Origin of the sequence: Microbulbifer aggregans (assembly GCF_020524005.1) — a bacterium.
Lineage (GTDB): Bacteria > Pseudomonadota > Gammaproteobacteria > Pseudomonadales > Cellvibrionaceae > Microbulbifer > Microbulbifer aggregans_A.
In genome coordinates this window covers 57,672-173,014 of record NZ_JAIVKK010000004.1, presented here as the reverse complement: position 1 = coordinate 173,014, position 115,343 = coordinate 57,672, and the positions used below count along the sequence as shown (strand labels likewise).

At 58.0% G+C, this 115,343-nt stretch carries 93 protein-coding genes (2 of these 93 cut by a window edge); 37 read left to right on the top strand and 56 right to left on the bottom strand.

Features of this window, described 5'->3' with window-relative positions:
- The 4 genes from LC093_RS08340 to uvrD form a co-directional block, all read right to left on the bottom strand.
- Positions 1 to 2,365, bottom strand: partial view of a S8 family serine peptidase gene (locus LC093_RS08340; RefSeq protein WP_226664084.1) — the 5' portion only. 3,116 nt of this gene lie to the left of the window's left edge; the window shows 2,365 of its 5,481 coding nt (coding positions 1–2,365); its start codon is at positions 2,363 to 2,365; its stop codon lies beyond the left edge, outside the window.
- Positions 2,366 to 2,924: 559 nt separating this feature from the next.
- Positions 2,925 to 3,479 (bottom strand): hypothetical protein, encoded by a 555-nt coding sequence (locus LC093_RS08335; protein ID WP_226664082.1) that lies wholly within the window; start codon positions 3,477 to 3,479, stop codon positions 2,925 to 2,927.
- A 205-nt stretch (positions 3,480 to 3,684) separates the two neighbouring features.
- Entirely contained in the window at positions 3,685 to 4,830 is a 1,146-nt protein-coding gene (locus LC093_RS08330) for a TRAP transporter substrate-binding protein (protein ID WP_226664080.1), read from the bottom strand.
- Positions 4,831 to 4,990: 160 nt separating this feature from the next.
- Positions 4,991 to 7,222: a DNA helicase II gene (uvrD, locus tag LC093_RS08325; protein ID WP_226664079.1), complete on the bottom strand. Its 2,232-nt coding sequence runs from the start codon at positions 7,220 to 7,222 to the stop codon at positions 4,991 to 4,993.
- Between the two features lie 234 nt (positions 7,223 to 7,456).
- Between uvrD and hexR the strand changes: the two genes are divergently transcribed.
- The 3 genes from hexR (at position 7,457) to LC093_RS08310 (ending at position 11,545) form a co-directional block, all read left to right on the top strand.
- Positions 7,457 to 8,311 (top strand): transcriptional regulator HexR, encoded by an 855-nt coding sequence (hexR, locus tag LC093_RS08320; protein WP_226664077.1) that lies wholly within the window; start codon positions 7,457 to 7,459, stop codon positions 8,309 to 8,311.
- A gap of 34 nt (positions 8,312 to 8,345) precedes the next feature.
- Positions 8,346 to 10,145 carry a DUF4153 domain-containing protein gene (locus LC093_RS08315; protein WP_226664075.1) on the top strand — a complete coding sequence of 600 codons (1,800 nt, stop codon included), beginning with the start codon at positions 8,346 to 8,348 and terminating at the stop codon, positions 10,143 to 10,145.
- A gap of 155 nt (positions 10,146 to 10,300) precedes the next feature.
- Entirely contained in the window at positions 10,301 to 11,545 is a 1,245-nt protein-coding gene (locus tag LC093_RS08310; protein WP_226664072.1) for a multidrug effflux MFS transporter, read from the top strand.
- A gap of 1 nt (position 11,546) precedes the next feature.
- On the opposite strand, the gene gstA is transcribed toward LC093_RS08310, so the two are convergent.
- Positions 11,547 to 12,146, bottom strand: a complete 600-nt coding sequence (gene gstA, locus LC093_RS08305; protein WP_226664071.1) for a glutathione transferase GstA — start codon at positions 12,144 to 12,146, stop codon at positions 11,547 to 11,549.
- An 84-nt stretch (positions 12,147 to 12,230) separates the two neighbouring features.
- On the opposite strand from gstA, the gene LC093_RS08300 reads away from it, so the two are divergent.
- Entirely contained in the window at positions 12,231 to 13,013 is a 783-nt protein-coding gene (locus LC093_RS08300) for a sulfotransferase family protein (protein WP_226664070.1), read from the top strand.
- A gap of 18 nt (positions 13,014 to 13,031) precedes the next feature.
- On the opposite strand, the gene LC093_RS08295 is transcribed toward LC093_RS08300, so the two are convergent.
- From LC093_RS08295 to LC093_RS08285, 3 genes are all read right to left on the bottom strand, one after another.
- Positions 13,032 to 14,006, bottom strand: a complete 975-nt coding sequence (locus tag LC093_RS08295; RefSeq protein ID WP_226664069.1) for a glutathione S-transferase family protein — start codon at positions 14,004 to 14,006, stop codon at positions 13,032 to 13,034.
- Between the two features lie 20 nt (positions 14,007 to 14,026).
- A complete protein-coding gene (locus LC093_RS08290; protein ID WP_226664067.1) occupies positions 14,027 to 14,434 on the bottom strand; it encodes a DoxX family protein in 408 nt (135 codons plus the stop codon).
- Positions 14,435 to 14,802: 368 nt separating this feature from the next.
- Positions 14,803 to 15,690, bottom strand: coding sequence for a LysR family transcriptional regulator (locus LC093_RS08285; RefSeq protein ID WP_226664066.1), 888 nt, complete (start codon positions 15,688 to 15,690; stop codon positions 14,803 to 14,805).
- Positions 15,691 to 15,830: 140 nt separating this feature from the next.
- Here LC093_RS08285 and LC093_RS08280 point away from each other — a divergent pair, with 140 nt between their 5' ends.
- The 3 genes from LC093_RS08280 to LC093_RS08270 all read left to right on the top strand — a co-directional run bounded on the left by LC093_RS08280 (position 15,831) and on the right by LC093_RS08270 (position 20,023).
- A complete protein-coding gene (locus LC093_RS08280; protein WP_226664065.1) occupies positions 15,831 to 16,703 on the top strand; it encodes a pirin family protein in 873 nt (290 codons plus the stop codon).
- 96 nt (positions 16,704 to 16,799) lie between these two features.
- Positions 16,800 to 18,098, top strand: coding sequence for a cation:proton antiporter (locus tag LC093_RS08275; protein WP_226664063.1), 1,299 nt, complete (start codon positions 16,800 to 16,802; stop codon positions 18,096 to 18,098).
- 47 nt (positions 18,099 to 18,145) lie between these two features.
- The gene (locus tag LC093_RS08270; RefSeq protein WP_226664061.1) at positions 18,146 to 20,023 is read left to right on the top strand and encodes a monovalent cation:proton antiporter-2 (CPA2) family protein; all 1,878 of its coding nucleotides are present in this window, start codon (positions 18,146 to 18,148) and stop codon (positions 20,021 to 20,023) included.
- Positions 20,024 to 20,044: 21 nt separating this feature from the next.
- Here LC093_RS08270 and LC093_RS08265 read toward each other — a convergent pair whose 3' ends face one another.
- The 5 genes from LC093_RS08265 to LC093_RS08245 all read right to left on the bottom strand — a co-directional run bounded on the left by LC093_RS08265 (position 20,045) and on the right by LC093_RS08245 (position 24,430).
- Entirely contained in the window at positions 20,045 to 21,394 is a 1,350-nt protein-coding gene (locus LC093_RS08265) for a cytochrome c (RefSeq protein WP_226664058.1), read from the bottom strand.
- Between the two features lies 1 nt (position 21,395).
- Positions 21,396 to 23,003, bottom strand: coding sequence for a GMC family oxidoreductase (locus tag LC093_RS08260; protein ID WP_226664056.1), 1,608 nt, complete (start codon positions 23,001 to 23,003; stop codon positions 21,396 to 21,398).
- A 3-nt stretch (positions 23,004 to 23,006) separates the two neighbouring features.
- A complete protein-coding gene (locus tag LC093_RS08255; protein ID WP_226664054.1) occupies positions 23,007 to 23,519 on the bottom strand; it encodes a sorbitol dehydrogenase family protein in 513 nt (170 codons plus the stop codon).
- 85 nt (positions 23,520 to 23,604) lie between these two features.
- Positions 23,605 to 24,132, bottom strand: coding sequence for a lipocalin family protein (locus tag LC093_RS08250; RefSeq protein ID WP_413231494.1), 528 nt, complete (start codon positions 24,130 to 24,132; stop codon positions 23,605 to 23,607).
- A gap of 55 nt (positions 24,133 to 24,187) precedes the next feature.
- Entirely contained in the window at positions 24,188 to 24,430 is a 243-nt protein-coding gene (locus LC093_RS08245) for a VF530 family DNA-binding protein (RefSeq protein WP_226664053.1), read from the bottom strand.
- Positions 24,431 to 24,723: 293 nt separating this feature from the next.
- Here LC093_RS08245 and LC093_RS08240 point away from each other — a divergent pair, with 293 nt between their 5' ends.
- The 4 genes from LC093_RS08240 (at position 24,724) to LC093_RS08225 (ending at position 28,908) form a co-directional block, all read left to right on the top strand.
- Complete coding sequence (locus tag LC093_RS08240) at positions 24,724 to 27,060, top strand: TonB-dependent receptor (protein WP_226664051.1); 2,337 nt, start codon at positions 24,724 to 24,726, stop codon at positions 27,058 to 27,060.
- A 5-nt stretch (positions 27,061 to 27,065) separates the two neighbouring features.
- Positions 27,066 to 27,941, top strand: a complete 876-nt coding sequence (locus tag LC093_RS08235) for an oxygenase MpaB family protein (RefSeq protein ID WP_226664049.1) — start codon at positions 27,066 to 27,068, stop codon at positions 27,939 to 27,941.
- An 80-nt stretch (positions 27,942 to 28,021) separates the two neighbouring features.
- Positions 28,022 to 28,723 carry an oxygenase MpaB family protein gene (locus LC093_RS08230; RefSeq protein WP_226664048.1) on the top strand — a complete coding sequence of 234 codons (702 nt, stop codon included), beginning with the start codon at positions 28,022 to 28,024 and terminating at the stop codon, positions 28,721 to 28,723.
- A gap of 8 nt (positions 28,724 to 28,731) precedes the next feature.
- Positions 28,732 to 28,908, top strand: coding sequence for a hypothetical protein (locus LC093_RS08225; RefSeq protein ID WP_226664046.1), 177 nt, complete (start codon positions 28,732 to 28,734; stop codon positions 28,906 to 28,908).
- Between the two features lie 4 nt (positions 28,909 to 28,912).
- Here LC093_RS08225 and LC093_RS08220 read toward each other — a convergent pair whose 3' ends face one another.
- The gene (locus LC093_RS08220; RefSeq protein WP_226664044.1) at positions 28,913 to 29,485 is read right to left on the bottom strand and encodes a cysteine hydrolase family protein; all 573 of its coding nucleotides are present in this window, start codon (positions 29,483 to 29,485) and stop codon (positions 28,913 to 28,915) included.
- A gap of 175 nt (positions 29,486 to 29,660) precedes the next feature.
- Here LC093_RS08220 and LC093_RS08215 point away from each other — a divergent pair, with 175 nt between their 5' ends.
- The 3 genes from LC093_RS08215 to LC093_RS08205 all read left to right on the top strand — a co-directional run bounded on the left by LC093_RS08215 (position 29,661) and on the right by LC093_RS08205 (position 31,642).
- Positions 29,661 to 30,245, top strand: a complete 585-nt coding sequence (locus tag LC093_RS08215) for a TetR/AcrR family transcriptional regulator (RefSeq protein WP_226664042.1) — start codon at positions 29,661 to 29,663, stop codon at positions 30,243 to 30,245.
- A gap of 129 nt (positions 30,246 to 30,374) precedes the next feature.
- The gene (locus LC093_RS08210; protein ID WP_226664041.1) at positions 30,375 to 31,247 is read left to right on the top strand and encodes an alpha/beta fold hydrolase; all 873 of its coding nucleotides are present in this window, start codon (positions 30,375 to 30,377) and stop codon (positions 31,245 to 31,247) included.
- Entirely contained in the window at positions 31,244 to 31,642 is a 399-nt protein-coding gene (locus LC093_RS08205) for a hypothetical protein (RefSeq protein WP_226664039.1), read from the top strand. The genes LC093_RS08210 and LC093_RS08205 overlap by 4 nt, the downstream gene beginning before the upstream one ends.
- 161 nt (positions 31,643 to 31,803) lie before the next feature.
- On the opposite strand, the gene LC093_RS08200 is transcribed toward LC093_RS08205, so the two are convergent.
- From LC093_RS08200 to glmU, 7 genes are all read right to left on the bottom strand, one after another.
- Positions 31,804 to 34,128, bottom strand: coding sequence for a YncE family protein (locus LC093_RS08200; RefSeq protein WP_226664037.1), 2,325 nt, complete (start codon positions 34,126 to 34,128; stop codon positions 31,804 to 31,806).
- A gap of 415 nt (positions 34,129 to 34,543) precedes the next feature.
- The gene (gene glmS, locus LC093_RS08195) at positions 34,544 to 36,373 is read right to left on the bottom strand and encodes a glutamine--fructose-6-phosphate transaminase (isomerizing) (RefSeq protein ID WP_226664035.1); all 1,830 of its coding nucleotides are present in this window, start codon (positions 36,371 to 36,373) and stop codon (positions 34,544 to 34,546) included.
- A gap of 101 nt (positions 36,374 to 36,474) precedes the next feature.
- Positions 36,475 to 37,248 carry a DeoR/GlpR family DNA-binding transcription regulator gene (locus LC093_RS08190; RefSeq protein WP_226664033.1) on the bottom strand — a complete coding sequence of 258 codons (774 nt, stop codon included), beginning with the start codon at positions 37,246 to 37,248 and terminating at the stop codon, positions 36,475 to 36,477.
- A 146-nt stretch (positions 37,249 to 37,394) separates the two neighbouring features.
- Positions 37,395 to 38,552, bottom strand: a complete 1,158-nt coding sequence (locus tag LC093_RS20440) for a dihydrolipoamide acetyltransferase family protein (RefSeq protein ID WP_226664032.1) — start codon at positions 38,550 to 38,552, stop codon at positions 37,395 to 37,397.
- Positions 38,549 to 39,571 (bottom strand): alpha-ketoacid dehydrogenase subunit beta, encoded by a 1,023-nt coding sequence (locus LC093_RS08180; RefSeq protein ID WP_226664030.1) that lies wholly within the window; start codon positions 39,569 to 39,571, stop codon positions 38,549 to 38,551. Before LC093_RS08180 ends, LC093_RS20440 begins: the two co-directional genes overlap by 4 nt.
- Before the next feature lie 3 nt (positions 39,572 to 39,574).
- Positions 39,575 to 40,696, bottom strand: a complete 1,122-nt coding sequence (pdhA, locus tag LC093_RS08175) for a pyruvate dehydrogenase (acetyl-transferring) E1 component subunit alpha (RefSeq protein ID WP_226664028.1) — start codon at positions 40,694 to 40,696, stop codon at positions 39,575 to 39,577.
- 272 nt (positions 40,697 to 40,968) lie between these two features.
- A complete protein-coding gene (glmU, locus tag LC093_RS08170) occupies positions 40,969 to 42,330 on the bottom strand; it encodes a bifunctional UDP-N-acetylglucosamine diphosphorylase/glucosamine-1-phosphate N-acetyltransferase GlmU (RefSeq protein ID WP_226664027.1) in 1,362 nt (453 codons plus the stop codon).
- 447 nt (positions 42,331 to 42,777) lie between these two features.
- Here glmU and LC093_RS08165 point away from each other — a divergent pair, with 447 nt between their 5' ends.
- Both LC093_RS08165 and LC093_RS08160 read left to right on the top strand, forming a co-directional pair.
- Positions 42,778 to 46,107, top strand: coding sequence for an amidohydrolase family protein (locus tag LC093_RS08165; protein ID WP_226664026.1), 3,330 nt, complete (start codon positions 42,778 to 42,780; stop codon positions 46,105 to 46,107).
- Positions 46,108 to 46,431: 324 nt separating this feature from the next.
- Complete coding sequence (locus LC093_RS08160) at positions 46,432 to 47,529, top strand: class I SAM-dependent methyltransferase (RefSeq protein ID WP_226664024.1); 1,098 nt, start codon at positions 46,432 to 46,434, stop codon at positions 47,527 to 47,529.
- 65 nt (positions 47,530 to 47,594) lie between these two features.
- On the opposite strand, the gene LC093_RS08155 is transcribed toward LC093_RS08160, so the two are convergent.
- The 21 genes from LC093_RS08155 to rpmH form a co-directional block, all read right to left on the bottom strand.
- On the bottom strand, positions 47,595 to 48,950 hold the full coding sequence (locus LC093_RS08155; RefSeq protein WP_226664022.1) for a tetratricopeptide repeat protein: 1,356 nt from the start codon (positions 48,948 to 48,950) through the stop codon (positions 47,595 to 47,597).
- Between the two features lie 242 nt (positions 48,951 to 49,192).
- The gene (locus tag LC093_RS08150; RefSeq protein WP_226664020.1) at positions 49,193 to 50,236 is read right to left on the bottom strand and encodes a patatin-like phospholipase family protein; all 1,044 of its coding nucleotides are present in this window, start codon (positions 50,234 to 50,236) and stop codon (positions 49,193 to 49,195) included.
- 20 nt (positions 50,237 to 50,256) lie between these two features.
- Positions 50,257 to 51,792: a hypothetical protein gene (locus LC093_RS08145; protein WP_226664019.1), complete on the bottom strand. Its 1,536-nt coding sequence runs from the start codon at positions 51,790 to 51,792 to the stop codon at positions 50,257 to 50,259.
- 138 nt (positions 51,793 to 51,930) lie between these two features.
- The gene (locus LC093_RS08140; protein ID WP_226664018.1) at positions 51,931 to 52,350 is read right to left on the bottom strand and encodes a F0F1 ATP synthase subunit epsilon; all 420 of its coding nucleotides are present in this window, start codon (positions 52,348 to 52,350) and stop codon (positions 51,931 to 51,933) included.
- Between the two features lie 67 nt (positions 52,351 to 52,417).
- Positions 52,418 to 53,815, bottom strand: coding sequence for a F0F1 ATP synthase subunit beta (gene atpD / locus LC093_RS08135; protein ID WP_226664017.1), 1,398 nt, complete (start codon positions 53,813 to 53,815; stop codon positions 52,418 to 52,420).
- Positions 53,816 to 53,853: 38 nt separating this feature from the next.
- On the bottom strand, positions 53,854 to 54,714 hold the full coding sequence (atpG, locus tag LC093_RS08130; RefSeq protein WP_226664016.1) for a F0F1 ATP synthase subunit gamma: 861 nt from the start codon (positions 54,712 to 54,714) through the stop codon (positions 53,854 to 53,856).
- Positions 54,715 to 54,803: 89 nt separating this feature from the next.
- The gene (gene atpA, locus LC093_RS08125) at positions 54,804 to 56,348 is read right to left on the bottom strand and encodes a F0F1 ATP synthase subunit alpha (protein ID WP_181254802.1); all 1,545 of its coding nucleotides are present in this window, start codon (positions 56,346 to 56,348) and stop codon (positions 54,804 to 54,806) included.
- 51 nt (positions 56,349 to 56,399) lie between these two features.
- Positions 56,400 to 56,936: a F0F1 ATP synthase subunit delta gene (locus LC093_RS08120; protein WP_226664015.1), complete on the bottom strand. Its 537-nt coding sequence runs from the start codon at positions 56,934 to 56,936 to the stop codon at positions 56,400 to 56,402.
- An 11-nt stretch (positions 56,937 to 56,947) separates the two neighbouring features.
- Positions 56,948 to 57,418 (bottom strand): F0F1 ATP synthase subunit B, encoded by a 471-nt coding sequence (locus tag LC093_RS08115; protein ID WP_226664014.1) that lies wholly within the window; start codon positions 57,416 to 57,418, stop codon positions 56,948 to 56,950.
- Positions 57,419 to 57,472: 54 nt separating this feature from the next.
- The gene (gene atpE, locus LC093_RS08110) at positions 57,473 to 57,721 is read right to left on the bottom strand and encodes a F0F1 ATP synthase subunit C (protein ID WP_010131056.1); all 249 of its coding nucleotides are present in this window, start codon (positions 57,719 to 57,721) and stop codon (positions 57,473 to 57,475) included.
- Between the two features lie 102 nt (positions 57,722 to 57,823).
- Positions 57,824 to 58,765, bottom strand: a complete 942-nt coding sequence (gene atpB / locus LC093_RS08105) for a F0F1 ATP synthase subunit A (protein WP_226664013.1) — start codon at positions 58,763 to 58,765, stop codon at positions 57,824 to 57,826.
- A 52-nt stretch (positions 58,766 to 58,817) separates the two neighbouring features.
- A complete protein-coding gene (locus tag LC093_RS08100) occupies positions 58,818 to 59,315 on the bottom strand; it encodes an ATP synthase subunit I (RefSeq protein WP_226664011.1) in 498 nt (165 codons plus the stop codon).
- A 142-nt stretch (positions 59,316 to 59,457) separates the two neighbouring features.
- Positions 59,458 to 60,366: a ParB/RepB/Spo0J family partition protein gene (locus LC093_RS08095; RefSeq protein ID WP_226664009.1), complete on the bottom strand. Its 909-nt coding sequence runs from the start codon at positions 60,364 to 60,366 to the stop codon at positions 59,458 to 59,460.
- 20 nt (positions 60,367 to 60,386) lie between these two features.
- Positions 60,387 to 61,193 (bottom strand): ParA family protein, encoded by an 807-nt coding sequence (locus LC093_RS08090; protein WP_226664007.1) that lies wholly within the window; start codon positions 61,191 to 61,193, stop codon positions 60,387 to 60,389.
- Between the two features lie 195 nt (positions 61,194 to 61,388).
- Positions 61,389 to 62,033, bottom strand: a complete 645-nt coding sequence (gene rsmG / locus LC093_RS08085) for a 16S rRNA (guanine(527)-N(7))-methyltransferase RsmG (protein ID WP_226664006.1) — start codon at positions 62,031 to 62,033, stop codon at positions 61,389 to 61,391.
- Positions 62,034 to 62,271: 238 nt separating this feature from the next.
- On the bottom strand, positions 62,272 to 64,161 hold the full coding sequence (gene mnmG, locus LC093_RS08080; protein WP_226664005.1) for a tRNA uridine-5-carboxymethylaminomethyl(34) synthesis enzyme MnmG: 1,890 nt from the start codon (positions 64,159 to 64,161) through the stop codon (positions 62,272 to 62,274).
- 762 nt (positions 64,162 to 64,923) lie between these two features.
- Positions 64,924 to 66,297: a tRNA uridine-5-carboxymethylaminomethyl(34) synthesis GTPase MnmE gene (mnmE, locus tag LC093_RS08075; protein WP_226664004.1), complete on the bottom strand. Its 1,374-nt coding sequence runs from the start codon at positions 66,295 to 66,297 to the stop codon at positions 64,924 to 64,926.
- A gap of 106 nt (positions 66,298 to 66,403) precedes the next feature.
- On the bottom strand, positions 66,404 to 68,170 hold the full coding sequence (gene yidC, locus LC093_RS08070) for a membrane protein insertase YidC (protein ID WP_319004913.1): 1,767 nt from the start codon (positions 68,168 to 68,170) through the stop codon (positions 66,404 to 66,406).
- On the bottom strand, positions 68,124 to 68,369 hold the full coding sequence (yidD, locus tag LC093_RS08065) for a membrane protein insertion efficiency factor YidD (protein ID WP_226664002.1): 246 nt from the start codon (positions 68,367 to 68,369) through the stop codon (positions 68,124 to 68,126). The genes yidC and yidD overlap by 47 nt, the downstream gene beginning before the upstream one ends.
- Entirely contained in the window at positions 68,366 to 68,869 is a 504-nt protein-coding gene (gene rnpA, locus LC093_RS08060) for a ribonuclease P protein component (protein ID WP_319004912.1), read from the bottom strand. Before rnpA ends, yidD begins: the two co-directional genes overlap by 4 nt.
- A 41-nt stretch (positions 68,870 to 68,910) precedes the next feature.
- A complete protein-coding gene (gene rpmH, locus LC093_RS08055) occupies positions 68,911 to 69,045 on the bottom strand; it encodes a 50S ribosomal protein L34 (protein WP_105102590.1) in 135 nt (44 codons plus the stop codon).
- 597 nt (positions 69,046 to 69,642) lie between these two features.
- Here rpmH and dnaA point away from each other — a divergent pair.
- From dnaA to gyrB, 4 genes are all read left to right on the top strand, one after another.
- Positions 69,643 to 71,277, top strand: coding sequence for a chromosomal replication initiator protein DnaA (gene dnaA / locus LC093_RS08050; protein WP_226664001.1), 1,635 nt, complete (start codon positions 69,643 to 69,645; stop codon positions 71,275 to 71,277).
- Positions 71,278 to 71,386: 109 nt separating this feature from the next.
- Positions 71,387 to 72,496 (top strand): DNA polymerase III subunit beta, encoded by a 1,110-nt coding sequence (gene dnaN / locus LC093_RS08045; RefSeq protein ID WP_226663999.1) that lies wholly within the window; start codon positions 71,387 to 71,389, stop codon positions 72,494 to 72,496.
- A gap of 116 nt (positions 72,497 to 72,612) precedes the next feature.
- Complete coding sequence (gene recF, locus LC093_RS08040) at positions 72,613 to 73,713, top strand: DNA replication/repair protein RecF (RefSeq protein WP_226663997.1); 1,101 nt, start codon at positions 72,613 to 72,615, stop codon at positions 73,711 to 73,713.
- A 47-nt stretch (positions 73,714 to 73,760) separates the two neighbouring features.
- On the top strand, positions 73,761 to 76,181 hold the full coding sequence (gene gyrB / locus LC093_RS08035; protein WP_226663995.1) for a DNA topoisomerase (ATP-hydrolyzing) subunit B: 2,421 nt from the start codon (positions 73,761 to 73,763) through the stop codon (positions 76,179 to 76,181).
- A 155-nt stretch (positions 76,182 to 76,336) separates the two neighbouring features.
- Here the strand turns inward: gyrB and LC093_RS08030 are convergent, their stop codons facing one another.
- Positions 76,337 to 76,813 carry a GNAT family N-acetyltransferase gene (locus LC093_RS08030; RefSeq protein WP_226663993.1) on the bottom strand — a complete coding sequence of 159 codons (477 nt, stop codon included), beginning with the start codon at positions 76,811 to 76,813 and terminating at the stop codon, positions 76,337 to 76,339.
- Between the two features lie 184 nt (positions 76,814 to 76,997).
- Between LC093_RS08030 and LC093_RS08025 the strand changes: the two genes are divergently transcribed.
- Positions 76,998 to 79,160, top strand: a complete 2,163-nt coding sequence (locus LC093_RS08025; protein WP_226663991.1) for a TonB-dependent receptor family protein — start codon at positions 76,998 to 77,000, stop codon at positions 79,158 to 79,160.
- Positions 79,161 to 79,250: 90 nt separating this feature from the next.
- Here the strand turns inward: LC093_RS08025 and LC093_RS08020 are convergent, their stop codons facing one another.
- From LC093_RS08020 to glyQ, 5 genes are all read right to left on the bottom strand, one after another.
- Positions 79,251 to 80,441 carry a class I SAM-dependent rRNA methyltransferase gene (locus LC093_RS08020; protein WP_226663983.1) on the bottom strand — a complete coding sequence of 397 codons (1,191 nt, stop codon included), beginning with the start codon at positions 80,439 to 80,441 and terminating at the stop codon, positions 79,251 to 79,253.
- A gap of 303 nt (positions 80,442 to 80,744) precedes the next feature.
- A complete protein-coding gene (locus LC093_RS08015) occupies positions 80,745 to 83,756 on the bottom strand; it encodes a S8 family serine peptidase (RefSeq protein WP_226663982.1) in 3,012 nt (1,003 codons plus the stop codon).
- Positions 83,757 to 84,221: 465 nt separating this feature from the next.
- A complete protein-coding gene (gmhB, locus tag LC093_RS08010; RefSeq protein ID WP_226663980.1) occupies positions 84,222 to 84,776 on the bottom strand; it encodes a D-glycero-beta-D-manno-heptose 1,7-bisphosphate 7-phosphatase in 555 nt (184 codons plus the stop codon).
- A gap of 115 nt (positions 84,777 to 84,891) precedes the next feature.
- A complete protein-coding gene (gene glyS / locus LC093_RS08005) occupies positions 84,892 to 86,973 on the bottom strand; it encodes a glycine--tRNA ligase subunit beta (protein WP_226663978.1) in 2,082 nt (693 codons plus the stop codon).
- A complete protein-coding gene (gene glyQ / locus LC093_RS08000) occupies positions 86,973 to 87,944 on the bottom strand; it encodes a glycine--tRNA ligase subunit alpha (RefSeq protein ID WP_226663976.1) in 972 nt (323 codons plus the stop codon). The genes glyS and glyQ overlap by 1 nt, the downstream gene beginning before the upstream one ends.
- A 108-nt stretch (positions 87,945 to 88,052) precedes the next feature.
- On the opposite strand from glyQ, the gene LC093_RS07995 reads away from it, so the two are divergent.
- Positions 88,053 to 88,988: a lysophospholipid acyltransferase family protein gene (locus LC093_RS07995; protein WP_226663974.1), complete on the top strand. Its 936-nt coding sequence runs from the start codon at positions 88,053 to 88,055 to the stop codon at positions 88,986 to 88,988.
- Between the two features lie 47 nt (positions 88,989 to 89,035).
- On the opposite strand, the gene LC093_RS07990 is transcribed toward LC093_RS07995, so the two are convergent.
- The 5 genes from LC093_RS07990 to def all read right to left on the bottom strand — a co-directional run bounded on the left by LC093_RS07990 (position 89,036) and on the right by def (position 94,976).
- On the bottom strand, positions 89,036 to 90,487 hold the full coding sequence (locus LC093_RS07990; protein ID WP_226663972.1) for a TrkH family potassium uptake protein: 1,452 nt from the start codon (positions 90,485 to 90,487) through the stop codon (positions 89,036 to 89,038).
- A gap of 16 nt (positions 90,488 to 90,503) precedes the next feature.
- Positions 90,504 to 91,889: a Trk system potassium transporter TrkA gene (trkA, locus tag LC093_RS07985; protein WP_226663970.1), complete on the bottom strand. Its 1,386-nt coding sequence runs from the start codon at positions 91,887 to 91,889 to the stop codon at positions 90,504 to 90,506.
- Positions 91,890 to 92,119: 230 nt separating this feature from the next.
- Positions 92,120 to 93,433, bottom strand: coding sequence for a 16S rRNA (cytosine(967)-C(5))-methyltransferase RsmB (gene rsmB, locus LC093_RS07980; RefSeq protein ID WP_226663969.1), 1,314 nt, complete (start codon positions 93,431 to 93,433; stop codon positions 92,120 to 92,122).
- Positions 93,426 to 94,400, bottom strand: a complete 975-nt coding sequence (gene fmt, locus LC093_RS07975; protein ID WP_226663968.1) for a methionyl-tRNA formyltransferase — start codon at positions 94,398 to 94,400, stop codon at positions 93,426 to 93,428. The genes rsmB and fmt overlap by 8 nt, the downstream gene beginning before the upstream one ends.
- A 69-nt stretch (positions 94,401 to 94,469) precedes the next feature.
- Positions 94,470 to 94,976: a peptide deformylase gene (gene def, locus LC093_RS07970; protein WP_226663967.1), complete on the bottom strand. Its 507-nt coding sequence runs from the start codon at positions 94,974 to 94,976 to the stop codon at positions 94,470 to 94,472.
- A 204-nt stretch (positions 94,977 to 95,180) separates the two neighbouring features.
- Here def and LC093_RS07965 point away from each other — a divergent pair, with 204 nt between their 5' ends.
- The 3 genes from LC093_RS07965 (at position 95,181) to LC093_RS07955 (ending at position 98,689) form a co-directional block, all read left to right on the top strand.
- Complete coding sequence (locus tag LC093_RS07965; protein ID WP_226663966.1) at positions 95,181 to 96,248, top strand: LysM peptidoglycan-binding domain-containing protein; 1,068 nt, start codon at positions 95,181 to 95,183, stop codon at positions 96,246 to 96,248.
- A 94-nt stretch (positions 96,249 to 96,342) separates the two neighbouring features.
- Positions 96,343 to 97,503 carry a DNA-processing protein DprA gene (dprA, locus tag LC093_RS07960; protein ID WP_226663965.1) on the top strand — a complete coding sequence of 387 codons (1,161 nt, stop codon included), beginning with the start codon at positions 96,343 to 96,345 and terminating at the stop codon, positions 97,501 to 97,503.
- A gap of 55 nt (positions 97,504 to 97,558) precedes the next feature.
- Positions 97,559 to 98,689, top strand: a complete 1,131-nt coding sequence (locus tag LC093_RS07955; protein WP_226663964.1) for a PQQ-dependent sugar dehydrogenase — start codon at positions 97,559 to 97,561, stop codon at positions 98,687 to 98,689.
- On the opposite strand, the gene rrtA is transcribed toward LC093_RS07955, so the two are convergent.
- Positions 98,686 to 99,303 (bottom strand): rhombosortase, encoded by a 618-nt coding sequence (rrtA, locus tag LC093_RS07950; protein WP_226663963.1) that lies wholly within the window; start codon positions 99,301 to 99,303, stop codon positions 98,686 to 98,688. The two genes, LC093_RS07955 and rrtA, sit on opposite strands and share 4 nt — an antisense overlap.
- A 421-nt stretch (positions 99,304 to 99,724) precedes the next feature.
- Between rrtA and LC093_RS07945 the strand changes: the two genes are divergently transcribed.
- From LC093_RS07945 to LC093_RS07915, 7 genes are all read left to right on the top strand, one after another.
- Positions 99,725 to 100,312, top strand: coding sequence for an L-threonylcarbamoyladenylate synthase (locus LC093_RS07945; RefSeq protein ID WP_226663962.1), 588 nt, complete (start codon positions 99,725 to 99,727; stop codon positions 100,310 to 100,312).
- A gap of 64 nt (positions 100,313 to 100,376) precedes the next feature.
- Positions 100,377 to 101,282 carry an oxygen-dependent coproporphyrinogen oxidase gene (hemF, locus tag LC093_RS07940; protein ID WP_226663960.1) on the top strand — a complete coding sequence of 302 codons (906 nt, stop codon included), beginning with the start codon at positions 100,377 to 100,379 and terminating at the stop codon, positions 101,280 to 101,282.
- Between the two features lie 56 nt (positions 101,283 to 101,338).
- Positions 101,339 to 101,776 carry a hypothetical protein gene (locus LC093_RS07935; RefSeq protein ID WP_226663958.1) on the top strand — a complete coding sequence of 146 codons (438 nt, stop codon included), beginning with the start codon at positions 101,339 to 101,341 and terminating at the stop codon, positions 101,774 to 101,776.
- Between the two features lie 76 nt (positions 101,777 to 101,852).
- The gene (gene aroE, locus LC093_RS07930; RefSeq protein ID WP_226663956.1) at positions 101,853 to 102,701 is read left to right on the top strand and encodes a shikimate dehydrogenase; all 849 of its coding nucleotides are present in this window, start codon (positions 101,853 to 101,855) and stop codon (positions 102,699 to 102,701) included.
- Positions 102,702 to 103,043: 342 nt separating this feature from the next.
- Entirely contained in the window at positions 103,044 to 103,535 is a 492-nt protein-coding gene (gene purE / locus LC093_RS07925) for a 5-(carboxyamino)imidazole ribonucleotide mutase (protein WP_226663955.1), read from the top strand.
- 42 nt (positions 103,536 to 103,577) lie between these two features.
- Positions 103,578 to 104,693, top strand: coding sequence for a 5-(carboxyamino)imidazole ribonucleotide synthase (locus LC093_RS07920; protein WP_226663953.1), 1,116 nt, complete (start codon positions 103,578 to 103,580; stop codon positions 104,691 to 104,693).
- A gap of 207 nt (positions 104,694 to 104,900) precedes the next feature.
- A complete protein-coding gene (locus tag LC093_RS07915) occupies positions 104,901 to 105,302 on the top strand; it encodes a hypothetical protein (RefSeq protein ID WP_226663951.1) in 402 nt (133 codons plus the stop codon).
- A gap of 60 nt (positions 105,303 to 105,362) precedes the next feature.
- Here the strand turns inward: LC093_RS07915 and LC093_RS07910 are convergent, their stop codons facing one another.
- Together LC093_RS07910 and LC093_RS07905 are read right to left on the bottom strand one after the other, a co-directional pair.
- Positions 105,363 to 106,274, bottom strand: coding sequence for a dimethylarginine dimethylaminohydrolase family protein (locus LC093_RS07910; RefSeq protein ID WP_226663949.1), 912 nt, complete (start codon positions 106,272 to 106,274; stop codon positions 105,363 to 105,365).
- 235 nt (positions 106,275 to 106,509) lie between these two features.
- Entirely contained in the window at positions 106,510 to 107,754 is a 1,245-nt protein-coding gene (locus tag LC093_RS07905; protein WP_226663947.1) for a Zn-dependent hydrolase, read from the bottom strand.
- A 134-nt stretch (positions 107,755 to 107,888) separates the two neighbouring features.
- Here LC093_RS07905 and LC093_RS07900 point away from each other — a divergent pair, with 134 nt between their 5' ends.
- The 5 genes from LC093_RS07900 to LC093_RS07880 all read left to right on the top strand — a co-directional run.
- Entirely contained in the window at positions 107,889 to 108,857 is a 969-nt protein-coding gene (locus tag LC093_RS07900) for a LysR family transcriptional regulator (RefSeq protein ID WP_226663945.1), read from the top strand.
- Positions 108,858 to 109,078: 221 nt separating this feature from the next.
- Positions 109,079 to 110,506 carry an aldehyde dehydrogenase family protein gene (locus tag LC093_RS07895; RefSeq protein WP_226663943.1) on the top strand — a complete coding sequence of 476 codons (1,428 nt, stop codon included), beginning with the start codon at positions 109,079 to 109,081 and terminating at the stop codon, positions 110,504 to 110,506.
- A gap of 70 nt (positions 110,507 to 110,576) precedes the next feature.
- On the top strand, positions 110,577 to 111,986 hold the full coding sequence (locus tag LC093_RS07890; protein ID WP_226663941.1) for an APC family permease: 1,410 nt from the start codon (positions 110,577 to 110,579) through the stop codon (positions 111,984 to 111,986).
- Between the two features lie 368 nt (positions 111,987 to 112,354).
- Positions 112,355 to 114,682 (top strand): TonB-dependent receptor, encoded by a 2,328-nt coding sequence (locus LC093_RS07885; protein ID WP_226663939.1) that lies wholly within the window; start codon positions 112,355 to 112,357, stop codon positions 114,680 to 114,682.
- A gap of 38 nt (positions 114,683 to 114,720) precedes the next feature.
- Positions 114,721 to 115,343 carry the 5' portion of an NAD(P)/FAD-dependent oxidoreductase gene (locus LC093_RS07880; protein ID WP_226663937.1) on the top strand. It continues 793 nt past the right edge of the window, so only the first 623 of its 1,416 coding nucleotides appear in the window; the start codon lies at positions 114,721 to 114,723; its stop codon lies off the right edge, out of view.

The window sequence follows — 115,343 nt, the reverse complement described above, 5'->3', positions numbered from 1 at the left end:
TGGCCGGGTTGGCTTCCAGGTACTGTTCCACCGGAACATCCATGATCAGCTCGGCGTCAATCGCCGCGGCCACATCCATACGCCCGGAGCCGGTGGCCCAGGTCATGGCTTTCTCGTTGCGCGCAGGATCCCACACTTCCGGAACCGCAGTCAGCTGCAACGCGGACTGGATTTCCGCCGGGGTCCAGTCCGGGTGGGCCTGGGTCATCAGCGCCAGGGCGCCAGTGACGTGCGGCGCGGACATGGAGGTGCCCTGCAGGGTCGCATAGTCGCCGGAAGCAGCTGCACTGAACGGGTGTTCGTCAGCGTAAGCGGCGTAGATGGAGACACCCGGCGCGGAGATGCTCGGGGACATCACTTCGCGGTTTTCCGGGATCACGGACGGTCCGCGAGAGGAGAAGTCCGCCATCTGATCGGCCGATTCCGGGTCGATGGAGCGCGCTACTGTCGCTGGGCTCAGGGTGATCATATGACCGAGTTCAGTAGAGCTGTCGACCCACCTTCTCAGGCCGTAATTCGGCCAGGTACCGGCCCACTGACTGCTGGTAAAATGTACGGAGGGCAGCTCATAGGCTTCTGCTACAGTACCCTGACTACTGTCATTGTTGTACATGATGAAACCGTCGGCGCCGCCGGCTTTCACGTTCGCCACTTTGGCTGTACGCGCATTGGCGTTGGCGTTATTCGAGTGGTGACGCTGACAGATTACAAAGACGTTAACACCACCATCAGCCGCGGTGGCACCGGTGGCCGGATCGGTGATCGGCGTGCCGTCTTTGTAGAAGTCAAAGGTGCCAGTCTCATACGGCGTTACGCAGTAGCCATTGCCGTCCTTGACGCCTTCAGAATCTTCGTAATCTTTTGCCCAGACCACGACACCGGTGATTTCCTCACCGTTCAGAGAACCGCCCACCAGTCCGGTCTCAGACCAGCCCGGCACTTCACTCCCCAGTGTCGAGTCGATAAAACCGGCATAACTGACCGCAGTTTCCACAGCCATTTCACGACCGTGAGTGGTTGCTGCCACACTAGTCAGCCATGGAGAGGCGTGGTTTACGGTCTGCAGGGTCGGGCCCGCGTTACCAGCGGAAGCGGCAACACTGATACCCGCTTCGCGGGCCGCGAGGAAGGCCAGCTCGGTGGAGGAGTTCCAGGGGTCGACGCCACCACTGATAGAGTAGTTGATGACGTCTACGCCATCCTGGATCGCCTGTTCGATACCCGCGACCAGCGCATCGCTAGGACAGCCACTTTCCGGGTAGCAGACCTGGTAGGAAATGATGTTGGCGTGCGGTGCAACGCCGGAAATCATTTCGAAATCGTAGCCGGTGTCGACGCCATCGCTGACTTCGGCAAGCTCCGGAATGCTGTAGGGCGCGTTGTACAGCACGTTGCCGGCAACGGTACTGGCGGTATGGGAGCCGTGGCCGTTGTAGTCTTCACCGGCAGCGGGACGAATCTGCGGCCCCGGTACGCAGCCGCGCCAGGTGCAAGTCTCAGGCCCCTGAAAGGTGTCGGTAATGGTCGAGTGAGACCAGACACCGATCAGCTTGCTGTTACACAGCTCTTCCTGTCCATCTACAGCACAGTCGTGCAGGTAAACGCCTTCACCCAGCGGATTCTGGACAGTGTATTCGTCGTCACCAGTGGCAGCGAAGGAGGGGTGATCAGTGTTTACGCCGGTATCCAGGATACCGGCAACAATGCCTTCACCCATGTATTGGCCGCCGATACGGCTGGCACCAGTCCACGCGACATCAGCACCCACGTGTCCCGGGCCCACGTCGGTGTGCAGTTCATGAATGCGTACACGCTCGACACCGGCAACGTTTGCCAGCTGGGACAAAGCTTCCGCTTCATCCTGGGTCAGTTCTGCAGTAACCGCGTTCAGCGCGACCTGGAAGCTTTCCAGTACCTGCAGGCGCACGCCCAAGCCGGCGGCCTGGTTTACCAGAGCATCCTGTTTGGTTTTCAGGTGGCTGGTATAGGCGTTTAGGGTCTGATTACCCCGGGCTTTGATACCACTCTTCAGCAGATCTTTAGTACTTTCGAGACCGTCAATATCGCCGTCATATACCGCGGCCGGCAGATCTTTCAGGCGGACGAAATATTTGTGCGTGCCGGTGAGACCTTCTTCGCGGAAAAACTTCTGATTATTGCTGGCGTTCTGGAGCTGGATATTCGCTCCGTTGTTTTCCAGAACCTGTGTCTTCTGATATTGCGCTTTATATTCCTGGTAAACCGGCAGGCTCAGATCGAGCGATTTGAGCACCGCCTTCTCTTCTCCCGCAGCCGAAACGGCTTGCGCCGCCCCAAGACTGTATAACGCGGCAGCAACGGCGCTGCTCAGCGTCTTGATTTTCATAAATGCTCCTAGGCTTTTATTTTTATATCGACTGGCCGTCGCATACCCCAGACAGACCAAGGACGGCCGATGCTAAATAACCCGCCAAGCAACACGTAACTGATCCCATGTAACAGTTTGTAACTGCGCCAGATTGGATCTTTTTTATGTAACGAAAGTCATCTACGGCACCAAAACCGTGCGTATATTTATCGGAAGAAAAAAGGGGAAACGGAAGTGAAAATTAAAAATAAAGGAGTGATAAGTAACTAATTTTCCCGAACTGGCCGCAAGTCAAAAACACGCAACCGAAATATAATTAGCACTAAAAGATAATAAGTGATTATTGTGACAAAGGAGTATTTTCAGAGGCTCAATGTCGCTAAACATTGTTTTCTTGGATTGAACATACCCATCTCGAAATTCACGAGAATGTCAGAAAAGCGCTCGCTTCCAATAAAAATACTAGCAACCCCAAGCGGTCAGCACATACCGGCAGCCTGCGGAAAACTCCAACCGGAAATAAAAAACGGAGCCAGATGGCCCCGTTTAATTTCTATATCGCTTTTAAAAAAGAGATTCACTCCAGTTCAACATCCACCAAATTCGTGACGAATGGCGAAACGGTAAACTCTCCGGTTGCGATATATTTTTTCCCGCCTTTCCAATTGTGGAATTTAATGTAGTAAGTGCCCGCAGCTAAGGTGATATTAGGGTTATTCAGGTCGTTAAAATGGATAGGGTCATCGACCAACCAGCCTTCAGGGGTTACTTCGAAAAGATACCCACCGCAGCGCATAGCCCCAACGTTAGGTTGCCCACAGGAATTCAATGCCAGCCTGGTTTGTCCCTGTGGATTCTTTTCCGTTTTGGTAACGGCCACTTTTCCGTAATCAGTCTGCGTTCTGCTGGCTTTTGCCGTGCTGAAATTTTCCCGACCTACTGAATAAGAGTTTGAGGCCGTATTACCCGATTGCTGAACTGAACCTGTAGTGGTACGCGCATTGCCAGCGAGATTTCCGATGGTTGCATCGGCAGCGGCATTCATCGAGTCTCTGGCAATTTTTTCAAAATCTGCGGTTGTACAGCCAGTCAAACTTGCTAAAACAAAAACTACAGTCAAAAACCGTAACATCAATCATTCCCTCGATATTAATTTCCTTTACCGCCTGCCGAGACAATGTGGAACTCACAGGCGAATAGTACAATCGTCCCAGATCCATTAGGGCCCAGGGCGGGTACCATACTAAAAAGTACTCTTTCAAAAAATATCGAGGCCAGACAATTTGTGGCACACGAGTGCCACAAACATCACGCTAGAAATTATTTTTTAGCGACTACTACTCCGCTATTTTCCGCGTCTGGTAATACGCCTCTTCACTGATCTGGTGGTAGGGAATTACCTGCTGCTCAAACGCTTTAAATGCCTCATAAACCCGTTTGAATTGTGGATCTTCCAGCGCAGTATCTTCCATGATCTGCGTATTGATGGTTTTCAGGTGGGCAATGACATCATCTGGCAATTTGCGCAACTCCACCCCGTGCTGGTCAACCAGTTCTCGCAGTGCGCGGTTGTTGCGCGCGGTGTATTCGTCGAGCATGTCCTGGTTGGCATCGCGGGCAGCAGTGCGCACGATGGCTTGCAGGTCTTTCGGCAATTTTTCGAAGGCGGTTCTGTTAACGATGATTTCAAGGATGGAACCCGGTTCATGCCAACCGGGGTAGTAATAGTATTTGGCGATCTGGTGAAAGCCGAACGCTAGATCGTTATAGGGGCCCACCCATTCGGTGGCATCGATAACACCAGTCTGTAACGCCGTATACAGCTCGCCACCGGGAATGGTCACTGCGGTACCGCCGGCACGGTTCAGTACTTCACCGCCGAGGCCCGGGATCCGCATTTTGAGTCCTTTCAGGTCCTCCACGGAATTGATTTCCCGGTTGAACCAGCCGGCCATCTGCACGCCGGTGGAGCCGCCGGCCATGGGAATCAGATTGAAGGGCGCATAGATCTCTTCCCACAGTTCCTGGCCGCCACCATAATGCAGCCAGCCATTCATTTCCTGCGCGTTCAGCCCAAACGGCACCGCGGTGAAAAACTGTGCGGCCGGGACTTTTCCCTTCCAGTAATACGCCGCACCGTGCCCCACTTGCGCCGCACCATCGGATACCGCGCCGAATACGCCCATCGCCGGTACCAGCTCGCCTGCACCATAAACCTTGATGGTCAGGCGACCGTTGGACATCTCACCGACTTTGCGCGCAAAGCGCTCTGGCGCACTGCCGAGGCCGGGAAAATTCTTTGGCCAGGTGGTAACGAGTTTCCACTCGAAGGTTTGCTGTCCCGGGTTATTAAGGGACGAGCTTTCGAGCGTGGTTACGGCTTGCTCCTGATCGACCCGGGAGACCACCAGGGCACCGAAAGTGACAACTAAAAGGGCGAGCAGGCCGAGGATAACGGCGGGGTACCAGTTGATTTTTTTCATGTCCGTTTGAATTTTTATTGTTGGTTTTTTACGTCATCCCGGCGAATGCCGGGATCCAGTGGGAATAGCAGCCTCTTTAAAACTCCTGCATAGCCTGCGGTTAGCTGGATCCCGGATCAAGTCCGGGATGACGGTGCCATTTATCTGAGTAGTGGCGGCCTTAAAGCGGCTGCAACTTGGCCATCGCTACCACCAGCCACTTACTGCCGGCATCGTCGAAATTGACCTGCACCCGGGTGCGCGGGCCGGAACCTTCAAACTGCACTACGGTGCCTTCACCAAACTTCGGGTGTTCTACGCGGCCACCCAGCGCCAGCGGCGGCAGGTCGTCGTCGAACTCCGGCGCCGGGTCGGAGTAGGGGTTGATGTTGCCACTAAACTTACCGTAATTCGGCTGGAACAGGGGCTTGGAGATCTCCGTCTTGAGACGCACTTCATGCACCAGGTTCGGCGGGATTTCATTCACGAACCGCGACGGCTTGTTGTAGGTCTCGGTGCCGAATAGGCGGCGACTCTCGGCGTAGGTGATATACAGCTTCTGCATCGCGCGGGTGATGCCCACGTAACACAGGCGCCGCTCCTCCTCCATGCGCCCCGGTTCCTGCGCCGACATCTTGTGCGGGAACAGGTTTTCTTCCACCCCGGCCATAAACACCAGCGGGAATTCCAGACCTTTGGCGGAGTGCAGGGTCATCAGCTGCACCGCATCCTCGAACTCGTCCGCCTGGCCTTCACCGGCATCCAGCGCGGCGCTGTCGAGAAACTGGTTGAGCAGGGAGACTTCTTCTTCCTCCACCACCTCACCCTCGGCGTCGGTGGCCTGGGGCACACCGTCGAAGGCGCGACAGGCGCTTACCAGTTCCTGCAAGTTCTCCACCCGGGTCTGGCCTTTCTCGCCTTTTTCTTTACTGTGGAAATCCACCAGGCCGGTTTTCTCGATCGCCAGCTCGGCAATATGGTCGAGGGTCTTGTCGACACTCTCCTCGTCCAGCGCATCTACAAGGCTGAGGAAGCTGGCCAGAGCATTGCCGGCGCGGGCAGCGAGTACTTTCTGTTGCAGCATCTTTTCGGCTGCGCCCCACATGGAGCTGCCGTGCTCGCGCGCGAACTCGCGTACCAGCTCCACGGTGCGTGCGCCGATACCACGGGTCGGGGTATTCACCACGCGCTCGAAGGAAGTGTCGTCGTGGCGGTTGGTGATCAAACGCATGTAGGACAGTGCGTTCTTGATTTCCATGCGCTCATAGAAGCGCTGGCCACCGTAGATACGGTAGGGCACCTGTTCACGCAGCAGGCCTTCTTCCAGCACCCGCGACTGGGCGTTGGAGCGGTAGAGGATGGCCACGCTGTCGCGGCGGTTACCATCGCGCACCCAGTCCTGGATCCGCTCGACGATAAAGCGCGCTTCATCCTGCTCGTTGTAGGCCGAGTAGAGCGCAATCGGCTCGCCCTCGTCGCCTTCAGTCCACAGCTCCTTGCCGAGGCGGTCGCTGTTATTGGCGATCACCGCATTGGCGGCTTTGAGGATGGTGCTGGTGGAACGGTAGTTCTGCTCCAGGCGCACCGTCTGCACCTCGTGCAGGTCCTGCTCGAAGTGCTGGATGTTTTCGATCTTGGCGCCGCGCCAGCCGTAGATAGACTGGTCGTCATCGCCCACCGCGGTGATCCGGCACTCGTTGCCGGCCAGCAGGCGCAGCCAGGCGTATTGAATGGTGTTGGTGTCCTGGAACTCGTCCACCAGGATATACGGGAAGCGGCGGCGGTAGTGGGCGAGGATGCCGTCGTTGTCGCGCAGCAGTTCGTGCGCACGCAGCAGCAGTTCACCGAAATCCACCACACCCGCGCGCTGGCAAGCTGCTTCGTAGGCGCTGTAGATCGACACCATGGTCTGCAGCCAGGGATCGCCGGTGAGCTGGATGTACTGGGGACGCAGCCCTTCGTCTTTCTGCGCACCGATCCACCACTGGCTCTCGCGCGGTGGCCACTTCTTCTCGTCCAGACCCAGCTCGTTCTGCACCCGTTTGATCAGGCGCAGCTGGTCGTCGCTGTCGAGGATCTGGAAATTCTGCGGCAGTTTCGCTTCCTGCCAGTGGGCGCGCAGCAGGCGGTGGGCGAGACCGTGGAAGGTACCCACCCACATGCCGAAGGTGTTCATCCCCAGCAGTTCTTCGATGCGCCCGCGCATTTCGCGCGCGGCCTTGTTGGTGAAGGTCACTGCCATGATGGAGTAGGGCGAGGCGCCTTCCACCTGCATCAGCCAGGCGATGCGGTGCACCAGCACGCGGGTCTTGCCCGAGCCGGCACCGGCCAGAACCAGTTGATTACCCGGGGGCGCGGCCACGGCCTCGCGCTGGGCGTCGTTCAGGGGGTCTAAAAGTAGTGATACGTCCATGGGCGGGGATTGTATCAGGGGTTGTGGGATAACTGGGTATATAAACAGGCTTTGTGGGGTTTTCGGGAAGTCGGTCGGAGCCTGCTTGCAGGCGAATATATTGGCCGGCCAAGGATGTTCGCCTGCAAGCAGGCTCCTACGAGCGTACCAACCACCAGCCCGCAAGCCACCAACACTCGCCAGCACACCGCTGTGCCGCTAAACTGCACACCCTGAACCAGAGAAGGTGGTGTCGTGAAGCCAGCGGAAGTCACGCAGAAAATCAGTGAGCAGCTGAGTTCCATGCGCAAATCAGAGCGCAAGGTTGCTGAATATATCCTCGCCAACCCCGACGAAATCATCCATATGCGCATCGTCGACCTGGCGACCGAAGCGCAGGTCAGTGAACCTACCGTAGTGCGCTTCTGTCGCGCGGTGGGCTGCTCCGGGTTTCAGGAATTCAAGCTCAATCTCGCCCAGCAGCTGGCCTCAAGCCCCAGCTTCGGCCAGATTGCGGTCACCGACACCGATACCATCGCCGAGTACAAACGCAAGGTTTTCGACTCGACGGTCGACACCCTGTTGAACGTGCGCGACAAGATCGACAACCGCGCCCTCGAGGCCGCCGTCACCGCCATTGCCGCCGCCAAGCGCGTGGAATTCTTCGGATTCGGCGCCTCCGGTGCCGTCGCTGCCGACGCCAAGCACAAATTCTTCCGCCTGCAGCTGGCCGCGGCTGCCCACTCCGACCACCACATGCAGAGCATGTCTGCGATGGGCATGGAACCCGGCGACGTCGTGGTGGCCATCTCGCAAAGCGGGCGCACCTCGTCGCTGCTGCGTTCTATGGATATGGCCAAGCAGCAGGGCGCCACGGTTATCGGCCTCGGCCCCAGTGGTTCGCCGGTCACCCGCAAGGCCACCATTCCGCTGGAAGTGGATGTGGAAGAAGACATCGAACTCTACACACCACTGTCGTCGCGCATCGCCCACCTGGTGGTGATCGACGTGCTGGCCATCGGCGTAGCCCAGCGCAAGGGACCCAAGCTTCAGGAACACCTGCTCAAGCTCAAGCAGGGACTGTATAACCTGCGGGAAGAAAAGCACTAACTAAGCAGCAGGGAACAAGGGAACAAACGCAGGTATGCAGGGAAGCATCGAAGCCACCGATACGCCGGAGCCCGCAGAGGAATCCGGCAACCTCACCCACGCCAACAGGCGCCTGATTCTGGTCTGTGCGCTGATACAGGGGCTCGCGCTCTACGGTCTCAAATTCTTTGACGCAGTGGAGAACTGGTCTCCGGTCTGGCAATACGTCTGCTACACCCTGGTCATTGCGCTGCCGCCACTGGTCATTGCCACTACCGCGCCCCGCGTCGCCCACAGCGCCCGCTGGGTCATCGCCGGCTACGGCGCCGTACTGGCTCTCGTGGCAGCTTACCGTGGCTATCAGTGCACGCCCGCTGACACGGTATTCTGTGGCGCGCCCACGGCTTATGCCATCGCCATTATTATCGCCACCTTCATTCTGGCATTCCTGCTGCGCGCCAGTGCCACCAACTGCCACCGGTTGCGGCGCCCCGATTACCCGGCGCTGTTTCACTATTCCTGGGACAACGCCCTGACCGCAGCGCTTACATTGGCATTTACCGGCATCTTCTGGCTGATCCTGTTCCTGTGGCAGGCGCTGTTCCGACTTGTCGGCGTGGATGTATTCCACGAGCTGTTTAGGCAGGACTGGTTTATCTATCCCGTGACCTGGCTGGTGGCCGGTTGTGGCGTCATCCTGTTCCGCGCCCAGCAGAGCTTCGTACTCACGCTCAAACGGTTGCTGCGCACCATGCTGGTGGCGCTGCTGCCACTGCTCGCATTACTCACTGTAGTGTTCCTGGCAACACTGCCGTTTACCGGGCTGCAGCCCATCTGGGATACCGGTCACGGTAGCGCGCTGTTACTTTGGCTGGTGGCCTTGTTGCTGTTTTTTACTAACGGCGTGATCCAGGATGAGTTCCCTTTTGCCCGCTACCCAAAGTGGATTAACCGACTATTACTGCTGGCCGTGGCGCTGGCACCGGTTTACGCCATCTTCGCCCTGTATGGCCTGTTCCTGCGTGTCCAGCAGTACGGCTGGACACCGGAGCGGTTGTGGGGCAGCGTGGTCGCGCTAACCCTCGCGTTGCTGGCCACCGGCTACAGCCTGGCCATCCTGCGTCAGCGCAGCCACTGGTCCGGGAGCCTGCGGCGGATCAATACCGGGCTGGCGTTTTGGGTACTGGCGATCTGCCTCCTGACCCACACACCACTGTTGAATTTCTGGCAGATCAGCGCCCAGAATCAGGCCGCGCGACTGGCCGACAACAAAGTAGCGCCGGCAGAGTTCGACTTCTTTTTCCTGCGTCGACAACTCGGTCGGCCCGGGGTCGAGGCGTTGCGGGAGATACAGGGACTGGCGGCAGTACAACAGAACCCCAATCTGGCGACATACGTTGAGGCGCTCCTGGCCAGCCGCGAAATTGAATGGCAGCTGCGCGAAAACCCACTGCAGTCCGAAGCCGATGCGCACAAGCTGAGTGACATCCCGGTGCTGCCGGCGGGGGCGCTCCTGCCCGAAGCCTTCAGCTATCGCCGCCACGGCAATGATTGTGGGGAGCCGAAACACGAGTGCGTGTGGCTGGCACAGGATCTGGATAGCAATGGTGAGCCGGAATACCTATTGTTCATCTATACCGGGGTACCCAAAGACGGCGAGTACTGGCTGCGTATCCTGGCCTATGCAAACGAGGATGGGGAGTGGCAGGTAATCGCAAGTAGCAGCCGGCAGACGGAGGAGAATTTCGCCAGCCTGCGCGAGCGACTGGCCAGCGGCCAGCTGAATCTGCGGCCGAGCCACTGGCAGAGCCTGTATATCGGCGATGAATTGCTGTTCGACCCGACCCGGGACTGAACTGCCTGTCGCTTAATTGAGGGGGCACTTCGGATTGCCCCATGGGCTTGTCACTTGTGATCCGCTACCATGCCCGCGCAGCGCACGCTGCCAGCGCCGGTATGCCGCCTATCCTCCATACCGGATCCTCTTTTTTCCGTTGTTTCCGAGTCGCTATGCCACCGCTGAATCTTACCGCCGACACCCGTCCGCCACGCTGGCTCGCGCCCTGCCTGGCCGCGCTGGTCGCGCTGACCCCGTTTGCCATCGACACCTATCTCCCTGCGATTCCCGCCATGGCCGCGGCTCTCGGGGTAGAGGTGGCTCAGGTTCAGCACTCGGTTTCCAGCTACCTGCTGGGATTCGCCATCGGCCAGTTGTGCGGCGGACCGCTGTCGGATCGCTGGGGCAGGATCCTGGTCGGCACTATTGGCCTCGGGGTGTTTATCGCCAGCACCGCACTGATCCTGTTCGCGAACAGCGTGGAATGGCTGGTGGCCCTGCGCTTTTTTCAGGCGTTGGGAGGCGGCTTCGCCACGGTGATCAGCGGCGCCATCGTGCGTGACCTGTACAGTGGCCGCGAAGCGGCGCGGGTCATGTCCCTGATTGCCACCATGATGCTGATCGCGCCGCTGGTGGCACCAGTGATCGGCTCTTCCCTGCTGACGCTGGGCGACTGGCACGGAATCTTCGTGTTCCTGCTGGTGTACAGCGGGTTGATGCTTCTGGTGGTACGGGGCGTGCTGCCGGAGACAGTATCCAAATTCCGCCGCGCGCGCCGGCAGCGAGAGTCACGCCGCAACCTGTTCCGCAGTTACGGGCAGATCTTTCGTACGCGGCGGGCACTGGGGTTCCTCTTCGCGCAGGCGCTGGTGAGCGGTTGCATGTTCATTTACATCACCACCGCACCGTTTGTATTTATGGAGCACTTCGGCCTGCCGGCGACGAAGTTCCCGCTGATGTTCGGCAGCTGTGTGCTGGGACTGGTGTTGATGGTGCAGCTGAATATCCGCTTGCTGAAATTCTTCGAACCGCGCCAGATCCTGCAGATCGGTATCGGTCTGCAGCTGATCGCCTGTGTACTGCTGCTGGCAAGCACGCTGTATTTCGGCGCGCAGCAGTCACTACTGGCCTGGATGCTGCCACTGGTGATGGCCATGGGTGCCATCGGCCTTATTACCCCTAACAGCGCCGCCTGCTATCTGGAATTTTTCCCCGGTATTAGCGGTACCGCCAACGCACTTTACGGAGCATCAATCTTTATTGCCGGCGGTCTGCTCGGCGGTCTGGTGAATGGTGTGCATACCGGTACCCTGGTGCCAATTGCCGCTGGCATGCTGTGCTGCTCGGCTGCCGCGTTCTGTTGCCTGATGTTTGTGGCGCGCGCGCGGCAGCCGATCGAGCTTACGGCTCAGGCCTGACCTAGATCAGGCCCTCGTCCTGCATCGCCTTTTTCACCCCCGGGCGGGCGGCCATGCGCTCGGCAAATGCCTTGAGCCTGGGCCAGCCGGCGGTATCCACATCGACCTTGGCGCACCAGCTGTAGACGGTAAACAGGTAGGCGTCGGCAACGCTGAAGTCGCTCCCGAGCAGGTAGTCGCTGTTCAGGCTGTCTTCGACAAACTGGAAGCGACCAGCGAGATTTTGTTTGGCGTGCTGCTTTTCCTCGTCACTGCCGTCCCAGAACAGGGGTACAAAGGCCTTGTGGAGTTCTGTGCTGATGAAATTCAGCCACTCCAGTAGCCGGTAGTGGGGCAGGGTGCCGTACTCCGGCGCCAGGTCTTTCTCCGGCTTCTGTTCCGCCAGGAACTGCACGATTGCCGGCCCTTCTGTGAGTATTTCACCGCCCTCCAGTTGCAACGCCGGTACATAACCCTTCGGGTTGACCTCGGTGTAATCTCCACCGGATTCCGTTGTTTTTGTCTTCAGGTTGACCTTGCACAGCTCCAGTTCGATACCTGCTTCGCAGGCGACAATGTGCGGGGAGAGCGAGCAGGCACCAGGGGCGTAGAACAGTTTCATTGGATCAATCTCTCAAGTTGGTCACGAATTTCGGGCTGTCACAGCCCCGGAGTGGTCGCGGAGCGCATTCGGGAGCCTTCGGCTGTGATAAAGTTTGCGCCTGTTGCCCGCCTCAGTTTTACATCCGCTAGTGGTATCGACATGCATCAACTGCTCGACAAACTACTCTTCAACCGTGCCACGCTGCCCCTGCGTCCGTTTTACCAGCACTACCCGTTCCGTTCCGCGGTCTCCATGCGCAGCGCCAACGACCGCGGCATGGTGGATATGGAGCTGGGATTCTTTTACAACCGTATTCCCAAGGCTGCCAATTCCACCATGGTGACCAACCTGGTGCGACTGAAGCTGGGTTACGACCTGCCTTCCAGGCAGGCCAAGCGAACCTTTCCGCACCCGGGCCGTCTGGGCAAATCCGAGATGTCGCGCTTTCCCGGCCTGTTTAAGTTCACCGTGGTACGCAATCCTTATACGCGGGTGCTCTCAGCCTATCTGGACAAGATCGCACGCTTCCCGGAACGCCCGGGCAACAACATTACCTTCGATGAGTTTGTGCAGAAGCTGGATCAGGACCGCGACTTCCTCTACAGCAACGCGCACTGGGTACCGCAATCCGACCTGCTGCTAATGCCCGCCGCAGAGCTCGACTTTATCGGCAAGGTCGAATCCCTTGATCGCGACCTGGATGAAATCAAACGGCGTCTGCAACCGGACAACCACGACCAGATCACCAGTGCCGGACCGCCGCCAACCGGCGCGGCAAAAAAGTTGCGCCGCTACTACAGCAACCAGGCGCTGGTGGACCAGGTGGCGCGCATTTACCGCGCGGATTTCGAGACGTTCCAGTACAGCCCGGAATTCCCGGCCTGAACCGCGGATCCGCACGATCTATTTGCCCCGGCCGTGGGGCGCAGAATAGTCCAGCTCAGGGCCCAGCGGCACGATGCCGGTGGGATTGATATTGCGGTGGCTGGCGTAGTAGTGGGTTTTTATATGATAAAAATCCACCGTTTCTGAAACGCCTGGCCACTGGTAGAGCTCGCGCACGTAGTCCCAGAGATTCGGATAGTCTGCCAACCGCTGCTTGTTGCACTTGAAGTGCCCGTGATACACCGCATCAAAGCGGATCAGGGTAGTGAACAGCCGCCAGTCCGCCTCGGTAATGCGATCACCTGCCAGATAGCGGTTCACCGCCAGCCGCTGTTCCAGTTTTTCCAGTGCTTCAAACAACCGGTGATAAGCCGCCTCATAGGCCTCTTTACTGGTGGCAAAGCCTGCACGATACACGCCATTGTTGACGTTTTCGTACACAAAGCGGTTTGTGGCATCGATATCACCGCGCAGATCCTGTGGATAAAAATCCTGTGCGTCACCGGTGAGATCGTTGAAGGCGCTGTTGAACATACGGATGATCTCCGCCGATTCATTGCTCACGATACATTCGCGGTCCTTGTCCCACAGTATCGGTACCGTGACGCGGCCAGTGTAATCGGCGCGATTACGGGTGTAGATCTGATACAGGTATTCGCTGCTGTACAGGTGATCACCCGTGCTGCCTTCATCCTCGCGGAAACTCCAGCCGCTCTCCAGCATATACGGGCTGACCACGGAAACCGTGATGTAGTCCTGCAGCTGCTTCAGTTGGCGGAAAATCAGTGTGCGATGTGCCCAGGGGCAGGCGAGGGATACATACAGGTGGTAGCGGCCCTTTTCCGCCATAAACCCGCCCTCGCCACTGGCGCCGGCGCTGCCATCGGCCGTGACCCAGTTGCGCAGCTGTGCGGCTTCCCGCTCGAACTCTCCCCCGTGCTTGTCGGTGTCGTACCAGCGGTCCTGCCACTGGCCCTTAACCAGCAATCCCATAGCGATTCCTTATTTTTTGTTCAGTTGCCGCTGCTGATCCTGGCCCGCGCATGGTCGAAGCTGAACCGGCCCGCGCCGGCGCAGGCCAATGCCAGAAAGCCGCCGGCGATGGTGAGATTCTTCATGAACATGATCTGTTGCATCTGGTCGCCCGGCACGTTGTGGAACAGCCAGGCGCTAGCCAGACAGAAAACCGCGAACGCCAGTGCGACCCAGCGGGTAAAGAAGCCGAACAGGATGGCGATGCCACCGCCCAGCTCAAGCAGGATCACCAGTGGCAGCAGGGCGCCGGGCACGCCGACAGACGCCATATATTCCTGGGTACCTGCATAAGCGCCGATCTTGGCGTAGCCGGAGACGATAAACATCACCGACATAAGAATACGCGCGATCAGCTTGGTGAAATCACACAGAACAGGGTTGTTCATGCTAGAGCCCTCAGTCGTTGGACCTGGGTTGGGTCAATAATTGAACGGTCTACGCTGTTCAGTGTAGTTCGATGCAGAAGAACTAAAACTGCAAAACTTCGGTGGAATTGGCCGGGTTTTTCGGCCGATCTGGCTTTTATTAAAGAAAATGTGTGCTCGGAAGGTAAGGTGGCGCCAAACCATGGGTACAGGTTTTCAAAACCGCTGTGAATACATCCCTGTACGCTCTGTCAACAACTTCCCAGTTGCCGACAGTTTTGAAAACCTGCACCCAGCGCCTTAGCTTCACATTCAGCCCGGAGGCTACCTGAAAGAATATCTATGGGGCTCAGTAACAGATACGGAGACAGCGCCAAGCTCGATAAAAATTACTCAAGCGGCGGCAAACCATCCCGCAAGGCGCGCAACAGCATACAGGCCGCCGGCCCGCTGCGATCCTGATCGGCGTAAACCAGGTACACGGTGACATCCCGCTCCCACGGCTCCGCCGTGGGCAGCGGCAGCAGGCGGTCGGCGGAGAGGGAGTCGCGGATGCGGGTTTCCGGCAGCCAGGCGAAGCCGAGGCCGCGCTCAATCAGCTCCACAGAGGTATGGACGTTGGTGACGGTAATGCGCTGGTCAGAACCCAGCCAGCCGCTGTCCTGGCGATTGCGGACCGCCGAATCGCGCATCACGATCTGACGACTGGCCTTCAGGTCCTTGCGCTCAACCGGGCGGCCGAGGTGGTGCAACGGGTGGTCGGGATGGGCGACGGGCAGGAACTTCACTCGTGCGACCGGCTCACCGACAAAGCCCTGGGGGACGCGGGCGGTCAAAATAAAGTCGGCTTCCTGCTGTAACAGCAGCTCTTCGGCACCGGACAAAACGGTCTCACGGATTTCCAGCCGCGTGTGCGGGAATTCGACCGCGAAGCGCTCCACCGCATTCAGCAGGCAGTCGTAATCGAAGATGACATCCACCGCCAGGGTCAGGCGCGCCTCGGCGCCCGCAGCGAGGCTGGAGGCTACCGCTTCGAGCGCCTCGGCTTCATCCAGCAAGCCGCCGGCGCGGCTCAGCAATACCCGGCCGACGTCGGTCAGCTCTGCCTTGCGCCCGCGCACCTCCAGTAGCGGCACGCCGAGGCTCTCCTGTAACTTGTGTACCGCGTGGTTGATGGAAGACTGGCTCTTGTGCACCGCGTCTGCGGCCTGGGAGAAACCGCCGTGTTCCACTACCGCCTGAAACATGCGCCACTGTTCCAGCGTTACCTTGGCCATAGACCATCCCTTGTCTGTTTTGGATTATTGAAAGGCTCAGATCCGGCAACCTGTCGATCAGATCGAATCTTAGTTGCAATTATTTGCCATTTTCTGGCGAATTTATCGGCCTATACTGCCGCAAACGGAGGAACAGAACCATGCAAGATTTCACACTGAACAGCGGTTCCCGGCCGGCGGTGCGTGCTTTTGCCAGCCAGGCTTCGGCGGATGGTGCCGGGGTAAAGATCCAGCGGGTGGCCGGCTTCCAGGTACCGGCGCTGAGCCCGTTCCTGATGATTGACGAGATCCGCTCGGAGAATCCGGACGACTACATCGCGGGCTTCCCGCCGCATCCCCACCGCGGTATCGAGACCCTGACTTATATGCTGTCGGGGGAATTTGAGCACCAGGATCACCTGGGCAACCGCGGTGCCATTCGCCAGGGTGGCGCCCAGTGGATGCGCGCCGGTCGCGGCATCATTCACTCGGAAATGCCGAGCCAGGGCGAGGGTGGCATGCACGGCTTCCAGCTGTGGATCAACATGGCGGCCAGGGACAAGATGGTCAAAGCCGCGTGGCGCGATATCCAGCCGGATGAAATCCGCGAGCTGCCGCTCGACGACCACGGTTCGCTGGCACGGCTGATCACGGGCGAATGGACAGTGAACGATGCGGGTGTATCGGCGCCGATGACCGATACCGCCGCGGACGCTGCCGTGGCCGATATTCGTCTGGCCGCAGGCGCGGAAATCACCCTGCCGCTGCCGAAAGACCACAGTGCGATGGCCTTTATCTACCGCGGCGGCCTGCAAACCGAGCATGCAGAGGTAACTCGAGGCAATCTGGTGTTGTATGGCGAGGGCGAGGCGTTACAATTGCGCGCGCTCGCGGATGGCGCTGGCCTGCTGCTGCTCCATGGCAAGCCGCTCAATGAGCCGGTTGTACATTACGGCCCCTTTGTCATGAATACCCGCGAGCAAATCGAACAAACCCTGCGCGACTACAATAATGGCACCCTGACCGATTACTGAGCACCGTGATTTTGCGGGGCGGGCACACGTCCGCCCGCGTTACGGGCGCACTGGAGTCGCGCGTAACCCTGCATAATTCCGAGGTAACTCCGCGGCATGGAAGTCTATTACACCTTTTGTTTACTCGCGGCGATCTCGGTTTTTCTCGGTTTCCTCAATCAATACGTCCTCCGTACCCAGACCACCATCGCCATTACTGCCGGCGCGCTGGCGCTGTCGCTGCTGGTAACGGCACTGGGCAAGTTCGAGATCGTCGAACTGCGCGACTGGGCGGCACAGCTGCTGCCAGTAATGAACCTCGAGGACATTTTGCTGAAAGGCATGCTCGGGTTCCTGCTGTTTGCCGGCAGCCTGCACATCGACCTGCTGATGCTGCGCAACCAGAAGCTGGAAATTTCCCTGCTGGCGATTTTCGGCACGCTGATATCCACTTTTGCCGTGGGCTATATGCTGCACTGGTTCCTGGCCTTTATCGGCCTGCCGGTGGACCTGGTGTACTGCCTGCTGTTTGGCGCCCTGATTTCTCCCACCGACCCCATCGCAGTACTGGCCATCATCAAGAGCCTGCACGCACCGGAACAGGTTTCCATCCAGGTGGAAGGGGAGTCGCTGTTCAACGACGGCTTCGGCATGGTGGTATTCGCGGTGATTTACGCACTGGCCTTCGAGGGCGTGGATCCCACCCTGCCGGCCATCAGCCACCTGTTTATGGTGGAAGCACTGGGCGGCGTCGCCCTTGGTCTTGCCATCGGCGGTCTTTTCCACTGGCTGATCTGCTGCACCAATGACCACAGCCTGGAACTGCTGCTGACTCTGGTGATCCCCACTGCCGGCTTTGCCGCCGCCAATCTGCTGGGGGTTTCCGGCGCACTGGCGATGGTGGTGGCCGGTATCATCATCGGTAACTTCACCCGCGAAAAAGGCTTCTCGCGGGTGAGCCAGCACGAACTGGACAATTTCTGGACCATTACCGAGGAATTCCTCAATGGCCTGCTGTTCCTGCTGGTGGGGCTGTTCCTGATTACCATCGACTTCCAGCCGGTGGACTACCTGCTGATTCTGGCCGCCATCATCATCGTGTTGCTGGGGCGCACGCTGGCGGTAAGCACGCCGTTCATGTTCCTGAAGCGCTTCCGCTCCTACCACCCCTATACCGAGCGCATCCTGATCTGGGGTGGTCTGCGCGGCGGCCTGGCGCTGGCCCTGGCGATGTCCATTCCCGCCGGTTACACCGTGGCCGGCAACCACGACCTGCGCCACCTGTGGGTCGTGATGACCTACGGCGTGGTACTCTTTTCCATCGTGGTACAGGGCTCCACCATCTCGCCACTGATTCGCCGCAGCCGCGCCGCCGCTTACCCGGAAGGGGATCCGGCCACGCCGTTGCCAGACTGAGGTCTTCAGTCGCGGCCTCAAACCCATAACAAATTTGAAACCAGGCCATGCCGCACGACAACTTTTTGCTTCAGACCGTTATTTTTCTTGCCGCCGCGGTGCTCTCGGTGCCGCTGGCCAAACGCCTTGGTTTCGGCTCGGTGCTCGGTTACCTGGTGGCCGGTGTCCTGATCGGCCCCCACGCCTTCGCCCTCGTCGGCGATACCAGCGACGAACTGCACTTTGCGGAATTCGGCGTGGCGCTGATGCTGTTCCTGATCGGCCTGGAGTTGCAGCCACGCAAACTGTGGGCGATGCGTGGCTCCATCTTCGGCACCGGCGGCGCCCAGGTGCTGCTCACCACCGCCGCGGTGGGCGCCATCGCCATTTCACTGTTCGGGTTCGACTGGCGCAGCGCCACCGCGGTGGGCCTGATTCTCGCGCTGTCCTCCACCGCCATCGTGTTGCAGTCACTGTCCGAGAAAAACCTGCTGAAGACCGAGGGTGGGCGCAATGCCTTCAGCGTGCTGCTGTTCCAGGATATCGCGGTCATCCCGATCCTGGCCCTGCTGCCGCTGCTGGCCACCGTGAACGTGAGCCCGGAAACTCCAGGGCATCTGCAAGGCTGGGCCTATGCCCTGGCGGTGCTGCTGTCCATCGCCGGGCTGGTGCTGGCGGGCCGCTACCTGCTGACCCCCCTGTTGCGACTGGTGGTGGGTAGCCGCACCCGCGAGCTGTTTACCGCCTGCTCGCTGCTGATCGTACTCAGCGCCGCGGCCATCATGACCTGGCTGAACCTGTCACCGGCACTGGGTACCTTTATCGCCGGCGTGGTGCTGGCGGAAAGTGAGTTCCGCCACGAGCTGGAAGCGGATATCCAGCCGTTCAAGGGGCTGCTGCTGGGCCTGTTCTTCCTCGCCGTGGGGGCCAACCTGGACCTTGCGCTGGTGATGCAGAAACCCCTGTTGCTGTTGGGGCTGCTGTTGATGCTGGTAGTGGTCAAATTTGTTGTGCTGTTTGCGCTGGCACGGATACGCGGTATGGCGAAGGGGGAGGACTGGCTGTTTGCGGTGTCCCTGGCACAGGCGGGGGAATTCGGCTTTGTATTGCTGGCCTATGCCAGCCAGAACCGGGTGCTGACATCCGATGTGAGCAGCCTGCTCATTGCACTGATTGCACTGTCCATGGCGCTGACACCGCTGTTGCTGCTCGCCTATGAACGCCTGATCCAGCCGCGCTTTTTTACCGGTCCGCAGCAACCCGATATGTCCGATTCCGCACCGCAGGACGACGGCACTCCAGTGATCATCATCGGCTACGGCCGCTACGGGCAGATCGCCGGCCGTTTGTTGAATGCCTGCGGCTTCGGCACCACCCTGCTTGAGCACAATGCCGAGCAGCTGGAGCTGGTGCGCCGCTACGGGATCAAGGCCTACTACGGCGACGCCTCCCGCGAAGACCTGTTGCACGCCGCTGGCGCCGAGAATGCCAAACTGGTGATACTGACCCTGAGCGACCAGGCGGCGTCGCTGGAAATCGTCAGCCGTATCCAGAAACACTTCCCGCACCTGACCATTCTGGCGCGCGCGCGCAATCGCATGCACCAGTACGCGCTGATGGAAGCCGGCGTTCAATATATCTACCGTGAGACCGTGGACAGCGCGCTGGATATCGGTGCCGGGGCACTGGAACTGCTGGGGCTATCGAAACACCAGGCGCAGCGTTCGGCGCGCAAGTTCAAGCAGCACGACCAGCGTATGCTGGAATCCCTGTTCCCGTACTGGCGCAACGAGTCCCAGCACATCGCCCAGACCCGAATCTACCGCGAGCAGCTGCTGCAGGCCCTGCGCGAAGACCGCCGCGATCCGGACCTGCATCTGGACCACCACTGGAAAGATTTCGACAGGAAAGAGCCGGGCAAGCAAACCGTGAAGCCCGGGCTGTAACGCCCGGGTACTCGTTACCCTCTAGTCAGCCGGCTCAGTCTCTGCGCTGCCGAATTGCCGGCGCACATAGCGCAGCAGTGCCTCGAACTGCACCTCGCTCAACTGCCTCGCGAAGCCCGGCATCATTTTTTCGTGGCCATCAACGGTGCGCGACACGCCATCGAGGATGGTGCGGCGCAGGTTGTGATCGCTGTGGGCGCCAACCGTGGAATTGTGGAACAGGGAAGGGTAGTAGCCATCGCTGGTGCCAGCGCCATCCACACCATGGCAGCTGGCGCAGAGCCCTAGATACAGGCGCGCGCCATCGGCGGCATTTTCGCGGCCGCCGCCGATATCTTCCTCAAAGGTGTTGCCACGCAGAGGGATCACATCGCTGGCCGGTGTGCCCCGGCTCTGGCGCGGGCTGCGATCTTTGCCTTTTACCGCGGGGATACCACGCAGATAGGTAACGATCGCGGCAATATCGTCGTCATGCACCTGAGCAAAGCTATTCTGTATCGCCTCCGCCATCGGGCCGCCGGCCTGGGCGAGCCGGTTCACGTGCCCGGTTTTCAGGTATTGCGCCAGCTGCTCCGCACTCCACTTGCCGATACCACTGTCCGGGTCCGGGGTGATGTTGTACGCCTCCCAGCCGTCCAGCACCGGACCACCGGCGAGGAAGCCGCGCCCGCGTTCGTTATACGCCTTTTCCTGAAACGCGAGACCGCGCGGCGTATGGCACTCGCCGCAGTGGGTCAGTCCCTGCACCAGGTAGGCACCGCGGTTCCAGACACTGCTTTGCTCGGGATCGGGCTCGAACACATCCCGCTCGACGAACAGCCAGTTCCAGATTTGTATCGGCCAGCGCGCGCTCAGCAGGTTACGGATTTTGTTTTCCGGCGGCTCGTTGTGCACCGGTTTTACCCCGAACAGAAAATACGCGTAGAGTGCGCGGATATCCTCGTCGGTCACTTTCGCATAGGCCTCGTAGGGCATCGCGGGGTAGAGGTTGCGGCCGTCTTCGCCGATACCGCGGCGCAGCGCGCGCTCGAATTCCTCCAGGCTCCAGCCGCCAATCCCGGCCTTCAGGTCCGGGGTGATATTGCTGGTATACAGGGTGCCGAGGCCCGGTACCTCCAGTGCCCGACCGCCGGCGTAGGGCAGGCCATCGACACTGGTGTGGCACGCCTTACAGTCGCCGAGTACCGCGAGATAACGGCCTTTGGCGATCAGTTCTGGGCGGTTGAGTTCCCGGTTCACCTCCAGTGCGCCGGCCTCATCCCAGATCTGCTGGGCCAGGGGCCAGGCACAGCAGAGCAGGAGGAGCAGTCCCAAAAATAGAGGCAATGACCTGCGTAAAAACCGGTTGCGCGGTTGGTCGGCGGCTCGCATCTCAGCCCCCCCGCAGCAGGTGATCAGACAGGCGCAGTGCCAGAGCTGCAATGGTCAATGTGACATTCACCGTGCCCACGGTGGGCATCACCGAACTGCCGGCAATAAACAGATTCGGATGATCGAAGGTGCGGCAGTCCCTGTCCACCACCGAGTCTTCAGCGCTCGCGCCCATTATCGTGGTGCCGCTGATGTGGTTGTTGGGGGCAAAGTCGTCGGTGTAGGTAATATCGGTAGCGCCCATTACGCGTGCTATCTCGCTGTAGGTCTCCCGCGTGTGGCGGGCACTCTTCGCCACATAATCGCCGATACGGTAGGTGATTTCCGGGCGCGGTATTCCGCTGGCATCTTTTTCCGTGGCGCTCGGAACGATGCGGTTAGCGGGATCCGGCAGCAGCTCGTGGAAACTGTTGAACTCCACGGTGCGCGCGGCCAGGTCGCGGATGCGGGTATTCAGGGCAGTGACGTCCACCCCGAGGCTTTCCCCCAGCGCCACATGGGCGGCGTGATCTACCGCGGACATATTCGACAGGTGCAGTTTTTTTCCGGCGTGTTCGGCGCGGAAGGCGCCATCGCGAAAGCCTACGACCGAGGTCATTTCCTGGGGACCACGTCCCGGCCACAGGGGTTCATCGGCGTGAAAGCGAATACCGGTGCCCGGGTGGTCCATCAGGTTGCGGCCCACCATATCCGAATGGTTCCCCACCCCGGAGGGGTGGTGGTGCGCGCGGGAAAGCAGCATCAACTTGGGGGTTTCAATACCGTTCGCCGCCAGAATGAATGTTTTCCCATCAACCCGGAAGTTTTCCCCCGCCGGGTTCTTGTACTCCACCGCGACAATCCGGTCGCCTTCGCTGACCAGGCGGTTCACCACCGCGCTGTGGATAAGTTCGGCGCCGTTGGCTTCCGCCTTTTCCACATGAACGATGGCGTTGTACATGGCGCCAATCGGGCAGATCGGCATGCAGTTGTTGTTGCCGCAGCAGGTGGGGCGGCCGTCGTAGGGACGGCTGTTACGTGCCACCGGTTCGGTAACCACCTTCCAGTCCGGATTGTGACCATTCATGCGCTGTTTGATACGGGCTTCATTGTAGGAAAGCGGTAGCGGCGCCATAGGGTAGGGGTGGCTGCGGGGCGAGCCCAGGTCTTCGTCCGCCGGGCCCCAGACGCCGAGCTCGGCCTCGGCAAGCTGGTACCAGGGCTCCAGGTCAGCATATTCGATAGGCCAGTCGCGCCCGACACCGTACAGGCTTTTAATCTTGAAATCGCTCGGCAGGAAGCGCCAGCAGGACGCCGCCCAATGCCAGGTGGTGCCACCCACGGCGCGAATGTACTGGGATTCGAAGGGGTGGCTGCCTTTGGAAATCAGGTAGTTGTTTCTATGAGCGCCGTACTCCGGGTGCGGCGCCCAGGGCGCGCTGGGGTAGCACGCCATAAAATCCGATTTATCCGCCTGGTTGCGGTAGCGCTCCAGCGTCTGCCAGCGGGGCAGGCGTGGGCCCGCCTCCACCATGACCACAGATTTTCCGGCGCGGGCCAGCTCATTGGCCACCAGCGCACCGGCGACACCGGAACCGACGATGACAAACTCCGCTTCCCTGTCCGCCATCGCTCATACCTCGCCGTAGCGCGGCTGTGGCGCGCTCGCCCAGTCGCCCGGTTTGCCGGTGCAATAGGTGCGCACCGGCAGTACATCCGCCACCAGCCGGTACATCAGCGCGCGCTCGTAGGTCACCAATTTGCCGTCGATAACACCTGTGTACCAGGCCGCCACAATCCGTTGCGCCCCTTGCGACTGCCGCTGTGTGGCATCGGGGTTTTCACTGAGCTGGTCCAGTTGCGATTTAAAGTCGTCGAACTTGCGGTTAAGGATGGTCAGCAGGCGCACGGCAACGCGCCTGTCGAGCCGGGTATCGAGGGGCAGCGGCGAAAGGAGATTGCGGGATACAGTGAAGAACTTGTCCAGGCGCTGTTCTGCATCCTCCACCGTCAGCCCAGAAGGCTCGCGCTGTTCCTGTGATCCCAGCAACACGGCCGGGCCTGCCAGCAGGCTACCGCCAAGAGCCAATTGGGAAAACAGGAAATTTCTTCGCCGAATCGCACCCACATCGCCCTCGCTGCGCATTTTCCAGACAGATAATCGCAGTATAGGAAAGGCTCTGATTCCGCTTCCGCAAGAATAAAATAAGTAACAGGCGGAAGCGCGCGGACTAGGGAGCAGGTACCGCTTCCTGGGAGATAAACTGAATTCTGGACGTGTCGAATCCCAGCTCGCCCGCCCGCGCCAGAAACCGTTCGCGGAGTTCCGGACTCACCTCGGGCCTGCGCGCCAGCAGCCAGAGATACGAGCGGCTCGGCCCGGCCACCATTGCATAGCGGTAGTCCTTATCCAGGTCGAAAACCACATAGGATCCGTAGAAGGGGCCGAAAAACGACACCTTGAGGTGACCGACATTGGGCGCTGCGACAAAGTACGCCTTGCCCTCAGCCGACTCCCAGGCGCCTTTCTCTTTCGAATAGCCCCGGTTTACAACCCTCACACCGCCGTCGTCCCGCAGGCTATATTCCGCGGTGACATTCGTCAGCCCGCGCTCGAACGAGTGATCCAGGCGTGCGATTTCATACCAGGTGCCGAGGTAGCGGTTGAGCTCAAAGTTATCCACAGGTTTTATACCTTCCGGGATCCCGGTGCAGGCGGCCATCAAACCTGTGCATAACAGCAGTACTGACTGCAGCACTGGCCGCACTGAACGGAGCGCACGTTTTCTCATCGGCAGGACTAAACCGTTGGTTTCAGGGAGTGTTCCACGGGTTTTCGCGGCAGAAAGTGGCAATGTAGAGTGCCTCAACCTTGTCGCGGGCCCAGGGAGTCTTACGTAAAAACTTTAGACTGGATTTCACCGACGGATCATTCCTGAAACAGTTCACCGGTACCCGCTCCGCGAGACCGTCCCACCCGAAATGCTCCTCCAGCTCAATAATAATGGTCTCCAGCTTGATGCCGTGCAGCGGGTTGTTGGGTTGGTCGTGGTGCATATTGTTCAGTTATCCGGCTGGTCGATGTTCTAGAGCATGGCACTGGCAGACACTGCCGGCATCGTCGCTCACAAGGAGTAGGCATTTTAAATTCATCCATTCAGACGAAGCTAATTTCGCCGCGTTTCCCATACTGACGCTGATCAGGCTCAAATTTGCTGTCTTTCCGCCAGGCACCGGACTGTTCCCCCATCGACTCCCGCCGGGATTTAACGCGCGTCGTGAGGAGTGCTGGCACTGAACCGGCCCGATCACTCAATAACGATAATGACTCGATGAGAGGGAAGCTCCCGATGGCGATTAACAACCGCAACAGGCAGACGTCTGCGCACAAAATAACCATAGCCACTACCGCACTCGCATCCGCAATAGCAACGGCACTACCACTGCACGTTAGTGCCCAGGAAGCGCGGCAACTGGAAGAGGTGGTAGTTACCGCGCAGCGTCGCGAACAGAATATGCAGGAAGTTCCGGTGGCGGTGACCGCCGTAACCGGGGAAGACCTGGCCGCCGCGCAGGTGGACAGTATTACCAACGTCCAGCAGATCTCCTCCAGCGTGCGCTTCGCCGTCGTGAACAGCGCGGCCAACAGTGCCAATATCGTGATCCGCGGCATCGGCACCGTCGGCAACAGCCGCGCGTTTGAAGGTGCCGTCGGCGTGTTCGTGGACGGCGTTTACCGCACCCGTGCCGGCCAGGCGATGCAGAACTGGCTGGATATGGAGAGCCTGGAAATCTTGCGCGGCCCGCAGGGTACCCTGTTTGGCAAGAACACCTCCGCGGGTGCGCTGATCCTGAATAGCGCCGCGCCCTCTACCGATGCCTTCAGCCTGGACTACGAAGTGGGGGTAGGCAACTACGGCAACCAGCTGGTGCGGGGCGCCGCCAATATGCCCCTGAGCGACAACGCCGCCATGCGTGTGGCCGCGATCTGGGGCAGTGAAGACGGCTATATCGAAGACCCCAACGGCGGTGAATACAACGGCCGCGAACCCCGCGGGGCCAAGGTGCAGTTCCTGTATGAGCCTTCCGATACCTTCTCCAGCCGCTTGATCATCGACTGGTTCGACGAGCGGAACAACTGCTGTTACGGTCAGGTCGACGCCATCGACGGCCCCACCCAGCCGCTGATCAACGCCCTGGTACAGGCTCAGGGTAAAGAACTTCCTTCCGAAAACCTCAAGGACTACCAGCAGGTCCTCAGCAACCGGACCGACCAGGTCATTGAGGACAAGGGTGCGGTACTGCACATGGCCTGGGAGCTGGACGGCGGGCGCACCGTCAAATCCGTCTCCAGCATTCGCGACTGGCGAATTTCCCAGCAGGGTATGGATGGTGATTTTGTCGGTGCCAACATTCTCGGTATCAGCGAGTCCCTCCGAACCAAGATGTTGTCCCAGGAGTTGACCCTGAATGGCGACGTGGAAGCGTTTGGACCCTTCGACGACGGCGACTATGTCGTAGGCGTGTATTACGCAGATGAGGACATCGATGCACACCACGAACTGTGGTGGGGCGACCAGGCCCAATTCTACTGGGATACCCTGTTCTTCCAGCTTTACGGCGCCGGTCCCGGCTTCGTTGATGCCACCGAAGGGCAGTGGAGTGACGTGGATATGCCCGCGGACAGTGTCTCTTACGCCACCTTCACCCACTGGAACCTGGATATAAATGAACAATGGGGCCTGACCGCCGGCCTGCGCTACTCCCGGGATGAAAAGAGCGGCGCCATGTTCCGCAACGCCTTTACCGAAGCCCCCAATGCCGTATTCCGCGTGCTCACGGCACAGCCGGGACCCGAGTTTGACGACAACTACGAGGAAGACGCGTTTAGCGGGTCGCTGTCGGCCCAGTATCGCTATTCCGATCGAGCCATGGCGTACGCCTCCTACAGCCGCGGCTACAAGTCCGGCGGGGTCAATATCGACAACAGTGGTGCCGGCACCAACCTGAACAACCCGGAAGAAATCCCCGGTGCGATCCCTGAAGACCCCACCTACCGCGCGGAATACCTGGATGGCTACGAGCTCGGCCTCAAGTCCGAATACTGGGGCGGCCAGGCGCGTAGCAACCTCGCGCTGTTCTATAACAACATCACCGACCTGCAGCTGGCGCAGTTCCAGGGCACCAAGTTCACTGTGGACAACGCCCCGGAAGCCACCGTCTACGGCCTGGAGCTGGAAAACCAGTTCCTGCTGAACGACACCTTCTCGCTGATGTTCGACCTAACCCACCTGGCCGAAGCGCGCTTTGGCAAAGACCCGGTGCTGGGCATCCTGGCCGACCGCGAGTTCGCCATGGCCCCGGAATTTGCCGCTAACCTGGCACTGGATTTCGAGCAGCCAATCAGCAATGGCCTGAACCTGTTTGGCCGGGTGGGCATGGTGTACAACTCGGAGATCTACTCCAACACCTCCAACAACCTGAAGGTCAATGCACAGAACGAGTACGCCGCCAATGTCGGCCTGCGGTCGGACTCTGCCAATTGGGCACTCACCGCCTGGTGTCAGAACTGCACCGACAACCGCTACGCCAGTGTGCATTTCGACTCGCCGCTGCAGTCCGGGGACTACAATGCGTATGTTTCCTATCCCCGCACCTACGGCCTGACCCTACGAGGAAATTTCTGAGTTTGATGGAAGACGTAAGACACGCGTATCGCACGTGGAATAAAGAAGTCCGATTCGATTTCGGTCAGCCGCAGGGGGAAGAAGCCCTTGTCCCTGCGGACTCGGTAACCTGGCGTATTTTCAAGAACCCAGTCTCCATGTTTGTCGGCGGTGTGACCGCCGTCATTCTGGAGCTGGCCGAAGCGCGCGTACGCGACGGCGTCTGGAACAACACCACGTTCCGTACCGATCCCCTCGGCCGGCTGCGTCGCACCGGGCTGGCCGCCATGGTCACCGTGTACGGGCCGCGCAGTAAAGCCGAAGCCATGATTGCCGGCATACGCCGGATGCATGGGAATATTTCCGGCACAACCGACGATGGCCGCAGCTATAACGCAAACGACGTGGAGCTGCTGAACTGGGTTCAGGCCACGGCCAGCTTCGGATTTTTGGAAGCCTACAGCCAGCTGGTAAAGCCCCTCACCGATTCTGAAAAAGACGATGTATACCGCGAGGCCAGAGTGCCCGCGACCCTATACGGTGCGGTCGGCGCACCGAACTCGGTAGCGGAACAGGAAGCGCTGTTTGAACACATGCGCGCGCAACTACAACCCACCGATATCATTGAAGAATTTCTGCAACTGATGCTGGTCACGCCGATATTTCCACTACCGCTGCGCCCGTACCAGCGCATGCTGGTGCGTGCCGCGGTGGATATCCTGCCGGGCTGGGCGAAACAGTCCCTGAATCTGGATACGCGCTGGCAATTGAAAAACTGGGAGCGGCGCCTGATACGAATCACCGGCCATGTTGCCGACAAGCTGGTAATCAACGCCAGCCCCGCGGTACATGCCTGCAAGCGACTGGGGCTACCGGAAAATTACCTCTACCGCTCGCGGTAAGCAGTATCTCTCGATACTTACTCTGCTGATTAGCAGAAGAAATCTTACGCTTCATAAAAATAAAAGGGCGTGGAATCGCAATGAAGAGAGATAAAATTCGCCAGCAAATCGATGGTTTGTGCCCGCAAAAAGAGCACTGTGAAATTGTGCGGCTGATAGTCTGTGACGGTTTCCTGTGGGACTTTAACCGCGCACTGGAACTCGCACTGTTCCGGACGTTCGCCTCGCCGGCAATCAGCGGCCTGCTCGCCCGCACCGGGGAATTTAATCGCGAGGGCCAGAAGCGCTATGACGATACCTCGCTGCTGATGTTGCAGCTGCTGCGATACGGCTACGACAGCGCGGAAGGTACCGTCGCGCTCGCCAGGATCAACCGTACCCACGGACATTTTTCCATTCGCAACGAAGACTACCTGTTCGTACTGTCGACCTTCATGCTGGATCCCATCGACTGGATTCAGCGCTATGGCTGGCGGAGGCTTGGTGATCAGGAGCAGCAGGCCCTGTATTTTTTCTGGTGCGCTGTAGGTCAGCGTATGGGGATTCTGGATATCCCGGATTCATTGCAGGCCATGCGACGGTTGAGTGAGCAATATGTGCGGGATCACTTTAAATTCAGTGACGTCAATCGATCGGTCTCCAATGCAACATTCGGGTTGTGGAGTCCTGGCTGCCGGGCCCACTGCGCTACTTTGTGCGCCCGGTATCGGCAGCCCTTCTCGATACAGCGACACGTGAAGCCGTGGGAGTCAAACCTCCGGGCGGCTTTTACAAGAGCGTAGTTCCACTGGTGCTGAGATTGCGGGCAAAATGGCTTGCGCTGTTCGGGCGATCCGGCGAACCCGTTTGGCCGGACGGCTACCGGACGTATCCGAATGGTTATGCAATTGACGATCTGGTACCGCAACAATTGTCGCAAGTGGAGCGCCAGAAAGTAGGACGGGAAGAAGAAAAAATCGCGGAATAAGCGGTTATCCCGCAACCACTTCCAAGGATTTTAGTAATCCCGATACAGTACACACCTCGCAGTATTCGCCGTTCAGGTTGCTGAGAAATATCCAGTGCACATCTTCAGCGGCAACGAACTTCCCATCGAGACGCCGCAACGGAAAAGCCGCGGTCGCGTCGGAAGGCAGAAACACCCGATAACCTTTTCCCGCCGCCACCCGCACGGTGGCATCGACTGAATTATTGGTCAGCACACCGCAAACAACCAGCTCCGATACACCTCTATCTTTTAGCCACTGACCCAGGCCCGTACCGATAAACGCGCAGTTTTCGGATTTGGTAAAAACCATTTCTCCCTCGTAAGGCGTAACTTCTGGCTTGAAACCATAGTGGGCTGAATCAGGATGATAGGGAGAATCATAAAATTTGGACGCATGGCGAACATGTGCAATTGGCCAACCTGCTCGTCGCCAATGAGTCAGTAATCGTGCAATCGCTTTTTCCGCATCGGGGTTATTGCGATAGCCACTGTCGAAATGATTGATCGCCTGCTGTACATCAATGATGACAAGGGCGGGATTGTGAGTAGCGAGCAAGTGCGCATCCTTTTGCTTTTTGCTGGTTCAAATCAATTTAGGGACAACTTACCGGATTTGCTTGGATTGAATCCGATGGAATCCGACCCTTGAGTAATCTAGCCGGCGGGTTATAACAGTTGCCATAACCGACCCAAATGCTAGTCTATAGCAATTGTTATAACTGGATATACTGATGACGAATAGCAAAGCATTGGCTCGCGAGCGGCTCGTGTCTGCGGCGGCCGATATGATCAGTCGCCGCGGTCTTTCCGCCATGAGTATCCGCGAACTCGCCAAACATGCAAAGGCGCCGCTGGGCTCTACCTATCACTACTTTCCCGGTGGAAAATCCCAGGTCGCATCCGAGGCTATCCGGTTCGCCGGAAATACCGTTGCCCAGGCGCTGACCGAAGCGCTGGAAGCCGGGCCGGTAAAGGGGCTGCGCCATTTCCTGGGATTATGGCGCGATATCTTGATTCGCAGCGACTTTCAGGCCGGCTGCCCGGTGTTGTCTGTCGCCACCGAGGAACCGGCCGGCGAAGAGGGACTTGCCGCTCTGGAAATCGCCGCCGCCGTATTTGATAACTGGGAAAGTCTTTTGCGGGATTCACTTCAGCTGCACGGCGCCAGGAAAGCACCGGCCGCAAAACTGGCCACATTAATTCTGGCCTCGGTTGAAGGCTCCATAGCCATGTGCCGCGCACGACGCAGCATCAAGCCTCTTGATGATATTTCCTCCCAGCTGGAATTCATGATCCAGCTGGCGATATCCAAGTAAAACCTTTTCGCTCGGGCTGATATTGCATCCCGTCAATCAGCCTCAGCGCTACTTCGCGAACTTTTTATAACGATCGTTATAGTGTAGAGTTCCTCGCACTTTTATAACGATTGTCATAGGTCCCATCATATGAACGTGGATGCAATCCAATTCGACCTGACTGCGGCCGATGGTTACCGGTTGGCTGCCTCCCGGTATCCGGCAACAGGGCCAATAAAAGGACGTTTGATCGTCGCCGGTGCAACCGCGGTCCCACAAGGTTTCTACAAGCGCTTCGCCCTGTTTGCCGCCGCACGCGGCTTTGAGGTACTGACCATTGATTACCGGGGCATTGGCCGCTCGCGTCCCGACTCGCTCAAGGGTTTTCGCATGAACCTGCTGGATTGGGCGAAATTGGACCTGGCGGCGGCGGTCGAAGCCATGGCAGATGAGTCCTTACCGCTATATATTGTCGGCCACTCTTACGGGGGACACGCCTTCGGCCTGCTGCCCAATCACACCAAAGTCACCGGTTTCTACACCTTTGGTACCGGCGCCGGTTGGCACGGCTATATGCCCGTGGGTGAACGCCTGCGGGTGCTAGTAATGTGGAAAGCGGTTCTGCCCCTGCTCACGTGGTGGAAAGGCTATTGTCCCTGGAAGATGCTGGGGATGGGGGAAGATCTTCCTGCAGATGCTTACCGACAGTGGCGGCACTGGTGCCAGTACCCGCGGTATTTTTTCGATGACCCGACCATGCGGGGGATAGAAACCAGCTTCGCCGAAGTGCGTACCCCGATCGTCGCCGCCAACGCACGCGATGACCTGTGGGCAATGCCGACTTCCCGCGACGCCTTTGTGCAGGCATATCGCAATGCGCCGCTGACCCGTGTGGATATCGACCCCGGCCAAGTCGGCGGGTCCATCGGCCATATGGGTTATTTCCGGCAGGCTGCCGAACCAATTTGGGAAGGCGTACTGGAATGGTTCACCAGCCTGACCCCTGAGGCCGTCGCGCAATGAAAATGCCGGAAAGCTGGACTGCGGGATTGAAGTGGCTGCTTGTGGCAATTGTGATCAGCAGCATCCTGCATTACGTGGATAACTTGCTCTACTTCGAAGAATACCCGGAGCCACCATGGATCAACCGGAGCATGGTTGACGCGTTCTGGTTCTTTATGACTCCACTGGCGTGGATCGGCTACCAGTTGATGCGTAGAGGAAGACATCATAGCGGCACACTGGTGCTGCTAGCGTTCACGGCTTGCAACCTGTTCACACTGGGGCACTATCAGTTCGCGCCAATGCATAGCATTGGCGCGCGCATCCATTTTTTTATTCTGCTGGAAGCCGCCCTGGCGAGCCTGCTGGCGATCTTTCTTTGTGCTTATTATGCAAAGCGAGCTCTGGAGAAATAACCGGTTTTACAGGAAGAGGCGTAATTTGGGCTCAAAATACAATTTTTACGCCTGGCTTCACGAATAATTTATCCCTCTATCGCTCGCCGTAATCGCCCAACCTTGAGCAGGGTAAGCCTGCGGCGCTAGCCACGATCAATCATCCATTTTTGCAGCTGTATTTAGTGAGATAGCACAAAATGGGCTTCCAGGGCAGGATCAATAACCAAAAGCCTTGAGCCCGCGCCATAAATTAAACCCGTACTGGTATCAACCGTAAAGTTTGATATAGATTCTCGGCCGCCGGTCAGCCCCGCAAATGAAAACTCCCCGGTTTCAATATCCATCTGCATAAATCCGTCAGAGTTCCCGCTTGCGAGAACTCTGTTCGCCTTTGGATCCATAACAATTCGACTTATGCCCGAAATGGAATAGCCTTCATCACTATTCTGTTCAAGTAACTTCGTAATCTCTCCCGAAACTGGATCAATTTCCAGAAAGCGGTTTTCGGCAATCACGAATATCCGATCGCTTTCCAGGTCGACGGCAATTGCCGTCGGTTTCAGTAGCCATCCTTCGGGATCTTCATTCGCGGAAGAAAGCACTGTCTTTTCGCCGGTTTCCAGGCTCACGGCAATAACAGCATTTTCAAGGTAGTCCACAACCAGAATACGATTGCGAAGTTCGTCAACAGCGATTCCGTGCGCCCATCCAATGGTGGCACCCTCACCAACTCTCGTATTCGTCACCACATGGCTCGTACTTTCAAATGGGCTTATTTCAATTATCCGGTAATCGTTGTACGCATAAATTTTGTCACCCGCCGCATTCGCAACAAGACCTCTTGCACTCTGCGTAAGCCCTTCTATCTTGGTCACTTTTCTGTCGCCAGTCTTCTGGTCGATCTCCAGCAGTTTCGTACCAGTTGCAGCGAAAAGACTATCTGAAGTAGCGCTGTAAACAAGACTTTCCACCATGGTCAAGTCTGCACCACTTCCTCTTCTGTCTGAAGTCAGTTTAATCCGATCTCCTGAAGCAGCATCTATGGAAAAAATATCATCGGATGCACAGCTCTGAACGATTAAGCGGTTTCGGAGGGAGTCAAAATTTACCCTTCCAGCCATATTCGGGCTGGAAAAAGTGGTCACCAAATAATTATTTGCAATCCAGTCACTTGCCGGAGACAGCACCGATCTGGAGCCGCTGGTTAAATCCAGCTTCACAATATCCCCCCGCTGAATGAAATACCCAATCCTGTTGGTTTCATCGACAACAAACCCATTGTCCCAGATCGTTGCGGATCCTGGCTCTGAGATCAGAGTCGGGGTTCCCGATGCAATATCCACCCGGTATACCCCCGTCGGCGCTATACCTGTATCCATGAAGTAGAGTTCTCCATCGCCCATCTCCAGCTCACCGTAGGGTACGCCATCGCCACCCCATTGTTCGCTGCCGGAAAAGACCGTCCTTTTACCGGTTTGCACATCAATCGAAATAATATTGGTATTCGCAATCCCATAGAGCATTCCAGTTTTTACATCCAACACCAATTCAGAAAAGGCACTGTCCGCAAAAACAATACCGCTGTCTCCCTCTGGAGAAACAAGAAACAAATTACTTCCATCCGGATTTACGCTATATAAATCCCCCTGGTTATCTACGCCAAAAATACGGTTATTAACGTCGTCAATTACTTGCGCATAGAAGCTGAAATCGAAATCTTTATAGCCAATTTCTTCGGATGTGAGATTCCAGGACTTTATATACGGCCAATCAATGAAATACAGGGTGTCACTGACACCAGCGTACACGCCTCGGCGACAATTGAGAGGATCGTGGATTGATTTGGCAATGACTTGTGATTCTGCACGTATACTGTTACCCGAGTTATCCAGTGCGACGGCATTGATTCGTATGTTGCCGGGTTCATCGACCGGTAATATTGCTTGCCAAGTTTGAAAACCATCATCGGATGAAGCCTCGATACCATTGACACTGATGCCGGCAACCGCATCATTGTCAGAAGCGCGGCCAATTACGACCACTTTTTCCGAGTAGGTCAGGTAGTTTTTCTGGTCCGGGAAATCAATGGAGATCTCTGGCGGAACTTGCTCTTGTTTGGTTTCTACGGAAAATGTAGCTCTTACGCCCTCGACATTAACTTCGGCAGTTACCATCGACGAATAGTATTCTGAGCTAAGCAATCTGAGTATTAGGCTGTCACCCTCCGAAATTCTGCCGACCTCCGTAGTGAAGTCACCACCGTTAATTGAATACTCTCCAGAATCCACCGAAATATTGACCGAACTATCAATACCCGAGATCAACACCGGTTCGGACGCTACCCAGGTATCAAGCTCTGCTCCAGTTACGGAAGAGAATGAAAATTTATCAGGCGTAAGGTCTTCCTGCTGCTCGGAGCCGCTGCCAGATCCGCCGCCGCAAGCGACCAAAAATAGCGAAAATAACCAAAATGCCAACCTGTAGTGATATTTATAATTTTTCATTTTCCCTCCATGGATCAGTTCCCGGCAATTGCCGCACCGGGACAAATAAAACAGCGCAACGTTAATGTTGTTGAAGCGCGCTCCGGTGATGCTTTTGTGAGCGTTCGCTCAATCCAACCGGAGTAATCCGTATGTAAGGGGCGGATTAGAACAAGGTTTGGCACAAAACTACACGCGCCCACCGGCCAATAAATGCTTTTGGCGCCACAATTTTGGTTTCTTCCAAAAGGACTATGACATCTGGCTGTAGGCTGAGAGGATTTTATTAATCGGGGTAAAACGAGTCGTGTTTTTGCTGGTACGTCAAAACCAATACTTGATGACAGCGGAGGGCGTTGGATTGAGGCCCGTATTCCGGGCCTGGTGGAATTTTGGTAGATGACCTTCGGATAGCGAAAGCCATCTATCATTGACGCTATTCTACCGTTACCGACTTGGCGAGATTCCGCGGCTGGTCCACATCGGTACCTTTCAGCAATGCCACGTGATAACTCAGCAGTTGCAATGGCACGGTATACAGAATTGGCTGCAGGCTCTCCGGTGCATCAGGCACTTCCACCACGGTTAACCCAGGCTCGCTTTTGAAGCCTGCCTCGGGGCTGGCAAATACGAATAACTCACCACCGCGTGCGCGTACTTCCTGCAGGTTTGATTTCAGCTTTTCCAGCAGCTCATTATTGGGCGCCACCACGATGACCGGCATATCCGCATCCACCAGTGCCAACGGGCCGTGCTTGAGTTCACCGGCAGGGTAGGCCTCGGCGTGGATGTAAGAGATTTCCTTGAGTTTGAGTGCCCCTTCAAGCGCGATGGGGTACTCGACACCGCGACCGAGAAACAGCGCGTGATGTTTTTCCGCGAACGCTTCACTGGTGCTCTGCACCAGGGCATCGAGGCCGGTGAATTTTTCCATCAGTTTTGGCAGTTGGTGTAATGCCTTTACCAGTTCCGCTTCGCGCTCGGTGCTCATGCCATTGGCGCGGGCGAGTGAAATACAGAACAGTTGCAGTGCCACCAGCTGGGTGGTGAACGCTTTGGTAGAGGCAACGCCGATTTCCGGGCCGGCTTCGGTCATCAGGTGCAGTTCAGACTCGCGTACCAGGGAACTGTTGGGCACGTTGCAGATGGCCATGGAGGCGAGGTAACCCAGTTCCTTTGCCTGGCGCAGGGCTGCGAGGGTGTCTGCGGTCTCGCCGGACTGGGAGATGGTGACAAACAAGGTGCCCGGACGTACCGCGGTTTTGCGGTAGCGAATTTCGCTGGCCACTTCGACGGAACAGGGGACCCCCGCCCAGTCTTCAATCCAGTAGCGCGCGACGAGACCAGCGTGGTAGCTGGTACCGCAGGCAACGATCTGCACCTGTTTTACCTGCGGCAAGATCTCGTTAGCGGCAGTGCCCAGCGCCTGAGACAGTACGGAGTGTTCACCGATGCGTCCGGCCATGGTGGCTTCGACGACTTTCGGTTGCTCGAAAATTTCCTTCTGCATGTAATGGCGGTAGCGACCTTTGTCAGCCGCATCGTGACCGCCCTGGAGTTTGTTTACCGGGCGGCTGACTTCTTCACCGATCTTGTCCCACACGGCGATACTGTCGCGCGTGACTTCGGCGATGTCGCCTTCTTCCAGAAAGATAAAGCGGTCGGTAACCTGTTGCAGGGCCATCGGATCGGAGGCTATGAAGTTTTCGTCATAACCAACACCGATGACCAGTGGGCTACCGAGGCGCGCGCATACCAGACGTTCGGGTTCAGTGGAGCACACAACACCGAGGGCATAGGCGCCGTGGAGTTGTTTGGTGGCCGCGGTAACGGCCTGCAGCAGGTCGCGACCGTTTTTGCTCAGATCGTTGATCAGGTGTACTACGACTTCGGTATCCGTTTCGGAAAGGAATTCATAACCCTTGGCGACAAGCTCGTCGCGCAATGCCTGGTAGTTCTCAATGATGCCGTTGTGCACGAGAGCAAAATTGCCCGAGGCATGCGGGTGGGAGTTTTTGTCGGAGGGCACGCCGTGGGTAGCCCAACGGGTATGGGCAATGCCCAGCTGGCCCGCGGTGGGATTGCTATCCAGGGCGGATTCCAGATCGGCGACCTTGCCCTGGGTTTTGCGCAACTGCAGTTTGCCATCGCCATTTACCAGACACACGCCGGCTGAGTCATAGCCCCGGTATTCCAGGCGTCTCAAGCCTTCCAATAGAATACCGGTGACATTGCGCTGGCCCAGCGCACCTACGATTCCACACATCGTTCTAAGACCTCTAGTTTTTGGTTCTCGTCATCTTTGCCCGCCGATCGTGTAATTGCCGGCCGGTGCTTGGATTTGTTTGCTAATTCATTTCCGGGGCGTCAATACGCGGGCCCACCAACGGCGGCGCGAATCACCCGAACGCCTTGGGCCTCAAGGCGTTCGCACGCGGAATCTTCAATACCATCATCGGTCACCAGTGCGGTTACCTGTTCCCAGTGCAATTCCAGGTTGGGGATACGCCGCCCGACCTTGCTGGATTCGGCCATCACGATCACTTCCCGCGCCACCTCTGCCATCACCCGCGACAGCCCGATCTGCTCGTTGAACGTGCAGGTGCCGCGCTCCAGATCAATCCCATCGGCGCCGATAAACGCCTGATCGAAGTCGTAGCCGCGCATAACCTGCTCGGCAACCTGGCCCTGAAATGCCTCAAAGTGCGGATCCCAGGTGCCACCGGTCATCAGCAGCGTGGGCTCGTTTTCCAGTTCGCGCAGTTGATTGGCCACATGCAGGGAGTTGGTCATCACCACCAGACCGCGTTTGCGGGTCAGTTCCGGAATCAGGCCTGTGGTGGTGCGCCCGTAATCGATCACGATGCGGTGGTGATCGCGGATCAGTTCGGCCGCGGCGCGGCCGATGGCCCGCTTGATCTGGGAGAGTGGGTCTTCCGCGACCAGCTCGCGGGGCAGGGGAATGGCACCGCCGTGACGGCGCAGCAGCAGGCCGCTATCTTCCATCGCCGCCAAATCCTTTCGGATCGTAACTTCGGAGGTTTCGAACTGGCGCGCCAGTTCTTCCACAGAGGCTTCTCCAGCCTCATTGATAAGCTGAAGTATCTGGTGGCGGCGTTGTTGGGTGTTGCGTTTCGACATGAAGCATCATCTTTCGATTCGAAACATAAGAATAGCAAATCGAAAGTTTCGATCACAGCCCGATCTTTCGGTTGAGGCGTAGGAGCCTGTTTGCAGTCGAACCTTTGCTGGCTTGAAGTAGCGCCGGATCGCCAGCAAGCTGGCTCCTACAGGGGGGACTGGAGGTGTTGTTTGAGGGCTTCGAGAAATCTGGCGAGCTCGCCGCCGGTGACCGCGCGGTGATCTGCGCTTATCGAGAGCGGCAACAGGCGCCGCACCCGCGCCTTGCCCTCGAACGGCATCACCACCTCGTGGCTGCGCCCGGCGCCCACGATGCACACCAGTGGCGGCACCACGATAGGTGTGGCGAAGCGGCCACCGAGGCTGCCAAAGTTGGACAGGTGAATGGTGGCGCCCTGAAGCTCAGGCTGGGGAATCGCGCCCTCACTGGCGAGCTGCTTGAAGCGGGTAATCTGCTCCGCAAGTGCCGCATCGCTGAGGGCGTCGATATCCCGCAGCACCGGTACAAACAGGCCCTTTGGCGCGTCCACCGCCAGGCCAATATTCACCGGTGACTGGGGTGCCAGGGTGTCGTCGATGTAGTGGGCATTCAGATTCGGTTCTGCGGCGGCGGCCGCGGCGATTGCACGCAACAGGCGCAGGGTGGCCGACTCTTCAGGACCCCAGGCGGATATATCCACCTCGTCGCACAGAGTCATGGGGCAAACCTGATCGCGGGCACGGCTCATGGCCAAAGCCATGGCACGACGTGCGGGATCCCCGGTTGAAACCGATGTTTTGGTTACTGCCGGCGGCTCCGGGTGCACAGGCGCTCGGTAGCCTGTAGCCGCAGCGCGCACTTCCATCTCAGTGAAGCGGGCGCCGGTCGGGTGCAGGGAGGAGAGGTCCACATTCAGGATCCGCGCCAGTGCCCGCACCGCCGGTGTCGCATAGCGCGGGCGGCTGAACAAAGTGTGCGCTTCCAGAGCGAGAGATTCGCTGCCCTGGTCAATCTTGCCAACGACCGTACCGGAATCAGTTGCTCGTATCGGGCTCGGCTCGTGCTCGGACCGCTGGGCTGACGGTCCATCTGTTGTGGCAAACCCCACGAGGGGCTGGCCGGTCTCTACGGTTGCGCCCGATTCGGCAAATCGCTTTTCCACTACGCCGGTCCACGGCGAGGGTACTTCCACCAGCGCTTTGGCGGTTTCCACCGTCACAAGAGACGCATCCGCGGCAACGCGCTCTCCCTCCTGCACGTGCCACTCGCGGATCACCGCGTCTGGTAAACCCTCGCCCAGATCCGGTAGATTAAAGATTTTCACCGCAGATCTCCCCGTTTTGCGCTTCTATCCGCGTATTTCAATGCATCACGGGCGCCCGCAAGTATGCGCTCGACACCGGGAAGGTAGACCTTTTCCAACTGGTAATAGGGCATGACCGTGTCGTAACCGGTAACCCGCTGCACCGGTGCATCCAACAGGTCGAATGCGTACTCCTGGACCTGCGCGGCAATTTCCGCCCCCAGCCCGCCAAAGCGCGCGGCCTCGTGAACCACTACACAACGGCGGGTCTTTTCCAGCGAATCGATAATGGTGTGGATATCCAAAGGCTTCAGGGTGGCAGGATCAATCACCTCTGCCTCAACCCCTTCTGTGGATAACTGCTCTGCGGCGGCGAGGGTTTCCTTCACACTGGCCCCCCAGGAGATCAGGGTCAGGTCGCTGCCCTCCCGCAATATGAAGGCACGATCCAGAGGGAGGGCCTCGCCATTGTCTGGCACCGGCTGTTTCGCCGCGCGGTAGATACGCTTGGGTTCAAGAAACAACACCGGGTCGGGATCGCGAATAGCCGCCAGTAACAGTCCGTAGGCACGCGCCGGTGAGGACGGCACTACCACACGCAGACCTGGAATATGCGCAAAGAGGGCCTCGGTACTCTCGGAATGGTGTTCCGGTGCGTGAATGCCCCCACCGTAGGGGGCGCGATACACGATCGGGCAGCTCAAGCGTCCACGGGTGCGATTGCGCATGCGCGCGGCGTGATTGAGGATGTGGTCGAGTCCCGGGTAAATAAAACCCATAAACTGGAATTCGGCGACAGGTTTCAGCCCCTGCGTAGCCATACCCACGGCCATGCCGGCAATCATGGTTTCCGCCAGCGGCGTATCCAGCACACGATCAGTGCCAAATGTCTTCTGCAGCCCCTCAGTGGCACGAAAAACTCCGCCATTGGCTCCCACATCCTGACCGAACACGACCACTGTCGGATCCCGCTCCAGCTCGTACGCCAACGCCTGAGTAACAGCCTCTACCAGGGTGATTTCCTGTACCGTTTCCGACATCGATTACGCCCCCGCACTGCCGGCTTGCCGCTGGCGCTGTTCGTCCCGCAGCTGGTCATACTGTTCGTAAAGCGCCTCCGGTAACTGAGCGTAAAGATGATCGAAAATCGCCGTTACCGGTTCAGCCGGGCGGTCCTCCCAATGGTTCAGTGCACGCTCCATGACCTGCGCCAACTCTCGTGCCATGTCCTGCTGCTGGCCATCGCTCCAGATACCCTGCGCACGCAGATAGGTCTCCAGCCGCTTGAGCGGCTCCCACTGCCAGGCAAGTTCCAGCTCCTCGGCATTGCGATAACGGCTGGCATCGTCGGCGGTGGTGTGATCGCAGAGTCGGTAACTCAGAGCCTCCACGAGCGCCGGGCCTTCGCCATTGCGCGCGCGGTTGATCGCATCCCGCACGGCCCAGTGCACCGCTACCACATCGTTGCCGTCCACCTGCAACGCAGGAATGCCGGCGGCTATGGCCTTCTGGGCAATCGTGGCCGTGGCGGTCTGCGCGTGGCGGGGTACCGAGATGGCCCACTGGTTGTTGTTGATCACGAACACCACCGGCAGCTTCCATACTCCAGCGATGTTGATCGCTTCGTAAAAATCACCTTTAGAGGTTGCGCCATCACCGGCGCTGGCCACCGCTACCTGCAGTGGTGTGTTGTGCTGTTGATGGTGGTATTTGAGGGCAAACCCGACCCCGGCGGCGTGCAATAACTGGGTCGCGATGGGTACACAAATCGGCAGGTCATGGGGAGCGTGCTGGAATTGCTGCCCGCGCTCGTCGCCGCCCCAGTTGGCGAAAATTTCTTCGATCAGCACGCCGCGCTCAAGAAAAGCACCGGTTTCGCGGTAGTAGGGGCAGTAGACATCTTCCGCCAGCAGTGCGGATCCGGTGCCGACGCCGATGGCCTCCTGACCCAGGCTTGAAGGGTAGGTTCCCAGACGGCCGGTGCGCTGTAACTTTACCGCCCGGTCGTCGACCATACGTGCGAGGTGCATCTGACGGTAGCTCTGGGTCAGCCAGTCGGGCGTAGCGAACTCCGGGAACGGCTGGGTGGCCTGGCCCCGCTTGTCGAGAAATTGCAGAAATGCGATATCGAAGGAGGCCTGGAGTTGCAGGCGGGGTTTATGCATCGGCTCGTTTCCATTTATTCCGATGCCTGTAGTGTAGGTCTCTTTATCACCATTAAGAGGCGGCAAATCACTTCGTTAGCAAACGAACAGCGCAATGAAGATATGGCTGAAGGTGGAGTATTGGGTGAAGCTTTTCAGGATCGTCGCAAACAGGGATGTTTGCGACGAAGCGTACAGGGACGTATTTACTGGGGGGCGCCCAGCTCGGTCCTGAAAAGCTTCACCCAGTGCTACACCGCCACCGGGCCCGGTTTAAAACTCAAAGGCTTTGGTCAGGATTTCTTGATAGGCCTCTGCCACCCAGAAATATTGCGCTGCTTGCCACGGGCCACAGCCAGTTCGTCAGCACTCACTTCGCGGGTGATCGTGGAGCCAGCACCGATGGTCGCGCCGGTACCGATTGCAACCGGGGCAACCAGGGAGGAGTTGGAACCAATAAAGGCGCCATCGCCAATTATGGTCTTGGATTTGTTCACGCCATCGTAGTTACAGGTAATGGTGCCAGCGCCGATATTCACGCCTTCACCCACCTCGGCATCGCCGATATAGGACAGGTGATTCACCTTGCTACCCAGCCCGATCTTCGCCTTCTTGGTCTCGACGAAGTTGCCGATCTTGGCGCCGTTCGCCAGTTCGGTTCCGGGACGCAGGCGTGCAAAAGGACCCACGGTGCAGGCTTCACCGACAACCGCATCCTCAATAATGGAGTTGGCCTCCACAACTGTACCCGCCGCCAACACGCAGTTTTTCAACATGCAGTTGGGACCGACCTGTACGCCCGCGCCGAGTTTTACCTCGCCCTCAAATACGCAGTTGATGTCGATCGCCACATCGGTATCGCACTCGAGGGTGCCGCGGATATCGATTCGGTTGGGGTCCAGCAGGGTCACCCCGGCGTTCATCAGCGCCAGTGCCCGGCTGTCCTGCAGGGCGCGCTCCATTTGCGCCTGCTGGGCACGGCTGTTAACACCGGCCACTTCCAGCGGGTCACCGGCGAGCACACCGGTCACCCCGATTTCTTCACTCACCGAACGCTCGATTACGTCCGTCAGGTAGTACTCACCCTGGGCATTGTCATTGGACAGCTCCGGCAGCCAGTTCGCCAGCAGATCGCCCGGCGCCGCCAGGATGCCGGTGTTCACTTCGCGTATCGCGAGGGTGTCTGCGTCGGCATCTTTCTCTTCGACAATCGCCAACACGCGACCGGTCTCGTCGCGCACGATGCGCCCGTACCCTGCGGGGTTTGCCATCTCGACGGACAGCAGTGCAGGGCCTTTGTCGGAAGCAGAGAGCAGGGACTGCAGGGTGCCGGTTTTCACCAGCGGTACATCCCCGTAGAGCACCAGTACAGTGGCGCCGGCGCGGAAATTCGGAATCGCCTGGGCCACCGCATGGCCCGTGCCAAGCTGTTCGGTCTGCTCAACAAACTGAACATCGCTACTCGCGAAGCGCTCACGCACCAGCTCGGCACCATGGCCAATCACGACGGTTATCTTCACATCGCCCAGTTGCTGCGCGGCCTCAATCACCCGCCCGAGCATGGGTACGCCACCGATAGGGTGCAGGACTTTAGGCAGGTCGGAACGCATGCGGGTACCTTTGCCCGCGGCGAGGATAACTACATCAATGGTCATGGTGATTCCAGTAACAAATTCAAAAGCGCCGGCAATTGTGGCCAGCCAACGGCAAGAGCTCAAGGTTGAACGGCAAATAAATTCTGGCCACTGGTGACGTTGCGGTACTCGGGCAAACTCAATGGGATCGTATCGCTATCAACCATTAATAAAGGGAGTGAAAGCGCTTGCAGCGTCAGCAACGCAGCGTGTCCGTCCGAAAGGGAAGTCCTACCGTCAGTCTAGCCAGCGACGTTATCCACAACTCATGCACAGAACAGATAAATATTCCGCGCGAGTGCGTAATCCCGGAGAATATGTTGTTCGACGCCGTTGGATTGCATTCCTGTGACAATCCCGTAGTTTTCAACGAGGATCGCTGTGGACAGTTCGCTTCGCCGCGAAACCCAAAGCCGCGCGGTACACCGCCGGGATCATAACCATAAACCCTAATAACGGGAGCCATGCATGTTCGAAATGACCAGAGGCAGCCGTCTCGCGCGCCTGATTGGCAGTGCGAGCTTCGCCCTTGTCCTGCCGTTCGCCGCCCAGGCGGACGAGGCCGGCAAAGACGCCGACAAGTGGGATGTGAACAAACCGCCTTACGAGTTCAAATCCATTCCGCTGGATACCCGCGAGACCACCTGGAGCAACCTGGATATCAGCCCGGATGGTCGCAGTATTATTTTCGACATGCTGGGCGATGTTTACGAGATGCCAATCGCCGGTGGCGAAGCACGTGCGCTGACCAGCGAGCTGGCCTGGAATACCCAGCCGCGCTTCAGTCCCGATGGCAAATCTATCGTCTTCGTGAGTGATCGCGATGGCGCCGACAATATCTGGGTAATGGATCGCAACGGCGACAATCTGCGCCAGCTGACCACCGAGAAAGAAAACCTGGTGCACTCGCCGAGCTGGAGCCCCGATGGACAGTATCTGGTGGCGCGCAAGGGTTTTATGTCCGGCCGCAGTATCCCCGCCGGTGAAATCTGGATGTACCACTATGGTGGTGGGGAAGGGCGTCAGATCAAGAAGCGCCTCGGCGGCGATATTGCGCAGAAAAACATCTCCGACGCGGTTTTCTCGCCCGATGGCCGCTACATCTACTACACCATCGACACCACGCCGGGCACCGTGTGGGAGTACAACAAGAACTCCACCCAGCAGATCTTTGCCATCAACCGCTACGACCTGAACGACGGCAAGGACGAGACCTTTGTGTCCGGCCCGGGTGGCTCCATTGCCCCCATGCCATCGCCCGATGGCAGCAAGCTGGCTTTTGTCCGCCGCCAGGATTTCAACACCTCGCTGTTCGTCAAAGACCTGACAACCGGTCTGGAAACCCCGGTTTACTCCGGCCTCGAACGCGACCTGCAGGAAACCTTTGGCTCTCACGGCAACTATGTGCAGTACGATTGGATGCCCGACGGCAAATCCCTGATCGTGTGGAGCAAGGGCAAATTCCTGCGTATTGACGCCGATGGCAGCAGTATCGAGCGCGGCGCGCGCGAGATCGTGGCCCATATCAAAACCGAGAAGAAAGTCGCCGATGCACTGCGCTTCCCGGTGGATGTGGCCCCGGAACAGTTTGATGTGAAGATGATCCGCTGGGCCCAGAAGTCCCCGAACGGCGAACAGATCGCCTTCCAGGCCCTGGGCAAGATTTACATTCAAGACGTGAAAAGTGGCGAACGTCGTCGACTGACCCGGCAGGATGACCACTTCGAGTTCTATCCCAACTGGTCCCGCGACGGCAAGCAGATCACCTATGTCACCTGGGACGACGAGCAACTCGGTCAGGTGCGTGTGGTGTCCGCACGCAGCGGTCGTGGCAAGAACATCACCCGTGAACCGGGTCTGTATGTGGAGCCGAGCTTCTCCCCGGACGGTGAAACCGTGGCCTTCCGTCGCTTTACCGGTGGTTACCTGTTGAGTCCCGAGTACTCCCTCGAACCCGGCATCTACCTGGCCGATGCCGGTGGCGACTGGCAGCGCCGTATTGCCAAGTCGGGCTATGAACCGCACTTCGGCGCCGGCAGTGACCGCATCTACTTTTCCGAATTCGTGTATGGCGACGGCGGCAAGCGCGTGTTCAAGAGCGTGGACACCAACGGCAAGGACGAGCGCGAACATTTGCATGGCGCCGAGATCACCTCCTTCCGTCTGTCTCCGGATGGCCGCTGGGTGGCCTTCACCCAGGACTTCAAGGCCTACGCCGCACCCTTTATGCACACCGGCAAATCCGAGTCCATCGGCCCCAAGGCCACCGCTGTGAAAGTCACCCAGGTATCCAAGCGCGCGGGAGAAAACCTGCACTGGTCCGCCGATAGCCAGACCCTGGGCTGGGCCCACGGACCGAAACTGTATGAGCGCGAACTGAAAGATGCCTTCAGTTTTGTCGCCGGCGCACCGGAAAATCTGCCGGAGCCGGTAAGTGAAGGCATCGACCTCAGCTTCCCGCAACAATTTTCCCACAGCGGCAAGCTGGTAGCGCTGGCCGGCGGTACCGTGGTCACCATGCGCGATGCGGAAAGTGCGCAGGAAGTGATCGACAACGGCGTGGTGCTGTTCCGCGGAAACCGTATCGTAGCAGTGGGTAAAGCCAGCGAAGTGGAAATTCCCGTCGGTACCCAGCGCATCGATGTCACCGGCAAGACTGTTCTTCCCGGCCTCGTCGATGCCCACGCCCACGGCGCCCAGGGCCGCGAGGAGATCATTCCGCAGCAGAACTGGAACCTTTACTCCAGCCTGGCATTCGGCGTGACCACCATTCACGACCCGTCCAACGACAGCAGCGAGATCTTCTCCGCGGCGGAAATGCAGAAGGCCGGTATCATCGACGGCCCGCGTATTTTCTCCACCGGCACCATCCTCTACGGTGCCAAGGGCCCTGGCTACCGCGCCAAGATCAACAGCCTGGACGATGCCGACTTCCACGTCAGCCGCCTCAAGGAGATGGGCGCAATTTCCGTGAAGAGCTACAACCAGCCTCGACGGGAACAGCGCCAGCAGGTTCTGGAAGCCGGGCGCAAGCACGGCATCATGGTGGTTCCGGAAGGCGGCGGTAAGTACCAGCACAACATGACCATGGTCGTGGACGGTCATACCGGGGTTGAACACTCGCTGCCAATTGCCAACATCTACTCCGACGTACAGCAGCTGTGGAGCCAGACCACTGTGGGCTACACACCGACATTCGTTGTGGCCTACGGCGGCCTCACCGGCGAGTACTACTGGTACGACCACACCGATGTGTGGAAGAACGAGCGCCTGACCCGTTTTACCCCGGACTTTATCGTCAACCCGCGTTCCATTCGCCGGGAGAAAGCGCCGGATCACCACTACAACCACTTCAATGTGGCGCGACATGCCAAGCAGCTGCGCGACAAAGGCGTCACCGTGCACATCGGTGCCCACGGCCAGCGTGAGGGGCTGGGTGCGCACTGGGAACTGTGGATGATGGAGCAGGGCGGTTTCACACCCTGGGAAGCATTCCGTGCCGGTACCATCGACGGCGCGCGCTATCTGGGCATGGATAAGGACCTGGGCAGCCTGGAGGCCGGCAAACTGGCTGACATCATCGTGGTGGACGGCAATCCGCTGGAGAACCTGCGCCAGTCGGAAAACATCAAATACACCGTGATCAACGGCAAGGTGTTTGATGCTGCCACCATGAATGAAGTGAATGGCGACGAGCGTCTGGCATTCTTCCATGAGCGCCTGCCGGTCAGCGCCATGCCGACGCCAACCGCAGAAGCGATTCAGGAGAAACAGGAACGCCACCACTGGGTGCACTGATCTCTCCAGCGACAAAGCATAGCGATTGAAAGTAAAAAAACCCGCGAGTTATCGCGGGTTTTTTTATGCGCGTTATTTGGCCGAGCGCGACACCGCTGACGACAGATCGCTCTTATCCTGTCGCCTCTACGCTCGCTTTGCGTTCTTAAATCGACGACCAGCCGTCTACTCGTTGATTCAACTGTCTTTTTCCCCCGGATAGCGGGAAGTATGCAGCGTTGTAGTTTACGCTCGGGGGTTATCGATGCTCATCGGATGAGCAGCTACTCCGTTAGCTTCGTTGCTGTCCCCTCTCGAATAATCGCCACATAAAGGACACACGCAATGGAAACCCTCACCCCGGAGGTAGAATCCGGAAGTAACCCCCCCGCTGTCGATTTCGAAAAAGTACAGGATTTTGCCGGCCGCGTGCTCGGTGACCTGGCCGCTGCTGGCGCCCACGCACTGGTGTATGTGGGCGACCAGCTGGGGCTTTTCAAGGCGCTTGCGGAAGCGCCCGCCACCGCCGAGCAGCTGGCACAAAAACTGGATCTCGACGCCCGCTATGTAAGGGAGTGGGCCAGTGGCCTGGCCGCTATTGGCTATTTCGACTACGACCCGGCCAACGGCACCTTTACACTCCCTGCGGAGCGCGCAGCTGTCCTGGCAGACGAAAGCTCTCCCGCGTTTATGGCCGCGGCGAGCTCCGTGATTCGCACCATGTACCACTCCGCTGACGAGGTCGCTGGTATCTTCAAGACCGGCGAAGGGTTCGGCTGGCATCAGCATCATCAGTGTCTGTTTCGTGGCACGGAGCGTTTTTTCCGTCCCGGCTATCACACCTTTCTAGTTGATGACTGGTTGCAGCAATTACCGGGCGTCAGCGAAAAGTTGAGCGAGGGCGGCAGGGTGCTCGATATCGGTTGCGGCCATGGCGCATCCACGATCATTCTTGCGCAAGCGTTCCCCAACTCATCTTTTGTGGGGGTCGATTACCATCAAGAATCCATCGATGCGGCACGCAAGGCCGCCGAAGAGGCAGGAGTATCTGATCGGGCAGAATTTCTTGTAGGCAGCGCCCATACACTGCCGGCAGGTCCCTTTGACCTTATCTGTTATTTCGATTGCCTGCATGATATGGGTGACCCGGTCGGTGCCGCCAAAGCGGCGCGCGGAGTATTGAAGGCAGACGGCAGTGTTCTGTTGGTAGAGCCGCTGGCGGAAGATCGGCTGGAAAACAATTTAAATCCGCTCAGCGCAATGTTTTATGCCGGTTCCACCTTCCTCTGTACCCCCTGTTCAAAATCCCAGGAAATAGGACTCGCACTGGGGGCCCAGGCAGGTCCCGGAAGACTCACCGGTGTTCTCGAAAGTGCCGGCTTCAGTAATGTGCGAGTGGCTACGCGATCCATGGCAAACCTTATTCTTGAAGCAAAACTCTAGAGTGCGGAACTCCAATTATCGGAGCGCTGGCAGGCGGATGCAGTAGTGCGTAATTACGGGGAATCCTATTCGCCTGTCGCCTGACCGGTATCCTGCTGGCCTTCCAGACGGGCTTGTGCACTGGATCGCAGTTCGTCTGAATGGCTCCAGGCAACAACCCGTTCGAGATATTCCCGGGCCAGCGCGTCCCTTCCAAGATGTGAGAGATAAAATCCAATCGCGGCATTCAGGTTCAGATGATTCGGCTCTTGTTCAAAGGCGCTCAACATAATCTGCAACGCGGGTTCGCTTTCTCCTTTCAACTGGTAAGCGGTCCACAGGGTCCGGTAGCCGGGTAAATAATCGGGGCCCATCTGTACGGCGATTTTTCCGTACTTTATCGCCTGCTCGTAGAAATCCTCACTCCACTCTCGGGTTACGGACAGGGACTGTAACCGCAACAGGTAATAGCGGGCTAGATTGGCCGCGGTGAGGTGACTGATCTGGCCATATTCGCCAATTGTTTTTACGACCTTCTCACCCAGTTTGAACTTTTTGTCCTGTGCCTCGATCACGGCCATGGCCGTTAGATTTTCCTGCCAACCCAACTCCTGCTGTTCGCTCTGCTTCAGGTAAGCCATGGCCAGTTCCGGCTTATCGAAATCCAGAGCTTCATCGGCGAGCAGAAAGATCCGTTCATTTTCACTGAGGGAGCGGCGGGGGATAGAGTAGGTGTATTCCGGAATATCCAGTTTGTAGCGGTGAATATCATCGCGCATATAGGAAAGCATTTCCCGTTGCAGCTCAACGATGGGCTTACCGAAATATTCCTCAAATACATCGAAAGAATTTTCTCCGGCTGCCACCGCTTTTAAATAATTGGCGGTCGCAGTGCGATAATCCGGATGGCCGGCGTTGTGGCCCAATTGCAGGTAATGAGTCACCAGCCACGCGCTCGCATAGTAGTTATTCCAGTAATGGCTATTGTTCCCACCGTTTTGTACAGCGAGCGGAGGCGGCGCCAGGAGTTGTTCGATGCTGAGCGGTTCGTCTTGTGCCCAGGCGCTTAACCGCCACTCGGGAAGGCCACCGACCAATACATTTTTTTTACCCAACTCGGCGCTGGCGAGCATTTCCGCAAACCCTTCGGAATACCAGCGTGGGTAGGTCATACCACTGCGCTCGCGCATCAAGTGATGCACATATTCATGAAAAATCAGCCCGGAACCAGAAATACCATGATCGCCATCGCGGGAAAAAATAATTGGCCCTTCCCAGGTTTCCCGATAGAGACCGGCAATCTTCCTGTCGCCGGAAAATTTTTCGAACTCCCGGGAATCGCGAAAGTGGAATACCCGTAAACTTTTATTTTCCGGGGTTTCTTCCTGACCAGTAAAGAACAGGGCGCTGCGGCGAAAGCGCTCCAGGTCCCGCATCAGCATGTTGACCCGGCGCTCGGGTACATCGGAAAAAACAGTAAAGTTTTCGGATTGGTACTCGTACCAGTCAGCTGCGTATACGCTTGTACCAGCCCATACTAGCGCTAATGCTGCCAGAAACCTGGTTAGTAAATTACGTCTAAGTAAAGCACCCTGCATGTCGCCGCCTTTACCTCTTTCTAAAGTCTCAATCCAAGTCTGGGCCCGGTCAGCAGCCAGTGTATCTTCGAGCTATCACTCGCAACTTATGTTTGTCTTGGTCCTGCTTGTTGGTGGTTTTGCACCATATCTTCGATCCAGGTGCGCAGCCGGCGAGCCTCTGCTTCACCAGCGTCCACGGCTTCGGCAGCGCGGGAAAACTCCATGCCGCCAATACCACCGACTTTCGGCATAATCAGCACATCAGGTGGTGCGCCGATCATACGCGCGCGCTTGTGTCTTCGTTCGAGAATCGCCATTGCCTGCGACATGGTGTCGAGCATACCCGGAGATACCGTTCGGTTGCGATTGCGGAAGCCGCGTAACTGGGTCAACTGCTCTTTGCCTTGCTCGAGCAGCCGACTGAATGTGACGCCGTTACTCTGGTCCTCAATCGGTACCGGTTCAAGCAGCTCGGCCTCAGCCTCGGCGCGTGTTTTTGACACTGCCTGACTATTTTCCTCATCATCCTCGCGGGGGGTTTCGCTCACCACCTTTTGCACCTGCGCCTGCTGCCTTTGTATCAGCGGTGCACCGTCTTCAGTGACATCCACAGCGATAACACAGGTAGCGCCCATAGCACGACAGACATCAACCGGAACCGGATTCACTACGGCGCCATCAACCAGCCACCGTCCTGACAGGGATTTGGCTGACAGCAAGCCGGGGATAGAGCAGGATGCACTGACCGCATCCTGCAGATTGCCCTGTTGCAGCCAGATTTCCTGGCCAGAATGGAGATCGGTAGCAACAGCAGTAAACGGGATCGGCAGATCTTCGATATTCTCGAATTCGAAATCGTCAAAAAACGCTTTGAATGGCTTCTTGCCGCCGAGAATTCCGCCGCTCAATGTCCAGTTGATGTCGAGCAGAGAGAACACCTTCCAGTTATCCAGCAGGCGCACCCAGTCCTCAAGCTTGTCGAGGTATCCGGCGGAGTAGGCCGCACCGACAAATGCGCCCATCGAGGTTCCGGCAACAACGTGCGGCTTGATACCCATATCTTCGAGGAATTTGAGCACCCCAATATGGGCAAAGCCTTTGGCTGCACCACTGCCCAGGGCGAGACCGATACGTGGGGCATTATTCACTTACATCACTCTCGTTTTTGTTAAGATTTTTCGGCCGAATTGGTGATTTTCTCACCGGTATCGCTCTGTGTCGCCGCCTCTTCAGCAGCTTGTCGTTCCAGGAGATTCTTGGCTTTGGTGCGCGCCCGACCGGGATGGGACCAGGACAGTACCCGCTCCAGAAATGGCTTGGCCAGATCCACTCTGCCAGCATCAGCCAAGTAAAAAGCCACACTCTGGTTGATGTACAGACTCTCGGGGTCGAGCTGGAAGGCCGCCATCATGGTTTTTAGCGCCGGAGCACGATTTTGACTGTCCATTTGCGCCATCCACAAATATCGGTGCGCTGGTACCGATTGTGGGTTGAGCGAGATAGCCTTTTTGCCCAACTCAATAGCCTGCTGTTGCAAGCCGTGATCCCAGTGACCAGTTTTTGCCAGGCTCTGTAGGTGATCTACATGAAAGTGAGTCAAGTTCGTAGCCGCCCTAGCATCCAGAAGGTCGGCATTTCTTAGCCGAATAACAAGTGAAGCGGCATATTCTATATCGGTTTTGTCCGCTTTATGATTTTCGAGTACGGCCTGCAACGAAAGTGCAGGCGCCCAATTAGGGGCCAATTTGAGAGATTTTCGTAGATACTCCTGAGCAAGCTCCTCATTACCAACTTCGAGAGCTTTATCCGCCAGTAAATAGGCGGCTTCAATTTCTGGCAGCTTCTTGCGCGCTATCGCTTTAGTGTATTCAGGGCTATCGAAAGAAATTCCGGCGAGTAGCCGTTTATCGCGTACTTTGCGTAATTTTTTCTCCATTTCATCCGGGGTAATGCCGAATACCTGCTCGAAAGATATTAGTGGGTCGGCGCCCGCTCTAAATGCTGCGATATATTCGCGTACTTTTTCACGATACTCGGGATGTTCTTTCTGCGCACCAAATTGTAGGTAGTGCGTAAGAAACCAGGCGCTGCCGTAAAAATTATCCCAATAAGCACTGCTGTCGCTCTCGTAGTCAGGTGCCAAGACTTCAGCGACCTCTAGCGGTCTTCCAAAATGAAATGCGCCAACGCGCCATTCGGGAAACCCCCCAAAAGTTACCCGACCATCGTCAAATTTGGCAGTTGCCAAGAATTCGGCAAATCCCTCCGAATACCACATAGGGTAAACGCTATTGCTGCTCAGACGCATCAGATGGTGAATGTATTCGTGGTACATGACTCCCGTGCCTGGCATACCAAGACTGGAACTCTTTTGCGTGAAAATCATGGGACCATCCCAAGTCTCCATGTAAAAGCCCACAACGCCTCTTTCCAAAGTGAAACTCTCGAACTCGGATGACTTGTGCAGGTAAAAAACCTTTAACCGCTGATCTTCCTTTTGATTCGGGGTGCCGGTAATCATCAGTGCTGCCGCCCTGAAGCGCTCCAGTTGGCTTATACGTTTCTCGACGCGTTTTTTAGATACATCGGAATAGACGGTGAAATTATCCGATTTGTATTCGTACCAGTCGCGGGCGTGGCTGACTGAGGGAAGGGCGATTGCAAAGAGCAATACAAAGATTAGGGGGGACTGACTCCTTGTCATACCATTGTCCTGCTGTCATTTATTAAACTTTTCAGTATTTAATCGCCAATGGCCTTTGGCAGCAAATTTCAGGCACAAAAAAAGCAGCCGAAGCTGCTTTTTTGATCGCCTGCGAGCAGGCACCTACAGAGTAGGGTATTACTTGCCAGCGGCCTTGCGGATCGCCTGCAGGGTACGCAGACGGGCTTCGGCTTCAGCAAGTTGCGCGGAGATGCGGACGTAGTCGATCTCTGCCGGGGCACTGCGCAGGGCGTGTTCCGCTTCTTCGCGGGCCTTGCGGGCGGCATCTTCGTCGATTTCGCGCTCGGCGATGTCGGCGAGGATGGTGACCATATTCGGCTGGATTTCGGCGTAGCCACCGCTCAGGAACAGCACCTCTTCCTCACCACCATCTTTGATGATGCGAACCGGGCCGGGCTTCAGTGCGGTGAGCAGCTGCGCGTGACCGTAGGAGATACCCAGTTCCCCTTCGACGCCGCTGACGATCACCATCTTCACCAGGCCGGAGAAGAGGGATTCCTCTGCGCTAACAATGTCGCAATGTACAGTCATAGCCATAAGGCTACCTCATTCTCAGCTGTTTGCCTTGTGGTACCCACAAATTTGCGGGTACCACGCGCGTGCCTTACTTCTTGTTGGCTTTCTCAACGGCTTCGTCAATGCCGCCAACCATGTAGAAGGCCTGCTCTGGCAGGTGGTCGTAGTCGCCATTCAGGATGCCCTGGAAACCACGAATGGTTTCTTTCAGGGAAACGTATTTGCCCGGTGCACCGGTAAATACTTCGGCTACGTGGAACGGCTGAGACAGGAAACGCTCGATCTTACGCGCGCGGGCTACGATCTGCTTGTCTTCTTCAGACAGCTCGTCCATACCCAGAATCGCGATGATGTCTTTCAGTTCCTTGTAGCGCTGCAGTACGGACTGAACGCCACGCGCAGTGTCGTAGTGCTCCTGACCGATTACCAGCGGATCCAGCTGACGAGAGGTGGAGTCCAGCGGGTCAACCGCAGGGTAGATACCCTTGGAAGCGATATCACGGCTCAGTACTACAGTGGAGTCCAAGTGCGCGAAGGTGGTCGCCGGAGACGGGTCGGTCAAGTCATCCGCCGGTACGTATACCGCCTGGATGGAGGTGATAGAGCCGGTCTTGGTGGAGGTAATACGCTCCTGCAGAACGCCCATCTCTTCCGCCAGAGTCGGCTGGTAACCTACCGCAGACGGCATACGGCCGAGCAGTGCGGATACTTCGGTACCGGCCAGGGTGTAACGGTAGATGTTGTCGACGAACAGCAGTACGTCACGGCCTTCGTCACGGAACTTCTCAGCCATGGTCAGGCCGGTCAGAGCAACACGCAGACGGTTACCGGGCGGCTCATTCATCTGGCCGTAAACCATCGCTACCTTGGACTTGGAAAACTCTTCGACGTTTACAACGCCAGCTTCCTGCATCTCGTGGTAGAAGTCGTTACCTTCACGAGTACGCTCACCCACACCCGCGAATACAGACAGACCGCTGTGCTCGGTGGCGATGTTGTTGATGAGCTCCATCATGTTTACGGTTTTACCTACACCGGCACCACCGAACAGACCAACTTTACCACCCTTGGCGAACGGACATACCAGGTCGATTACCTTGATGCCAGTCTCCAGCAGGTCGGTGGAGTTTGCTTGCTCTTCGTAAGTCGGCGCAGCGCGGTGGATAGAGGAACGCTCTTTCTCACCGATCGGACCGCACTCGTCGATAGGGTTGCCCAGAACGTCCATGATGCGACCCAGGGTCTCGGTACCAACCGGTACGGAAACTGGTGCGCCGGTGTTCTTGACCTGCAGACCGCGGGAGATACCCTCGGAAGAACCCATGGCGATGGCACGTACAATGCCGTCGCCCAGCTGCTGCTGCACTTCCATGGTGAGGTCTTTGCCCTCAACCACGAGTGCATCGTATACATTCGGTACGGCGTCGCGCGGGAATTCCACGTCGATGACCGCGCCGATAACTTGCACAATTTGCCCGTTACTCATTTCCCGATCCTCAAAGTTCAAATCTTTCTGCGGTGGTATTAAACCGCCGCGGCGCCGCCAACAATCTCAGACAGCTCTTGCGTGATCGCTGCCTGGCGCGCCTTGTTGTAAACCAGCTGCAGCGCATCGATGAGTTCACCGGCGTTGTCGGTGGCACTCTTCATCGCGATCATGCGCGCTGCCTGTTCACAGGCCTTGTTTTCAACGACTGCCTGGTACACCTGGGATTCGATGTAGCGGGCCAGCAGACCGTCGAGCAACTCGACCGGCTCCGGCTCATATACGTAATCCCACTCGTGCTGCAGCTGCTCGTCGTCGTCTTTCTTCAACGGCAGCAGCTGCTGTACTTGCGGCTTCTGCGTCATGGTGTTTACGAATTCGTTGGACACCAGGAAGAGACGGTCGATGTCGCCATTGGCGAAACGGTCGAGCATCACTTTTACGGAGCCGACCAGCTGTTTGGCCTGAGGCTTGTCACCCAGGTCACGCACCGCTGCCACTACGTTGCCGCCGATATTGTTGAAAAAGCTGGTCGCCTTGTTGCCGACAGCGCAGATGTCCACGCCCACACCCTGCTTGTCCCAGGTGTGCATTTCGCGGATAGCTGCCTTGAACACGTTGATGTTCAAACCACCACAGAGACCGCGGTCAGTGGATACCAGGATGTAACCCACGCGCTTAACTTCGCGCTCCTGCAGGTAGATGTGCTGGTATTCCGCGTTGGCGTTGGCAACGTGGCCAATCACCGCGCGAATGCGGCTTGCGTAAGGGCGCCCCAGAGCCATGCGATCCTGAGCCTTGCGCATCTTGCTCGCCGCAACCATTTCCATGGCTGAGGTGATCTTCTGCGTGCTCTTGATGCTGGCAATTTTTGTGCGTACTTCTTTTCCGCCTGCCATAGTCAGTTACCTTTTTGCCGGAAGTTAACCTGTAGGAACCTTGCTGCTCGCGAATGTTCGCCTGCAAGCAGGCTCCTACACATGGGTACTTACCAGCTACCGGTAGCGACGAATTTCTCGATCGCGGCCTTGAAGGCGCTGTCGATTTCGTCGTTGTAGTTACCGGTGCTGTTTACTTGCTGCATCAGCTCTGCATGTTCGCTGTTCATGTAAGCGAGCAGGGCGGATTCGAAGTCCAGCACTTTGTTAACTTCTACGTCGTTCAGGTAACCCTTGTCCGCGGCGTAAACGGAAACAGCCATGTCCGCGATAGACAGCGGAGAGTACTGCTTCTGCTTCATCAGCTCGGTTACGCGCTCACCGTGGTCCAGCTGGGCTTTAGTGGCTTCATCCAGGTCGGAAGCGAACTGGGAGAAGGCCGCGAGCTCGCGGTACTGGGCCAGCGCGGTACGGATACCACCGGACAGCTTCTTGATGATCTTGGTCTGTGCGGAACCACCAACACGGGATACGGAAATACCCGGGTTGATCGCTGGACGTACGCCAGAGTTGAACAGGTCGGTTTCCAGGAAGATCTGACCATCGGTAATGGAGATTACGTTGGTCGGTACGAATGCGGAAACGTCACCCGCCTGGGTTTCAATGATCGGCAGAGCGGTCAGAGAGCCAGTCTTGCCTTTCACTTCACCGTTGGTGAACTTTTCTACGTACTCGGCGTTTACACGCGCGGCGCGCTCCAGCAGACGGGAGTGCAGGTAGAAAACGTCACCGGGGTATGCTTCACGGCCCGGGGGACGCTTCAGCAGCAGGGAGATCTGACGGTAGGCCCAAGCCTGCTTGGTCAGGTCATCGTAAATAATCAGGGCGTCTTCACCGCGGTCGCGGAAGTACTCACCCATGGTGCAGCCTACGTACGGAGCCAGGAACTGCATCGCAGCCGGGTCGGCAGCACCAGCGGCAACCACGATGGTGTGGTCCATTGCGCCGTGCTCTTCGAGCTTGCGTACAACGTTGGCAATAGAAGACTGCTTCTGGCCTACGGCAACGTAGATACACTTAATGCCGGTGCCTTTCTGGTTGATGATCGCATCGATCGCAACCGCAGTTTTACCGATCTGGCGGTCGCCGATGATCAGCTCACGCTGGCCACGACCGATCGGGATCATAGTGTCTACCGCTTTCAGACCGGTCTGTACCGGCTGATCTACGGACTGACGGGCAATTACGCCGGGAGCTACTTTCTCAACTGCGTCAGTCAGCTTGTTGTTCAGCGGACCTTTACCGTCGATCGGGTTACCCAGGGCGTCAACCACGCGGCCCAGCAGCTCCGGACCAACCGGGGCTTCCAGGATGCGGCCGGTGCAACGGCACTTCTGGCCTTCCGCCAGGGACTTGTAATCACCCAGTACGATGGCACCAACGGAATCGCGCTCCAGGTTCAGCGCCATACCGGTTACGCCGCCTTCGAACTCGATCATCTCACCGTACATCACGTCGGCCAGGCCGTGGATGCGGATGATACCGTCGGATACGGAAACAATGGTGCCCTCGTTCTGGGCTTCGGTGCTCACATCGAGATTGTCGATGCGGCTCTTGATAATTTCACTGATCTCAGAGGGATTCAGTTGCTGCATGCTCTGTTCCTCGAACTCCCGGCGGCGGTATCTGCCCGCCGGGAAGGTAATTTAGGAGTTCATCGCCTCGGCGAGTTTCGCCAGTCGGCCACGCACGGTACCGTCGATCACCGTGTCGCCAGCGCGAATAATCGCGCCGCCCAGCAGGCTTTCATCTACCGCGCTGTGCAGGTGCACCTCGCGGGAGAACTTCTTGCTGAGTGACTGGGTGAGGCGCTGGGACTGTTCTTCGCTGAGCGGGCGGGCAGAGAGAACTTCCACTTCGAGAGTGGCTTCTGCCTGGGCCTTCAATTCTTCGAACAGCTTGGAAATTTCCAGCAGCAGCGGCAGACGGTGGTTTTCCGCCAGCAGCTTGATGAAATTCTGTTTGGGCGCATCAAAGTCATCGCCACAAACAGACAGGAATCTTTCCGCGCGCACTTCACTGGTCAGCTGCGGGTTATCCAGCAGCTCGCCAACTTTTTCGTTCTGGCTGACGGCCGCTGCGGTTGCCAACGCAACGCTCCAACCGGAAAGGTCGGAGCTTTGTTGTGCGTGGGCAAATGCCGCTTTCGCGTAGGGCCGGGCCAGTGTGCTGAGTTCCGCCATGGGTTCCTCGCTTACAGCTCGGCTGCCAGTTTCTCAATCAGATCATCGTGCGCTTTGGCATCGATGTTGACCGAAAGGATTTTCTCGGCGCCAGCAACAGACAGGGCAGCTACGCGCGAACGAAGTTGTTCTTTCGCACGGTTTACTTCCTGTTCGATTTCCGCCTGTGCGGCAGCTTTCAGGCGATCGCCTTCACTGCGCGCAGCCTCTTTTGCTTCATCAACGATCTGGTTAGCACGCTTGTTGGCGCCATCGATGATTTCCGCAGCTTGGGCTTTGGCTTCTTTCAGTTGCTCGGCCGCTTTGCGCTGAGCCAGTTCAAGATCTTTCTCCGCGCGCTCGGCTTCTTGCAGACCGGTAGCAATCTTTTGCTCACGTTCCTGCATTACACCCAGCAGGGCCGGCCAGACAAACTTCCAGCAGAACCATACGAAGGCGAGAAAGGTGATCGACTGGCCGATCAGAGTCAGGTTGATATTCACACCGACACCTCTTGCTCTTTCAAAAGTGGATTAAAGGGCAATTGGAAGATGGAATTAACCAGCCAGACCAGGAGCAACCGCGAAAATCAGGTACATAGCGATACCAACGCCGATCATCGGCACGGCGTCGAGCAGACCAGCCATCAGGAACATTTTGCCCTGCAGAGCCGGAGCCTGTTCAGGCTGACGTGCAGAACCTTCCAGCAGTTTGCCACCCAGGGTGCCGAAACCGATAGCAGTACCCAGTGCGCCCAGACCGATCAGCAGTGCAGCAGCTACGTAAACCAGACCTAATGCTTCCATTGTTTTCTCCAAAATAAAGTTGAGAGTTGTTGAAGTTGAAAGTGAATGAAAAAAGTTAAATAACGAACGAAACCTGTTTTTCCGTGAGACGCGGGCACGACCTTACTGGTCGTGCGCGTGCTCCTCTTCCCGGTCGTGCGCCATGGCCATGTACACAGTAGTCAGAACCATGAACACGAACGCCTGCAGGGTAATTACCAGGATGTGGAAAATGGCCCAGCCCATCTGCAGGAGGCCGGCACCGATAAAGCCCAGAACGCCAACACCAAACACGATGGCGATCAGGATAAAGATCATTTCACCGGCATAGAGGTTACCGAACAGACGCAGGCCGAGAGATACAGGCTTGGCAATCAGGGAAACCGCTTCCAGCAGGAAATTGAACGGAATCAGGAAAATATCGATGTACCACTTACCGGAGTGGAATGGGTGCAGGGTCAACTCCTTGACGAAGCCGAGGGCACCTTTTTCCTTAATGCTGAAGAAAATCATCAGCACGAATACCGCCAGCGCCATACCCAGGGTGGCGTTCAGGTCGGTCGTCGGTACAACTTTGAAGAACACGTGATGCGGATCGGCACCGGTGATGGCGGAGGTGCCGTGGGCGAAAGCCAGCGGCAGCCAGTCAACCGGAATAAGGTCCATCAGGTTCATCAGGAACACCCACATGAAGATGGTCAGCGCCATCGGCGCAACCATGCTGTTGCGGTGCGGGAAGGTGTCTTTAACAGTCTTGTCGATAAAGTCGACCACGACTTCGACAAAACTCTGGAAACCGGTGGGAACACCAGCGGTCGCTTTCTTTGCTGCACGGGCAAACAGCAGGCAGAAAATCAGACCCAGACCAATGGACCAGCCAAGCGTGTCCAGGTGGACAGCCCAGAAGCCCATGTCGGCCGCTTCCTGAGAGCTGTGCGCAATCGTCCAGGTGGATTCAGACAGTACGCTTCCATCGGCACGGGTGTACCCGGCAGGAAGCTTACCGTAAGCGAGATTTTGCAGGTGGTGCTGGATATACCCCGTCGCGGTTTGTTCGGCAGCCATAGTTCCTCAACACGTTCTAAGATAAAAAACTTTTTCGGGCCGCCTGCACTTACTACTTCGCGTGCAGGCGCGCCACAAGAATCCATTGCAAAATCACGCACAAGCTGTAGCTGATGAACAGCACCGCTGCATTCAGCGGTCTCACGGCGGCGAACACTGTCGCAAAGCCCGCGAGGGTCAGCACAAACTTGCCGGTTTCGGCACGGTAGAAACTCATTACCGTGCGCTGGCTTGCGCGCGCGCCGCGGAGCTTTCCGCGTTGATCCGGGGTAAACCGCCCCGAACCCATCATCTCAAAGGCACGCAGGCCAAAATACAGATTGGGCAGCAGGCATAGCAGGCCGCCGAGCAGGGCGGAGAGCGCAACTACCCGACCTTGTGTCAGTTCGAGCGTAAGCGCAGCCAGCAAAATAACTGCCAGCTGAATCAGCGAAATCTTTACTACCGGGGGATTACGCATAGGCGGGGCTTGACCGGCCAGATTTTGATCTCCGCCCAAAATTTGGGCGTGCGAATTATGTAGGAAGCAGCGTGCCGATTCAACTGGCAAATCCCGTCAGATGGGCTGTCGTTCGTGCTCTTTTCCCACACAAACCATAAAAAGTTGGCGCCCACTCACCACGGAAGGGGGCGCCATTTTGGTGCATCAATTCGGGGCGGGGCGGCACAGGACCGCAGCGCGCGGGTTACCGCTAGTCCTCGCTGTAGCCCAGGTGCGCAAGGATGCCGTCGAGTTCATCGAGACTGGTGTACTTGAGCACCAGCTTGCCAGCGCCTTTTTCACCATGGTCAATGCTGACCGGCACGCCAATTTTTTCCGCCAGTCGCTCGGTCAGGCGACGGATATTGGGGTCAACTTCCGGTTTTTTCGCGGCGGGCTTGCCCGCCTGCTCCTGTATACGGCGTACCAGCGCTTCGGTCTGGCGTACCGTCAGGCCACGATCGACCACCTGGCGAGCCGCTTCGCGCTGGCTGTCGCCCGCAAGGCCCAGCAGGGCCTTGGCGTGCCCGAGTTCCAGGTCTCCGCGCTCAAGGAAAGTCCGCACTTCGTCAGTCAGGCTGAGCAGGCGCAGGAGATTGGTTACCGCAGTACGTGATTTGCCGACTGCTTCGGCGACCTGCTGCTGGGTCAGTTCGAACTCGTCCTGCAGGCGCTTCAGTGCAACCGCTTCCTCAACGGGATTTAGGTCTTCACGCTGGATATTCTCGATCAACGCCATGGCAATGGCGGCTTCATCCGCAACTTCGCGTATCAGCGCAGGTACTTTATCGAGACCAGCGAGCTGTGCCGCACGCCAGCGGCGCTCGCCGGCAATGATCTCGTATTTGTGCTCACCCACCGGGCGCACAACGATGGGCTGCATGATGCCCTGGGCGCGAATGGAGTCAGCCAGTTCCTGCAAAGACTCCTGCGGAAAATCACGACGGGGCTGATAACGGCCGCGTTGCAGGAACTCGATCGGCAGATCGCGCAGCTCACCATCGACACGCTCGACGATATCGCCATTGCGCTCACCGGAGGCGACTGCGATGGCTTCACTGGCGTTGTTGCTGATCAGGTGGGAAAGTCCTTTCCCGAGGCCTTTGCGTTTCGCGGCCATAGTGTTGTTACCTCAAATACTCAAACCGCTTCCGCAATCGGGCGGGATGCACAGGTTTTCTGGTTGGCAGCGTGTCGACGGGTGATCTCGCCAGCCAGTGCCAGGTAGGCAATAGCGCCCTTGGAATTGCGATCGTATTCCAGTGCCGGCTTGCCAAAGCTGGGGGCTTCAGCCAGGCGCACGTTGCGCGGAATACAGGTGCGATAGAGGCGCTCGCCAAAATATTCGTTCAGCTGGTCAGAGACATCGCTGGTAAGGCTGTTGCGAGGGTCATACATGGTTCGCAGGATGCCTTCGATCTTGAGCGCGGGATTTGCGGCCTGTTGGATCTGGGTGATGGTGTCGACCAATGCCGACAGACCTTCCAGGGCGTAGTATTCGCACTGCATCGGAATGATGACGCCGCCAGCAGCACACAGCGCATTCACCGTCAGCATGTTCAGGGATGGCGGGCAGTCGATGATGATGTAGTCGTATTCTTCGCTGAGTTGCGCCAGTGCGTCGCGCAGGCGGGACTCGCGGCCATCCATCTCAAGCAACTCCACCTCAGCAGCGGACAGATCGCCATTCGCCGGCATCAAATCAAAGCCACTGTTGGTTTTGACGATGGCTTTGCGCGGCGGCAGCAGGCTGGCGAGCACGTCGTAGCTCGACAACTGGAGGTCGCTTTTGTCGACGCCACTACCCATGGTCGCATTGCCCTGGGGATCCAGGTCAATCAGCAGCACCCGACGCTTGTTGGCGACAAGGGATGCCGCAAGGTTCACACAGGTGGTGGTCTTACCCACGCCGCCTTTCTGGTTGGCTACCGCGAAGATCTTGCTCAAGGTTTTGGTCCTGTTGTTCCCGGTGGCGGGCACTCCGGCCACCTTCCGGGCTCGCCGCTAGGCCGGATTCACCGGAAGACGCGGCAGCAAAAAGCGCATCCGCGAACATCTGCCCGGTGCGCTGCGATCAAATTTCGTTCAATGTCTTTGCGCCCCAGGGCGCTGGCAGGTACCTGGGCACCCGCGTTCCCGGGTTTAATGTCCGCGGGTAAGGACAATCAAATGGCGCTCAGCATCGCAACCCGGTACCGACAGGGTATGCACCTGCTCGACCATAATCCCTTTTGGCAACGCACTCAACTCATCTTCCGGCAGCTTGCCCTTCATCGCATAAAACCGGCCGCCTTCTGCCAGCAGGTGTTCACTCCCTGTGACCATGTCCTGCAGTGAGGCAAAGGCCCGCGATACCACGCCGGCATAGGGCTGGACTGGCTGGTACGCCTCCACCCGCTCATTCACAACGTTGATATTGTCGAGCTTAAGCTGGCTGGCAACCTGAAACTGGAAGCGGGACTTTTTTCCGTTGCTGTCCAGCAGGCTGATCGGGCGCTGCGGATGTACGATAGCCAGCGGAATGCCGGGCAGCCCGCCGCCGGAGCCTACGTCGATGAGTGGCGACTGGTCGTCGACACTGGTTCCACACAGGTTGACCACACTCAGGCTGTCGATGATATGGCGCTCCAGCATTTCGGCAGGATCGCGTACAGCGGACAGGTTGTACGCGGTATTCCAGCGCGCAAACAGGTCCAGGTACGCGAGCAGCTGGTCCTGCTGTTTCTCACTCAGTATCAACTCAAGTTGTTCGGCGGCCTGCTGCAGGCGGGGGCGGAAGTGTTCCATTGGATCTGCTTTCGTTGCTCCCCCGGCGGAGACCTAAATTTGCGTCAGTGGCGGCCCGGCTACCGGGGACTGTTTGCGAGACACGCCGTAAACCCGTCCCCGGGGCTCTTCTGCGAGGCCCCTCTCGCAGAAGGTCTCGCAAACAGTCCCCGGCACCTGGGCCTTCAATTTAAATTTCAGTGGTACTCAGTCGAACGACCTGCACGAATGCAGATGCGAAGGCGCGGGTACCCAAGAGTCAAACCGCCTTTTTGCGAGTTAATAACCCGCGCTTCTTCAGCTGAATCAGCAGCAGGGAGACCGCTGCTGGGGTCACACCGGGTATGCGACCAGCGCGAGCCAGGGTGTCCGGCCGCGCATCTGACAGCTTCTGAATCACCTCATTGGAAAGTCCGGAAACCGCCGCGTAATCAAAATCAATGGGAAGGGGCGTATCTTCATACGCCTGCAGGCGCTCGATCTCATCGCGCTGGCGGTCGATATAACCCGCGTATTTGGCGGAAATCTCCACCTGCTCAGCCACCCATTCGTCACCGACCGCTTCGCCCTTGAGGCTGGCCACGTCTGCGTATTCCAGCTCGGGACGCTTCAGAAGATCTATCAGACTGTATTCGCGGGACAGTGCCTGTGGCAGCTTCTGCTCGACGATGTTTGCGGCATCCGTGCCCGGCTGAATCCAGGTTTCTTTAAGACGCTGCTGTTCGCGCTCGATGGACTCGCGCTTTTCACAGAAGGCCTGCCAGCGCTGATCGTCGACCAGGCCCAGCTCACGGCCCTTTTCGGTCAAGCGCAGGTCGGCGTTGTCCTCCCGAAGAAGCAGGCGGTATTCCGCGCGACTGGTAAACATGCGGTAGGGCTCTTTGGTGCCGCTGGTGATCAGGTCATCGACCAGCACGCCCAGGTAGGCCTCGTCGCGGCGGGGTGCCCAGGATTCTTTGTCCTGGGCCTGCAGCGCGGCATTTGCACCGGCCAGCAAACCCTGTGCGGCGGCTTCTTCGTAACCGGTGGTACCGTTGATCTGGCCGGCAAAGAACAGGCCAGCGATGTATTTGGTTTCCAGCGAAGGCAGCAAATCCCGTGGATCAAAGAAATCGTACTCGATCGCGTAGCCCGGACGAGTGATATGCGCGTTTTCAAAGCCCTTGATCGAACGCACCAGGTTCATCTGCACATCGAACGGCAGGCTGGTCGAGATACCGTTGGGGTAGAGCTCGTTGGTGGTCAGGCCTTCAGGCTCGATGAACACCTGGTGGCTGTTCTTGTCCGCGAAACGATGCACCTTGTCTTCGATGGACGGGCAATAGCGTGGGCCAATGCCCTCAATCACGCCAGAGTACATGGGCGAACGGTCAAGGCCGCCGCGAATGATGTCGTGGGTGTTTTCGTTGGTATGGGTTATCCAGCAGCACACCTGACGGGGGTGCTGCTCGCGGTTGCCCAGGTAAGACATCACCGGCAACGGTTGATCGCCCCATTGCTCCTCAAGCCCTGAGAACGCTACTGAGCGTGCATCGATACGGGGCGGGGTGCCGGTTTTCAGTCGCTCGACGCGGAATGGCAGTGCGCGGAGGCGCTCAGCCAGTGCGATGGACGGCGGATCTCCCGCGCGGCCGCCAGAGTGGTTTTCAAGCCCGATATGGATGCGCCCGCCGAGGAAGGTACCTGCGGTGATTACCACGGTTTTGGCGCGAAAGCGCAGCCCAGCATTGGTGACGACGCCGGTTACACGGTGGTTTTCGACTATCAGGTCGTCGGCCGCCTGCTGGAAGATGTCCAGATTCGGCTGGTTTTCCAGAATATTGCGGATAGCCGCTTTGTACAGGGCCCGGTCCGCCTGGGCGCGGGTGGCGCGGACGGCGGGGCCTTTGCGGGCATTCAGCACGCGAAACTGGATGCCGCCCAGATCGGTCGCGGTAGCCATAGCGCCACCCAGGGCGTCAACTTCTTTCACCAGGTGGCTTTTGCCGATCCCGCCAATCGCAGGATTACAGGACATCTGTCCGAGGGTTTCGATGTTGTGGGTCAGCAGTAGCGTGCGTGCGCCCATGCGGGCAGACGCCAGGCATGCCTCGGTACCGGCGTGTCCGCCGCCGATGACAATCACATCGTATTGAGAGGGGTAATCCATAGCTACTCTTGCTGAATATGTGGTCTATCTTGTTAGGACCAGCGGCTGCTCGGGTGATGCCTGCATGAGGCAGTAAAAATCGGCCGCACATTATAGGCACCTTGAGCTGTGCAAAAAAGCGGCACAGTGAAATTTCGTTGTTCTCAGTTCTTTTCTATCAATAAATAAAGTTATACATACCTTACGTATAAGACGTTGTTTGTATTTATAGTAATTATTAGTGGTACCCATTTTTATGTATAAGGGTATTTTTTACTTATAAATCAATAAGTTAGGTTAATGATAAGCACCGTGGGAACCCCTGCTCGATAGGGGGAGTAACCGGGGTACAGCCCTGTGGATGAACGGTATAACTTTGACCGCTTTTTGACCCATCGGTATTTATCCCCTTTTTCCTCTCAGTTATCCACGGCACTTTTCCCGCTAGTTCTCCACAGTTGAATAATCACCCCATGGTCCAGAGTACTTTTGTGAATAACTCTGTGGATTAGTGGGATAAAACACTGTGATTGCCCAGTGGATTGATGGTCCATCTGGATAACTCTGTGAGTTTATGTGGGCAACTCCTGTTAGTTAGGCGGGGAGACCATGTAGATGGTTCGGTACAACTTTGTAAAGCAGGGCTGGGTCAGGCGGAATATTGGTGAAGTTTTGCCGGTTCGTAAGGTGAAAATTGTGTGTTGGCGGGGGGATTCGCGGTGGGTTTTGGCCCTGCCTGGTGAAGGCAGGGCCTGTGGGAGCTCGGATATCTGGGGGAGGGGCTTACTTTCCGATGCAGAAGCTGCCGAAGATTTTGCCCAGGAGTTCGTCAGCGGTCATCGCGCCGGTAATTTCTCCCAGGGCGAGTTGTGCATGGCGGAGGTCTTCTGCGAGGAGCTCGCCGGCTCCGCTACTGGTCAATTGGGCCTGCCCTTCGATGATGAAGGCGCGGGCGCGCGATAGCGCGTCGAGATGGCGGCGGCGAGCACTGAAAGTGCCTTCATTGCCTGTTTGGTAGCCCATACACTGTTTCAGATGTTGCTGCAGTGCTTCGAGGCCGGCGCCTGTTTTGGCACTGATGGCGACAATCGGTACGCCGTCGCTGTGGGCCTGCAGTCCCGGGCTGTATTCGGTGAGGTCGATTTTGTTGGCGACCAGGGTGAGTTTTTCGGGATCGGGCAGCTGGCGCGTGAAGTCCGGCCAGGCGGCATCCGGGTCGAGGCTGTGCAGTTCGCCGGCATCCACGACCAGTAGGACCCGGTCTGCGCCGTGGATTTCGTCCCACGCCCTTTGCATACCAATTTGCTCAACCTGATCCGGCGATTCCCGCAGGCCTGCGGTATCGGCGATATGCAATGGCATGCCGTCGATATGGATATGTTCGCGCAGTACATCGCGGGTTGTGCCGGCAATATCGGTAACGATTGCGGTGTCTTTGCCGGCCAGGGCATTGAGCAGACTGGACTTGCCGGCATTGGGTTTCCCGGCAATTGCGACCCGCATGCCCTCGCGCATGATGGTTCCCTGGCGGGCCTGGGCCTCGACGATATCCAACTGGGCCAATAGGGCCTGGATATCCGCTGCAACTTTGCCATCGGCGAGAAAATCGATTTCTTCTTCCGGAAAATCGATCGACGCTTCGACGTAGATCCTTAAATGGGTGAGTTGAGTGGCTAACTCTTCGATTTTTTCGGAAAAAGCACCCTGGAGAGAGCGCAGGGCGTTCTGGGCAGCCTGGGTACTACCGGCGTCAATCAGGTCGGCGATGGCCTCTGCCTGGGTGAGATCGAGCTTGTCGTTGAGAAATGCGCGCTCGGAAAACTCCCCCGGTCTCGCCTGGCGCGCGCCAAGGTTGATCAGCGCAGACAGCAGGGTGTCGAGGATTACCGGGCCGCCATGTCCCTGAAGTTCAACCACGTCTTCACCGGTAAATGAGTTCGGACCGGGGAAGAAAATTGCCAGGCCCTGATCGAGTAACTGCTCGTTGTGGGTGAAGTTGCAGTAGTGGGCAAAGCGTGGCTGAAAGGGCCGGCTACAGAGCTGCTCGCCGATCTCGCGCGCCTTGGAACCCGACAGGCGAATGACGCCGATACCGCCACGACCAGGCGGTGTGGCGACAGCGGCGATAGTGTCTTTGCTGAGACTTTGCTGGGTCATCTTCTCAGTTTATCCAAAAGTCAGATAGAAGAAGGGCCGCTTGGTGCGGCCCTTATTGCATTGGTATCACCTGAGGCAAACCCGCTGTTGGCGGGATGCCGTTTGCTTATTTACCCGCTGCTTCGACCTGTTTGTTGATGAACCAGGTCTGGGCGATGGAGATCAGGTTGTTGGCAATCCAGTACAGTACCAGGCCGGCCGGGAACCACAGGAAGAAAAACGTCATCATGACTGGCATCAGCTGCATGATACGCGCCTGGGTTGGATCGGTGGGCTGGGGATTCAGTTTCTGCATGAACCACATGGTGATACCCATCACTACCGGCAGAATGAAATACGGGTCTTTCACGGACAGGTCGTGAATCCAGCCGATCCACGGAGCGTGGCGCAGTTCCACGGTTTCCATCAGCATCCAGTACAGACCGATGAATACCGGCATCTGTAGCAGGATGGGCAAGCAGCCGCCTACCGGGTTGATCTTCTCCCGGCGGTAGAGCTTCATGGTTTCTTCAGCAAGCTTCTGGCGGTTGTCCTTGTACTGTTCCTGCAGCTTTTTCATCTGCGGAGCGAATTTGCGCATGCGGGCCATGGAACGCAGGCCAGTTGCGGACAGCGGGTAGAGCAATGCCTTGATAAAGACCGTGAGCAGGATAATGGACCAGCCCCAGTTGCCGATGATGTGCTCGTGGATCCAGTTCAGTACCCGGAACATGGGTTTGGCGAGCCACCACAACCAACCGTAGTCGACGGTCAGGTCGAGGTAGGGGGAAATCTCTTCCAGGCGGTATACGTCTTTGGGGCCGGCATAGAAGCTGGCCTCTACCGTGCCCTGTTGACCCGGTTCGATACGTAATTGCGGGCTGGTAAAGCCCATGCTGTAAAGGCCGTTGCCGGCGGGCTCCAGGGTGAAGGTGTTGCTCAGGTCCTGCGCCGGAATCCATGCACTCAGGAAGTAGTGCTGAACCATGGCTACCCAGCCGCCCTCGACGGTTTCCTTGGTGGGCTTGCTGGTGATGTCCTCAAAGTCCTGTTTGAAATAATTTTCTTCGTTGGTATGCAGCGCGGCGCCCAGGAAGGGGGACATGCCGATACCCACATCGACCGGCGGCTCGAGGCTGTCGCGGATAATTTCACCGCACATGCTGGCGAGTAGAGGCTTGCTGCGACCGTTATCTACCAGGTAGGAGACCTTTACCAGATAGTCGCCACGGGTGAAGGTGAAGCGCTTGGTGAAGGTGATGTCATTCTGGCTCTGCTTTAGGTCAACGGTGAGCGTGTCTTTGCCCTCCTGCAGGGCGTACTCAGTGGCATCGCTGTTGAACAGCGGGCGACCTGCGGTGCAGCTACCGTTGCCGCCAACGAGACCGCTGCGGGAGACATAGGTGTGACTGCGCGTCTGATTCAGCAGGATCAACGGACGATCCGGTGTGTTCAGCTCTTCATAGAATTTGCGCAGTGCGACTTTGACGATGTCGCCGCCTTTGGGGTCGATCAGCAAACTGAGGGTGTCGGTTTCTACCGAGATCAGCTGCGCCTGAGTGGTGCTGCCGACTTCGGGGATGGCACTGCCGCTGCTGGCCTGTGCGGTGTTGCCGCCACCTTCCGGGAGGTGCTCTGCACCGGAGGCGCTCGGAGTACTACCGGGCAGCGTGTCAGCCTGGCTCTGATTGTGGTGTACCACTGTTTTCTGATCGATGGCCGGGGCATGCTCTTCTTTGAAAGCATTCCACTGATATACCAGAGCCAGAAGGACAGCGGCGATGCCGCCGACCAGCGTATAGCGTTGCCAATCCATTATTTTGAAAGCCTTGTCGCTGGGGCGGGCATTAATCAGCCGCCCGGGTGTCAGTTTTTTCGTGGGCGGGAGGGACATGGTCCAGTCCGCCGGGATGCCAAGGATGGCATTTTATAAGGCGGCGCAGGGTTAAATAACCCCCTTTCCAGAATCCGTGAGTATTAAATGCCGTTTCGGCGTAGTGAGAGCAGGTCGGGTAGAAACGGCACTGGTTGCCGACCCATGGACTGGCAACCAGCCGGTACAAATGAATCAGCTTGATCGCCAGCCAGCTCACTGGGGGTCTCCGTGCCCGGGGGATGATTTGGCTTCGGGGGCGGAGTCTGATGTGTGCTTGCGTTTGCTGCCGGGCTTGTTCCGCTTGTCAGAACCCTTGCGCGGTCCCGCACGCTTGTTTTGCGGTTGTGGGTTTCGCGCCCGCTGATCAAGTTTCCGCCACAATTTTTGCAACACTTTAGCCAGCTCGGCTTTATCCAGCTCTCCGGCTCCGGGGCGCGCCAGGACTACGGCATCCAACGGAAACAGTTGCTGTTGTTGCAGGCGAAAAGTTTCGCGCGCGATGCGCTTTATGCGGTTGCGATTACATGCGTGACGGACATGTTTTTTGGCGATAACCAGACCCATGCGAGGGTGGTCAAGACCATTGGGGCGGGCGAGGATCAGAAATTGCGGATGTGCCGCTCGGACAGGTGCATCGTCGAACACGACGCGATAGTGCGAAGCAGTGAGCAGCCGCAGCGGCTTGCCGAAAGCGAAGTCGCTGCGCGAATGCTGCATGCTTTAGTCGGGTGTCTTAAGTTGCTCGCTAGGCGGCAGACTTAGGCACACAGAACCTTACGGCCTTTGGCGCGACGACGGGCAAGTACCTTACGACCGTTTTTGGTGGCCATACGGGCACGGAAACCATGGGTGCGCTTACGCTTGAGGTTGCTGGGCTGGAATGTACGTTTCATTGTGTTACTACCTGGAGTTGTGTCCTGGAATTTTGCGTATCTATACCGCCTGCGGCAATCGGCCTTCCCGGGTTTTTCCTTCCTTTATAGGACGCAAGGTGGCGTCTTCAAAAGGTGGCGCACACCTGGGAACGGCGGGTTATGCGCTGCGAAGGCGGCGGATTGTATAGAAAGGCAGCAGTTAAAGCAACGGAATTTGACGGCGCTTATCGGGAAATTTCTCTCTTGTTTCTCCTGCTTCCTTTATATGGGGTGAGATCTTGCGGTAAGGCGTTGAAGCCGGGGGAGTGGCGTCTAGCGAGGTTGGAGCGATGCAAGGCCTTGTATTTGCTGGGGTATTGGAAGACGTGCACCGTTTGACCCCAAGATATCCCCAGCTTACTGTGGATAACTTTGGGTGCAGTGCTCGCTCAGGGTGCATAAACATTGTTCAAGTGGCTGAAAAGGCAAGGTTTTTTATCGGTAAAGTTTTCCCCAGTCTGCATTTAACTGTGGATAACCACGTGCGTGCTCTGTATACTGCGCACCTCTTTTGAGGCAATTTCCGGCCAGGCTGCCGGTGCTTTTCCGCCTCATTTCAAGTTTTTGGGGGGTTCCTTGTCTGATTCCGTTTGGAAGCAGTGTTCGGCCTGTTTTCAGGACGAGCTGCCGCCGCAGCAATTCAGTACCTGGATTCGGCCTTTGCGTGTCAGTGATGATTGTGCAGCCGGCGAGCTGCGTCTTGTCGCGCCTAACCGTTTTATCCTGAACTGGGTGAGCGACAAGTATCTGGATCGTATCCGTGAACTCGCCATGCAGTTTAACGGCGGGCATGCGCTGCACGTTGAGGTGGTGGCTATGGATCGCCGTGCCTCTCGTTTTCGTCGCAATCTCTCGTCCGATACCCATTCCCCTGTGGAAGCATCGTCCGCGCGCCCTCAAAATGGCGGCGGCAGTTTTGGTATGGCGCGGACTCCGGCCAATACGCCACCTCCGGCCCCTGCTCGTTTTGGCGGGGCGTCTCCTTCGGCTGGGCTATTCGGGTCTGGCGACGGCCTGCTGGATAATGCAGTCGCAGAAGAGGCGGGTGCTGATTCGCTGACGGCGGCTGAGCGCCTGCCTGCGGATTTACATGGCAGTCACGGCAGTGTTGAGCGTTCGGTTCCGGCTGCGCCTGTTCCCCCCGTGCCGTCTGCGCCGCGTAAAGTGGAAGTCGAGGGGGCGATCAAGCATGGCAGCGCACTCAACAATGGGTTCACTTTTGCGTCTTTCGTTGAGGGTAAATCCAACCAGCTGGGGCTCGCCGCGGCGCAACAGATTGCGGACAACCCGGGTGGCGCGTACAACCCGCTATTCATTTACGGCGGTGTCGGTCTCGGTAAGACGCACTTGATGCATGCGGTCGGTAACGCGCTGGTGCAGCGCAATCCCAATGCAAAAGTGGTGTATCTGCACTCCGAGCGCTTTGTGGCGGATATGGTCAAAGCCCTGCAGCTGAATGCCATCAGTGACTTCAAGCGCTACTATCGCTCAGTCGATGCGCTGTTGATTGACGATATTCAGTTCTTTGCGGGTAAAGAGCGCTCTCAGGAAGAGTTCTTTCATACCTTCAATGCACTGCTGGAAGGCGGGCAGCAGATTATTCTGACCTGCGATCGTTACCCCAAGGAGATCGACGGTCTTGAGGAGCGCCTCAAGTCTCGTTTTGGTTGGGGCCTGACGGTGGCTGTTGAGCCGCCGGAACTGGAAACACGCGTAGCGATTCTGATGAAGAAGGCGGAGCAGGTTGGGGTAGACCTGCCGCACGACTCTGCATTCTTTATCGCCCAGCGCATTCGGTCCAATGTGCGAGAGCTTGAGGGCGCCCTGCGTCGCGTGATCGCTAATGCACAGTTCACCGGGCGTCCCATTGACGATATTCTGGTGCGTGAAGCCCTTAAAGACTTGCTGGCACTACAGGATCGGCTGGTCAGTATTGATAATATTCAGCGTGTTGTTGCTGAGTATTACAAAATTAAGGTCGCAGATTTGCTCTCCAAGCGTCGCAGTCGTTCGGTTGCCCGTCCGCGCCAGGTGGCCATGTCACTCGCCAAAGAGCTGACCAACCACAGCTTGCCGGAAATTGGCGATGCATTTGGTGGTCGGGACCATACGACCGTGTTGCACGCTTGTCGCAAAATTCGCGAGTTGCAGGAGTCGGATGGTGATATCCGAGAAGATGTTCGTTTGCTGACGCGCTCTCTGACGACGTGATGGCGAACGAACAATAAGAATCTTTTAAATTACAAGAATGCCCGGCATGGCGGTTTGCACGTGATGTGCCGCGGTAACAACAGCAAAATGACTGGATCAAGGCAAGAATATGAAATTTAGCGTTAGCCGTGATGCCCTGTTAAAGCCGCTGCAATTGGTGGCTGGCGTTGTCGAGAAGCGTCAAACCCTGCCGGTGCTGGCAAACGTTCTAGTGCAGCTACAGGGGCAGGAGCTCGCTCTGACCGGTACGGACCTCGAGGTGGAAATTGTTGGTCGTCTGACCCTCGAAGCGCCGGTGGAAATGGAAGGGGAGGTTACCGTGCCTGCCCGTAAATTGCTGGATATCTGCCGCTCACTGCCTGATGGCGCCGCCCTCAAGTTTGAGCGCGATGGTGATCGACTGGTGCTGCGTAGTGGTCGTAGTCGCTTTCAGCTTTCTACCTTGCCGGCCAGTGATTTTCCGAACCAGGAAGAGACCAGCGCGCAAAGCCGCTTCAGTATTTCCCAGCGCGAAATTCGCCGCTTGATTGAAGCCACCAGCTTCGCCATGGCCCAGCAGGACGTACGCTATTATCTGAACGGACTGCTGTTGGAGTGCCGTCCGCAGCAGCTGCGTGCGGTAGCCACTGATGGCCACCGTCTGGCGCTGTGTGATCGCGATGCGCCCGGGTTGAATGTGGAAGCACCGGTGCAGGCGATCGTGCCCCGGAAGGGCGTTCTGGAGCTCGCACGTTTGCTTGAGGATACGGACAATAGCGCGGATATCGTCCTGGGCAACAATCACATTCGTGTACACAGTGGGCAGTACACTTTTACGTCCAAACTCGTAGACGGGAAATTCCCTGATTACGAGCGTGTTCTGCCTAGGGCTTCCGGTAAAGAGGTGTTTGCGGATCGCCTGTCTCTGCGCCAGGCTTTCCAGCGGGCTGCGATTCTTTCCAATGAGAAATATCGAGGTGTACGCCTGCAACTTTCCCAGGGGTTGCTGCAGATTGTGGCGAACAACCCGGAGCAGGAAGAAGCGGAAGAAGAGCTGATGGTGGACTACCACGGCGAGCAGCTGGAAATCGGCTTTAATGTCGGGTATCTACTCGATGTGACCGCAGCGATCCACAGTGATCAGATTCGTATTGGTTTGGGTGATTCCAACAGCAGTGCGCTGTTGCAGCAGCCTGAAAATGGCGATGCGCTCTACGTGATTATGCCGATGCGGCTGTAATAGTAGATAGCCGCTCAGTACTTTGGTTTGTATTGTTGAAGCCGCGAATTCTCAGGGATTCGCGGCTTTTTCGTAGTGAACCTGCTTTTTTTTCCCAACAGCCCGGAGTAGTTGATTTGTCACTTAGACGCCTCGCGGTCTCCCGTTTTCGGAATATTGCGTCCGCAGATATAGAGTTTGGCGCCGGGGTGAACCTTTTTGTTGGGGTTAACGGAAGCGGTAAGACTTCCGTGCTTGAGGCGATCCATATGCTGGGTACCGGGCGTTCGTTTCGATCTCGACAGAGTCAGTCGGTCATTCAATATGATGAGAGCGCGCTGGCTGTATTTGGAAAGCTTGCCGGGGGCGCAAGTTTGGGAATTGAAAAGTTACGGGACGGGAAGGGGCGAATTCGGATCAATCAAAATCCCGCTGAAGCGAGCTCGCAACTGGCGGCGCTCCTTCCTCTTCAGGTAATTAATAGCGAAAGCTTTGCTGCTCTGGACGGCGGACCCGCGGTAAGGAGGCAGTTGCTCGACTGGACTGTGTTCCACGTGGAACATTTGTTTGCGGTGCATTGGAAAGCCTATCAAATTGCACTTCGCCAGCGGAATGCATTGCTTCGACGTGGTAAAATCGACATCAATTTGCTCGCTCCCTGGGAACAGCAACTGATACAGACTGCCGCGCTTGTAGACACCTTGAGGCAGCGAGTATTTGAAGATTTAAAACGTCACTTTTTCGTGCGCGTTGAGTCGTTACCCAGGGATGTATTCGGAGCATTGGAGCTTAAGTATCGCAGTGGCTGGAAGAAGGGGATTTCCTTCGAAGAAGCATTGGCGGAGTCCAGAGAGTCGGATCTCGCGCAGGGGTTCAGCCGCGTTGGACCCCACCGGGCAGATTTAAGGTTTAGCGTAAATGGTCAATCCGCCGATGCGGTGCTATCACGAGGCCAGCAAAAGATGCTGGTATGTGCACTGCGCACGGCTATGGCTGATGTTATCGGTGTGAGGTGTCGGCCGGTGTTCCTGGTGGATGATCTTCCGTCCGAACTGGATGAAGCCAATCAGCGGCTGTTTGCGCATTGGGTAAGCGAGTGTGCTGAACAGGTTTTTGTGACGGGGATTGACGCGGCCGCCACAGCTGAACCCTGGTTAAAGTTGGCGGCCCCTTGGAATACACCCACTATGTTCCACGTGGAACATGGGCAGATAGATCCGATTGAACAAAATTTTTAGGTTTGAAATCGCCTGGCCCTGAAGGCTGGCATTGATGGAGCAACAGCATGTCGCAAGAGAATAACTACGATTCCAGTAGCATCAAGGTGCTGAAAGGCCTGGATGCAGTGCGCAAGCGCCCTGGAATGTATATTGGCGATACCGACGATGGCACGGGCCTGCACCATATGGTGTTCGAGGTGGTAGATAACTCCATCGATGAGGCACTCGCAGGTCACTGCGACGAAATTCGTGTGACTATTCACCCAGATGAATCTGTGTCTGTGTCGGACAACGGCCGTGGAATCCCGACCGAAATTCATGAGGAAGAGGGTGTATCTGCCGCTGAGGTCATTATGACCGTACTGCATGCCGGCGGTAAGTTTGATGACAACACCTATAAAGTCTCCGGCGGCCTGCATGGTGTCGGCGTTTCTGTAGTGAATGCCTTATCAGCGGAGCTGAAACTGGTCATTCGCCGCGGTGGTAAGGTTCACGAGCAGATATACCATCACGGTGTTCCCCAGGCTCCGCTCGCCGTCGTGGGGGATACGGACAGTTCAGGTACCACCGTCCATTTCAAACCATCCGCTGACACCTTCAGCAACATCGAATTTCACTACGAGCAGCTGGCCAAACGCTTGCGGGAGCTTTCCTTCCTGAACTCAGGCGTGCGCATCGTGCTGAAAGATGAGCGCAGCGGTAAGGAAGAAGTTTACGAGTATGAAGGCGGCCTGCGAGCCTTCGTTGAGTTCCTGAACAATGCCAAGAACCCGATCAACAAGGTTCTGCACTTCCAGAATCAGCGTGAAGACGGTATTGCTGTGGAGGTCGCCCTGCAGTGGAATGATTCCTTCCAGGAAAACATTTTCTGTTACACCAACAATATTCCCCAGCGAGATGGTGGTACCCACCTGGCAGGTTTCCGTGCGGCGCTGACCCGTGGCCTGAATAACTACATCGAAAAAGAAGGTGTCGGTAAAAAAGACAAGATCAGCACCACTGGTGACGATGCGCGTGAAGGTCTTACAGCGATTATTTCCGTTAAGGTTCCCGACCCGAAATTCTCTTCCCAGACCAAAGACAAGCTGGTTTCGTCGGAAGTGAAATCCGCTGTTGAACAGGAAATGGCCCAGTCTTTCAATGACTACCTGCTGGAAAACCCACAGGAAGCCAAGGCGGTTGTCGGCAAGATGATCGATGCCGCAAGAGCCCGTGAAGCGGCCCGTAAAGCCCGTGAAATGACCCGCCGTAAAGGCGCCCTGGATATCGCCGGTCTACCTGGGAAACTGGCCGACTGCCAGCAGAAAGACCCGGCGTTGTCAGAACTGTACCTGGTGGAGGGTGACTCTGCGGGTGGCTCAGCCAAACAGGGCCGAGATCGCCGCACGCAGGCTATCCTGCCCCTGAAAGGTAAGATCCTGAACGTGGAAAAAGCACGTTTCGACAAAATGCTGTCCAGCGCTGAAGTCGGCACTCTGATCACCGCGTTGGGTTGCGGTATCGGCAAGAGCGAATTCAACCCCGATAAGCTTCGTTATCACTCCATCATTATCATGACGGACGCCGACGTGGACGGCGCGCACATCCGTACACTGCTGCTTACGTTCTTCTTCCGTCAAATGCCGGAACTGATTGAGCGTGGTCATATCTTTATCGCGCAGCCACCGCTGTACAAAGTCGGTAAGGGCAAGCAGGAACAGTACCTGAAAGATGAGGCCGCACTCACCCAATTCCTCACTAACGCGGCACTGGATAGCGCGACGCTGTTTGTGAACTCGGATGCCCCTGGGCTCTCTGGAACGGCCCTGGAATCGCTGGTTAAGGAGTACCGTTCGGTAATGGGTACCATCGACCGTTTGTCGCGCCTGTACCCGCAGGAGGTTCTGCAAAGCATGGTCTATCTGCCCAGCCTGCAGGCCGATCAACTGAAAGACCAGGCAGGGATGGAAGCCTGGTGCTTGCAACTTGCTGAGCGCCTGGAAGGGGAGAGTGCTGGAGGTGGCCGTCGCTACCTGGTTAGCGTTGCCCATGACAGTGAGCGGGATCTGTATTTGCCACATGTGAACGTCGTTGCCCACGGGGTTGCCAGCGACTACCAGATCAGCCACGAATTTTTTGACTCTGCAGAGTATCGTGCAATCTGCGGCCTGGGTGAAAAACTCAGCGGTTTGTTGGAAGAGGGTGCCTTTATCCAACGTGGAGAGAAGCAGCAGCCGGTCAATAACTTCCCGGAAGCTCTGACCTGGTTGATGGGGGAAAGTCGCCGCGGCTACAACATCCAGCGCTATAAAGGTCTGGGTGAAATGAACCCGGAACAGCTCTGGGAAACCACGATGAATCCGGAGAGCCGCCGCATGCTGCAGGTAACCGTAGAGGACGCCATTGCTGCCGACCAGATCTTCACCACGCTGATGGGCGATCAGGTAGAGCCGCGCCGTGAATTCATCGAGAGCAATGCGCTGGCCGTGGAAAACCTCGACGTCTGAGCACCGGCCAAAGGGTTATCCTTCCCTGAACAAGCCCCGCACGAACCGGCACTACAGGCCGGCTTCCGCGGGGCTTTTTTGTTGGCCACAGTCATCCTAGCAGCGAGCGGTATACCATCCGATCTCAGCAACGAACCTTTCGCGACCTGGACTAACTACGCCACTCGACAGCTCATCACCAGCTCCTCCTGGTTGGCCGCTACGGAGAAGCGCCGCGAGGTTTCCACGAAACCGTGCTGCTGCAAAAAGTAGCGCCCCCCTAGATTTTCCTCCAGCACCGAGGCCTCAAGCTTCAGCTTGCCAAATTTCGCTTGGGTGATCAGTGCACTACCAATACCACGGCGCTGGGCCGCCGGCGATACGAAAATGGTGTGGATCAAACCTTCATTAGTAACGGTTACCAAGCCTTCCGCCCGGCTAGACCCTGGTAGCGTATATACCCAATGGGTCACCGCTTTTTGCCGTGCCACTCTCCCGAGCGCCGGGATTTGTACACCCAACAACTGCCGTTTCAGCGTCTGACGCTCCTTGCGCCAGAAACCCAGGGGCAGGCTGGGGTGGCTGGTACAGGCCAAATGAAACCAGAGTTGAAGCAGTCTCTTTACATCAGATTCCTGAAGCGGTCTTAACATGCACTCTCCGTTTGGGCCGAAGATGTAACGCCAAATCCTAATCTCGCAATCCCACACTGCCAAACGAGTTATCAGCGACGGCGCGAAAATCCCCGCCTATATCGTGACACCTTTGTTATAAAAAAATATAATCGTTCTCATTAATAATTACGATGATGATAGAAAACATAAGGACTTTGCTGCCATGCGCCGTTTTATCCTGAACCCCCTGGCTTTTGCTCTCAGTGCCACACTGGCTTCAGCTGCCACCGTCGCCGCTGAACAGGAGGTAATAGAAACCGTTTCCGTACTGGGAAATACAGAACAGCTAAAAACGCTCCCAGGCTCCGCCCATCGCGTCACTCCAGAGGATCTGGAGGCGTTCGAATTTGTGGATATCAATCGCATGCTGAGGGCTGTTCCCGGCGTCTATTTGCGGGAGGAGGATGGCTATGGCCTGCGTCCGAACATTGGCATCCGCGGCGCTGATGGGGGACGTTCCGGCAAAATCTCACTGATGGAAGACGGTGTGCTTGTGGCCCCCGCGCCATACTCTGGACCGGAAGCTTATTATTTCCCGACCGCTGGCCGCCTGGAACAGATCGAAGTGCTGAAGGGCCCGACTACGCTGAAGTACGGCCCATTTACTGTGGGCGGTGCGGTAAACATGCTTACCACCCGGATTCCGGATGGCACCGCTGGACATGTACAGCTGGAAGCTGGTCAATATGGCGAAAATCGCCTGCACACCTATTACGGCAGCGGGACCGAAACAACCGGTTGGCTGGTTGAGACCCATCAACAGCGCGCCGATGGTTTTCGCGAGATTGACGGGGCCGGTAGTGCGGATATCAGCAAAGAGGATTACCTGGTCAAGGGGCGCCTGAAATCTGCGGCTGAGGCAACCTATGGGCAACAGCTGGATATCAAGCTCCAGTACTCTGAGGAAGCGTCCGGCATGAGCTATCTGGGTCTTACCGATGCAGACTTTGCGGCCGATCCAAACCGCCGTTATGGCATCAGTGGACTGGATGAAATGCAAAACCGCCACAGCACTGTGCAGCTCAATCACACTATCGCGCTGTCGAATAACTTCAGCATTAGCACCCAAGCCTATTACAACAAGTTCAAGCGGGACTGGTTCAAAGTCAGCCTGGGTGGCTTGATCGATGATGCCAACAACGGCGATAGCTTCGCCCAGTCCGTCCTCGATGGAGACGCGGATTACGACTTCGGCATCAAGCACAATGACCGCAATTACACCGCTCGCGGCGTGCAAGTGAATGCTCACTTACTTGTGGAAGCTGGTGACGTGGAGCACAAACTCGAAGTCGGTGTGCGCCGCCACTGGGATGAAGTGGATCGTTTCCAACCCACCGAAAACTATCGCCAGGTAAATGCCTCGCTGGTATTCGAGGAGGTTGCCGAGCCGAGTTCGAGTAATAACCGGGTTGAGGACGCCACGGCCAACTCCCTGTTTGTCTATGACCAGATACAGCTGACCGAAAAACTGGGGTTGACTGCGGTACTTCGCTACGAGGATGTGGAAACCGCCCAGCAACGGTATGACGATCTGGCGCGCAACGAGAAGGGCAGCAGTAAAGCCAATCAGTTAGATGAATGGCTGCCTGGCCTGGGTCTGGTATATGACGCCAATGAGCAATGGGCGCTGCTGGCCGGTGTCCATCGCGGCTTTGCTCCTCCGGGTGCCGGGGCCGATGACGGCACTGGAGCCGAGTTATCCACCAACTACGAGTGGGGTGCGCGCTTCTCCTCCGGCGATATGCATGGGGAAATCATCGCGTTCTATAGCGACTACGAAAACACGATCCAGAATTGCTCAATCGCGGTTCCATGCCCAAACGGCGAGGATACCGGTAGCTTTCAGTTGGGTGAGTCTGAAATACGGGGGCTGGAAGCATCACTGGGAACCCAGTGGCAGTTGACCGGCGGCTGGATCGTACCACTGACCGCCACTTATACCTGGACCGAAGCCGAGATTACCCGCAACAGTGATGCGGGCGATCTTTTGGCCGGCGACAATTTTGCCTATCTGCCGGAAAACGTATTTGCGGTCACCACGGGTATTGATAGCGGCGCGGCCTGGCGACTCAACCTGACTGCGGCCTATCAGGATGAGATGTGTGTAAATAACAGCTGTAATCGCGGTGACACCGATGGCTTCGATTACACCGAATCGCTCTGGGTTGTGGATGCGGCTGCGCACTACGACTTCAGCCAAGATATGACTGGCTATCTGAAAGTGGACAATTTGCTGGACGACCAGGCAATCATCAACCGCGCTCCCGACGGTGCTCGCGCAAACCGTCCCCGCACCGCTGCGCTCGGGGTCAGGTTCACCTTCTGAAGAGCCCCAAATCCTGAACAAAAAAACCCCGGTCGAACCGGGGTTTTTTTTGTGCGCCTGAACAGGCTCGTTGCAAACTATGCCCGCCAGTTACAGGCTGTTGCCTGCGGCGAGATGCACGAAATGGGCTTTCAGGTAGCGGGTCTCCGGGATGGATGGATGTACCGGGTGATCTGCACCCTGGCCGCCGCTGCCGATAATATTGATGGATTTATCCAGGTGACGCCCGGCGCCGCGCAGAATTTCCAGCAAGGTATCGGATTCCAGGTGCATGGAGCAGGAGGCGCTTACCAGTAACCCGTTCTTCTCCAGCAGGCGCAGTCCGAGTTCATTGATATGGCGGTAGGCCGCCTCACCGGACTTCTGATCCTTGCGGCGTTTGATGAACGCCGGAGGATCGAGAACAATGACGTCGTAGCGCTCACCCGCGGTAATCAGCTCTTTCATCGCATCGATCGCTTTGCCCTGAATGGTCACCAGATCGTCTTTGCGCTGATTCAGTGCCGCGTTCTCTTCACACCAGTCCAGCGCCTGGGCTGACACATCGACACAGGTCACTTCCTTTGCGCCGTTAGCAAGTGCTTGCACACCCCAGCCGCCAGCGTAAGAAAAGAGATCCAGAACCCGCAACCCACTAACCCACTGATTCAGCCGCGCGCGATTCTCGCGATGGTCATAGAACCACCCCGTCTTCTGACCCTCGTATACCGGTGCCAGCAACGGTACGCCGTTCTCCTGGAAAGGCACCATCTTGGGCACTTCGCCATGGGCGACTTCGCACATCTCGGGCAACTCTTCGACTTTGCGTCCCTGGTGGTCGTTGCGCAGCAAGACACCCTTCGGCTTCACCAGCCCCACCAGCGCATCGACGATGTCTGGCAGCAAGCGCTCCATGCCCCAGCTACTCACCTGTACCACCAGGTAATCACCAAAGCGATCCACTACCAATCCGGGCAGACCATCAGAATCACCGTAAACCATGCGATAACTGGGGTGATCAAAATAGCGTGTACGCAGCGCGAGCGCGTTTTCCAGGCGCTTCTTTAATTGCGTAGTTGTGAATGGCCCCTTGCGGGATACCAATCGACCGCAGATCAGCTGGTTGGGATTCACTAGTGCATAGCCGAGACTCTTGCCTTTGCTGTCGAGGATTTCGCACTGGCTGCCGGGTTCCAGTCCTTTGAGTGGTGTCTGCTTGGTATCCACTTCATTGCTGAAAATCCACAGGTGCCCGAGTTTCAGGCGGCGTTCGGCGCGGGGGTTAAGAATGAGTTGTTGCACGGGCTATACCTCTGGTAGGTCTGGCGGGGCGCCATTGTTGTTTTCAAACGGACAGATGACAAGCGCTCATTTACCGTGTGCCTTTCACGGCGGGCTAAGCCAACCATAGTTGAAGCCGTACATGGGGGATTATCGAATGTGGCGAGGCACGAACGTCACCAGATCGAAATAGGGTAGAAACAAAATGCAGTCGCTACAGGAACAGAGCGCGGGAAAATAAAAAAGGCCCGCTGTATGTGGCAGCGGACCTTTGGTGCGGGCTACGACAAAATTGTCGGCTTTCGTTGAATACGCGCTAATCCCTTAGCGGGCATTAATCACTAACTTCGTCGTGCCAATAACACCGCCATCGTTTTGATGCTGAACTACACCCAGCGCTCGCGTACCTGCGGGCAAGTCACGCCACTCGACTTGTAGATTTTCCGTGGCACCCACACTGGTTGTGGTGGGGCCTGTCAGTTGGGTATTGCCATTGTCACTATCCACGTAAAATTTGAACAGCGTAAATGGTGTTGTTCCCTCGGCAGAGGCGTAGTCAATAACAGTCACCTTGTACTCACCGGGCACCGGCTGCACAAGATCCACATTCTCGTTGGATGTTACCGTACCGCTAAAGCCGACATCGGGGTAACCCGCGCTGGCCGGACCGGACACCAAGAGGTCGAGGTCATCGGAGCCATTGCCAGCACCCACATCCTCATCAAAGAGTGCGAAGCTCGCGAAACTGGTTCCTTCCGGAATCTCCACCAAAATCTCGACATTCTCTCGATCCTCTACCGAACCAAGGATCGGGGTTCCGGTAGAGAGGCCGTCTATGGCGGAAAAATAGCTCCCTTCATAACCGAATATGAGTGGGATATTAACGATGCCACTGGTCCCGATGCCTTCGACAGTATCCGGGGCCGATAATGGGATAGGGCGAATTGCCAAGGGGCTGCGAACCTTCCGCAGGCCCTGCGACCAGCTCAAAGCGCCGAAGGCCCATTCATCCATGACCGCATCCGCTGTTGCCGTGAATGTCACCTCGAACGTCGCTGTCTCTCCGCCCGCAAGGCGCAGGATGCGTGGGGACACTTCCACCAGGATGCCAGAGGGGGCTTCCACTTCAGCCCAATACCAGTGGGTACCCTTATCCACATTGGTTACGCGACGGGTGACGGTTTGGCTGCCAAGCAGTGCAGCAATGCCTATAGATGGCAGGTTGAGATCCGAAGAATCGATGGAATAGCCCATGTCCTGCACAGCGGCACAGGTGCCAGAAGAGAAAATCTGTGGCTGGTTTTCAGCGCCGCAGGTAAAGGCAATATAGTCTGCAATGCCGGCGTCGTACACGAGACCGGGGAAAAAGGCATTGGCGGGCTGCACCATGCCGGCGCCGATATCAAACGGGTCGGCCACGGCCTCGCCAAAAGTCTCTTTCATATTCTGCCGCGCGGTGGTCATCAGTGCCGACCGCGCCATTGCGGGGGTCCACTCCGGATGCACCTGCTTAAGCAGTGCCATCAGGCCGGCAACGTGGGGGCTGGCCATTGAAGTACCGCTCAGCTTGCCAAATATTTCACCGTTACCCACCGGGGAAATACCCGCGAGGATACCGACACCAGGCGCGGCAATATCCGGCTTGATGATATCCGGTGCACCCATATTGGCGCCGCGGGATGAGAAACCGGCGATGCGGTTGTCGCGGGAAATCTGGATCTCCGGGCTCAACATACCGGCAGTACCATCAACTGAAGCCAGTGCGGCACCACCGGTATGACCTATCATGATTCCCGGTATTGTCGCCTGCTGCACTGACATGGTGATAGGGTCCATGCGGTCCGGGCCATTGCCATCGTTGTAAACGACGATGGCCCTAGCGCCCGCGGCTGCAGCATTGTTGTACTTAATAGTGAAACTGCAGGCTCCGCGAATGATCAGTGCGATATTGCCTTCCATTTCTGCGCTGTTGGTCAGAGGCTCACAGCCATGTAGCGGTTCCGCAGTAACCACTGAACCGGTAATCGTGCCGGCATCGGCAAGTCTTACCGGCCCGGAACCTTCCAATCCTTCGAGAGTACCGGCGAGCTCTGCCGGTGCGCTTACTTCAAGCCCGGTTGCGAAACTGGCGTTGTCCTCGGTGGCGCCGACGGCAGTAATCCAGGGAACCCCGGAAGGGGTGCCGATTGTTTCTTTGCCGGGACCGGAGTTACCCGCCGACGTCGCGACAAACACGCCGGCATCAGCTGCGAACAGAAATGCGATATCGTCGGGCCCATTAAACAGGGTGCTAGAACCACCCACAGAGAAGTTGATGACATCAACCCCATCTGCCACCGCCTGGTCTATCGCCTTCATTGAGTCGGAAGATGGACAGCCGCTGTCATCGGGGTTGGCCGCATCCCAACAAACCTTGTACACCGCAACACGCGCGCGCGGCGCAACGCCACTGAGAGTTCCGGTTGCTTCGCCGCCCATGGTGCCTTCAACGCCGTAGTTACCGGCAGCGGTAGTGGCGGTGTGGGTGCCGTGACCATCCGCATCCCGTGCGGAAAGAAATTCATAATCTGCGAGTGTGGTTCTGGAGAGGAAACCTTCAGAAAAGGCCTGTGCCTTGAGCAATTTATTGTTGCACTCGAATGGCAGATCCGCGGCGTTTACTTTGGTGTTGCCGAAGTCACAGCCGGTTCCGGTAAAGCCCTCTGGTGCTGGGCCGTACAGAATGGGTACCCCGCGATTGCCGCGTTTGGGCGTGCGCGTATCTTCTAGGCTGGGGTGTTCCGGATGAATACCGGTATCGATTACGCCAACCACCACGTCTTCACCGGTGGCACCGAGCAGCCAGGGTCCTGGCGTGCTATCGAGACCGAGATAGGAATAGGTTGAATCGGTCTGCGGTTTCAGAAGTTCATCTTCCCAAACGCCAAGTACATCTTTGCGGTTGCGCAGGAGTTCCGCTTGCTTGTCAGTCATTTGTGCCGCGAAGCCATTAAAGGCTACGTCGTAGTCGTACACTTTGCTTGCACCGGGCACGGCGTCCAGCGCTTCGCTTCTGCGCTCGGCCAGGAACGCTGCATAATTTTTAATATTGCTTGCGCTGAAATCCAGTCGCTGCCGCTTACCGCCTTGGGTGGTGGCGGGCTTGGTTGCCGCGAGTCCGCTGATCGCTCCTTCATAGCCGATCAGCGGTTTGTCGGCGAGTTGTACGATGTAAATCTTGCGCTCTTTCTTTACGGCTTGCGGCAGCGCTGTCATATCGTCTGCAAATGACGAAGTGGAAAATAACAGGCCCGCGAGAATCCCGCTAAATACCTGGTGTGGTCGTGAGAATTTCATTCAGATGTGCCCCATGAAAATAAAAAACCTGCAGCCAGACCGCTTTTGACGGTTGGTTACAGGTAGTTCCGATGGATAGCGGAAAAGATCCTGGATGGAACGCTGGCGCGTCGCATTGGCCAAGGGGTACCTGGCGTATGGCGAATAGCTAAATGATGCGTGAAGAATCAGCGTGCTTCCCTACAGCTGTTCTGCGCTGAAAAATCCCGTCACCCTGGTCGTTCCATCAACCTCTGATCCGGTAAGCCGCCCGATTGTTGTTATTCCGTCCTTGGCAAATGGGAGGCGTACGATCCCTCAAATTGGTTTCTACGGTAACCAACTGGATGGAGCAACAGGGTGGCGTTAGAAGTCTTTTAACGAAGAAAAAAGAAGAGATGTTTCACAAAAATGTCGCGAAAAACGCTGTGAAATCAATGGGTTAACTGGTACTTACGTTCCCATTTGGCTCAAGGCAATATGCTTTTATGAACACACACTCGCGAATTCGGCGAATTGCGCAAGGTCTTCAAACACGATGGTTGCAGCCAGCGCTTGATCGGGGTTTTGAATTAATTCCAGAAGGGTTTTTTCACCGCAACCGGTTTTAACCAGTACCGGTTTACATCCTTTCGTGGCCGCTGCTTCCAGGTCCTGGCGGCGGTCGCCGACCATATAGCAATCGTGCAGGCTGGTATCGAATTCCGCCTCAATGGCATCGAGCAAACCGGTGTTCGGTTTGCGGCAGCGACAAAGATCTTCGTCGCGGTGGGGGCAGTAAAAAATTGCCGCGATCTCGCCGCCGGCGTCTTCTACCAGCGCACGCATTTTTTCGTGCATGGCTTCCAAGTCGTCGAGATCAAACTGGCCGAGCGCGAGGCCACTCTGGTTGGTGGCAATCACCAACTGGTGGCCCGCCTGGCTCAACTGCGCCATGGCCTCGATACTCCCGGGAATCGGAATCCACTCATCGGCACTGCGAACGTGATTGTCCAGGTGGTGGTTGATGACGCCGTCGCGGTCGAGAATGATGATGGCCATGGGTTTACGCTGTTGGTGAAAAAAAACCATTTTGTAGGAGCATGCTTGCAAGCGAACGGTTTCGGAGTGCGGACCGGTTCGCTTGCAAGCAAGCTCCTACAGAGTGCGGGGCGAATTACTTGGCGGGTGCCAACAGGGAAATATCGGCAACTTCCAGGAACAGTGCGCGCAGCTTGGCGAGCAGAGCCAGGCGGTTGTTGCGCAGTTGCTCGTCGTCGGCCATAACCATCACGCCGTCGAAGAAGTTGTCCACGGTTTCCCGCAGGCTTGCCAGTCCGGCCAGGCCCTCGGCAAACAGCGCTTCTTTATACAGCGGCTCGACACCAGCGGTGGCTTCCTGAATTGCCGCGTACAGGGCTTTTTCTGCATCTTCCTGCAAAAGTGCTTCGTCCACTTCGGTGGGCGCTGGTCCATCGAGTTTGGCGAGAATATTCGACACACGCTTGTTGGCAGCCGCGAGGGCTTCCGCTTCCGCGAGCTGGCTGAAGCTGTGTACCGCTTGTACGCGATTGTCGATATCCAGCGGGCGCGACAGTTTACGCGCGGATACCGCAAGGAAAACTTCGGCCTTGATACCGGCGTCTTCATATCGGGCACGGAAGCGCTCGATCATGTAAGCCAGGGTCTGCTCTACCACATTGTCATGTTCTGCCAGCGCGGTGCGCGGGTAGCCGTCGCGGGCGAGGGTGAGCAGTTCACGCAGGTCGAGGTCGATATTCTTTTCGACCAGCAGACGCAGTACGCCCAGGCTGGCACGACGCAGTGCAAACGGATCGCGTGAACCGCTCGGCGGCTGGCCGATACCGAAAATACCAACGAGGGTATCGATGCGGTCGGCCAGCGCGATAATGCTGCCGGTCTCGGTTGCCGGGAGATCATCGCCAGCAAACTTCGGCATGTACTGCTCGTACATGGCCTTTGCTACGTCCAGCGGCTCGCCATCATTTTCCGCGTAGTAGTAACCCGCAATACCCTGCAGATCCGCAAATTCGAACACCATTTCGGTTACGAGGTCGGACTTACACAGTTGCGCCGCGCGTTGTGCCAGCGCCGCATCACCGCCAATTTTTTCTGCGATAACCGCCGACAGTTTCGCCAGGCGCTCGGTCTTGTCATAGACCGTGCCGAGTTTCTGCTGGAACACGATGGTTTTGAGTTTCTCGCGACGGGCTTCGAGGCTGATTTTCTTATCGGTCTCGAAGAAGAATGCGGCATCGGCCAGACGCGGGCGGATTACCCGTTCGTTGCCCTGGATAACCTGCTTGGCATCGGTACTTTCAATATTGGACACAGTAATAAAGAACGGCATCAGGTTGCCGTCTTCATCCACCACGTGGAAATATTTCTGGTGTTCCTTCATGGAGGAGATCAGCGCTTCGGCTGGCACATCCAGGAAGCGCTTTTCGAAGCGGCCGGTCAGTGCCACTGGCCACTCTACCAGTGCAGTCACTTCGTCCAGCAGCTCGTCGTCGATCACCGCTTCGCCGTTTACATTGTTGGCTTCGGCCTGCACCTGCTCGCGGATCATCTCGCGGCGCTCGGCAAAATCAACAACTACATAACCCGGGTCGCGCAGTTGCTGCACGTAATCGTTGGCGGAAGCGACGGCCAGCTCTCGGTTGCAGTGGAAACGGTGGCCGCGGGTGGTGTTGCCGGCCTTGAGACCAAGCACTTCAGCATCGACGACATTGTTGCCGAACAGCATTACCAGCCAGTGCACCGGACGTACGAACTCTTCCTTGCGTGCACCCCAGCGCATACGTTTCGGGATCGGCAATTGCGCGAGGGAGCGGCTGACGATATCGCCCAGCAGGTTTTCGGTCGCTTCACCTTTCTGCTCGCTGATAAATGCCAGGCGTTCACCTTTGTCGGTCTGGACTCGGGCCAGTTCATCCACACTGACACCGTTACCGCGGGCAAAACCTTCCGCCGCTTTGGTGGCTTTGCCGTCTTTATCGAATGCGGCAGCGACGGCGGGGCCGTGTTTCTCAACCTGTTTGTCCTGCTGCTTTTCGGCCAGGTCGCTGACCGCGACGGCGAGGCGGCGCGGGCTGGCGAAGGCTTTAACCTCGCCGTATTCGAGTTCGGCGTCTTTCAGGCCCTGTTCGATGCCATCGGCAAATGCCTGCATCAGCTTGTGCAGGGCTTTGGGGGGCAGCTCTTCGGTGCCCAGCTCAACCAGAAAATCCTGAGCCATTACTTCTTCTCCTTCTGCGCATCCAGTTGGGCGAGTACGTCATTGCGGGCCTGTTCAGTCGCCAGCGGGAAGCCGAGGGCGTGACGTGCGTCGAAATAGGCCTGGGCCACGGCGCGGGCCAGGGTGCGCACGCGCAGAATGTAGCGCTGGCGCTCGGTAACGGAAATCGCGTGGCGCGCGTCCAGCAGGTTGAACGCGTGGGAAGCTTTCATCACCTGCTCGTAGGCCGGCAGTGGCAGGCCCAGTTCGATCAGGCGCTGGCTCTCGCGCTCGCAGTGATCGAAGGTGTTGAACAGGAATTCCACATCCGCGTGTTCGAAGTTGTAGTGCGACATTTCCACTTCGTTCTGGTGGAAGACATCGCCGTAGGTGACCGGGGTACCGTCGGCATTGCGGGTCCACACCAGATCGTAGATGGACTCGACACCCTGCAGGTACATGGCAATACGCTCGATGCCGTAGGTGATTTCACCGGTAACCGGGTAGCACTCGATTCCGCCGACTTGCTGGAAGTAGGTGAACTGGGTGACTTCCATACCATTCAGCCACACTTCCCAGCCGAGGCCCCAGGCGCCCAGGGTCGGGGACTCCCAGTTGTCTTCGACAAAACGGATGTCGTGGACTGCGGGGTCAATGCCCAGCGCGCGCAGGCTGTTGAGGTACAGTTCCTGGATATTGTCCGGGGACGGCTTCATTACCACCTGGTACTGGTAGTAGTGCTGCAGGCGGTTGGGGTTTTCACCGTAGCGCCCGTCAGTGGGGCGGCGGCAGGGTTGTACATAAGCCGCGTTCCAGGTTTCCGGGCCGATGGCGCGCAGAAAGGTGGCCGGGTGGAAAGTGCCGGCACCCACTTCCATATCCAGAGGCTGTAGAATGACGCACCCTTGGCGCGCCCAGTATTCCTGCAGGGTAAAAATCAGACCCTGAAAGGTGCTCAAGTCCTGTGGACTGGAATTATGTTGCTCGGACACCGCGATCTCCGGTTTCAGCTGGGTGAAAAGACAAGGGGCGCAATTATAGCGGCAGCGGGTTGCGCACTAAACAGCGGCTGCCGAATTCGTGTCGATATAGCGACCATAATGAGAATTCCGGGTGGGAAACCCCCGCGTGAGAAGGATGTAGAAGCGTTGGACATCAAAGGGCAACTGGCTGCGGGAGCATTGAAACTGGTGGGCAAGCTGCCCCTGCGCTGGTCGCGCCGGCTGGGCGGCCTCGCGGGCAATATGGCGGTGGCCACCCGGGGAGAAAGTTTGCGGGTCAGCCGGATCAATCTCGAGCACTGTTATCCGGCGATGGACCCGGCACGGCGCAATAGTCTCGCCCGCCAGAGCGTAGTAAATACCGCCATGACCGGATTCGAGGTGGCAAGTCTGTGGCGCCAGCCCTGGAGCCGCGCCGAGGACGCCATCGTGCGGGTACGCAACCAGCAGCTATTGACTGATGGTGTGGAAGAGGGGCGTGGAGTTCTGGTGCTGGCGCCGCATATCGGTAACTGGGAGATTTTCGGTCAGTTCCTGGCGACAGTAGGTCCCACCACCAGCCTCTATGCCCCCCCTAAAATTGCTGCGCTGGATCCAGTCATCCGCTCCGGCCGGGAATCTACCGGCGCCAAGCTGGTACCCACCAATGTGCGCGGGGTACGCGCCTTGCTCAAGGCGCTGAAGGCTGGTGATATCGTCGGTGTATTGCCGGATCAGGAACCGGATGCCAGCGGCGGTGACTTTGCCCCATTTTTTGGTCACCCAACCCTGACCATGACTCTGGCTTATAACCTGATCCAGCGCACTGGCTGCAAAGTGGTGTTCGGATTTGGTAAGCGCGTACCGGAAGGCTTCGAGTTGGTATTGCTGCCCGCAGAGCAGGCCATCTACAGCGAGGAGCAGAAGGTTTCCCTGGCGGCGCTGAATCGCGGGGTGGAAGCTTGTATCGCGGAAGCACCGGAACAGTACCAGTGGGAATATAAGCGCTTCCGCCGTGGCCCGGAGGGTAAAACCGGGATTTATCGCAGAAGCTGAATCGCAGATCTGCGGCTGCCGTTAATTCGGCAGCCTTTCTTACTTTCTCAGTTACGCCAGAATGCCGGCGTCAGCAGCACCAGCAGCGTGAAAATCTCCAGGCGGCCCATCAGCATCGCCAGAATCAGAAAACATTTGGCAACCTCGTTTACCGAGCCGTAGTGCGCTGCGGCATCGCCCAGTGCCGGGCCGATATTGCTCAGGCAAGCGGCGACGGTAGAAAACGAAGTAACGAAGTTCTCGCCGGTGGCCATTACCACGATGGTGAAGACGAAGAACGACAGGATATAAACCGCAAAGAATCCCCACACCGCATCGGTGACCCGCGGGGGTACGATCTTTCCGTTCACTTTGATCGGTACCACCGCGTTCGGGTGCACCAGTCGATTCAGTTCGCGCAATCCGGATTTCAGGATCAGCATCACCCGCACGGTCTTGATACCGCCACAGGTCGAGGCGGCGCAGCCGCCCATAATCCCGATCATCAGCAGTACGTAAGGCAGGAACGCAGGCCAGAGTGCGAAGCTCTCGGACGCGAAGCCGGCAGTGGTACCGATCGATACCACCTGAAATACCCCATGCAGCAGGCTGCCATTGAGGCTGAAGGTGCCGGACATCCACAGGTAACCGACGATCACGGCACTGGCACTGATCATGGTCCAGACGAAGAAGCGAAACTCGGAGTCCTTCCAGTAGTGGCTCAGGCTGCGATTACTGAACGCAAAAAAATGCAGGCCGAAATTGATCCCCGCGGTAAGCATGAAAATCACGGCGATGGCCATGATCGCGTGGTTCTGGGCGTAGAACCCCATACTCGCGTCGTGGGTGGAAAAGCCACCGTTGGCGACGGTAGAGAAGGCGTGGCCCACCGCATCGAATACCGACATGCCGGCCCACCAGTACCCAATGCCGCACAGGATGGTGAGAATCACATAGATCACGATCAGCGCACGGGCGGTTTCGGCGATACGCGGGGTCAGTTTGGTGTCCTTTACCGGCCCGGGCATTTCCGCTTTGTACAGCTGCATGCCGCCGATGCCGAGCATGGGCAGGATGGCCAGCGCGATTACGATCACGCCGATCCCGCCGAACCACTGGAGCTGCTGGCGGTAATAGAGAATCGCCGGCGGCAGGGCGTCGAGGCCGGTAATGGTGGTGGCGCCGGTGGTGGTGAGGCCGGAAATCGACTCGAAAATGGAGTCGACGACGCTCAGGTCTGGCTGCGGACTGATAATGAGTGGCAGCGAACCGAAGCTGCCGAGTACCAGCCAGAACAGAGACGTCACTACGAAGCCGTCGCGGGTGCGCAGATCCTGTTTCAGGTCGTGCACCGGCAGCCACATAAACAGCCCGGTCAGCAGGGTGATGCCGAAGGCAATACTGAAGGCGATATGGGTACCATCGGCGTACCACAGCGATACCCCGATGGGCGGCAGCAGGGTGAGGCTGAAGACCGTGAGCAGAATGCCGAAAACCCGCGCGATAACAGCAAGACGCATGTGCAGTAACCCGCCGTCAGAAGAAGCTGAAGCCAACCTGGAACAACTGTTCCACGTGGCGGGTGTGGCGGCGGTCTACCAGGAACACGATCACGTGATCGTCGGACTCGACGATGATGTTGTCGTGCGCGATCAGTACCTGACTCTCGCCATCGCGCTCGCGCACGATGGCACCGATCGAGGCGCCTTCCGGCAGGTCAATGTCCTCGATTTTCCGACCGACGACTTTGGAGGTGCGGTTGTCGCCGTGGGCGATCACTTCAATGGCTTCCGCTGCGCCGCGGCGCAGGGAGTGCACATTTACCATGTCGCCGCGGCGTACATGGGTGAGCAGGCTGCCGATGGTGTTCTGCTGAGGCGAAATGGCGATATCGATATCGCCACCCTGAACCAGGTCTACGTAGGCGCGGTTGTTGATCAGGGTCATGACCTTGCGCGCGCCCAGGCGCTTGGCCAACAGCGACGACATTATGTTGGCTTCGTCGTCGTTGGTGAGGGCGAGGAATACATCGGTTTCTTCGATATTTTCTTCCAGCAGCAGGTCCTGATCCGAGGCGCTGCCGTGCAATACGATGCAGTTATTGAGTTCCTCGGACAGGAAGATACAGCGGTCGTGGTCCTGCTCGATGATTTTGACCGAGTAGCGGTTTTCCAGCTTGTGCGCGAGGCGCAGGCCGATGTTGCCGCCGCCGGCGATGGTGATGCGCTTGTACCCTTGTTCGAGCCTGCGCAGTTCGCTCATTACCGCACGGATGTCCTGGCGCGCGGCGATAAAAAAGACTTCGTCGCCGGCTTCGATCACGGTGGAGCCCTGGGGAATGATGGGGCTGTTGCGGCGGTAGATGGCGGCGACGCGGGTGTCTACCTTGGGCATGTGTTCGCGCAGGTAGCGCAGTTGGTGGCCGACCAGTGGCCCGCCCTGTACCGCGCGCACGGCGACGAGCTGTACGCGACCGTCGGCAAAATCCAGTACCTGCAGTGCGCCGGGGTGTTCAATGAGGCGTGCGATATATTCGGAGACGATCTGTTCGGGGCTGATGAGCACGTCGATGGGGATCGACTGGGTGTCGAACAGTTCGGGATATTGCAGGTAGGCGGAGGAGCGGATACGCGCGATCTTGGTGGTTACCCGGAACAGGGAGTGGGCAATCTGGCACGCGGCCATATTGGTTTCGTCGTTGTTGGTGACGGCCACCAGGATGTCGGCGTCTTCGATGCCGGCTTCCTTGAGGATATCCGGGTGCGAGGCGTGCCCCTGAACCACGCCGATATCGAAGCGGTCGCGCAGCTCGCGCAGGGTCTTCTCGTCGCTGTCTACCAGAATAATGTCGTTGCGCTCTGAGGCGAGGCTTTCTGCCAGCGAGCCGCCGACCTGGCCGGCGCCGAGAATAATGATTTTCATAATTGGTTTTGGGGGCCTGTGTTATCTGGCCTTAATGCCGCTGTTCCTGCGCGTTTTTTCAGGTGCGGTGGCGGCCAGGCACCGGGGACGGGTTTTCAGGACCGCTGTGAATACGTCCCTGTACGCTTCGTCGGCAACTTCCCTGTTGCCGACGATCCTGAAAACCCGTCCCCGGCACCTGGCCTGCAATTTTTACTCTGGTACTTCGTTAAGTGAAGAGAATGAACTGATCAGCTCTCTGTGGCCAGCTTTTCAAGTTTCGCATAATAGAAGCCATCGCCTACATGCATACCGGGCAGCAGTTGCATACCGGCTTCCTGCGGTAGCCCCCAAGGCTGATCATTCAGCAATTGCGGGGTATTGTCGCGCGCATCCCCGGTCTCCGCAACGAAGCGCGCGACCTGTGCGCTGTTTTCCTCGGGCAATATGGAACAGGTGGCGTAGAGCAGGGTGCCGCCGGGTTTCAAAAGGGCCCACATGGCGCGCAGGATTTTGCTCTGTAGCGCGGCCAGTTCGGGGATGTCGTCGGCGCGGCGCAGCAGTTTAATGTCGGGGTTGCGGCGGATGACGCCGGTGGCAGAGCAGGGGGCGTCGAGCAGGATGCGGTCGAATTGTTCACCGTCCCACCAGTGTTCGGGTTCTGCCGCGTCGGCGCAGATGATCTGGGCCGCGCCGCCGATGCGCTCGAGATTTTCGATCACCCGATCCAGGCGTTCTTCTTCTATATCCAGTGCGGTGAGGTCGATGTCCGGTTGCAGTTCCAGCAGATGGCAGGTCTTGCCGCCGGGGGCGGCGCAGGCGTCGAGGATTTTTTCGCCTGGTTCAGGCGCCAGTAACTGTGCAGCGAGCTGCGCGGATTCGTCCTGTACGCTCACCCGTCCGTCCTCAAAACCGGGCAGGCGGGTGACCGGTACGGCTTGTTCGAGGGTCAGGCCGGCGGGAGAGAACTCGCAGGGCGTGGCGGTGATTTCTACTTCGGCGAGGGATTTCAGGTAGTCGTCGCGGCTGGTTTTGCTGGTGTTTACCCGCAGTGTCATTGGCGGGTTGCTGTTGTTCGCGGTGAACACGGTTCTGGCGTCATCACCCCAGGCGGCTTTGATGGCCTGCTGCAGCCACTCGGGGTGGGCGGAGCTGAATTGGGGGTTGCCGGAGAGTTTGCGAGTGAGCGCTTCCTTATTACGCAGGGCATTGCGCAACACGCCGTTGACCACGCCGGTGGCGTGGCCCAATTTGAGCGCGCGCGCGGCTTCGACGGTGGCGGCAATGGCGGCGTGGTCTGGGATGCGGGTGTATTCGAGCTGGTAGAGGCCCACCAGCATTAGCGCTGCGAGCTCTTCATCTTTGACCGGTTTGCGCGCCAGTTTGCCGAGTAACAATTCCAGCCGCGGGGCAAAGCGGGCGGTGCCGTAGCAGAGTTCGCGCAGCAGGGCGCGGTTCTGTTCTTCCACCTGTTTTTCTGCCCAGGGCAGCAGTCGTTGCAGGGAGCCGCGGTCCTGTTGCAGGCGTGCGATAACTCGGGCGGCGAGCGCGCGGGGATCATTCATTGGTCTGGCCCAGTTGGGTTCCGGCGGCGAACAGTTCGCGGTAGCCCTTGAGGATTTCGGCTACCGGCAGCGCCTTTTTACCCGGCAATTGTAGTTGCGTCAGGCGCAGGGCTTCACGGCCGCAGGCCACCAGCAGGCCTTCCTCGTCAGCACTGAGAATGGTGCCTGGTTGATCTGTGTGGCAACCCTGTTCCAGGTTCGCATTGTAGATTCGCAGGCGCTGCGGGGTGCCTTTGCCATCCAGGAATTCAGTCCAGCAAACAGGGAAGGGGTTGAAAGCGCGGATCAGACGCTCGAGTTCCGCGGCTGGTCGCTGCCAGTCGATACGGGCCTCTTCCTTGGTGATCTTGCCGGCATAGTTGGCGAGGTCGTCGTTTTGTATCTGCGGGTTGGCGGTACCGTCGCGCAGCTGCGCCAGCGCTTCGAGCAGTGCCGGGCCGCCCAGCTGTGCGAGCTTGTCGTGCAGGCTGCCGCCGGTTTCGCGGGCGGTGATTGGGGTACGCACTTCGACGAGGACCGGACCGGTATCCAGGCCGGCTTCCATCTGCATGATCGCAACGCCGCTTTCGGCATCACCGGCTTCCACCGCGCGCTGGATCGGCGCCGCGCCGCGCCAGCGCGGCAGCAGGGAGGCGTGCACGTTTACGCAGCCCAGGCGTGGGGTGTCGAGCACGACTTGCGGCAGGATCAGGCCGTAGGCCACCACGACCATCAGATCGGCATTCAGCGCCGCCAGTTCTGCCTGCGCGGCTTCATCGCGCAGGGTGAGAGGCTGGTATACGGGGATATCGTGCTCGAGAGCCAGCTGTTTTACCGGGCTGGCGAGCAGTTTCTTACCGCGCCCGGCAGGGCGGTCCGGCTGGCTGTAGACGGCGATGACATTGTGCTCGCTGTCGAGCAGGGCCTGCAGGTGTACGGCGGCAAAGTCCGGGGTACCGGCGAATACGATGTTCAATGGCTGATTCATTTTATCCGGGAGTCTTTAGCCCCCGGCGGCAGAAGAGGGTGCCGGGGGCGGAATACGGGAGGCGAGGGGTCAGGCGCGCTGTTTGTGCGCTTTTTCCAGTTTGGAGCGGATCCGGTTGCGCTTGAGCGGCGAGATGTAATCCACGAACAGCTTGCCATCGAGATGGTCGATCTCGTGCTGGATGCACACGGCCAGCAGGCCTTCGGCTTCCAGCGCATAGGCTTCGCCGTTGCGATCGAGTGCCTTGAGGCGGATCTGGCGCGGGCGCTGCACGGTTTCGTAGAAACCGGGTACTGACAGGCAGCCCTCGTCGTACTTGTGGATTTCCGGGTCTAGTACTTCCACCTCGGGATTGATCAGTACCAGGGGTTCGCTCTGATCCTCGGATACATCGATCACCACGATGCGCTCGTGCACGTTGATCTGGGTCGCCGCCAGGCCGACACCCGGGGCGTCGTACATGGTTTCGAACATGTTATCGATCAGCGTGCGATGCGCGTCAGTCACTTCCGCGACGGGCTCTGCCACCTTGCGCAGACGGGGATCGGGGAATTCTAGGATTTCCAGTTTGGCCATAACACCTGTGACAAACTTCTAGTCTTAGTGGAACTTGCGCTGATAACATAATGATCGCGCTTGAAATTTGCTGCTGGGGCACTTTTTCCGCACACTGGCAATTCTGCCAGCGAGAGCGCTTTTCGCGCCCCTTAACCGGTGGCATCTGCCGACCCCGGTCCAGCGCTGTGAGATTATAGCGATAAAGAGCATAGGAATGCTTCCATGAAAAAAATAATCCTGGCCGCCGCCGCAACTCTGTTGGCGACCTTCGGCATTCAGGCGCAAGACTCGCGCCTAAGGCCTGACCACCCGGACACCTATGTTGTCGAGAAGGGCGATACCCTGTGGGACATCTCCGGGCGCTTCCTGTCCCTGCCCTGGTACTGGCCGGAAATCTGGCAGGTAAACCCCCAGGTTGAAAACCCGCACCTGATCTACCCCGGTGACCGCCTGAACCTGGTCTATATCGATGGCCAGCCGCGCCTGCAGCTGGAGCGTGCGCCCACTGCGTACAAGCTCTCCCCGGCCAGCAATAACCGCCTGGGCCCGAGTGTCCGCCGTGAGCCGATTGGCACCGCGATCCCTGCGATTCCGCTGGATGCGATCAATGCATTCCTGTCTCGCACCCGGATCGTTGGCCCGAATGCCTTCCGGGGCGTGCCCTACGTTATTTCCGGTCAGGATCAGCGCATCCTGATGGGGGCGGGCGAGAAAATTTATGCACGCGGCGATTTCCGCGAGCCGTTGGCGTCTTACGGTATCTATCGCCCGGGCCCGGTCTATGCCGATCCCTACACCGGCGAAGAGCTGGGTCAGCAGGCACTGGATGTCGGTTCGGTGGACCTGCGTCAGCTGGACGAAGACAGCGCCAACTCGGAATTCGCGGTGGCTACCCTCGACGTTACCCGCACTTCTCGCGATATCCGTCTGGAAGACCGCCTGTTACCGGTAGAAGAGCGCGCGATTGCGGCCCTGTTCCAGCCGGGTGCGCCGGCCGTGCCGGTAGAAGGTGTCATCCTCGGCGTGGAGGAGGGGGTAACCCAGGTTGCGAAATATGATGTAGTGGCGATCAACCGTGGTCTGCGCGAAGGGCTGGAGCCCGGCCATGTGCTGGCGATCTACAAGCGTGGCGCCACCGTGCGCGATCGTGTTGCCCGTCAGAACGTGAAGTTGCCAGATGAGCGCGCTGGCGTGCTGATGGTTTTCCGCAGCTTCGAGAAAATGAGCCTGGGCCTGGTACTGGAAGCGGACAAGCCGCTGGCGGTGATGGACCTGGTACGCAACCCCTGATGTATTGCTGAGTCTCCGGCGTCGTCACCAGGATGGCAGGCGGCGCTGGGAATGTATCCGCGCAAGCGGAAACCCTCCTGATACAGGATCACGCATGGATGCGTTGACCGCGACTCTGGCGCTTCTGCGCCTCGAAGGCATAGGGCCAGCACTTTACTGGCAACTGCTGGAGCACTTTGGCAGCGCCGCTGCCGCCCTCGAACAACCTCCCGAACACTTTTCCCGCAAGCTTCCGGATCGCGCCCTCGCGCAACTGGCCGAATACCAGCGCATAGGACTGGAAGGCGAACTTGGCCAGTGGGCACAGGCCGAGCGCGACCGTTGCCACAACCGGGCTGTCACACTGCTCGAGTGGGGCGGTTCTGGTTATCCGCCATTGTTGCAAGAAATCCACCGTCCGCCGCCGGTGCTGTATGTGCGTGGTGATGTCGATACACTGGCGATCCCCCAGATCGCGGTGGTGGGGGCGCGCCGGGCAAGCCAGGGAGGGCTCGATAATGCGCGGGCTTTTTCCTCCGATCTGGCGGCTGCCGGCTTCGCGATTACCTCCGGGCTGGCCCTTGGGGTGGATGGCGCAGCCCACAGCGGGGCACTCAAGGCGGGAGGAAAAACCGTCGCCGTACTGGGTACCGGTGTCGACCGGCTGTATCCTCGCCGCAACGTAAAACTGGCGGAAGAGATCCTCGATTCTGGCGGGACCATTGTCAGCGAGTTACCGTTGGGTACCGCACCGGAGGCAGGTAATTTCCCGCGTCGCAACCGTATTATTTCCGGGCTCAGCCTGGGTGTGCTGCTGGTGGAGGCGGCGGTGCGTTCCGGCTCGCTGATTACCGCTCGGCTGGCACTGGAGCAAAACCGAGAGGTGTTCGCCATCCCTGGCTCGATACACAATCCGCTGGCAAGGGGATGCCACCACATGATCAAGCAAGGGGCTGCTCTGGTGGAGGCAAGCACCGATATTGTTACGCACCTCGGCGGAGCGTTGGCGGGAGTGGCGCAGCAGGTAGAGCTTTTTGTCGGCTCGACGCAAGCATCGACGATGCTTCCCCGCGAACTGCAGCGCATTGTGCAATCCATCGCCGGCGACATACGTACCATCGAACAAATTGCTGGCGATACGGGTGACGAAGCCGGGGCCCTGATGTCAGCACTGTTGCAGCTGGAGTTGCAGGGGCTGGTGGAGCCGCTTGCCGGGGGATACCAGCTCACGGCTCAAGGGGCAAAACATCTGGCCGGCGAGAGCGAAAATCGCTAGTGTGCTCCGGAAACCCGTTTCCTATCCCGACCCAATGATTCCGGAGAGCTCCCTGATGCGAATCCGCTTTTGGCATCCTGCTGCAATTGCCAGCGCCGCAACCTTTTTCCTGACTTCTTTTGGCGTTGCTGCCGCAGAAAAAGGCGAGATCTTTCTCGACAAACTGAACCTGCCGGAAGGCTTCAAAATCGAGGTGTACGCCAAAGACGTACCCAACGCCCGCCACATGACCCGTGGCGACAAGGGCACCCTGTTTGTAGGCTCTATGCGCGAGGGCAAGGTTTACGCGATCACCGACAAAAATGGCGACCAGAAAGCCGATGAGGTAAAAGTGATTGCCGAGGGGCTCAAGCTGCCTACCGGTGTCGCTTTCAGGGATGGTGACCTGTACGTGAGTGCGGTGACCAGTATTCTGCGCCTGGACGATATCGAATCACGCCTCGACAACCCGCCAGAACCGGTGACCATCACCGAGCAATTCCCCGACAAGCATCACGGCTGGAAATATATCGCATTCGGCCCGGATGGCTGGCTGTATGTGCCGGTGGGTGCCCCGTGCAATATCTGTGACGAAAAAGACTACGCCAATATTCAGCGCCTCAAAATCGAGGGCGACAAAGTGGTCAAGACCGAGACCTGGGCGGAGGGCGTGCGCAATACCGTGGGCTTCACCTGGCACCCGCAAACCAAAGCGCTGTGGTTTACCGACAATGGCCGCGACCTGCTGGGTGACGACACCCCACCCTGTGAGCTGAACACTGCACCGGTTGCCGGTAAACATTTCGGCTATCCCTACTGCCACGCCGGAGACATCGTCGACCCGGAATTCGGGGAGGGCAAAAGCTGCAGTGCATTTGTCCCTCCGGTGCAGAAACTGGGGCCTCATGTGGCGCCATTGGGTGTGAAGTTCTACACCGGTGAGCAGTTCCCGGCTGAATATCGCAACCAGGTGCTGATCGCTGAACACGGCTCGTGGAACCGCAGTAACAAGATCGGCTACCGTGTGACGATGGTTACCCTGAATGACAAGGGTGAGGCAACGGCATACAAACCGTTTATCGATGGCTGGCTGCAGGGCGAAGAAAACTGGGGGCGCCCGGTGGACGTGCTGGTGATGCCGGACGGCGCTCTATTGGTATCGGACGATTACGCCGGCGCCATCTACCGCGTGAGCTACGAAGGCTAAGTAACCTCATTGGCGCTAGGACTTTGTCCGCCCGCGGTAGAGCCTGTCCGTCGCCAAAGGGCGGGCAGGCCGAGTAACATACCGACTGCGCTACCCCAGAGGTGCGCGTCGATTGCCACTTCCGCACCAATCATGCCAGCGGTTTCCGCGCTGGCACCAAACCACTGTTCCAGGCCCACTTTGATCCAGGTTCCGGCCACCAGCAGGTACCCGGTGCGCCAGCGCGCGCGGATATCCAGCAGTCCCCCCCAAATAATCAGGCCGTGCAGTACCCCCGACAGCCCCAGGTAGACCTCGGTGTCCGGGCTGAACAAGTACAGCGTGATGCCGGTGCCCAAGCCGAGCAGCGTAGTGATGCTGAGAAACGGCCACAGCCGGTAGTGCTGGCCGTGCAATATCCACAGCAGCACCAACCCCGCCGAATTCAGTAACAGGTGGTCCGTGTTGGTGTGCGTGAGGTGCCCGGAAATCAGGCGCCAGAGTTCACCCTCGCCGATGAGGGCCCGGTTATAAACCAGCCATGGCTCAAATAACGGCAGGGCCGCAACCAGTACAATGACTGCTAGCAGGATTGTGGGGCCTGCAATACCGGATCTGATCAGGGCGAGATGCATCGGGAAAATTCGCTACCACTAATTGAGAGTGCGGGCGTTGGCGCCGGCTTTACATGTCAGTAGCGCAGTATCCCACGGAGAACAGCGGGGAACAATTTCCGGGTAAGTGGTTGGTAACCGGAGCGGGCTCGAAGTTTCGGGCGTTAGCGCGAAGTGCACCCGGAGGGGTTAACTTGTCTAGGATAAGAGTATCCGCTAAATTGCAGCGCTTCCCGGAGCGCTTGCGCGCCAGCTAAACACAGCGGCGCTTCGGTGTCATTGGCGCCGTGTAAAATAAGCAGCCCATCGGCCTCAGCTGATATTGAAGTGCGCGCTGATTCGTTCGTGTGTGCTCTGCCGATGATGCAGTAGTTGATAACGCCACGAATGCGCCACTGCAGCCCATTCTGCAGAGACGCAAGGCCTGATAGAGTCACGACCCTTGCCAGAGAAAACACATCCAACCCTGTTTAGTGCTGGCCTCTCACTGGCTACTGCTGCACGTGCACTCGCCGCCGGGGGAGTAATCGCACACCCGACAGAATCCGTGTGGGGCCTCGCCTGTGACCCGAACAATCCCGATGCGGTTGCCCGTCTGCTCAAACTGAAAAACCGCCCACTGGAGAAAGGCCTGATCCTGGTATCCGGTGATGTGGACCATTTCAGTGGTTTGTTGCACAGCCTGAACGGCGACCAGCGAGCACGTGTCGATGCCACCTGGCCGGGCCCGGTTACCTGGCTGGTACCCCATTTCGGCCAGGTGCCGCCCTGGATCAGCGGGGTCCATCACAGTGTGGCCCTGCGCCATACCAACCACCCGTTTACCGCAGCGTTATCGCGCGCGTTCGGCGGCCCGATCGTATCCACCTCCGCAAACCCGGCCGGCTGCCAGCCGCCCAGACATAAGTTCCAGGTATTGCGTTACTTCGGTGACGAGCTGGATTTTGTCGGCGGTGGCAACACTGGCGGTCGTACAGCCCCCAGTGAAATCCGCGATGTTACTAGTGGGCGGATTGTGCGTGCGGGCTGAGCCCTAGCTGCAACTTTGATCCTGCGTTGCCGGGACCCGCGAAAGAAATAATTGTGAGTTTTCCATGACAGAAATAAATATCCAGGCCGTAAAAGAGTATCTGCTGAACCTGCAGGACCGCATTTGCAACGAACTCGCCGCGGTTGATGGCACTGAATTTATGGAAGACGCCTGGGAACGCGAGGGGGGTGGTGGCGGCCGCACCCGTGTACTGGAAAATGGCAACGTGATTGAAAAGGGCGGGGTGAACTTTTCCCACGTACACGGTGACAAACTACCGCCCTCAGCCACCGCCGCGCGCCCCGAACTGGCCGGTCGTTCTTTCGAGGCTATGGGTGTAAGCCTGGTTATCCACCCGAAAAATCCCTATGCGCCTACCAGCCACGCCAATGTGCGCCTGTTTGTCGCAGAAAAAGAAGGTGCAGAGCCGGTATGGTGGTTTGGCGGAGGCTATGACCTGACCCCGTATTACGGCTTTGAAGAAGATGTGGTGCACTGGCACCAGACTGCTAAAAATGCCTGTGCACCTTTTGGTGAGGATATTTATCCGCGCTTCAAAAAGTGGTGCGATGACTATTTTTATCTGAAACACCGCGATGAAGCCCGCGGTGTCGGTGGACTGTTCTTTGACGACTTCAGTGAAGGTGGCTATGAAAATGCGTTCGCCTTTATGCAGGCCGTAGGTGACAGTTATCTGGACGCCTACCTGCCGATCCTGAACAAACGCAAAGATACCGGGTACGGCGAGCGCGAGCGCGATTTCCAGCTCTATCGCCGCGGCCGCTATGTAGAGTTCAACCTGGTCTTCGACCGCGGCACACTGTTCGGACTCCAGAGCGGTGGGCGAACAGAATCGATCCTGATGTCGCTGCCATCGGAAGTACGCTGGCGCTATAACTGGCAACCGGAGCCGGGTACGCCGGAAGCGAAACTCTATACCGACTTCCTGCCACACAAAGAGTGGGTATAAAGCAAAGATACTGCTTTGCCGCAAAGGACTGCGGCGTCCCTAAAAAGGAAAATGCCATGCACAAGGCCCGCCTGGAAGAAATCAATAAACTGTTTCTGGAATACCGCCGTTTATTCGAAGCGCGCGATGCCGAACAGATCGCCGACTTTTACCGTTTCCCTATTCATTACTATTTTTCCAATGGCGAAAAATCCCAGTTGTCCCGCGAGTACTTTATTGGCCGGGTTGAAAAACTGCTGAAGCTTTATAAAAAGCTGGGGGTAACCCAGATTGTCGGCGCGGTTACCGATGTCAACGAGCTGAATGAAAATACCAGTCTGGCGACGCTCAACTGGGTATTGCTGGATACTTCTGCGGAAAAACCCCGGCAGATTTACAGTGCATTTACCCGTTACATCGTGAGTGATTTTGAAGGCACATTGAAAATCGATGGCCTTATTGGGGTGGATGAAACCCTGCGGCTCAAGCAAGCGCTACGATCAAAGCCACAATAAAAACCTGTAAAAAGCCGTCTTTCGATAACGTCGTTTGTCGAAGCCGGCAGCAGTAAATGGAAAGAGTGAACAGGACGTGACAGATTTATACGCCGTTGTTGGCAATCCAATAAAACACTCGTTGTCTCCGGAAATACATCACCAGTTTGGTTTGCAAACGCAGCAGGATATTGGTTACGAAAAAATCCTTGCTCCACTTGGTGAGTTCGCCGAGACCGCCAAAAAATTTTTCACGGAAGGCGGCGCGGGCTTGAATGTAACGGTCCCATTCAAACTCGATGCTTTCGAGTATGCGGACACGTTGACGGAACGGGCTAAAACTGCCGGTGCGGTAAACACGCTTGCCGTTCAAGCGGATGGCTCTGTTCTCGGCGACAATACAGACGGTGCCGGCCTGGTGGCCGATCTCAAACATCATCTTGGCTGGTCGATTACGGGCAAAAAAATATTGTTGCTCGGCGCTGGCGGTGCAAGCCGGGGTGCATTATTACCGCTGCTGAAAGAACAGCCAGCACAGCTGCATATTGCCAATCGCACTGCAGCCAGGGCAGTACAGCTCGCGAAAGATTTTTCCGGGTATGGATCACTGACGGCCGGCGGCCTTGCAGATATCCCGGACGGTTTCGACCTGATCATCAATGCCAGCGCCGCAAGTCTTGCCGGCGAGCGGCCACCAGTTGCCGATGCGGTCGTGGGGCCGGCGTGCTGCGCCTACGATATGGTTTACGGCGCGGAGCCGACGCCGTTTATGCAGTGGGCCGCAGACCTGGGGGCGAAGACGTCCGATGGTTTGGGCATGCTGGTGGGGCAGGCCGCAGAAGCATTTTACCTGTGGCGGGGTGTACGTCCGCAGGTAGAGCCGGTACTGGCGACTTTACGGGAAAGACTGTACGCAAAGTTACAGGAAGAACCTGGTAACAAATGACTCGCGGATCTCATTAAAACCACCCGGTCACAGGTGGGTGCCGCAACCCCTGCGGCACACTATGGTTCAGGGATTGGTTCGGCGTGCTTAGTCTCGATTGAGCGGGATCGCCGGCCGGAAAGCTTGCAAGACCGCTCCGACTCCCGGAATTCGGCCTGCAGGGTGCTTTCTTGCTGAGTTTTGGTATCCTTCACGCCCCTAAATCGGGGCGGCCGGCGGCCGTAGTCGAGCCTTGGGCCAAAACCGGCGTATCCATGACGCTGTCCTAGGCGATTACCCTTATTTATTAGTGCTGCGAACCCCGCCAGGCTGGCGCTCGTGCAACACCGGAGTTAACCGTAAGTGAATCAGCTTCCGTTTGAAAAAGTCACCATCGTGATGGGATCCCAATCTGACTGGCCGACCATGGAAATGGCGACCAAGCCACTTACCGATCTCGGTGTTCCCTTCGCCACCGCCGTAGTTTCTGCGCACCGCACCCCGCAGCGTATGGTCGAGTTCGCCACCACGGCCCATGAGCGCGGTACCCAGGTGATCATCGCTGGTGCTGGCGGCTCCGCGCATCTGCCCGGCATGATTGCGGCCATGACCCCACTGCCGGTGATCGGCGTGCCGGTGGCGAGCAAGTTCATGACTGGAATGGACAGCCTGCTGTCTATCGTACAGATGCCCAAGGGCGTTGCCGTTGCCACCCAGGCGGTGGGCGCTTCCGGCGCATTCAATGCGGGCCTGATGGCGGCGCAGATGCTGTCCCTGACTGACCCGGAACTGCAAAAACGCCTGATCGCCTGGCGCGAAAACCAGAGCGCCGGCGTGCCGTTCGAAGTTGAATAAGCCGGTTTGAGATTACTGAACGTTTACGAGGTGTAGCGGAAAATGACGGTCAGACGCGTAGGTATTGTTGGCTGTGGCCAGCTGGCACAAATGATGGCCCAGGAGGCCCGCCCGCTGGGTATCGAGTTCAGTTTCCTCGCTGAGGGCGACGAGAACACCACCTGTGTGGAAGGTCTCGGCACCATCGTGCACGCCCATGAAGGCGACGATATTGCCGCCCTTTACGAAGCTATGGGTAGCCCGGAAGTGATCACCGCCGAGCGTGAAGGTGTACCTGTTGAGCTGCTGCGCGCGCTGGAACAGTGCTGCCCGGTGTATCCGCGCCCGGATGCATTCGAGAAAACCCAGCACCGTCTGCGCGAGAAAACGGCGATCACTGCTGCCGGCCTGCCGGTCGCGCCCTTCCTGCCCGCCAACAATTACGATGAAATCTGCGCGGCAGTGAAACAGCTGGGCTATCCGTCGTTCATCAAGAGCTGTGAACACGGTTATGACGGCAAGAACCAGTGGCGGGTGAACAGCGATGAAGATCTCGTGGCCATCGCCAATGATGTGCCGGAGTCTGAATACGTGGTGGAGAAGGGCATCAACTTCTCCCGTGAGGTATCCCTGATCGGTGCGCGCACCGCCGATGGTAAGGTGGTTACCTACCCACTGGCGGAAAACGATCACTACAACGGCACGCTGCTGGTTTCCACCGCACCGGCGCCGCACGTCAGTGAAGAACTGCAGCACACCGCCGAAACTTACCTGGCCACCCTGATGAACGCCTGGGACTACGTGGGCGTGCTGGCGATGGAGTGTTTCGTCACCGACGACGGCCTGCTGATCAACGAGCTGGCGCCGCGGGTACACAACAGCGGTCACTGGACGTTGGCCGGCGCCAAGACCAGCCAGTTCGCCAACCACGTACGCGCGATCCTGGGCATGGCGCTGGGCGATACCGAAGCGGCGCGCCCGGCGGTTATGATCAATATGCTGGGCGTGGATAAAAAGCCGGCGCTGCAGAATGAAGGCGTCTGGTCTTACGGCAAGGGTCTGCGCCCGGGCCGCAAGATGGGTCATGTGATCCTGCTGGACGATTCCCAGGATGTACTGGCTGCACGTATTGAAGCGATGCTGGAAGAGCTGTACGGCGAAACCAAGCGTCCCGCCTGAAACTGAATTTTCCTTTCTGAACGCATTGCCCCAGACTTCTCCTTGCCTATCGGGGCAGTGCGTTTTTTATTCCTTGTTATTCCATTTCCACGCTGACCGGTAAAAGTGCACGGCGGTTTGCGATTCGGTGTCGTGGTTCTGGCATACTTCTCCACAATCAGTTCCCAACTGAAACTGTTTCGCGGATACCATTTGTGGAGGTAGTAAGTGCGAGAATTCCTGAGAAACCTGTCCTTCTGTTTCACCGCCGGCTGTTTCGCCGGGCTGGGATATGCAATTGCCCTGTGGGCGATGGGGCACTACGGTTTCAGTCGCTTTCTGCATGTGGACATTGCGCCGCACCTGCACAGTGCCTACGTCTACCAACGGGTGGTCTGGGGTGGTATCTGCGGCCTGATCTTTATGCTGCCGTGGCAGAAAAGCTGGATTACCCGCGGTTTCCTGCTCTCATTGATTCCCGCCGGTATCCTGCTGCTAATCCTGTTGCCGATGCGCGGCCTGGGGATCGGCGCACTGGCGCTGGGTACGCTGACCCCGCTGGTGATTATTCTGGCCTGCGCGGCGGGCGGCATAGCAGGTTCCGGTTTGCTGCGCGCTCAGGGGAAATAACCCGCTGATTCCGGGCATAAAAAGGGCTGCCAATGGCAGCCCTTTTTATTTGGATGAAGCTTAACCCGGCTTGCGTGCGAGCGGCTGGCACATGCAGTGCACGCCGCCGCCGCCGGCGGTGATCATGGAGATGTCCGGGTCGATCACGTCGAGGCCGTGGGCGCGGCACTTTTCTTTCAGTTCGGTGTTGTCGGACGGCAGCATGACGCGGTCGTTACCCAGCGCGACTACGTTGACGCCCAGCTCCATGACCTGGGGGTAGGAGATATCGATAATCTCGAAGTTGCGGGCTTTGAACCACTGCACCAGTTCCGGCTCAACCGCGTCCACGCACACGGCTACTAATTTGTCTGCCAGTGCGGCTACCAGCACGTCGATGTGCAGGAAGTAGGGGTCGAATTCGTAACCTTTTACTTCCCAGCCTTCTTTTTCAATCCAGCTTTTCATCTGTTTGAAGCCCTGCGGTGAGGTGCGCTCGCCGGAGTGGCCGCACAGGATGACGCCGGGTTCCAGCACCATGAAGTCGCCGCCCTCCAGGCTGCCGGCGGTGATGATGTCGTAAATGGGGATGTCGAGTTTCTGGTAAGTCTTTACTACGTCGACCCATTCGCCGCGGCGCCAGGGGGAGTACATCTGGGTAACAATCGGACCCCAGGGGGTCATGACGCTGCTGTCGCGGGCGTAGAGCTGGTAGGGGAGGTTGGCGTCGGCGGGCAGCAGGTGGGTGGTGACGCCGGCGTGTTTGTAGGCGTCGAGCATTTCCTGGTGCTGGCGTTTGGCGACGGCGGCGTCGAACTGGCGGCCGAGGCGCACGGAGCGGCGGGAGGCGGCGTTGCCCATCTGCCAAGTGTAGTGGTCGATGGGGCCGACAAGCAGGTCGGTGAGCACGCCGTATTCGGAGTCGATACCCCAGTTGTCGAGGCGCGCGGTGTTGCCGTTGTCGTTGCGGTGTTTGTAGGTAAATTCTGTCATTGTGGTTCTCGGCGAGTTCAGTGGTTTTGGGAGCTCTGTGTTGGCTCCGTGGCGCTCCTGCTACCGGTGACCATTCGCGAGACACGCCGTGAACCCATCCCTGGGGGCTCTTCTAAAACATCCCTGTTTTAGAAGGTCTCGCGAATGGCCCCCGGCATCAGGAGCTTCGCGTTGAATTTATTTACGTTGTAAGAAATCTCGCAGGGTGGATAAACGAGCGCATCCACCAATCTGGTTAACTCGGGTTCGCCATTTTCAGCATCGCGTGCAGCAGCACATTTGCACCGGCCTCCAGATCTTCTGGCTCCGCGTTTTCCGCTTCGTTGTGGCTCAGGCCTTTTTCACAGGGCACAAAGATCATGCTGGTGGGGGCCACGCGGGAGATGTACACGGAGTCGTGGCCGGCGCCGGAGACCATTTCCTTGTTGCTGTAGCCGAGCTCGGCTACGGAGCTGCGCACGGCTTCCACGCATTTCTGATCGAAGGCGACGGCGGGGGAGCGCCATTCATCCCGGATATCGTGTTCGAGGCCGATGTCGTCGGCCACACGCGCGGCGATTTCGCGGAAGCGCTGGTCCATCGCATCGAGGATTTTCTGGTCCGGGTGGCGCAGGTCGACGGCGAGGACGAGTTTCTCCGGCACGGTGTTGCGGCTGCCGGGTTCGACGCGGATGTCACCGAAGGTGGCGCGGGCCCAGGGGCCGTGTTCGGCGGCGAGTTTGTAGAGTGCGTCGAGAATCGCTTGCAAGCCCATAAACGGGTCGCGGCGGGTTTCCATGGGGCTGGGGCCGGCGTGGCAGGGCTGGCCGATGAGGGTGAGGTCGTACCAGTACATTCCCTGTACGCCGCTCAAAACGCCGATGGTTTTTTCTTCGGCTTCGAGAATCGGACCCTGTTCGATGTGTACTTCGAAGGCGGCGGCGAGCGGGCGCGGCCTGGCGGGGGTGTCACCTTTGTAGCCGATGCGCTGCAGTTCTTCGCCGAAGGTTTTGCCTTCTTTGTCCGCGCGGGCGTAGGCATAATCGAGGTCGAACTCGCCGGCCCAGACGCCGGAGCCGATCATGGCGGGGGAGAAGCGGGCGCCTTCTTCGTTGGTCCACACGGCCACTTCCAGTGGCGCTTGGGTTTCGATGCGGGCGTCGTTCAGGCTGCGCACGACTTCGAGGCCCGCGAGCACGCCGTAGACACCGTCAAACTTGCCGCCGGTGGGCTGGGTGTCGAGATGGGAGCCGGTGAGGACTGGGGGCAGATCCGGGTTTTTACCGGCGCGTTGGGCGAAGATATTTCCCACTTCATCGAAAGTGACGCTGCAACCGGCTTCTTCGCACCACTTTACGAAGAGGTCGCGGCCCTGTTTGTCGAGGTCGGTGAGGGCCTGGCGGTTGCAGCCGCCTTTGTCGGTGGCGCCGATGCGGGCCATCTCCATCAGGGAGTCCCACAGGCGCTGGCCATTGATACGGACTTGCTGGATATCGGTCATGAAATGCATCCGGACTTTTATTGTGTGAATGGATGTATAGGGTTTAGCACAAGTCTATGGTTTGATTTTGCGAACACAATTAACTATTAATTGCCGAATTGGTGCCAAAAAGGCACCTAAACGAGATGCAAACCATGGCCGCCGAGCTCCGAAACCTGTCCCTGACCTCCCTGCGCAGCTTTTATGCGGTGGGGCGCCACTGTCACCTGCGGCGGGCGGCGGAGGAGTTGCATGTATCGCACCCGGCGCTCAGCCGCCAGATCCGCGAGCTGGAGGAGCGCCTGGGTACGCCGCTGTTCCTGCGCACCGGCAATCGTCTGTCGCTGACCGCGGCGGGCAAGCGGTTGCACCGGGCGGTGAGCGAGGCTTTCGGCCGCCTGGAGCAGGGCCTGCTGACTTTGGACCCGGGCAATCTTTCCGGCGAGGTTGTGATCGCCACTACGGCCACAATCGCCAGTCGCTGGTTGCTGCGAATTCTCGCTGAGGTCCAGCAGCGCTATCCGGAAATTCGCCTGCGGGTCACCACCATCGAGCCGCGTGCGCGGCGACTGGATAATGAAGCCGATATCGCCATTTGCCTGGGAGAGTCGGAGGCACCGGGCCGCGAGGTAACGCCGCTGTACCAGGAGCACTACCTGCCGGTGGCGAGTCCGCAGCTGTTGCAGTCGCGGGGCAATCTGGGCCGGGCTCTGCGACCGCTGGATCTGCTGGGGCTACCGCTGCTGCATGACCGGCAGCAGCAGTGGCCGGGTTGGTTTACCGCTCAGGATGTGGGCTATGCGCCGGCAGTGCATGGCGTTGCGGTGGACTACGCCTATCAGGCCATTGAGGCCGCGCGCCTGGGTATGGGCGTGGCGCTGGCCGACCGGTTGGAGGTCAGTGAGGACCTGAAGAGCGGTCGTCTGGCGACACTGATAGAACGGCCCTACACCATAGGCCAGTTTTTGTTTCTGGTGACTGATCACCGTGACACCCTTAATGACCGCGCGCGATTGGTACTGGAGCATGTGTTTCGCTGGCTGGAAAGTCGTGGTGCGTTGCTGGCCGCCGAGGCGCAAACGTTGCAGCAGAAGCTCGCCGCGGCCCCGCCCGGCGCGCCCTAGGCTCCTCGTCTGCATTGCTCTGCTGTCCTCTTATCACCTCTTCAGGTGATACAGAGCCGCTTGACCTTCCCGCATACTGAATAATCATTCGAATAAGACTAACTATTGCGCAGATTGTCCGTTTGTTAGACGATGTCGCGTCAATTTCTTTGGTTGAAATTGGCGCCAGGCGCTTCCGGACGCTGGCATACCGCACATCAGCAGTAAGCAGGTCGAGCAAGATGGAAAACCATAACAAGATCTATATCGATGGCCAGTGGACAGCCTCCACCTCCGGCGAATGGCTGGAAACTATCAATCCTGCGACCGAATCCCTCATTGCCCGCGTACCTGCGGGCAGCGTGTCCGATGTGGACCGCGCCGTACAGGCCGCCGTCCGCACGTTCGATGCCTGGGCCAATACCCCCGCCAGTGAGCGCCGCGCGCTGTTGCTGCGCGCCGCCGACCTGATGGAAGCCCGTCAGGATGAACTGGTCGCCGCGGTATCCGACAGTCTGGGCTGTCCCCGCCATATCACCGGCTGGCTGCATGTGGAGGGCCCGATCGAGGCCATGCGCCTGTTCGCCGAGCACACCGGGATCACCGAAGAGACCGCCGAACATGGCCACTCGCTGGTGTGGCGTGAAGCTGTCGGGGTGTGTGGTTTTATCAATCCCTGGAACTACCCCCTGCACCAGTTTGTCGGCAAGGTCGGCGCCGCACTGGCGGCCGGTTGCACCATGGTGATCAAGCCGTCCGAGCAGACGCCGCTGCAGGATTACCTGATGGCGGAAATCTTCCACGAAGCGGGCCTGCCCGCCGGTGTCTTTAACCTGGTGCCCGGTCGCGGCCCGGTTGTCGGTCAGGCGCTGTGTGAACACCCGCTGGTGGACATGCTGTCGTTTACCGGCTCTACCCGCGCCGGCATCGAGATTGCCAAGGCCTGTGCCCCTACCGTAAAACGCGTGACCCAGGAGCTGGGTGGCAAGTCGCCCTACATCATCACCGCCGACAGCGACTTCACCGCTGCGGTGCGTTATGGCGTGGACGACGTGATGATCAACAGCGGCCAGACCTGTACCGCGCTCACGCGCATGCTGGTACCGCAGAGCCGCTATGACGAAGCGCTGGACATCATCCGCGCGCGCGTGGCCGAGATCGAAGTGGGCATGGGCGAAGGCGCCTTTATGGGCCCACTGTCGTCCCGGCGCCAGTGGCAGCAGGTCCAGGACTATATCCAGATCGGCCTCGACGAGGGCGCGACCCTGCTGTGTGGCGGCGCCGGCAATCCGGAGGGGCTGGCGCAGGGCTTCTATGCGCGGCCGACCGTGTTCGCGCAGGTGAACAACGACATGCGTATCGCCCGCGAGGAAATTTTCGGCCCGGTGCTGTGTGTGATCGCCTACGAGGACCTCGACCAGGCCGTGGCCATCGCCAACGATACCCCCTACGGATTGTCTTCCGGTGTTTACGCCAAAGACCACAAGGACGCGCTGGCGATCGCGCGGCGCATTCGCGCCGGTCTGTGCTTCGTCAACGGTGGCGAGTTCAACTACCAGGCGCCGTTTGGCGGCTACAAGCAGAGCGGTAACGGACGGGAATTCTCCCACCACGGTGTGGAAGAATTTACCGAAATCAAATCCGCACAACTGGGTGTGCCCGCGGAGTAATCCGCGAAGCACCGGCTGACACTGAAAAACACAAACTAAGAAATACAATAATTAACGCGGGAGAAACTCCGTGACCGAAGTAGCCGTCAAAAAGAATCTGGGCAAACGGGACATGATCCTGTTTACCGTGTCCGCCATTCTGCTGGTGGACACCCTTGCTGCCACCGCCGCCATCGGCACCTCCAGTATTTTCTGGTGGCTGTTCCTCGGCCTGTTTTTCTTTGTACCGTTTGCCCTGGTGTCTGCCGAGCTCGGTTGCGCTTACCCGGAAAAAGGCGGCATCTATGCCTGGGTGCGGGATGCGTTCGGCGGCCGCTGGGCGTCGCGCATCAGCTGGAGCTACTGGGTCAATGTGGCGATCTGGATGCCGGCAATCTTCATCCTGTTTGCCGGCGTGGCAAAACAGCTGTTCTGGCCGGACATGGGGGTCGCCGGGCAGATCGGCCTCGGCATTGTGCTGACCTGGGTCGCGGTTATCGCCAATGTGGTGACCCTCAACGTGGGCAAGTGGGTGCCCAACATCGGCGCCATCTTCAAGATCATCATCTTCGGCGCCATCATCGTCGGCGCCGTGTTCTATGCGGGTGAAAACGGGCTCGCCAACCCGATCACCTTCGACAGCATCAAGCCCAACCTGGGCGACAGCCTGCAGTACATTCCGGCGATCATCTACGGCATGCTCGGTTTCGAACTGATCAGTTCCAGCAGCGACGAAATGCGCAACCCGCAGAGGGACGTTCCCCGTTCCATTCTGGTGTCCGGTGCCATCATTCTCGCCCTGTACACCCTCGGCACCGCCGCGATACTGGCGGCCATCCCGGCGGGGGAAATCGATCTGGTCGAGGGCCTGGTCGACACCCTGCGTCTGTTCTTCGCACAGCTGCCGTTTGGCAATGCACTGGTGATGGCACTGGGGATTGCCGCGCTGTACACCTTCTTCTCCAACGGCGTGACCTGGGCCATCGGCGGCAACCGCGCCGCGGCGGAAGCGGCGGAAGAGGGCGAGCTGCCGCAGGCCTTTGCGATCAAGAGCCGCAGCCGCAATACGCCGGTGGGCGCCGCGGTGTTGATGGGCGTGATGAGCACGCTGATCCTGGTGCTGTACGGGTTTCTGGTGAATTCCAACGAAGACCTGTTCTGGTCGCTGTTCGCGTTCAGCGGGGTAATCTTCCTGTTGCCCTACGTGGGCATGTTCCTGGCGTTCCTGAAAATGCGCAGCACCGATGGTGCCCGGGCGCGGCCCTTCCGGGTGCCCGGTGGCGATGGTTTTGTGCGCGCACTGACCTACTTCTGCGTCGCGATTCTCGCCGGCAGTATCTTCCTGTTCATCTACACCCCCGGTGAGGGCGTGCAGTGGCCGGTGCTGATCGGTTCCATCGTCACCCTGTTGCTGGGTGAGCTGGCGATCCTGTGGGCTGAAAAACAAAATGGTGAGAGTAAAGGAGCAGAAGAGGCCTCTGGAGTCCTAGCCACGCAATAAATTTTTTAAGGGAAAATCCCTCGAGCAGACCAGTGCCATCGATATAGATCGAGGCGGTACCGCTACCGGGTGTTGCTTTGTGAGACACGAGCTAGGCGCCCCCCCTTAACCCATCCATGGGGGCTCCGTTGCGGCTGTCCTGGCCGCAGACGGTCTCACAAAGCAACACCCGATCGGTACCTTCACAGCAAACCCCATTGGTAAAAAGCATTGCTGAATTAACCCGCTACCTGCGGGTTTTCGTGTTTGTATTTAAAGCTGAACAAAAATTCGGTTTCCTCACCCGTTGGGGTGATACCTGAATTCTTGTTCGGTTTTTATAGTCTCCCTCACGATAAGACAGATAAAAGAACCACAGGGAGCTCGTCATGGATTTACCCAGCCGCGCCAGCCGGCGCTTCGCTAAAAACTCGCTCGCCGTTGCCATTACCGGTGCGTTTTTGTCCGCCCTGGGGGTAACCCAGAGCGCCCTCGCCAACCAGATCGAAGAAGTCGCGGTGACCGCGCAGAAGCGCGAACAGTCGGTGAATGACATCGGTGTATCCGCCAATGCCTTCAGTGGCGAAATGATGCAGAACCTGGGCATCGACAGCGCCGTCGACCTGGGTGCGCACACCCCGGGTCTGGTCACGGTCAACAGTACCTCCGGCGGCACCCCGGTATTCGCCATCCGCGGCATCGGCCTCGACGATTTCAGCCCCAACAACAGCAGTGGTGTGGGTATCTACACCGACGAAGTGTTTGCCAGCAACCCGTCCTTCCTCGGCGGCCAGCTGTTCGATATCGAACGGGTGGAAGTGCTGAAAGGCCCGCAGGGTACGCTTTACGGCAAGAACACTACCGGCGGTGCGATCAATTTCATCAGTGCCAAACCTAGTAGTGAATTCGAAGCGTTTGTGGATGCCGGTGTCGGCAATTTCGGTTCCCGCGAATTGACCGGTGTGGTCAGCGGCGAGATCAGTGGCGAAGTACTGGGCCGCCTGAGCCTGAATACGTCCAAAGGCGACGGCTGGCAGGAAGACCCCGAGACCGGGCGCGCCTTCGGCAGCGTCGATCGCACCGCCGGCCGTGGCCAGATCCTGTTCCCGTTTGCGGGCAACGGCGAGGCGCTGGCCAAGGTGTATTTCAGCAGCGACAAGTCCACCCCGGTTTCCCCGCAGGTTAGCGGTCTCGGCGATGCCTTTGGCGATCCCTCGTTTGACGTGCTCAACAGCAGCGACGATGCGTCGGTCGTCAATGTCGGTGATCTGAACGTGAGTCGCGACGAATCCGGCCACGGCGCATCCCTGAATCTGAGCTACGGCTTCGAGACCGTCGACTTCGTCTCCATCACCGCGTTCGATGCCTACGACCGCAAGGTAGTGGATAACTACGGGGGTTCCGCCGCGGCGATCCTCGACCTGTACCAGGACAACGACATCAGCCAGTGGTCGCAGGAATTCCGCCTAGTCAGCAACGGGGAAGGCCCGATGAGCTGGGTGGCCGGTGTGAACGTTTCCGAAGACACCGTGAAGGTACGCGATGTGTTCGACGATTCCTTCTTCGTCACCGATTCCGTGGCCAGCACCTTTGTGCTCGACCCGGCAGATGTTTCCGTGCAGGGCTGGGATCTGCTCACCGCGGAATACGAGCAGGTGACGAAATCCTGGGGTGCCTACCTGCACACCGAAACGGCGCTCAACGATTCCCTGAACCTGATCGCCGGCATCCGCTACAGCGCCGATGACCGCACCTTCGACGGACTCTCCACCAATCACGACGATATCTATTCGTTCAACGACACCATTGCCGAACTGAACGACAGCAGCAGCGAAAACGCAGTGACCGGCAAGCTGGGTCTCGACTGGCAGCTGCACGACGACTTGCTGCTGTACGCCAATGTGGCCAACAGCTACAAGGCCGGCGCCTACTACGGCGCGGCAATTCTCGACGACGCCAGCTGGGCCTATGTGGAGCCGGAAAAGGTCCTGTCTTTTGAAGCGGGCTTCAAGGCGACCCTTTTCGATGCCTCGCTGCAGTTGAACGGCGCCCTGTTCAGCCTCGACTACACCGATCGCCAGTCGCTGGTGACCATCATCGTCGACGACTTCAGTAACTTCCTGGAATTCCCGGTGGCGGATACCACACTGGTCAACGTACCGGAATCCAAAACCAACGGCTTCGAACTGGATCTGCACTGGCTGCCCATCGACAACCTGACCGTGATGGCCGGTGTGGCATATCTGGATAGTGAAGTCACCAGGGCGCCGACCACCGCAGACATGCGCGGCATTGCCGCAGACCCATCGCTGAACGACAACGCCGACGGGGTAAGCCAGCTGTTCGTGGATGCCCTGGCCGCACCACTGCCCGCTGGCGCGTCGCTGTCGCAGGCACCCGAGTGGAGCTACAACAGCCTGGTGGCCTACGACCTGCCGCTCGCGGACTACAACCTGCGTCTACAGACCAGCTACACCTACAGCGACGAAATGACCGCACAGCTGGCGGATGACAACGCCCTGTCGGGCCCGGTGCATTCCTGGGACGCGGAAGCGTCGCTGAGTGATGCCAGCGAGCGCTGGGAAGTCAGTGGCTGGATCAAAAATATTGAGGACAGCAGCGCGGAGACCTATGCCTTCTCCAGCTTTGCTGGCCGTTCCTACTATCGCCAGGCGCCGACCACCTTCGGGGTATCGGTTCGCTACAACATTTTCTAATTACGCGCCGGCGATAACGCGATGATGAAGAGGTAATCATGTGTGACCAACAAACCAGGGCCGATGCCCTGGCAGCACTACAAAAAACAACCTTCTTTCCCTACTGGCTGGATGCGCCGCAGCGCCCGCGGGATGAGCCTGCGCTGCAGCGCCCGCTGGAATGCGACCTGCTGATTGTCGGTGGCGGTTTCACCGGCCTGTGGGCCGCAGTGCAGGCCAAGGAAGCGAATCCCGAGCGCGACGTTGTGCTGATCGAAGCCAACAGCATCGCCATCGGCGCGTCCGGACGCCCCGCGGCAATCCTGTCCACCTCGGTGATGCACGGACTGGCCAACGCACAGCGCCTGTTTCCCGAAGATATGGATACGCTGGAGCAGCTGGGTAAGGAAAACCTGGACGGCTTCCGCGAGACCATCGAGCGCTACGGCATCGAGTGCGATCTGGAGTGGGGCGGTGAACTGACCGTCGCGGTGGGTGACGACGGTATCGAGGATATCGAAAAGGAATACGCGCTGTACCGTCACTATGGCCACGACGCGCACCTGCTGGACAAAAATGCGGTTCAGCAGGAAGTGAAGTCGCCGCTGTTCAACGGCGGCCTCTGGTCGAAAAAACGCAGCGGCACCGTACACCCGGCGAAACTCGCCTGGGGGCTGAAGCA

Bases quoted from the DNA above. Each gene is read 5' to 3' on its own strand.
- LC093_RS08160 (WP_226664024.1), top strand. From the start codon at position 46,432: ATGGAAACCCTCACCCCGGAGGTAGAATCCGGAAGTAACCCCCCCGCT.
- LC093_RS07900 (WP_226663945.1), top strand. From the start codon at position 107,889: ATGGCCGCCGAGCTCCGAAACCTGTCCCTGACCTCCCTGCGCAGCTTT.
- mnmE (WP_226664004.1), bottom strand. From the start codon at position 66,297: ATGACCCAGCAAAGTCTCAGCAAAGACACTATCGCCGCTGTCGCCACA.
- dprA (WP_226663965.1), top strand. From the start codon at position 96,343: ATGGATGCGTTGACCGCGACTCTGGCGCTTCTGCGCCTCGAAGGCATA.
- yidC (WP_319004913.1), bottom strand. From the start codon at position 68,170: ATGTCCCTCCCGCCCACGAAAAAACTGACACCCGGGCGGCTGATTAAT.
- LC093_RS07935 (WP_226663958.1), top strand. From the start codon at position 101,339: ATGCACAAGGCCCGCCTGGAAGAAATCAATAAACTGTTTCTGGAATAC.
- rnpA (WP_319004912.1), bottom strand. From the start codon at position 68,869: ATGCAGCATTCGCGCAGCGACTTCGCTTTCGGCAAGCCGCTGCGGCTG.
- fmt (WP_226663968.1), bottom strand. From the start codon at position 94,400: ATGAATCAGCCATTGAACATCGTATTCGCCGGTACCCCGGACTTTGCC.
- glmU (WP_226664027.1), bottom strand. From the start codon at position 42,330: ATGACCATTGATGTAGTTATCCTCGCCGCGGGCAAAGGTACCCGCATG.
- hemF (WP_226663960.1), top strand. From the start codon at position 100,377: ATGACAGAAATAAATATCCAGGCCGTAAAAGAGTATCTGCTGAACCTG.
- dnaN (WP_226663999.1), top strand. From the start codon at position 71,387: ATGAAATTTAGCGTTAGCCGTGATGCCCTGTTAAAGCCGCTGCAATTG.
- LC093_RS08180 (WP_226664030.1), bottom strand. From the start codon at position 39,571: ATGTCGGAAACGGTACAGGAAATCACCCTGGTAGAGGCTGTTACTCAG.
- LC093_RS08240 (WP_226664051.1), top strand. From the start codon at position 24,724: ATGGCGATTAACAACCGCAACAGGCAGACGTCTGCGCACAAAATAACC.
- trkA (WP_226663970.1), bottom strand. From the start codon at position 91,889: ATGAAAATCATTATTCTCGGCGCCGGCCAGGTCGGCGGCTCGCTGGCA.
- uvrD (WP_226664079.1), bottom strand. From the start codon at position 7,222: ATGGACGTATCACTACTTTTAGACCCCCTGAACGACGCCCAGCGCGAG.
- LC093_RS08275 (WP_226664063.1), top strand. From the start codon at position 16,800: ATGGAAGTCTATTACACCTTTTGTTTACTCGCGGCGATCTCGGTTTTT.
- LC093_RS08210 (WP_226664041.1), top strand. From the start codon at position 30,375: ATGAACGTGGATGCAATCCAATTCGACCTGACTGCGGCCGATGGTTAC.
- rrtA (WP_226663963.1), bottom strand. From the start codon at position 99,303: ATGCATCTCGCCCTGATCAGATCCGGTATTGCAGGCCCCACAATCCTG.
- atpE (WP_010131056.1), bottom strand. From the start codon at position 57,721: ATGGAAGCATTAGGTCTGGTTTACGTAGCTGCTGCACTGCTGATCGGT.
- LC093_RS08285 (WP_226664066.1), bottom strand. From the start codon at position 15,690: ATGGCCAAGGTAACGCTGGAACAGTGGCGCATGTTTCAGGCGGTAGTG.
- def (WP_226663967.1), bottom strand. From the start codon at position 94,976: ATGGCCAAACTGGAAATCCTAGAATTCCCCGATCCCCGTCTGCGCAAG.
- LC093_RS08280 (WP_226664065.1), top strand. From the start codon at position 15,831: ATGCAAGATTTCACACTGAACAGCGGTTCCCGGCCGGCGGTGCGTGCT.
- rsmB (WP_226663969.1), bottom strand. From the start codon at position 93,433: ATGAATGATCCCCGCGCGCTCGCCGCCCGAGTTATCGCACGCCTGCAA.
- LC093_RS08270 (WP_226664061.1), top strand. From the start codon at position 18,146: ATGCCGCACGACAACTTTTTGCTTCAGACCGTTATTTTTCTTGCCGCC.
- LC093_RS08260 (WP_226664056.1), bottom strand. From the start codon at position 23,003: ATGGCGGACAGGGAAGCGGAGTTTGTCATCGTCGGTTCCGGTGTCGCC.
- LC093_RS08295 (WP_226664069.1), bottom strand. From the start codon at position 14,006: ATGGGATTGCTGGTTAAGGGCCAGTGGCAGGACCGCTGGTACGACACC.
- gyrB (WP_226663995.1), top strand. From the start codon at position 73,761: ATGTCGCAAGAGAATAACTACGATTCCAGTAGCATCAAGGTGCTGAAA.
- LC093_RS08315 (WP_226664075.1), top strand. From the start codon at position 8,346: ATGCAGGGAAGCATCGAAGCCACCGATACGCCGGAGCCCGCAGAGGAA.
- LC093_RS08200 (WP_226664037.1), bottom strand. From the start codon at position 34,128: ATGAAAAATTATAAATATCACTACAGGTTGGCATTTTGGTTATTTTCG.
- LC093_RS08030 (WP_226663993.1), bottom strand. From the start codon at position 76,813: ATGTTAAGACCGCTTCAGGAATCTGATGTAAAGAGACTGCTTCAACTC.
- LC093_RS08165 (WP_226664026.1), top strand. From the start codon at position 42,778: ATGTTCGAAATGACCAGAGGCAGCCGTCTCGCGCGCCTGATTGGCAGT.
- LC093_RS07910 (WP_226663949.1), bottom strand. From the start codon at position 106,274: ATGACAGAATTTACCTACAAACACCGCAACGACAACGGCAACACCGCG.
- LC093_RS08330 (WP_226664080.1), bottom strand. From the start codon at position 4,830: ATGAAAAAAATCAACTGGTACCCCGCCGTTATCCTCGGCCTGCTCGCC.
- LC093_RS08265 (WP_226664058.1), bottom strand. From the start codon at position 21,394: ATGCGAGCCGCCGACCAACCGCGCAACCGGTTTTTACGCAGGTCATTG.
- LC093_RS08310 (WP_226664072.1), top strand. From the start codon at position 10,301: ATGCCACCGCTGAATCTTACCGCCGACACCCGTCCGCCACGCTGGCTC.
- mnmG (WP_226664005.1), bottom strand. From the start codon at position 64,161: ATGGATTACCCCTCTCAATACGATGTGATTGTCATCGGCGGCGGACAC.
- glmS (WP_226664035.1), bottom strand. From the start codon at position 36,373: ATGTGTGGAATCGTAGGTGCGCTGGGCCAGCGCAATGTCACCGGTATT.
- atpD (WP_226664017.1), bottom strand. From the start codon at position 53,815: ATGAGTAACGGGCAAATTGTGCAAGTTATCGGCGCGGTCATCGACGTG.
- LC093_RS08145 (WP_226664019.1), bottom strand. From the start codon at position 51,792: ATGACAAGGAGTCAGTCCCCCCTAATCTTTGTATTGCTCTTTGCAATC.
- LC093_RS08155 (WP_226664022.1), bottom strand. From the start codon at position 48,950: ATGCTGATGCGGGACCTGGAGCGCTTTCGCCGCAGCGCCCTGTTCTTT.
- glyS (WP_226663978.1), bottom strand. From the start codon at position 86,973: ATGGCTCAGGATTTTCTGGTTGAGCTGGGCACCGAAGAGCTGCCCCCC.
- LC093_RS07885 (WP_226663939.1), top strand. From the start codon at position 112,355: ATGGATTTACCCAGCCGCGCCAGCCGGCGCTTCGCTAAAAACTCGCTC.
- LC093_RS07990 (WP_226663972.1), bottom strand. From the start codon at position 90,487: ATGCGTCTTGCTGTTATCGCGCGGGTTTTCGGCATTCTGCTCACGGTC.
- LC093_RS08245 (WP_226664053.1), bottom strand. From the start codon at position 24,430: ATGCACCACGACCAACCCAACAACCCGCTGCACGGCATCAAGCTGGAG.
- LC093_RS08025 (WP_226663991.1), top strand. From the start codon at position 76,998: ATGCGCCGTTTTATCCTGAACCCCCTGGCTTTTGCTCTCAGTGCCACA.
- LC093_RS08095 (WP_226664009.1), bottom strand. From the start codon at position 60,366: ATGGCCGCGAAACGCAAAGGCCTCGGGAAAGGACTTTCCCACCTGATC.
- LC093_RS07995 (WP_226663974.1), top strand. From the start codon at position 88,053: ATGAGAATTCCGGGTGGGAAACCCCCGCGTGAGAAGGATGTAGAAGCG.
- LC093_RS07955 (WP_226663964.1), top strand. From the start codon at position 97,559: ATGCGAATCCGCTTTTGGCATCCTGCTGCAATTGCCAGCGCCGCAACC.
- LC093_RS08290 (WP_226664067.1), bottom strand. From the start codon at position 14,434: ATGAACAACCCTGTTCTGTGTGATTTCACCAAGCTGATCGCGCGTATT.
- rsmG (WP_226664006.1), bottom strand. From the start codon at position 62,033: ATGGAACACTTCCGCCCCCGCCTGCAGCAGGCCGCCGAACAACTTGAG.
- LC093_RS08335 (WP_226664082.1), bottom strand. From the start codon at position 3,479: ATGTTACGGTTTTTGACTGTAGTTTTTGTTTTAGCAAGTTTGACTGGC.
- LC093_RS08190 (WP_226664033.1), bottom strand. From the start codon at position 37,248: ATGTCGAAACGCAACACCCAACAACGCCGCCACCAGATACTTCAGCTT.
- LC093_RS07965 (WP_226663966.1), top strand. From the start codon at position 95,181: ATGAAAAAAATAATCCTGGCCGCCGCCGCAACTCTGTTGGCGACCTTC.
- rpmH (WP_105102590.1), bottom strand. From the start codon at position 69,045: ATGAAACGTACATTCCAGCCCAGCAACCTCAAGCGTAAGCGCACCCAT.
- atpG (WP_226664016.1), bottom strand. From the start codon at position 54,714: ATGGCAGGCGGAAAAGAAGTACGCACAAAAATTGCCAGCATCAAGAGC.
- LC093_RS08215 (WP_226664042.1), top strand. From the start codon at position 29,661: ATGACGAATAGCAAAGCATTGGCTCGCGAGCGGCTCGTGTCTGCGGCG.
- atpB (WP_226664013.1), bottom strand. From the start codon at position 58,765: ATGGCTGCCGAACAAACCGCGACGGGGTATATCCAGCACCACCTGCAA.
- atpA (WP_181254802.1), bottom strand. From the start codon at position 56,348: ATGCAGCAACTGAATCCCTCTGAGATCAGTGAAATTATCAAGAGCCGC.
- LC093_RS07920 (WP_226663953.1), top strand. From the start codon at position 103,578: ATGACGGTCAGACGCGTAGGTATTGTTGGCTGTGGCCAGCTGGCACAA.
- pdhA (WP_226664028.1), bottom strand. From the start codon at position 40,696: ATGCATAAACCCCGCCTGCAACTCCAGGCCTCCTTCGATATCGCATTT.
- LC093_RS08140 (WP_226664018.1), bottom strand. From the start codon at position 52,350: ATGGCTATGACTGTACATTGCGACATTGTTAGCGCAGAGGAATCCCTC.
- LC093_RS07905 (WP_226663947.1), bottom strand. From the start codon at position 107,754: ATGACCGATATCCAGCAAGTCCGTATCAATGGCCAGCGCCTGTGGGAC.
- LC093_RS08120 (WP_226664015.1), bottom strand. From the start codon at position 56,936: ATGGCGGAACTCAGCACACTGGCCCGGCCCTACGCGAAAGCGGCATTT.
- LC093_RS08235 (WP_226664049.1), top strand. From the start codon at position 27,066: ATGGAAGACGTAAGACACGCGTATCGCACGTGGAATAAAGAAGTCCGA.
- gmhB (WP_226663980.1), bottom strand. From the start codon at position 84,776: ATGGCCATCATCATTCTCGACCGCGACGGCGTCATCAACCACCACCTG.
- gstA (WP_226664071.1), bottom strand. From the start codon at position 12,146: ATGAAACTGTTCTACGCCCCTGGTGCCTGCTCGCTCTCCCCGCACATT.
- LC093_RS08015 (WP_226663982.1), bottom strand. From the start codon at position 83,756: ATGAAATTCTCACGACCACACCAGGTATTTAGCGGGATTCTCGCGGGC.
- LC093_RS08230 (WP_226664048.1), top strand. From the start codon at position 28,022: ATGAAGAGAGATAAAATTCGCCAGCAAATCGATGGTTTGTGCCCGCAA.
- LC093_RS08205 (WP_226664039.1), top strand. From the start codon at position 31,244: ATGAAAATGCCGGAAAGCTGGACTGCGGGATTGAAGTGGCTGCTTGTG.
- LC093_RS07895 (WP_226663943.1), top strand. From the start codon at position 109,079: ATGGAAAACCATAACAAGATCTATATCGATGGCCAGTGGACAGCCTCC.
- LC093_RS08255 (WP_226664054.1), bottom strand. From the start codon at position 23,519: ATGCGCAGCGAGGGCGATGTGGGTGCGATTCGGCGAAGAAATTTCCTG.